Raw genomic sequence first — 92,191 nt, forward strand, 5'->3', positions numbered from 1 at the left:
GGCTCCGGCTCCGGCTCCGGCTCCGGCTCCGGCTCCGGCTCCGGCTCCGGCTCCGGCTCCGGCTCCGGCTCCGGCTCCGGCTCCGGCTCCGGCTCCGGCTCGGCCCCATCCCGGCCGCCGGCTCGGCTCCACCCTGGCCCTGGCCCTGGCCCTGGCCCTGGCCCTGGCCCTGGCCCTGGCCCGGCCCGGTCTCATCCCGACTCCCGGCCCCGGCTCCCAGTCGCCGGCCCAGTCGGCTCCGGCTCCAGCCTGGCTTCATCCGGCCCCGGCCAGCCCGCCCCTCGACTCCCAGCTCCGGCTCGGCTCCCGGTCCACCCCGGTTCGGCCCTGGCTTAATCCCGGCCCCTCGGCCCCGGCTGTGGCTCGGCCCCGCTTCCCGCCTCCGCCCCGGCCCCGCGCCGTTGCCGGCCCAGTCTCATCCCGGCCCCCGCCGACCTAGCCTCACCTCGGCCCTCGGCCCTCGGCCCTCGGCCCTCGGCCCCTCGGCCCTCGGTTCCGGCTCGGCCCCCGGCAGGGGCCGGGTCAGGAGATGCAGAATTCGTTCCCCTCCGGATCAGCCATCGTCACCCAGCTGTGCGGCCCCTGCCGCCCCCGCCACAGGTACTCCGCGCCGCGGGACTTCAGCTTCTCCAGCGTTGCCTCGACGTTCTCCGCGCCCACCCACACGTCCATGTGGACCCGGTTCTTCACCGTCTTCGCCTCGGGAACCTCCTGGAACAGGATCCGCCGCGGTGGTCCCTCCGGTGGTGAGTCCGGGTGGCGGATCCCCGCTCCCGCTCGCCACACCAGCGAACCGCGGTAAGTCCGGGTGTCCTCCTCCTTGGCGTACCCCTTCGCGATCATCTCGCGGATGAAGTCCTCGTCCGTCGGTTCCACGGACCAGCCGAGGGTCTCGGCCCACCACTCGGCGAGCACGTGCGGGTCGGCCGAATCCACCACTACCTGGAAGTCATGCGCCATACCGGCACATTAACGACCGAGTCCGACATTTTCCGGAGCATCGGGTCCTCGGGCACGACCGTGAAGCGCCACTTGTCCACGCCGCCGCCCATGATTTCGGCGTACCGGCGGGCACCGTCGGCGTTGGCGAACCGCACCTGCTGGCCGTTCGTCAGGTGGGTGATCTTGACCGCCACGACTACCTCCCGAGTTTGTGGGCCGGCCCGCGGAGCTTCCCCCTCCGGGACCGGCAGGCACAGTAGAACACATGTTCGACCGGCCGCGCCACTCTCTCCCCCAACTAGGGGAGCACGCGAAGAAACCGCAGGTCAGAGCGTTCGAATCATCGCGACGCGCGGCCAGGCGTCCAGGCCGCGGGCCGCTTCCGCGCGGCGGATCGAGCGCAGCCCGGCACCGATTTCCGCCTCCGGGACGACCCGGAACCGCAGCCTCTCGTAGTACGGCGCGTTCCACGGCACGGTTTCGAACGTCGTCAGCGTCAGCGCCGTCAGCCCCCGCGAACGAGCCCACCCGGCGAGCGTTTCGATCAGCTCGCTGCCCACCCCGCGCCGCGCGTGCGACGGCCGGACCGAGACCTGCTCGATGTGCGCGCACCCGTCGACGACCTCCGCGACCAAGTAGGCCACCGGCCGGTCGTCGCCGTCCACGCTCACCCACGCGCGGCCGGCGGACTGGTACACCGCCAGTTCGGCCACCGTGCCGGGGTCGTCGTCGGCGATCGCCGCCATGCCGACCTCGTGGAAGAGCCCGCCGGCCTCGCGCTCGACGTCGATGAGCGCGGGCAGGTCGTCGGGGCGCGCGAGCCGGATCACCCGGGCAGTTCTACGCGCCCGCGCGGAATTCTCACAGCGAATAAGACGCGATCGCCCGCTGGATCCGGATCGCGTACTCCTGCATGGCGGTGATCGCCGTCTGCCGGGTCTCCTCGCCGATCCGGGCGGCCGGCCCGGCCATGCTCAGCACGGTGGGCCGCCTGCCGATCGTCTGCACCGGCACCGAACAGGCCCAGACGCCTTCGTCCAGCTCGCCGGAGCTGACCGCGTACCGGTTTTCCAGCGCCTGCTTCAGTTCGTCGCGCACGGCTGTGCCGCGTTGCTCGACGATCGACGCCCACCGCCGGTCACGCTCGATCTCCGGCAGCAGCGCGAGCAGCATCTTCCCGGACGCGCCGACCCCGAGCGGCAGCGAATGCCCCGGCTCGAACGTGAACCGCATGGCGCGGTCGCATTCGACGCGGTCCGCGCACACGGCGGAGTCGCCGAACCGCTGGAACAGCATCACCGTCTCGCCGAGCTCCTGGGCCGCGGTTTCCATGGCCGGCCGCGCCAGCCGCACCATGTCGTTCGCCAGCTGCGCGGCCCGCGCCAGCGGCATCACCTGGCTGGTCAGGTGGTAGTGCCCGGCCCGGCCCTCTTCGAGCAGCTGGAGTTCCTTGAGCAGGGCCACGTACCGGTAGGTCGTCGCCACCGGGGTACCGATCGTCGCGGCCAGCTCGGCGACGCTCGCCTCCCACCGGCGCTCCGAAAAGGCCAGCAGCAGCTGGAGAACCTTGCGGGAACTGCTGGCACCGGGGGTGCGTCGGGGGGAAGTGGTGGCGGAACCGTCGACGGTACTGACGGCAGGCGTCATCGTGACCTCTCGGTGAGACAAAAACGACCTTCGCTATCACACGGGGTGAATAAATTAGCACGTAGTGTGAAAGGAAGGCCAGCAATGGCCCCGGAAAAAGGGCCATCGCCGGCGCGCCGGGTCACATGTGAGGAACTCGCCCGGTTTCGTCACCACGGGTGACTCGACGTAGAGCCCGCGGTACTCGTCCTGAATGCCGGAGTTGTGCACTTGCAGCGCCAGCGGGCCGACGCGCCCGGCGGTCTTGTCGGTGAACCGCAGCACTTCGACGCCTTTACAGGTGACGGCGGTGCCGGTGAGCGGGCAGCAGGCCATCCGCGCCACCCCGGTCGCCGCGTCGCCGATCAGCTCGCACTGCGCCCACTTCTTGATGTCGATCGTCGTGTGCGACAGCTGCTTGAACAGTTTCCCGCCGCCGTCGTTGTGCCCGGGCCGGTAGTCCCAGTGCCCGCCGTTCGGCGGCTGGAACTGGATGGCGCTCAGCGCGTCGCGGATCGGGTCGGTGGTCCCCCAGATCAGCACGGTCGGTTTGTGGTTGCCCTTGACCTGCCGGACATTGAATATCCACCGAAACGTGCCGACCTGCTGTTTGTTGTAGTACAACCAGCCGCGCGCGGTGCCATTGCCGTGGATGACCCCGTTTTTCGCCGACCAGAGACCGGTTTTGGACGAAGTCCACGGGCTGAGGTCCGTGCCGTCGAACATCGAGACCAGATTCGGGTCGCCGTAGGGGTTTTCCGCGACGGTGGCGGCGGTCGCGGCCGGGGCCGCGAACGACGTCATCATGATCCCCGCGGCCAGCACACCGAAGAGTTTCCGGAACATTCCTGCCGTCCTCTCGTGAACGCGAATCGAGGGTTCGGACGGCGGATTTTCACGTTAGGAGCCGCGCGGGTGGACCGTCAACCGCGGTCCCGGTCACCGGTGAGGAACGGCGTCAGCAGGCCGGGGAGGGCCCGGTCGGCCAGTGCCAGGGCGTCCGCCTCGCCGACGTCGAGCACCGGGTACTTGCCCTTGCCCGCGGCGACCGGCGCGATCAGCGTGACCAGGCCGGCCCGGCGCTGGAAGTACGAGCGCTCGAGGACGATCCCGGTCAGCCCGTCGCAGCGGACCGCCGCCGTGCCGCGGTCCAGCGAGCCCGACCGCGTCACCAGGTAGCGGCCGGTGAAGGCGTGGCCGAGGCCGCGGTAGCGGTCCCAGCCGACGAGCGCGGCGAACGGCACCAGCACGAGCGCGCCCTGCCACGGCCAGTCCGGCAGCGCGCCGAGCCACGCCAGGCCGTAGAGCGCCGCGGCGAGCAGCAGCACGCCGAGGACCGCCCGCGAAAGCCGCCGGTACAACGCCCGGCGCGGGTGCCGCACCAGCGGCGTCGCGGCCGGGTCCTCGCCCAGCACCTCGGCGACGACCTCGTGCGCCCGCGCCAGCGGCGCCGGCGGCAGCAGCAGGCTCCCGCCCTTGTCCGCGCTCTTGCCTTCCCGCAGGCCGGCGGCGATGGCGACGCAGCGGGCACCGCCGGCCAGCCGCAGCGGCAGCGGCTCCCGGATTTCGGTGCCCCGCAAGCGGTCCTCTTCGATCGACACCGACCGCGTCGTGATCAGCCCGCGCCGGACGTGCAGCGTGCCGGCGGGCTCGCGGGTGAGCCGGAAGTTCCAGAACGACAGCACGTACCCGCCGATCGACAGCAGCGAGACGAGCACCAGCAGCCCGGCCGCGGCGAGCACCAGGCTCAGCCACACCGGGGTGTCGGCGAAGTGCCCGACGACCGTCTGGACCAGCGAAAACTCGACCGGGTCGAAGTGCAGTTCGTGCGCGAAGTGGTAGACGGTGCCGACGGCCGCGCCGACCACGGCCAGCCCGGACAGCGTGAACGGCGCGTACCGCAGCCACCGCTTGTCGACCGCGGCGATCAGCTGCTCCGGCGGCGCGGCGGCCTCCGTCGCCTCGGTCTGGGTGTGGGCTTGGACCTCGGCTTTCCGGTGCAGCAGGAGCGTCCGCAGCCGCTGGGCCTCGGCGATGGTGACGGCGTCGAGGACGAGCTCGTCCTTGTGCCTGCTCCCGTTCGAATGCCGCCCGGTGCCGATCCGCGCGGCGGCCAGCGAGAACAGCCGGTGCTTCGGCTCGGAGGTGACGTCCACCGTGCGGATCCGGTCGCGCGGGATGGCCCGCTGCTTGCGCAGCAGCAGCCCGGTGTGCCACTCGACCTGCGACGCGGTGATCCGGTAGCGCGAGGTCAGCACGTGCGAGACACCGGTGAACACGGTGATCGCGGTGACGGTGAGGCCGACCCACTGCCACGATTCGCCGTGGCCGAACAGCAACGCGCCCAGCAGCACCGGCAGCGACTTCACCACGTCCAGCACGGGCCGGATGAGCAGCATGCGCCGGTCGAGGTGGTGCCACGGCGCGTCCTGCGTGCCCTCCGCCGGCGGGGTTACCGCGGGTTCGGTGCTCTCCGCCGCTTCGGTGGGAGTCACGTCGCGTCCCCGCGGACGGCCTGGGTCGTCTTCGTCAGCTCGTCGGCCAGCACGAGCGCGCGGTCGTGGGCCAGGCCCGAGATGCGCAGCGGGCCCGCCGCGGACGCCGTCGTCACGGTGATCTTCGCCAGCCCGAACAGCTGCTCGAACGGATCGCGCTCGATGTCGACGGTCTGGATCCGCGAGACCGGCGCGATCCGCCACTCCTGCTTCAGCCAGCCGGACTGCGTGTAGACGGCTTCACCGGTGACCTCCCAGCGGTGCACGCGGTAGCGCCACTGGGGCATCACGATCAGGTGCAGCGGGCCGAGGACGCAGGAGACCACCAGCGTCACGGTCAGGAACGACGGCGCGTCGTCGCTGGTCACGACGATGAGCGTCTGCACGCCGATCAGGATGATCCACAGGATCGAGGCGGTCACCGTCCAGTAGCCGATGGCCCGGGGGCTGACCCGGTGCGCCGGCGGCCGCAGCCCGGGCGCTGTGTTCGTGGTGTGTTCGCTCACGGCTCAAGCGTGCCCGATCGGTGCCTTGCGTGCCCACGACACTTGTCACGATGGCGATCCGAACCGGCGTCGATCGCATGGCGTTACGATCAGCGACACCGTCGGCGGAATGGAATCCCTCCCGGGGTGTGTTGTGCTTGATGGATTGGTATAGCGGAGAGCAGGAGGATCCGGTGGGACTCGATCCCGACGACCTGTACGAGGTGGACTCGGACGTCCCCGACCTGACCGGGGCGGTGCTGCTGCACCACTTCGAAGGGTTCATGGACGCCGGCTCGGCGGGCCGTCTGCTGGCCGAGCACCTGCTGGGCGGCGAGCACCGGGTGATCGCCCGCTTCGACGTCGACCGGCTCATCGACTACCGCTCGCGGCGGCCGACGATGACCTTCGCGGTCGACCACTGGGAGGACTACGACGCGCCCGAGCTGGTGGTGCACCTGCTGCACGACACCGACGGCGTCCCGTTCCTGCTGCTGTCCGGCCCGGAGCCGGACCACGACTGGGAGCGGTTCAGCGCGGCGGTCCGGAACCTCGTCGAACGCTGGGGCGTCCGGCTGACCGCCGGCTTCCACGGCATCCCGATGGGCGCGCCGCACACCCGCCCGCTCGGCGTCACCGCGCACGCCACCCGCAAGGACCTGGTCGGCGACAACCAGCCGCTGCCGAACCGGCTGCAGGTGCCGGGCAGCCTCGCCGCGCTGCTGGAGTACCGGCTCGGCGAGTGGGGCCATGACGCCATGGGCTTCGCTGCGCACGTGCCGCACTACCTCGCCCAGTCGACGTACCCGGCGGCGTCGCTGATCGTGCTCGACGCGCTGAGCCGGGCGACCGGGCTGAGCCTGCCCGAGGGCGAGCTGCGCGCGGCCGCGGACCTGGCCGACGCCGAGATCAACCGGCAGGTCGCCGAGTCCGACGAGATCGCCGACGTCGTCCGCGCCCTGGAGCGCCAGTACGACACGTTCATCGAGGCCTCCGACCGGGGCAGCCTGCTCGCCGAGTCGGTCGAGCACATGCCGACGGCCGAGGAGCTCGGCTCGCAGTTCGAGCGGTTCCTCGCCGAGCAGAACGGCGGCGACGGACCCGAGCGCTGATGACCCGCTACGACGAGATCGGCGTCGGCTACGCGCGGGGGCGGCGGACCGACCCGCGCTGGCTCACGCCGGTGCTGTCCGCGCTGGGCCCGGCGGCTTCGGTGCTGGACGTCGGTTCGGGGACGGGCTCGTACGAGCCGCCTTCGCGCCACGTCGTCGCGGTCGAGCCGTCGGCGGAGATGATCCGGCAACGTCGTCCCGGGGCGGCACCGGTGGTGCGGGCGGTCGCGGAGGCGCTGCCGTTCGGGTCGTCGGCGTTCGACGCCACGCTGGCGGTGCTGACGGTGCACCACTGGCCCGACTGGCGGCGGGGCCTCGCCGAGCTGCGCCGGGTCTCGCGCCGTCAGGTGGTCTTGGCCTACGACACGGCGCTGCACAACGACTTCTGGTTCGTGCGGGAGTACGTGCCAGAGGTGGCTTCGCTCGAGCGTTCACGTCCTTCGGCACCGGAGATCGCGGAGTTCCTGGGGGCGGTTTCGGTGCGGCCGTTGCCGGTGCCCTGGGACTTCACGGACGGCGTGTTCCCGGCGTACTGGCGCCGGCCGGAGGCCTACCTGGACCCGGGAGTGCGCCAGTCGTGTTCGGCGCTGGCCCAGACCGACCCGGCGGCGGTTTCCCGGGGGATCGGCCGGCTGCGGGAGGATCTGGAGTCGGGGCGGTGGCACGCTGACCACGCGGAGCTGCTGGACCTGCCGGAGTGGGACGCGGGCTTCCGGCTGATCGTGGCCTAGCGGGTTCACCACTCGCTGCGCGCGAGCTTGCCGATGCCTTCGGCGGTGTCCCGGAACCCGTCTTCGCCCAGGATGGCCAGCAGCCGCGCGTTGAATTCCCCGATCGCCGGGGCGGCGCGGGCCAATGCTTCCTCGCCCGCCGCTGTCAGCCGCAGCACCACCGCCCGGTGTTCGCGCGGGTGCGGCTGCTTGGCGACCAGGCCCGCCTCGACGAGCCGGGTCACCATCGCCGTCACCGCCGATTCGCGCTGGCCGAGCTGCTCGGCGAGCTCTCGCTGGGTCGAACCGCCTGCCCCGATGGCGAAGAGCGCCCCGAGCTGGGCGGTGGTGATGCCGGCCGCGGCGAGGCAGCGGCGGTCGCCGGCCACCCGGAGCCGGTGGGCGGCCCGCTGGAGCAGGAAGAACAAGCGCTGATCGGGTTCGGGCACGCCCCGATCTTGACAGCCGGAGCAGCGCGGCGCCATGCTGACTTCACTAGTGAAGTGAGGGGTCATGCTCGATTTCGCGGCAGCGCGCGACGGTCTGGCGAGCCAGCCGTTCAGCCGGCTGCTCGGCGCCCGGCTGACCGAGTTCGGCGACGGTGCGGCCACGCTCGAACTGGACATCCGCGAAGAACTCCAGCAGCAGAACGGCTACCTCCACGGCGGCGTCCTCGCCTACGCCGCCGACAACGCGCTGACCTTCGCCGCGGGCACCGCCCTCGGCCCCGCGCTGCTCACGGCCGGCTTCACGATCGACTACCTCCAGCCCGCGGTCGGCGCGGTCCTGCGCGCTCGCGCCGTCGTCGTGCAGGCCGGGCGGTCGCGGGCCACCTGCAGGTGCGAGGTGTACACACTGGACGAAGGTCGGGAGCCCGTGCTGTGCGCCGCCGCGCAGGGGAGTGCGCGCCGGAAGCCTTCGGTCTGACCATGCTTTTGTGATCACGGCGTCCCAGAGAACGGCAGGTTCAGGGATCACGGGGGCTGTGCTGCCGCGAGTGCGCAGAACGCGGCGGTTCCCGCTCATCTGGCTGCCGTGGGCCGCCTGACCACGCGATCGGCGGCTCCGAAGTGCACCATCTTGCGACGGCAACAGCCGACCGTTGGTCGCTCTGGGGTCCCGGCCAGGCCGGGGACGCGTTCCCGCACCTCATGCGCACCTGGGGCCGGTGGGGCGGCAAGCAGCTCCCCGCCCTCCCAAGGGGGGCGTGCCCAAGTCCAGTCTATCGGCGCACACCGACGGAATCGCCGAAACTGGCACGAGGTGCCCAACCTGTCCACAGCGAGCCCCGCTTGTGGAAACCGGCTGCGGCGGTTGGCTCGGTCGCTGGTCGGCGGGGCCGGGAGTGGTTGGCTTCGTCGCTGGTCGCTGGTCGCTGGTCGCTGGTCGCTGGTCGCTGGTCGCTGGTCGCTGGTCGCTGGTCGCTGGTCGCTGGTCGCTGGTCGCTGGTCGCCGGTCGGCGGGGGCCGGAGGCGGTTGGCTTGGTCGCTGGTCGGTGGGGCCGGAGGTGGTTGGTCCGGTCGTCGTTCGGTGGAGCCGGAGATGATTGGCTGGTCGCTGGTCGGCGGGGCCGGAGGTGGGTTGGTCCGGGCGCCGTTCGGTGGAGCCGGAGATGATTGGCTGGTCGCTGGTCGGCGGGGCCGGAGGTGGGTTGGTCCGGGCGCCGTTCGGTGGAGCCGGAGGTGATTGGCTGGTCGCTGGTCGGCGGGGCCGGAGGTGGGTTGGTCCGGGCGCCGTTCGGTGGAGCCGGAGATGATTGGCTGGTCGCCGTTCGGCGGGGCCGGAGGTGGGTTGGTCCGGGCGCCGTTCGGTGGAGCCGGAGGTGATTGGCTGGTCGCTGGTCAGCGGAGTCGGGGGTGGTTGGTCCGGTCGGTCGGCGGGCCGGAGGTGGTCGCCGGTCGGCGGAACCGGCGACGGGATGCCCGGCCTCCGACCGCCGGAACCGAAGGCGATTCGCCCGACCTCCGGCCAAGCGGAACCGAAACCCTAGCCGTGGCAGCCTTCTTCGTTCACCGGCCCGAACGACGGCAGGACCAGACCGCACAGATAGCCGTCGATCCACCGGCCGCTCCCGGCGAGGTTGGTGCCCAGCCGGACGAAGGGTGCGAAACCCCGGATCCCCGCGGCCAGCGCGTCCTGGTTGCGCTGCAGCATCGACGTCAGCTGGTCGAGCTGGGTGAGCAGCGGGCCGACGGGAGCCTCGGCGATCAGCCCGGACAGCTCCGTCGCCAGCCTCCGGGAGCCGTCGAGGAGGGTGCTGATCGCCGTCTCGCGGTTGATCACCTCTTCGAGCAGCTGGTTTCCGTCGTCGAGGAGCCGGCGCACCGCCGTGTCGCGGTCGACGAGCGTCTGCGAAACCACGCGCGTGTTGCCCAGCAGCCTCGCGAGCCGGCTGTCGCGTGAGGCGAGCGAATCCGAGAGCCGCGAGAGCCCGGTGAGCGCGGCGCGGACACTCTGCGGCGTGTTCGCCAGCGTCGCCGACAGCGTGTCGAAGCTCTTCGCCAGCCGGGCAGTGTCGATGCGGTCCACTGTGGACGACAGTTCGCCGAACGCCGCGAGGATGTCGTAAGGCACCGTGGTGCGGGAGCGGGGGATGGGCTGCCCCGGGTCGAGCGTGCCCTCGCCGCGCGGGTCGAGGGCGAGGTACTTCTGGCCCAGCACCGTCTTCAGCCGGATCGCCGCGCTCGTCGCGTCGCCCAGCCAAGCTCCCTTGGCCCGGAAGAAAACCAGCACGTGGTCGCCGCGCAACCGGACGGCCGACACGTGCCCGACCTCGACGCCGGCGACGCGGACGTCGTTGCCCTCGATCAGCCCGGCCGCTTCGGTGAACTCGGCCGAGTAGGCCGTCCCGTCGCCGAGCACCGGCAGGGCGCGCACGTTCAACGCCGTGACCACGCCGAGGGCGAGCAGGGTCAGGCCGGCGAGCCCTGTCCGGACCGGGGCGTCGGCGACCCGACGTATTGACATGACGTCAAGAGTGACCCACGTCACCCAGGGCCGCTACCGGTGTCCCCCGATGAGACGAAGATCGGGGCCTCACGCGGTGGTGAGCGCCGGGTATTCACGGTAGTCCAGCGCGTTGGCCGCCCGGTCCGTCATCCAGGTGAAGATGCCGCCGAACAGCCGCGTGCTCAGCATCCGGTAGGCGCGGTTGCGGCTGCGGATCTTCGCGGCCGTGCGCGGCGCGAGGAAGTTGCCGGAACCCTTGCCGTTCTTCTGCCCGACCGCGGCCGGCTTGCGCAGCCGCTGCTCGTACTTCGCGAACGCCGTCACGTGGTCGCCGCCGGCCGCCACGAGCTCCCCGGCCAGCACCTGGGCGCCCATCATCGCGAGCCCGGTGCCGGACCCGCCCGGCCCGGCGCACCAAGCGGCGTCGCCCAGGAGCACGACCCGGCCCTTCGACCAGCGGTCGAGGTGGATCTGGCTGATCGAGTCGACGTACAGGTCGTCGGCCGCGGGCAGCGCTTCGAGCAGCTTCGGCGTCTCCCAGCCGGTGTCCGCGAACAACTGCGCGAGCAGCCCGCTCTGCTCGGCGGCGCTCCGGCGGTGGAACTCGACGCCGTCGGCCGCGAAGACCAGGTTGACGTGCAGCCGGTCCGGCAGCCGGTGGCTGCCCACGCTGACGCCGCGGCCGGGCTCGTTGTACGAGATGCTGGTGTGGTCGAGCCCGAGGTGGTTGGGCGCGGTGAAGCCGGCGATGCCGAAGCCGAGGTCCGTGCGGAAGTCCGCCTCCGGCCCGAAGGCCGCGGCCCGCACGCCGGAGTGCACGCCGTCGGCCCCCACCACCAGGTCGAACGTGCGCGGGGCGCCGTGGCGGAAGGTGACTTCGACGCCGTCCGCGGTCTCGGTGAGGCTCGTGACGCGGTCGCCGAAGACGTATTCGGTGTGGTCCGCGGTGTGCTCGTGCAGGATGCGCGCGAGGTCGCCGCGCAGGATCTCGACCTCGCCGCTCCACGCGGCGCCGGGCAAGGTCAGCGCGGGCCGGCCGTCGAGACCGAGCACGGTCTGGTCGCCCATCGCCGTCTCGTACCGGCGGATCTCGTCGAGGACCCCCATCGCGACCAGCAGTTTCACCTGCTCGCCGCGGAAGTCGACGGCCTGGCCGCCGGGGCGCGGCGCGGGGGCGGACTCGACGACGGTGACGCGGTAGCCGCCGCGGTGCAGCCAGTGGGCGGCGGACGGGCCGGCGATGCCGGCCCCGGAGACGAGCACGGTCTTGGCGGTCATCGGAGGGGTTCCTCTCGGGTCGGTGGGTGCCGACGCCGAGATTGCGGGCGGCCGCTGACGGTCCTCGCACCATCCGCTGACGGCTCGGCCAGTGCGCCGCGGTTGCAGTCGCTAACATGACCCGCGTGGACCGCGCCACCGACGGCCGGATCCAGGAGGACGGCGAGGGAGCCGTCGAGGCACGCATCCTGGATGCCGCTGCTCACCTGATCGCCGAAGAGGGCTTCGGCAGGTTGAAGATCGGCGGCGTCTGCGCCCGCTCCGGCTACGCGCGGTCGGTCGTCTTCCAGCACTTCGGCGACAAGGACGGGCTCGGCCAACGGCTCGTCGAGCACGCCGTCGAGGAGTTCACCAACGTCTACAGCGAGGCTGTCGCGGCCCGCACCGGCTCGGCGAACGCGACGCCGATGGACATGCTGCGCGCGCTGCTGGACATCATCTTCGAGCTGATCCGCACGATGCCGACGCTCAACCACGCGTTCCTGGCCCTGTGGGGCGACGCGGCGGCGGAGTCCTCGGCCCTGCGCGGCGCGCTGACGGAGGCCGACCGCCGGTTCCGGTTCGCCATCGCGCAGACCGTGGCCAGCGGGGTCGCGGACGGGTCCATCACCGGCGTCCGCGACCCCGATTCCTACGCTTCGGCGATGCTGGCCCAGCTGCGCGGGATCTCGATGCAGGCCCTGATCGACCCCGACGGCGTCGACCTGCGCGGGCTTCGCGCCGAGCTCGAGCGCGGCGTCGACCGGCTGTCCGCGAGCTTCCGCGGCACGCTCTAAAGGGCGTACACGATGCTCCGCAGCACGATCACGCCGATGAAGACGAGCGTGAAGGCCAGATCGAGCGACAACCCGCCGAGCCGCACCGGCCGCACGACCCGCCGCACCGGCCCGATCACCGGCTCGGTCGCGGCGTAGGCCAGGCCCCGGGCGCGCCGCGCCCACGGCGGGGTGTTCGCCACCACCGCGACCCAGTCCAGCACCATCCGCGCGATCAGCACGAGCAGGTACAGGCTCAGCGCGAACCCGAGCAGTGTCCCTAGTGCACCCATGGTCCCTCCGTTTCCACTACCCGAACAACGGGCGGGCGGGGCGGGGAGTGCCAGTTCTGTCCGGTTCACAGCATTTCAACAGGTTCGAGTGCGCCGCCCGCGCCCGTCGGCGGCGGCGTGCGCGGCCGGCGGGGACGGGCGAGCTCGGCGACGGGCTCCCAGTGCGCGCGGTGCCGCCGTTGCACGGCTGCGGTGGCTTGGGCACGGCTGGTGAGCGCCGAGCGGCTTCGCGGACGTGACGATGACGGAGACCGCCGAGCGCGCGGAGGTGGGCCGCACCACGTTCTGCGAGGCATCGCTGGCGGCACTTGGCCTGGTGAACGACGCCGTGCGTGGGCCGGTGCGGCCGGCCCACGCACGGATTGCGCTCGAAGCTCAGCCGAAGGTGACCACGAGCCGGCCGTCGGAGGCGAAGGACCACTTCATCGTTCCGGCGTACGCCGAACAGCGGGAGCCGTTCTTGCCGGTCCAGAACTGGTCCGAGCTGTCGACGCTGCCGACCGTCTTGTCGTTCGAACCGCCGCTGGCGAAGCGGCACGAAGTGTCGTTGCGGAACACCGAAGTGCCGGTGTCGAAGGAGAAGTTGCGTTCGGCGTTGTCGATGCCGACATTGTCCGAAATGGACATCTCGCCCGGGTTGCTGTTGTAGGTGAACCCGTGGTGGCCGTTGCGGTAGGCGATGTCGCGCCGGACGATGTGGTTGACCGCGATCTTGTCGCCGCCGAGCTTGTAGCCGTTGCGGTCGCCGTTCTTGTTGACCGTGCCGTTGCTGAGGGTGCCGTTGGCGTAGGCGAGGGAGTCCTCGATGGTCACCGGGCCGATCGGGCCGGTGTCGGTCTTGGTGTAGAGGTCCCAGCCGTCGTCGATGTTGTTGTGGGAGACGTCGTAGCGGAAGACGTTGCCGGGGCCGGCGGTGAGCTTCGCGGCGAACCCGTCGGCGTCCTCGCCGTCGGAGTCGGCGTTGTCGTGCGATTCCGAGCTGACGACGAGGTTGTTCGCCGGCCACTGGTCCTTCGGCGTGCTCGACGCGATCCGGGAGATCTGCAGCCCGGAATCGCGGTTGAAGCGGGTGACGACGCGTTCGAGGACGTTGTTGCTGCCGCCGACGAAGATCCCGTTGTCCCCGGCCCGTTCGACGACGATGCCGGCGACGCGCCAGTAGGAGCCGTTGACGGCGAGCCCGCGGTTGGCCGGGTCTTCCGCCATGGCCGAGAAGTTCAGCACGGGCGTCTCGCCGGGGTAGGCGGAGAGGGTCTTGCGCGCGCTCGAGGTGCCGCTGTTGGCCGGCGCGATGGTGACGGTCTGGGCGTAGGAGTAGGTCCCGCCGCGCAGCGAAATGGTGCCACCGGAACCGATCCGCGTGAGCGCCGAGGGCAAGGTGGTCGGATCCGCCTGCGTACCGGCGGCGGAGTCCTTGCCGTTCGGTGCCACGTAGAGGGTGGTGGCCGCGGCGGCCGATGGCGGTGCCAACGCGGTGATCGTGACGAGCGCGGCGCTCACTGCAAGCGCTTTCTTGCGGGGAATGCTTCCGTGCGAACCCATTGCACGCCTCCTTGCGGGCAAGAATGTGCCGGACACCGGATCCGAGAGCGCTCCCACCGGGAGCGGGATCTCCGGTGAGGCGACGGTAGCACCGGCCGGCGGCAGCCCGAGTGGGCCAAGCGGGTCGTCTGCACTGAAAACGCTTTCAGCGATCACCCGGGCCCGCGCCGAACCCGGCGGAGACGTCGGCCCGGCGGGTGCGCCGCGTCACTTCGACGCCGGCCGCCTTGCATACACGAACGTATCCGATGCATTATTGTATCGAACAGGAGGAGCGATGACCGCAGGAGGAGCTCGCGAGCCACGGGTGACGAAGCGACGCGCCGAAACCCGGGGCCGGCTGCTGGATGCCGCCCTCGAGGTCTTCGCCCGGGACGGGTTCGGCCGCGCGACCGTCGACAAGGTGTGCGCCCACGCCGGCTACACGCGGGGCGCCTTCTACTCGAACTTCGCGTCACTGGACGAGCTGTTCCTGGCCATGTGGGAGCAGCGGTCCACCGCGCAGATCGCCGAGGCCCGGCAGGTGTTCGAGGCCGGCGGCGTGCCGGCGGTGACCGATGTGGACGACGTCGTCGACCAGGTCCTGCGGGTCGTGCCGATGGACGAGGAGTGGTACCGGGTGAGCGCCGAGTTCACCGCGCACGCCCTCCGCACCCCCGGGCTGCGCGAGGTGATCGCCGGCCGGGAGCGGGCGATCGCCGCGTCGTTCCTGCCGTTCCTGCTGGCTCTGCTCGAGCGCATCGGCCGGATCGTGCCCGACCCGGACGCGCTGGGGCAGGCCTTGATCGCCGTGCACGACGGCACCGCCGCCCAGTGCTTCACCGAACCCGGCGATCCCGTGGTGTGGCAGCGCCGAGCCGAGCTGTTCGCCCGCGTCGTCACCGCATACAGCACCGAAAGCAAGGACTGATCATGACCGGAGAACCGGACGTCATCGTGGTGGGAGCCGGCCTCGCCGGCCTCGTCGCGGCCCACGAGCTCGCCAAGGCCGGACGCCGGGTGCTGGTGGTCGAGCAGGAAAACCGCGCCAACCTCGGCGGCCAGGCGTTCTGGTCGCTCGGTGGCCTGTTCCTCGTCGACAGCCCGGAGCAGCGGCGCAACGGCATCAAGGATTCCTACGAGCTGGCGCTGCGCGACTGGCTGGACTCCGCCGGCTTCGACCGCGAAGACGAGGACCACTGGGCCCGGCAGTGGGCGCAGGCCTACGTCCGGTTCGCCGCCACGGAAAAGCGGCCCTACCTGCACGACCTGGGCCTGCGGTTCACGCCCGTGGTCGGCTGGGCCGAGCGCGGGGGCGGCACGGCGGACGGCCACGGCAACTCGGTTCCGCGGTTCCACCTGACCTGGGGCACCGGCCCCGAGGTGGTCCGGGTCTTCGCCGAGCCGGTGCTGGCGGCCGAACGCCGCGGGCTGGTGCGGTTCGCGTTCCGGCACCAGGTCGACGAGCTGATCGTCGAGGACGGCGCCGTGGCCGGGGTGCGGGGCACCGTGCTGGAGCCGTCGGAACTGGACCGCGGCCAGGCGTCGTCCCGGGTGGGGGTGGGCGGCTTCGAACTGCGGGCCAAGGCCGTGCTCGTCACCTCGGGCGGGATCGGGCACAACCACGACCTGATCCGCGCCAACTGGCCGGCCGCCCGCCTCGGCCCGTGCCCGGAGACGATGATCCCCGGCGTGCCCGCCCACGTCGACGGCCGCATGCTCGCGATCAGCGAGCAGGCCGGCGCCGGCCTGGTCAACCGCGACCGGATGTGGCACTACACCGAAGGCTTGCACAACTGGGACCCGATCTGGCCCGATCACGCGATCCGGATCATCCCGGGTCCGTCGTCGATGTGGTTCGACGCCACCGGCAAGCGGCTCCCCGCCCCGAACTTCCCCGGGTTCGACACCAACCAGTCGATGAAGGCCGTTTTGTCGACCGGCTACGACTACTCGTGGTTCGTGCTGAACCAGACGATCATCGACCGCGAATTCGTGCTGTCCGGGTCCGAGCAGAACCCCGACATCACCGGCAAGGACCTTCGCCGCACGCTCGTCGGCCGCGGTGGCAAGGGCGCGCCGGGACCGGTCGACGCCTTCAAGAACCGGGGCGTGGACTTCGTCGTCGCCGACACCCTCGGCGAACTCGTCGCGGGCATGAACAAGATCGCCCGTGGCCCGGACCTGGAGGTGGCGGCGATCGAACGGCAGATCGCCGCCCGCGACGGCCAGGTCGGCAACCGGTTCTCGAAGGACTTCCAGCTGATGGCGATCGCCAACGCCCGCCGGACCCTGGGTGACCGGCTGGTGCGCGTGGCGAAGCCGCACCGGCTCCTCGACCCGGAGCACGGCCCGCTGATCGCGGTCCGCCTCAACATCCTGACGCGCAAGACGCTCGGCGGGATCCAGACGAACCTGGATTCCCAGGCCATGCGCGCCGACGGCTCCCCATTCCCCGGCTTGTACGCCGCCGGCGAGGTCGCCGGCTTCGGCGGCGGTGGGGTGCACGGCTACAACGCGCTGGAAGGCACGTTCCTCGGCGGCTGCATCTTTTCCGGCCGTGCGGCGGGCCGGGCGCTCGCCCGCACGCTGCCGTAGGTCACGTCGAGGAACGGTGTTCTCAGGCGGGCGTGCAGGTCAGCCTCGGTGGGGGTGCTGCCCCGCTCGCCTGGAAACCGAAGGTCGTGCTGCCGCCCGGGCCGATGGGGCCGTTCCACCCGGCGTCGCCGGCCACCACGCTCGCGCCGTTCTGCTTCAGGGTGGTGTTCCACGAGTTGGTGACCTGCTGGTCGCCGGGCCAGGTCCAGCCGACGCGCCAGCCGGTGATCGGCGTGCGGCGGTCGTTGGTGACCGTCACCGTCGCGACGTGGCCGGTGCCCCAGCCGCCGTTGACCTGCAGGCTTGCGGTGCACCCGGCGGCCGGTAGAACCAGCAGCGTGATGGAGTTCGCCGGGTAGGTCGCGTCGACCCGGCCGTTGCCCACCGGGAGGTCGGCGCCGCGCACGATGGCGCCCAGGTTGGCCGGGCCGTAGGTGAACCGTTGTGCCGCACCGGCGTTGTCGAACCCGGCCATCGACAGCGGCGCGGTGAGGTCGCCGCCGGTCTTGTTGACGACCATCACGGTCAGCGCCTGGTCGGCGGACCGCTGGGCCGCGTACACCGCCAGCTGACCCTGGTCGGCGGCGGTCGCCGACACGCTGACGTCACCGAACCGGCTGCCCGCGCCGTCGTAGTTGCGGTACATCCGGAACGCGTACGCGCCCGGGTCGGTCGGCTTGGGTTCGCCCCACATCGTGGCGAGGTCGAGGCCCTCGCGGCCGAAGACGCCCAGGATGTCGGCCTCCGCCAGCGCGCCGTTGATGTCGTCCAGCGCGCCCCAGTTGTACTCGGTGATGGCGGTCTTGGTCCCCGGGTTGTACTGGTCGACCCACGACTTCATCGTGCGGATGAACTGCAGCGGCGGCGCGTTGACCCCACTCGGGCCGATCCAGGACTCTTCGACGTAGGTGGGGTCCCACAGCGACCGGATGGACCGCAGCCGCAGCGCATTGGCTTCGGGCGTCTTGTCGCCGCTGATCTGCGGGTAGAAGTGCTGGTCGAAGTAGTCGAGGTAACGCTTGCCGCCGTGGGCGTCGCTGTAGTCCTTCATGTTCTTCAGGTACCACTGGGACAGGTTGAGCCCGCCGTGCGCGGCCGAATCGGCGCCCGGCCCGCAACCGTCCACTCCGGACGCGACCCACTCGCAGTAGCCCCAGCCGGACGGACCGAGCACCGCCGCGCTGGGGTCGGCGGCCTTGATCGCCGCGGCGGCCGCGGTGCCCTTGCCGCCCAGTTCGTCGTCCGAGACCGGCTGGGGGTGCACGTCCCGGTGCGTGCTGGACCAGAGCACCGGTTCGTTGTCGAGTTCGTAGATCGGCACACCACCTTGGGCCGCGGTGCCGAACCGGTCCACCAGGTGCGACACCATTTCGCCGTCGAACGCCGCGTCCGCCGGGACCGAGGTGTCGGTGGGAACGCCGGTCAGGTTCTGCTGGCCGAGCTGACCGTTGCCGCAGTTGGGGTCCCACTGGTCGAAGCTGTCCTGCTGCGGGAACCGGGTCGCCGGGAACCCGCAGGCGAACGGGTGGGACGACGGTGAATCCTTGGCGACCCACCCGCTCAGGGGCACGGTGACGACCGGCTTGATGCCGCGGCCGAGGTTGGCCCCGACCATGCCTTCGACGGTGTGTTCCTGGTCGGCGACGATGTTTTCGAAGTACCAGTCGCTGCCGGTGTTGTAGGTGTGGTTCTTGAAATTGTAGCGGCTGGAGGCGTTGCCGCCCCAGCGCGCGACCGTCTGGCCGATTTCGGCGTTGAACGCCGGATCGCCGCCGTTGAGGCCGTAGATGCCGGGGCTGATCGGGTGCCGGGCGGCGGACACGTCCACCGACAGGCTGAGCTCGGCGGCGGACGCCGGCGGTGCGGCGATGGCCGGTGCGGTCAGCACCGCGGCCAGCACGCAGCCGCTCGCCGTTCCGGGCCTGAAGTGGTGTCGTCGTCGAGCACCCATGAGGAGACTCCTGCCGCCGGCTTGTGGGAGCGCTCCCATACGCTACCGGCCGCGGCCCGGTCGTCAATCGGCCGATGGGCGGTCTTCCCCGCTCCGGGCGCGCTGACCTGGTGCGGTGAGCGGTGAAAATTTCCGGCGCCGGCGGCGAACAGCGTGTTCCGGGACCACCGGCTCCGGCTGGAACCGGCTCGGTACGGGGCCGTCATGAATCCGGTGAGCAGGGCGTGCGGGGGCCAGCGCCTGCTGGGCCGGCGGCCGGTCGGTGCGGGCGAGGGCGTGGCGGCGCCAGATCGGGAGCACGCCGGACATCATCGCGTCCGGGCTCGTTCGACCAGGCGGCCGCCGAGTGCAGGGCGGAGGGCGCGTTCCCGCTCGGTGAGGGCGGTTTCGACGCCCGGGAAGCGCGCTGGCGCGGCAATCCAGCTGGGGGTGTCTGTTTTGCCGCACCAGCGCTGGTATCCCTAAGGGATGGCATGGTGCTCCGGATGCCGGGCCGGTACTCCCGCGCTCGGCGCGTCCCATTGAAGCCCAGTGCCCGGTCGCGTGCCTAGGTGGCAACGGTCTTGACCGAGGCCGCCGATGGTCAGGCGTTCGCGCCGTCAAGACGAACTTGTGGCTATTTCGCGGTATTCGAAAGATCCCGCGGGCGCGCGGTCAGCGTCCGCGAGATCACGTCCAGGACGCGCGGCGCGTGCTCGTCGAGGTAGAAGTGCCCACCGGGGTAGGTGTGCAGGGTGAAGTCCGCCGTCGTGTGGCCGGCCCAGGCTCGGGCCTCCGCCACGGTCGCCTTCGGGTCCGATTCGCCGACCAGCGCGTGGATCGGGCAGTGCAGCGGGGGTCCCGGCTCGTAGCGGTACGTCTCCGCGGCCCGGTAGTCGCCGCGCAGGGCGGGCAGCGCCGTCGCCAGCAGTTCCTCGTCGTCGAGCAGGTGCGCGTTCGTGCCGCTGAGCGACTTGATCTCGGCGACGAACTCGTCGTCGCCGAGCAGGTGGTACCGCTCGTCCCGGTGGCAAGACGGCGCCCGGCGACCCGAGGCGAACAGGGCCAGCGGGGCGACACCCGCGCTCTCCAGCCGAAGCGCGACCTCGAAGCCCAGCGTCGCGCCCATGCTGTGGCCGAAGATCGCCAGCGGCACATCCGTGTGGGGCAGCAGGTTGGCGGTCACCGCGTCGGCGAGCTCAGCGATGCTCGACATGCTCGGCTCGCGCCGGCGGTCCTGGCGTCCGGGGTACTGCACGGCGAGCACGCCGACCCGCGGCGCGAGCGCGCGGGAGACCGGGAAGAAGTAGCTCGCCGAGCCGCCGGCGTAGGGCAGGCAGACCAGGTTGACCGGCACGTCCGGGATCGGGTGGTAGCGCCGGATCCACGGCTGCGCCTCCGGGTTGTCGGCCACGGACGTCACTCTCCTGCGGTCGGGTACGAGAATGCCCCGGACTTTCCTGTGCTGCCGGGCCCACCGGCAACCCTGGGCCCGGACCGTGGGCGAAACCCCTAGTCTTTCGCGTCGCTTTCCTTCCCGCTCGGCGATTCCGGTGCGTGTTCCGGCGGTTACAGCGAGATCGGCCGGTTTGCTATCGTCGAGCCCAGTGATCACTGGGGAGGGGCGCGACGGTATGCCAGAACGCCTGGGGCGGACCGAGACTCGGTCCGACGCCGACGAAACCGCGGTGGAGCCGGAGACCGGGGACGCCGGCGCCGGTTGGCGGCGGCTGAGCCGCCGGACGCTCGGCGTCCACCTGAAATGGCTCGTGCCGCCGGCCGCCTCGCTGGGCGCGTACGCGTTGTGGACCGGCGGCGAACTCGAGGTCGCGTCGCTGTACAAGCTCGGGATGGTCAGCGTCGCCTTCGTCGCGGTCACGGTGTACGAGGTCGTTCAGCTGCTCACCACCCGCTTCCGGGTGACCGGTGAGGTGTTCGAGCTGCGCAAGGGGCTGGTGCTGCGCCGGCACCGCTCGATCCGGCGCGACCGCGTGCGCCGGGTCGACCTGACCGCCGGGCCCGCGCAGCAGCTGTTCGCGCTCGTCATCGTGCGCATCGGCACCGGCAGCGGGCCGCAGGGCAAGGACCACGAAGTCACGCTGTCGGCACTGTCGAAGCGGGACGCGCTCGCCCTGCAGGCGGAACTGCTCGCGGGCGCCGGTGCGGCGGCGGAGGATGACCCGGCCGAGGACGGCACGATCGCCGCGCTGCGGTGGTCGTGGATCCGCTACGCGCCGCTCACGATGTGGGGCGGGCTCGCGATCGTCGGGCTCGTCGCGCTCGCGACCCGGGTGGCGGACTGGTTCGGTCTGAGCCTCGACGGGGTTTTCCGGTGGCTGGCCCGGTTCTTCCAGGAGGCTTCACCCGTCCAGGTGATCCTTTCCTTCGGGGTCGTCTTCGCCGTCCTCAGCGCGCTGAGCAGCCTGCTGCTGTTCTGCGAGCAGTGGTGGCGCTACCGCTTCGAGGTCGAGGGGCTCTACACCTACCGCGTCCGCCGCGGTCTCCTCACGACCCGGCAGATCGCGATCGACCGGCGGCGCGTCCGCGGTGTCGAAGTGACGCAACCGTTGCCGCTGCGGCTGTTCGGGGCCGGCCGGGTCGAGGTGCTCGCGACGGGACTCGGCGCCTCGGACGACGACTACACGGGCATGCAGGTGGTCACCCCCGCCGTGCCGCGCGGGGAGGCCGACCGGATCGCGGCGGCGATCGCGGAACAGTCGCCGTCGCCGACGGCGACCACGCGGCTGCGGCCGCACCCGCCCGCCGCGCTGCGGCGCCGGTTGCTTCGCGCGGTCCTGGCCGCGCTCGTGCCGGCGGCCGTGCTCGCGGTGCTCGGCTGGACCATCGCCCCGGCCGTGCTGCCCAGCGTGGGGATCGTCGCGGCGGCCGGCGTGGTGCTCGGGGTCCTGCTCGGCGTCGACGCCTACCGGGCCCTCGGCCACGACGTCTCCGGCGACTACCTGGTCACCCGGTACGGGACGCTGCGGCGGCACACCGTGGCCCTGCGCCGGGACGGCGTGATCGGGTGGCGGATCTCGCGCTCCCCGGGCCAGCGCCTGTCCGGGCTGGTCACCGTCAGCGCCGTGACCGCGGCGGGCAAGGGCGGTGCGTACCAAGTGCGTGACGTCCGGCTTCCGGACGGCGTGGCGTTCGCCGGCGAGGCCGTCCCCGGGCTGCTGGCGCCCTTCGTGGTCCCTCGGCAGGCCCCCGAACCCGAACCCGCACACCGATGAGCGCGGACCGGACCGCCGGGCGCGGACCGGAGTACCCGGCGATGCTCCCGGCGACGCTCGAGGCCACCGCGCACCCCGGCGGCGGCCGGGCGCGCCGCTCGCTGCGCGACTGGCTGACCGACGGGCTGTGCGTGCTGTGCGCCTTGCTCATGGGCCTGCTGTCGCTGTGGGTGCGGGACCCGGACGTGGTCCCCTCGATCTCGTTGCCGCTCAGCTTGGCCGTCTCGATCGCCGCCTGCCTCTCGCTGTGGTTCCGGCGGCGGTGGCCGGTGCAGCTGGCGTTCGTGCTCATGGTGCTGTCGGTCTGGTTCGTGCACGCGTCCGGGGCGAGCGCGATCGCGCTGTTCACCGTCGCCGTGCACCGCAAGACGGCCACCGTGATGCCGTTGCTCGTGCTGGGCGTGCTCTCGCCGCTCGTGCAGTTCCGGATCTACCGCCTGGAGCCGGACACGCCGCTCGTGTACTGGATGGCCGTCGGCATCGCGGCGACGCTCAGCGTGCTCGCCGTGTTGTGGGGGATGGGCGTCCGGGCGCGGCGGCAGCTCGTGGTGTCGCTGGCGGAACGCGCGGAGCGGGCCGAGGCGGAACAGGAACTGCGCGTCAGCCAGGGCCGGCTGCGCGAGCGGGAACGCATCGCCCGGGAGATGCACGACGTGCTGGCGCACCGGCTCTCGCTGCTGAGCATGCACGCGGGCGCGCTGGAGTTCCGGCCGGACGCGCCGCCGGAGGAGATCAGCCAGGCGGCCGGAGTCATCCGGTCCAGCGCGTACCAGGCGCTGGTCGACCTCCAGGGCGTCATCCACGTGCTGCGGCAGGCGGAACCGGAAGAGGAAGGCCCGCAGCCGACCATGGCCGACGTGCCGGTGCTGGTCGAGGAGGCGCGCGCGGTCGGCACCGAGGTCGAGTTCGACGACGCGGTCACCGGGCTCGACGGCGTGCCGGCGCTGCTGGGCCGGACCACCTACCGCATCGTGCAGGAGGGCCTGACGAACGCGCGCAAGCACGCGCCGGGCGCCGTCGTGCACCTGGCGATCCACGGGTCGCCGGAGCAGGGGGTGGAGATCTCCATGCGCAACGCGCTGAGCGGGTCCGGCGCCCGCCCGACGGGTTCGGCGCCGCTGCCGGGCTCGGGGGTGGGGCTGACCGGGCTGCGCGAACGGACCAGCCTCGCCGGTGGGCGCTTCGAGCACGGCCGCACCATGGCCGGGGAGTTCCGCATCCGGGCTTGGCTACCCTGGCCGTCATGAGCCAGCCGCAGAACCCGCCGGTCCGGGTGCTGATCGTCGACGACGACCCGCTGGTCCGCAGCGGGTTGCGGACGATGCTCGGCGGCGTCGCCGACCTGGAGATCGTCGGCGAGGCGGCCGACGGCGGCGAGGTGCCCGGCGCCGTCGCCGAGACCGCGCCCGACGTGGTCCTGATGGACATCCGCATGCCCGGGACGAACGGTCTCGTCGCCACCGAGCGGCTCCGCGCGGAGAAACCCGGGATCGAGGTCATCGTGCTGACCACACTGGACAGCGACGACCACGTGCTCCGCGCGTTGCGGGCCGGCGCCGGCGGTTTCCTGCTCAAGCACACCCCGCCGGCGGAGATCGTGGACGCCATCCGGCGGGTCGCGGCCGGCGACCCGATCCTCTCGCCGAGCGTCATCCGGCAGCTCATCAACCACGTCACCGACGAGACCGAGACGGCGGAGTCCGCCCGGCAGCGGATGGCGTCGGCGGCGCTGGACGGGCTGTCCCATCGCGAACGTCAGGTCGCGTACGCCATCGGAGAGGGAAAGACGAACGCCGCGATCGCCAAGGAGCTCTACATGAGCCTGCCGACGGTGAAGGCACACGTCACGCGCCTGCTCGGCAAACTCGGGCTGAACAACCGGGTGCAGATCGCGCTGCTCGCGCACGACGCCGGGCAACACCGACCAAAGTCGTAGCCGGTCCACGCACGACTAGACCTTGGACAGGCCGCGCTAGCCGATCGAGTGCTGTTCGAGCCGGCCTGGCCGATTCAGACTGTGGCCATGACCGAAGGCAATTTGAACCGACTGCTCGCGAAGGATGAGTACTACGGCGCGACAGCCGCCGACTTGCAGGCCATGGGTCTGGCCGACAAGGCCAAGGCAGCGATCAACCAGCGGGCGATCTTCCCCCACCGGGGCACGGCGACGCTGTACGCCGACCGGCTCGTGCTCGGCAGCTGGGACGACAACGGCGACGTCACGCTGTACCCACGCGAGGTCAGTGCGATCACGAACGAGTTCACCGACCTGTACGGCCGATTCCTCGGCGGTGGCCTGAAGAAGGCCGGCGCTCCGGTGATCCTGCGCCGGACCAGCGGCGAGGAGGCGTACCTGCTCCTCAACCACCGCTGGTTCAGCGAACGCACCGACAACCAACGGTGGTACCGGTTGCTCACCGACTGGCTCGCCTCCGCGAACTCGCCCCGGACCGGCCGGTAAGCAGCTGAAGACCGTGCTGGGCACGAGAGGGGACCGCCGATCCGGTGGTCCCCCTTGTGCTGTGCGCCGGTCCCGTCTCGTTTCCGGGCGGCCGCCTGGTTTCCGATCGTCTAGTCATTCTCGTAGGTCTCTTTGACACGCAGCGCGAAGCCCAGTGAGACTCGGTCGGGTCACCGATCGAACGATGCCGCCGTGGCGTGGCGCGGGCATCGTGGATGCCGGCACGGCACGGGCTCGTCGTCGTCGCCGGTCGTGACGCCTACCGCCGATGTCGGAAATGCGTTGCCACGGGACGGTTTCACACCGCTTCCGCGAAGGTTCGGGTGTCGGCGGAGCCACCAGCCCGCCCCGCCACCGCGTCGGGGCGACCGACGAAACGGATTGGCCTGTGGAGATCATCGGAGACGGCTTCCTCTCGCGTCACCTCACCCGCTCGTTCGCCGATCGCTACCCGGACGTCACGGCCATCGCGGCGGGCGTCACCAAGACCACGTCCGCGACACTGGCGGACTTCGACCGGGAAGCCGCGCTGGTCTACGACGTCGTGCGCCACGCACGGCGGTCCGGCCGCACGGTCGTGTTCTTTTCCACCGCCTCGGACTCGATGTACGGGACGCTCGATTGCCCGGGACTGGTGGAAGGCCCGGTGTACCCGGTTTCCGCCTACGGCAGGCACAAGCTCGGGCTGGAGGAGATCCTCGCCCGGTCCGGCGTCGAATACCTGGCGTTCCGGCTGACCCACATCGTCGGCGAGGGACAGCGGGCGCACCAGCTCATCCCGTCGCTCGGGCGGCAGGTTCTCGAGGGTTCGGTGACCGTGCACCGCAACGCGCACCGCGACCTGCTCGACGTGGAACACCTGCTGCTGGCCCTGGACCGGGTGCTCGCGACCGGGGTCCGGCAGGAGGTGATCAACGTCGCCTCCGGGGTGCTGGAGCCGATCGAGCGGATCGTCGACGGCATCGAGGAGCGGTTCGGCGTGGTGGCGGACCGGGTCACGGTGGACGTGCCGGTGGTGAGCATGCCCACGAACACCGCCCGGTTGCGCCGGCTGGTCCCGGAGTGGGCCGGGCTGGGCTTCGGCGCCGGCTACCTGCCGCGGCTGCTGGACAAGTACCTCGACGTGCTGTGCGCGCGAGCGCCTGTCCCGGCGCGCACACCGCAGACGCTGGGCTGATCCGACCAAAAGTAGGCCGACCCCCAGCGGTAAGCAACCGTTGCCACGAAGGCCATTCGGCCGTGGCTGTGGTCGGATCAGCCCAGAACGGCACAGTAGGACTTTGCTTAGTCCTCGATCGCGGGCGGCCGGCCGGCCGGTGCGGCTGCCGGATACTCGCCGCCATGGGTACCACCGTGTCTGACGGTTCTCCCGGCGGCGGCCGGGACGAGGATTTCCTCGCCGTGGTCGGCTTGTCGTGCCGCCTCCCCGGAGCGGCCGGTCCGGCGGCGTTCTGGCGGTTGCTCACCGGCGGTGTCGACGCGGTGGGCACCGTGCCGCCGTGGCGGTGGGGCCCCGGCGCGGCGGACGACGCCGGCGGCGCCCCGCTGCGCGCGGGCGGGTTCATCGACGACGCCGACCGGTTCGATGCCGCGTTCTTCGGTATCTCTTCGCGCGAGGCCGTCGCCATGGACCCGCGGCAGCGGCTCACGCTCGAACTGGGCTGGGAAGCGCTCGAGGACGCTCGCATCGTGCCCGCCACCGTGCGCGGCACGGCCGCGGGCGTGTTCGTCGGCGCCATCGCCGACGACTACGCGACCGTGACCCAGTGCCACGGCACCGACGCCCTCACCCACTACAGCCTCGCCGGGCTGCACCGCGGGCTCATCGCCAACCGGCTCTCCCACGCGCTCGGCGTGACCGGGCCCAGCTTGACTGTCGACACGGCACAGTCGTCGTCGCTGGTGGCGGTGCACCTCGCCGCGGAGAGCCTGCGCCGGGGCGAGTCGGAGCTGGCCGTCGCCGGTGGCGTGCACCTGAACCTGACGCCGGAGAGCGCGTTGACGCTCGAACGATTCGGCGGCCTGTCGCCGGATGGCCGCTGCCACACGTTCGACGCGCGCGCGAACGGTTTCGTCCGCGGCGAGGGCGGCGGTTTCGTGGTGCTGAAGACGTTGCGCCGCGCTCGTCAGGACGGCGACCGGATCTACTGCGTGCTGCGCGGCAGCGCGATGAACCACGACGGCGACGACGCGGACCTCGTGGTCCCGAGCGCGGCGGCGCAGGAACGGGTGATCCGGGCCGCCGTCCGGCGGGCGGCCGTCGAACCCGCGGCCCTGCGGTACGTCGAGCTGCACGGAACCGGGACGCGGACCGGCGATCCGATCGAAGCGGCCGCGCTGGGCGCCGCGCTCGGCGAGTACGGGGACGCACCGCTGCGGGTCGGTTCGGTGAAGACGAACATCGGGCACCTGGAAGGGGCCGCCGGGATCGCCGGGCTGCTCAAGACCGTGCTGTGCGTGCACCACCGGAAGCTGGTGCCCAGCCTGCACTTCGAGACGCCCAACCCGGAAATTGCCTGGGACACCGCGAACATCGAGGTGCAGCGCGGGACCGAGCCGTGGCCGGGTGAGGAACGCGCGCTCGTCGCCGGCGTCAGTTCCTTCGGTGTCGGCGGGGCGAACTGCCATGTCGTGCTGGCGGAATCCGAAGCGACCGAGCCCGCGGCCGCCGGGGACGGCTTCTCCGCGGCCGTGCCGTGGGTGTGGTCGGCACGCACTCCGGGCGCGCTGCGGGAGCAGGCGGTCCGGCTGGGCGCCTACGCGGACTCCGCCGAAGCCCGCGCGGTCGACATCGGCTTCTCGCTCGCGGTCACCCGCTCGGCGTTCGAGCACCGCGCCGCCGTCGTGGGAGCCGGCCGCGCGGAGCTGGCCGCCGCCGTGCGCGGCATCGGTCAGGGCGGTGCGGCCGGGATCCGTGGCGTCGCGGACGTCACCGGCCCGACGGTGTTCGTGTTTCCCGGCCAGGGCGCGCAATGGGCCGGGATGGCGGTGGAACTGCTCGGCGCCGCGCCGGTGTTCGCGGCCCGGATGGCGGAGTGCGCCGACGCGTTCGGCGAGCTCGTCGACTGGTCGCTGTGGGACGCGCTCGCCGACCCCGCGTTGCTCGAGCGGGTCGACGTGGTGCAGCCGGTGTCGTTCGCGGTGATGGTGTCCCTGGCCGCGCTGTGGGAGTCGTGCGGGATCCGCCCGGCCGCGGTCGTCGGGCACTCGCAGGGCGAGATCGCCGCGGCCTGCGTGTCGGGAGCGCTGTCGCTGCGCGCCGCGGCGAGGGTCGTGGTGCTGCGCAGCCGGGTGATCGGCGAGCGGCTCGCCGGCAGCGGCGGAATGGCTTCGATCGGCCTGTCCGAACGCCAGGTGGCGGCACGGATCGCCGGGTACGGGACGCGGATCACGGTGGCGGTGGTCAACGGCCCGTCGTCGGTCGTCGTCGCGGGCGAGCCGGCGGCGCTGGACGAACTGGTCGCGAGCTGCGAGGCCGACGGTGTTCGCGCTAAGCGGGTACCGGTGGACTACGCGTCGCATTCGGTGCACGTCGAGCAGATCGAGGAGCGCCTGTCGGCCGAGCTGGGCGCGCTCGAGCCGCGGGTGCCGAAGGTGCCGTGGCTGTCCACGGTGACCGGCGAGTGGATCGAAACGGCCACTGTGGACGCCCGGTACTGGTACGCGAACCTGCGGCAGCCGGTGCGGTTCGAGGCGGCCATCCGCACGCTCGCCACCGCCGGGTACGCGGCGTTCGTCGAGGTGAGCTCGCACCCGGTGTTGCCGGCGGGTCTGCAGGAGACGCTCGACGACGCCGGCGCGGGCCCGTCGGTGGTCGTCGGCACGCTGCGGCGCGACGACGGCGGTCTCACGCGCTTCCTCACCTCGCTGGCGGAACTGCACGTGCGCGGGGTCGACCCCGACTGGGCCGCGGTCTTCCCCGGCGGCGTGCGGGTCGACCTGCCGACGTACGCCTTCCAGCGCAAGCGGTACTGGCACGGCGACGCCGCCGACGACGACATCCCGGTCACGCCGTCGCTCGACCCGCTCGACGTCGTCCGCACGCACGCCGCCGCGGTGCTGGGGCACGGCGATCCGGCCGCGATCGAACCGGCGGCCACGTTCAAGGAAGCCGGCTTCGACTCCGTGATGTCGGTCGAGCTGCGCAACCGCCTCGGCACGGCCACCGGGCTCTCGCTGCCCTCGGGCCTGCTCTTCGACCGGCCGACGCCGCGTGCGGTGGCCGAGCACCTGGCCGAGCGGCTCGCGGCCGCACCGGCCGAGGCGCGCGTGACCACGACCGGCACGAAGTCCGGCGTGTCGCCGGACGAGCCGATCGCCATCGTCGGGATGGCCTGCCGGTTCCCCGGCGACGTGCGCTCGCCCGAGCAGCTGTGGCGCCTCGTCGCGGACGAGGTGGACGCGATCGGCACGTTCCCCGAGGACCGCGGCTGGGACCTGCGCAAGCTGCGTGCCGCGGGCGAGCGGCGGGGGAGCTCGGCCACCGACCAGGGCGGTTTCCTCTACGACGCGGCCGAGTTCGACGCGGCGTTCTTCGGCATCTCGCCGCGCGAGGCCACGGCCATGGACCCGCAGCAGCGGCTGCTGCTCGAAACCTCCTGGGAGGCGGTCGAGCGCGCGGGCATCGATCCGTCGTCGCTGCGGGGCAGCGACACCGGGGTGTTCGTCGGTGCCATGTCCCAGGAGTACGGCCCGCGGCTGTCCGAAGGCGCCGAAGGGTTCGAGGGCCACCTGCTCACCGGCAACACCGCGAGCGTGGCGTCCGGCAGGCTCGCCTACACCCTCGGGCTGCACGGTCCGGCCCTCACCGTGGACACCGCGTGCTCGTCTTCGCTGGTGGCGCTGCACTCGGCCGTGCGGTCACTGCGAGCCGGGGAGTGCGGGCTCGCGCTCGCCGGCGGGGCCACGGTGCTTTCTTCGCCCGGCATCTTCGTCGAGTTCAGCAGGCAGCAGGGCTTGGCGGAGGACGGCCGGTGCCGGGCGTTCGCCGAAGGCGCCCGCGGCACCGGCTGGGCCGAGGGCGTCGGCGTGCTGCTGCTGGAACGGCTCTCCGACGCGCGGCGGGCCGGGCACCCGGTGCTCGCCGTCGTGCGGGGTACCGCGGTCAACTCGGACGGGGCGTCGAACGGGCTCACCGCGCCGAGCGGTCCGGCGCAGCAGCGCGTCATCCGCGCCGCGCTCGCGGACGCGGGCCTCGAACCCCACGACGTCGACTCCGTCGAGGCGCACGGCACCGGTACGACGCTCGGCGACCCGATCGAAGCGGAGGCGCTTCAGGCGACCTACGGCCGGCACCGGCCCGCCGACCGGCCGCTCTGGCTCGGCTCGCTGAAGTCGAACATCGGGCACGCGCAGGCCGCGGCCGGCGTCGGCGGCGTGATCAAGATGGTGCAGGCCATGCGGAACGCGACGCTGCCGCGCACGCTGCACGCCGACGAGCCGTCGAGCCGGATCGACTGGAGCGCGGGAACGGTCCGGCTGCTCAGCGAGGCGCGCGCGTGGCCCGCGGCCGGCCGGCCCCGGCGCGCGGCGGTGTCCTCGTTCGGCATCAGCGGGACCAACGCGCACGTCGTGCTCGAACAGGCCGAAGAGCCGGCCCGGGAACAAGCCGGGGAGCCGGCTCGGGACACCGGGAGCGAACCGGTGCTGCCGTGGGTCCTCTCCGGACGCGGCGCGGACGCGCTGCGGGCGCAGGCCGGGCGCCTGGTCTCACGCGTGTCCTCAATGGACGATCCACGCGCGGCCGACCTGGCCTACTCGCTGGCGACCACCCGATTCGCCGCCGAACACCGGGTCGTCGCGATCGGTGCCGGGTGCGCGGAACCCCTGGCCGCGCTGCGAGAGTTCGCCGACGGCGTGGTGCCCGCCGGGCTCGTCGAAGGAACGGCGAACGTGACCGGCCGCACGGTGTTCGTGTTCCCCGGCCAGGGTGCGCAGTGGGCCGGGATGGCGCTCGAGCTGCTGGACACCGCGCCGGTCTTCGCCGGGAAGATGGCCGAATGCGCGGCCGCGCTGGGCGAGTTCGCGGACTGGTCGCTGTTCGACGCGCTCCGCGATGAGACGATGCTGGCCCGGGTCGACGTCGTGCAGCCGGTCTCGTTCGCGGTGATGGTCTCGCTGGCGGCTTTGTGGCAGGCCACCGGGATCGAGCCGGACGCGGTCGTCGGCCACTCGCAGGGCGAGATCGCCGCCGCTTGCGTGTCCGGAGCACTGTCGCTGCGCGACGCCGCGGCGGTCGTCGCCCTGCGGAGCAAGGCGATCCGCGACGAGCTGGCCGGACACGGTGGGATGGTCTCGGTTTCGCTGTCCGCGTCCGGCACCGAGCGCTTGATCGAGGACTGGGCGGGCCGGATCGGCATCGCGGTGTTCAACGGTCCCTCGGCCACGGTCGTCGCCGGTGAGCCCGCCGCGCTGGACGAGCTGCTGGCCCGCTGCGCGGCCGAGGAGATCCGGGCGCGCCGGGTTCCGGTGGACTACGCCTCGCACAGCGGCTACGTCGAAACCCTCCGGCAGCGGCTGCACGACGAGCTGGCGTTCATCGAGCCGGTCGCGGCGCGCGTGCCGTTCCTGTCGACGGTGACCGGAGAATGGACGGACACGACCACGCTGGACGCCGGGTACTGGTACGACAACCTGCGCCGTCCCGTGCAGTTCGAGACCGCGACCAGGGCCCTCGCGGCGCAGGGCTTCCGCGTCTTCGTCGAGAGCAGCCCGCACCCGGTGCTCGGCATGGCGGTGCAGGAGACGGTCGACGAGCTCGGCGCGGGTCCCACGGTCGTCGTGGGAACCCTGCGGCGCAACGAGGGCGGGCTCCGCCGGTTCTACACCTCATTGGCCGAGCTGTATGTGCGGGGCGTGACGCCGGACTGGTCCGCGGTGTTCGGCGAACACCGGCCGCGCCGGGTGGACCTGCCGACGTACGCGTTCCAGCGCCGGCGCTACTGGCTGCCGCCGGAGCAGCCGACGACGGCCGGCGCCGACCTGGTGGAGCAGCGGTTCTGGACCGCGGTCGAACGTTCCGACGTCGGGGAACTGGCGAAGACGCTGTCGGTGGCCGAGGACGAGGTGCGCCCGCTGGTGCCCGCGCTGTCGGCGTGGCGCAGCCGCCGCAACGCCGAAACCGTCGCCGATTCCCTGCGCTACCGGATCGAATGGGAACCCGTCCGGCCCGAGGGCGCCGGGCTGTCCGGCGACTGGTTCGTCGTCACGCCCGCCGAGGGTGTGGACGTGCTCGACGACGTCGTGGCCGCGCTCGAAGCGGGCGGAGCGCGCACGACCGTCGTGCGCGTGCCGGACACCGCCGACCGCACGTGGTTCGAGGAGTCCTTGGGCGACTGCGCTTCCGCGGCCGGCGTGGTCTCGCTGCTCGCGATGGACGAGCGGCCGCACGCCCGCTTCGGCGTGCTCACGGCCGGACTGGCGGCGACGGTGGAGCTGACCGCGGCGTGGGGCGGCCTCCCGCCGGCCGCGCCGCTGTGGACACTGACCCGCGCGGCCGTGACCACGGGCCGCGGCGACCGGCCGGCGAGCCCGGAACAGGCGGCGGTGTGGGGCTTCGGCCGGACCGCGGCGCTGGAGTACCCGCGCCACTGGGGTGGTTTGCTGGACCTGCCGCCGGTGCTGGACGGCCGGGCCGCGGCCCGGCTGCGTGCCGCGCTGGCCGGCTTCGACGGCGAGGACCAGCTGGCCCTGCGTTCGTCCGGGTTGTTCGCGCGACGGCTGGTGCCCGCACCCGTCGGAGACGCCGCGCCGGCGAAGCCGTGGCAGCCCGGCGGGACCGTTCTGGTGACGGGCGGCACGGGCGGGCTCGGCGGGCACCTCGCCCGCTGGCTCGCCGGCGCGGGCGCCGGGCACATCGTGCTCACCGGGCGGCGCGGCGCCGACGCGCCCGGCGCGGCCGAACTGCGCGACGAGCTCACCGCCGAGGGAGCGCGGATCACCATCGCGGCCTGCGACGTGACCGATGCCGGCGCGCTCGGCGCGTTGCTGGCCGGACTCGCCGCCGAAGGGGAACCCGTGCGCACGGTCGTGCACGCGGCGGGGATCGCGCCGTTGACGCCGATCGGCGAGCTCACCGTCGCCGAGGTCGCCGAAGTCGCCGAGGCCAAGGTGGCGGGCGTGCGCACCCTCGACGCGCTGCTCGGCCACACCGAGCTCGACACCGTCGTGCTGTTCTCGTCGATCTCCGCGACGTGGGGCGTCGGCGAGCACGCCGCGTACGCCTCGGCCAACGCGTTCCTCGACGCGTTCGCCGAGCGGCGCCGCGCGCAGGGCCTGCCGGTGCTCTCGGTCGCGTGGGGACCGTGGGCGGGCGGCGGCATGATCGCCGAGCACCAGCAGGACGTGCTGCGCCGCCGCGGGGTGCCGGTCCTCGATCCGGAACCCGCGCTCGCCGGCTTGCGGCAGGCGCTGGACCAGCGGGACACCGTGATCGCGATCGCGGAGCTCGACCGGGCGCGCTTCGTGTCGACGTTCACCTCGGTGCGGCCGAGCCCGCTGCTGGCCCGGCTGGGCGGTCCGGACGACGACGTGACGGCGCGGTCCGAGCCGGCCGGTGCCGACGAGCCCTCACTGGCGCGCCGGCTGGCGCAGCTGCGCGAAGACGAGGCGGAGCGGGCGGTCACCGAGCTGGTGCGGGCCCACACCGCCCGGGCCCTCGGCCACGAGGACCCGTCGGCGCTGGAGCTCGACCGGGCGTTCAAGGACCTCGGGTTCGACTCGCTGACGTCGGTCGAGCTGCGGAACCGGCTCGGCGCGGCGACCGGGCTCTCGTTGCCCGCCACGCTGGTCTTCGACCACCCCACGCCCGCCTCGCTGGCGGTCCACCTGCTCGCGCGGGCGCGCGGCGCCGAGGCCGGTGCCGGGCCGCGCGTGACCACCACGGCGGCGCCGGTGGCGGGTGACGAGATCGCGATCGTCGCGGCGAGCTGCCGGCTGCCCGGCGGGATCGGCTCGCCCGAACAGCTTTGGGAGCTGCTGGCCCGCGGCGGGGACGTGATGTCCGGCCTGCCGGCCGACCGCGGCTGGGATCCGGGCGTCTACGACCCGGATCCGGACCGGCCCGGCACCAGCTACACCCGGACCGGCGGCTTCCTGCACGACAGCGGCGACTTCGACGCGGAGTTCTTCGGCATGTCCCCGCGGGAGGCACTGGCCACCGATCCCCAGCAACGGCTGCTGCTCGAGCTCACCTGGGAAGCCCTGGAACGCGCCGGGCTGCCGCCCGAGTCGTTGCGCGGCAGCCGGACCGGCGTCTACGTCGGGGTGACCGACCAGTACTACGGCGATCCGAACCGGAACGACGCCGAGCGCGACGAGGGCTACCTGGTCACCGGCGACGTGGCGAGCGTCGCCTCCGGCCGGATCGCCTACGTCTTCGGGCTCGAAGGCCCCGCGGTCACCCTCGACACGGCGTGCTCGTCGTCGCTGGCGGCCCTGCACCTGGCGGCGAACGCGCTGCGCTCCGGCGAATGCTCGCTCGCGGTCGCCGCCGGCGCGATGGTGATGGCCACCCCGTCGCAGTTCATCGCCTTCAGCAAGCAGCGCGGGCTCGCCGAGGACGGTCGCTGCAAGCCGTTTTCCGCGCGGGCAGACGGGTTTGCCCTCGCCGAGGGAGCGGCGGTCGTCCTGGTCGAGCGGCTCTCCGACGCACGGCGCCTCGGCCACCCGGTGCTCGCGGTCGTGCGCGGCTCGGCGATGAACTCCGACGGCGCCAGCAACGGGCTCACCGCCCCGAACGGGCGGGCGCAGCAGCGGGTGATCAGGGACGCGCTGGCCGCGGCCGGGCTCGAACCGTCCGAAGTGGACGCCGTCGAGGCGCACGGAACCGGCACCACGCTCGGCGACCCGATCGAAGCGAACGCGCTGCTGGCGACCTACGGCGAGGGGGATCGCGACGAGCCGCTGTGGCTCGGGTCGGTCAAGGCCAACGTCGGCCACACGCAAACCGTGTCCGGCCTCGTCGGCGTGCTCAAGATGATCGAGGCGATGCGCCGCGGCGTGCTGCCGCGCAGCCCGTACGCCGAGGAGCCGACACCGCACGTGGACTGGTCGGCCGGCACGGTCGCGCTGCTCGCGGAGGAACGCCCGTGGCCCGACCGCGGCCGGGCCCGCCGGTCCGGCGTTTCGGCGTTCGGGATCAGTGGCACCAACGTGCACGTGATCCTCGAGCAGCCGCCCGCCGAGGCGGACCGGCACGCGGCGAGCGAGCCGGTGCCCGGATCGCCCGGGACCGTGCCGCTGGTGTTGTCGGGCCGCACCGATGCCGCGTTGCGGGCCCAGGCGGCGAGCCTGCTGGCCGCCGCCGGCGAGGATCCGCACCCACTCGACGACCTCGCGTTTTCCCTCGCCACCACGCGATCGGCGTTCGAACACCGCGCCGTGGTGCTGGCCGCCGACCACGACACCGCGGCGCGGGGCCTCGCGGCGCTGGCCGGGGGAACGACGGCGCCGGGCGTGGTCACGGGCTTCGCCACCACCGGCCGGACCGCGTGGCTGTTCTCCGGGCAGGGCGCGCAGCACGCCGGGATGGGCAAGCGGCTCTACGAGACCTACGAAGTGTTCGCCGACGCGGTCGACGCGGCTTGCGCGCGGTTCGACGCCGCCCTGCACGGTGCCGGCGGCGGCCTCGCGGAACGTCCGCTGCGGGACGTCATGTTCGCCGGGGAAGGGACCGCCGACGCCGCCCTGCTCGACAGCACCGCCTACACGCAGCCCGCGTTGTTCACGGTCGAGGTCGCGCTGTACCGGCTGCTCGAATCGTGGGGGCTCACCCCCGACTTCGTCGTCGGCCACTCGATCGGCGAGCTCGCCGCCGCGCACGTGGCCGGGGTGTTCTCGCTCGACGACGCGTGCACGCTGGTCGCCGCCCGCGGCCGGCTGATGCAGTCGCTGCCCGAGGGCGGTGCCATGGTGGCGATCGAGGCCACCGCGGCCGAAGTCGAGCCGCTGCTGCCCGGATCGGTGTCCCTCGCCGCCGTCAACGGCCCGACGTCGGTCGTGGTGTCCGGCGACGAGGACGCCGTGTCGGCACTGGCCGGCCGGTTCGCCGCCGACGGCCGGCGGACCAAACGGCTGCGGACGAGCCACGCCTTCCACTCGCCGCGGATGGACGCCATGCTCGCCGAGTTCGGCCGGGTGGCCGCCGGGCTCGGCTACGGCGAGCCCCGGCTGCCGATCATTTCCACGGTCACCGGCGAGCTCGCCGACCCGGCACTGCTGCGCACGCCCGGGTACTGGACCGGGCAGGTCCGGGCGACGGTCCGGTTCGCCGACGCCGTCGGGCAGCTGGCCGGCCTCGGCGTGACGCGGTTCGTCGAAGCCGGGCCGGCCGGGGTGCTGACCGCGCTCGCCGCCGAGACGGTCGATCGCGAGTCGGCCGTGCTCGTGGCGGCGTCGCGCGCGGACCGGGACGAGGTGGCCGCACTGCACGACGCGGTGGCCGCGCTGCACGTTGCGGGCTGCTCACCCGACTGGCGACGCTGGTTCGCGGCGCGTCCGGTGCGCCGGGTTCCGCTGCCGACCTACGCCTTCCAGCGCCGGCCGTACTGGCTCCGCCCGTCTCGGCGTCGCCAGGAGGCCACGGTCGGCTCCTGGACGTACGGCGTCGAGTGGCGGCCCGTGCCCGAAACCGGTTCCCGCGCCGTCGAAGGAACCTGGCTGGCCGTGCTGCCGTCGGGCGGGAACGCCCTGGCCCATCGCCTGCTGTCCGGCCTCCGCGCCGAAGGGGTCGCGGTGGTCCCGCTGCGGGCGGACCAGCTCGGTGAGGTCGCCGCCATCGTGGCGGAGCAGCGCTTCTCGGGTGTGCTCTCGCTGCTGGCGCTGGACGGGCGCGACGATCCGCGCTGTGCCCCGCTGAGCCGCGGCTTCGCCGACACGGTGACGTTGCTCGGCGCGCTCGACGAGGCGCCTCCCGTGTGGTGCGTGACCTCTTCCGCGGTCGCGACGACCGACGGGGAGCCGATCGGTGACGCCGCCCAGGGTGCGGTCTGGGGCCTCGGCGCGGTGCTGGGCCTGGAGCGGCCGAAGCAGTGGGGCGGCCTGATCGACGTTCCGTCCGATGTGGACGATCTGACGATCAAGCGGGTGCTCGCCGTCCTGGCCGGCGGCCACGGCGAGGACCAGGTCGCCGTCCGCGCGCCGGGGACCAGTGCCCGCCGGCTGGTCCGCACGCCCCTCGGCCCCGGGGGCCCGGCCGGCTGGCGGCCGCGCGGGGCGGTGCTGGTCACCGGCGGCACCGGAGCGTTGGGCGCCAGGGTCGCGCGGTGGCTCGCCGAGGAGGGCGCGGAGCACCTCGTGCTCGTCAGCCGCCGCGGCGAAGAGGCTCAAGGAGCGGCTGAACTGGCCGCGGAGCTCGCCGGGTACGGCGCGGGCGTCACGATCCTCGGCTGCGACGTCGGCGACGAGGAGGCGTTCTCGGCGCTGCTGGCGTCGCTTCCGGACCGGCTGCCCGAGGGAACCCGCGTGACCGCGGTCGTGCACACGGCGGGCGTCGCGCAGGAACCCCGGCCGCTGGAGCAGCTGTCGCTCACCGAGTTCGCCGAGATCGCCCGCGCGAAGCTCGGCGGCGCGCGGGTGCTCGACGAGTTCTTCGCCGGCGAGCCGCTGGACGCGTTCGTGCTGTTCTCCTCGGTCGCCGCGGTGTGGGGCAACCACGGCTCCGCCGCGTACGCCGGCGCGAACGGGTTCCTCGACGCCCTCGCCCAGCAGCGAAGGGCGCGCGGCCTCGCCGCGACCTCGATCGCCTGGGGCGCCTGGGGTGGCGGCGGCATGGTCGACGGGGAGACCGCGGAACTGCACCGGCGCCGGGGCGTGCCGGTGATGGCGCCGGACACCGCCGTCGGCTTGCTCGGCAGCGCCGTTCGCGGCGACCGCGCGCAAGTGGTCTGCGCCGACGTCGACTGGGCCACGTTCGTCCCCGCCTACACCATGGCGAGGTCGCGGCCGCTGCTGAACGAGCTGCCCGAGGCCGTCGTGGCCCCCGCGGAACCGGCCGCCGCGCCGGCGGAAGCGGGCGGCCCACCCGCGTTCGTGACGAAGCTGCTCGACGCGCTCGCGGAGGACCGGCTGCCCGCCGCGCTGGACCTGGTGCGGGCCGCCACCGCGCGGGTGCTCGGGCACGACGACATCCGGGCGGGCAAGCCGTTCAAGGAACTCGGCGTCGACTCGCTCACCGGTGTCGAGCTGCGCGACGAGCTGAGCGCGGCGATCGGGGTGAGCCTGCCCGCGACGATCGTGTTCGACCAGCCGACACCCCGTGCGCTGGCCGAGCACCTCTGCGAGCGCGTGCTCACGGAATACGCGTCGTCGGCTCCGCTGTACGCCCAGCTGGAACAGCTGGAACGGGCGCTGGATCGCACTCCGCCGCCCGAGGAGATCCGGGCGCGCCTGCGCGAACTGGTCCAGCGGTGGGGCGCGGATTCGCCCTCCGGCGTGCCCACCGATATCGACGAAGCCACCGACGACGAGATCTTCGAACTCATCGAACAGGAATTGGGGGCCGACTAGCCGGGGAACGGGGTGACGGAAAGTGCGCGCGGTCGCGTTCCGGGGTGCGGAACGCCACGGCGCAATTCGCGCGCGCCATAAAATCCGAGGCCGCGAAGAATCCTGCCCCGGACACGGCCGAGGGCCGCGGACGAGACGTCACGCGGCCCTCGGAAAATTCTGCCGTGGTTAACCCGGTGTGGGTGTTCAGACCCCTTTCTTTTGCTTGCGCTCGGCGCCGATGATCACCACGATCGCGATGATCAGCAGCAGGCCGCCGATGCCGAAGAGGGTGAACTGGGTGGTCTCACCGTCCTTGAACAGCACCTTGGCCTCGAGGAACGCGGCGAGGCCGAGCGCCAGCAGCGCGTAGCCGCGGGCGAGGCCCTTGTTCGCGGCTGAGGACTTGGGCGACTTCTTCGTGACCGAAACCGCGCCGACGGAGCCCGCGAGCGCCCACAGGAAAATCAGGGCCAGCACGATGCCGCCGCCCACTCCCGCGATTAGTTGCCAACTCTCCAGGTTTGCCATGGAACCTTCCCCGAATGTCCTGACCGGTGTTACCTAGGGGGGTGACATTACCAGAGTGAGTGCGCTTGTGGTCGATCAGTCACGGGTGTGCCGGAATGCGGCGCCGGACGCGCCGGAATACCACTGGGGTCGCTCGCCCGGAGCGCCCGGAGCGCCCGGAGATCTCGCCCATGATGGCGCCGGCCCGCCCGCGCCGGCCTCGTGGCCAAGGACACCTAGGGGCATCCTTAGAACACGTTGAGCGCCGGAACAGCGGGCTTTACGTTGAGGACATGCCTGAATGTCGTACCTGCGGCGGCGCCCTCACCGAAGTCTACGACTTCGGTCGCCAGCCTTTGTCCGATGCCTTCCTCGAGCCCGACAAGCTCGAGGGAGAGTTCTTCTACCGGCTCGCCGTCGGCATGTGCGGTGCCTGCACGATGGTCCAGCTGATGGAGGAAGTCCCCCGGGACAGGATGTTCCACGAGGACTACCCGTACTACTCCTCCGGTTCCGAGGTGATGCGCAAGCACTTCGAGCACACCGCGCAGGGCTTCCTCGACACCGAACTGAGCGGGCCGGACCCGTTCATCGTCGAGGTCGGCAGCAACGACGGCGTGATGCTCAAGGCGATCGCCGACGCCGGCGTGAAGCACCTCGGCGTCGATCCCTCCGGCGCGGTCACCGAGCGCGCGCGCAGCAAGGGAATCCGCACGCGCACCGCCTTCTTCGAGGAGTCCGAGGCGCTCGACATCGTCGCGGCCGAGGGCAACGCCGACGTCATCTTCGCGGCGAACACGATCTGCCACATCCCTTACCTCGACTCCATCTTCCGCGGCGTGGCCGCGCTGCTGAAGCCGAGCGGCATCTTCGTGTTCGAGGACCCCTACCTCGGCGACATCGTCGAGCGCGCGTCGTTCGACCAGATCTACGACGAGCACTTCTACCTGTTCACCGCGCGCGCGGTGCGCAACATGGCCCGCCGGTTCGGCCTGGAGCTCGTCGACGTCGAACACTTCGGCGTCCACGGCGGCGAAGTCCGGTACACGATCGCCAAGCAGGGCGCCCGCGAGCCGAAGGCCGCCGTCGAGGCGCTGCTGGCCGAGGAGGACGCGCGGGGGCTCGCGCGGCTGTCGACCCTCGAGGAGTTCGGCAACCGCGTCACGGCCATCAAGGACGACCTCGTCACCCTGCTGACCAAGCTGCGCGACGAGGGCAAGCGGGTGGTCGCCTACGGCGCCACCGCCAAGAGCGCGACCGTGGCGAACCTGTGCGGGCTCGGCCCGGACCTCGTCTCGTTCGTCTGCGACAGCACGCCGCAGAAGCAGAACCGGCTCACCCCGGGCAGTCACATCCCGGTCCGCGGCCCGGAGGCGTTCCGCGACCCCTACCCCGACTACGCGCTGCTGTTCGCGTGGAACCACGCCGACGAGATCCTCGCCAAGGAGAAGGAGTTCCGCCAGAACGGCGGCAAGTGGATCCTCTACGTGCCGGACGTCCACACCGTCTGACGAACCCGTCCCCGTCCCCGCCCGCGCCGGCGGGGTGACCGGAGAACCCCGGTCACCCCGACGGCGCACTTCTGTTTCAGCGTTCCAATGTTTCAGTGGGTTCAGCGGTTCCGGTTCAGCGGACGGCGGCGATGACCTTGCCGAAGTTCTCCATGGAGTTCTCCATGACGGTGGTGTAGGAGATGCCGTAGCGATCGCGGTTCTCGTGCAGCTTTGCCGCGACGTCCGCGGGCGTGCCCACCAGGACGGTCGGTGCGCCGAGGAGCTCGTCCTCGGGGAGATCGGGCCCGAACCGCCGGAGCTGCTCGACCGCCGAGCCGCGGTCGGTGGTCAGCAGGGTCGCCTTGGAGAGCAGGTTGAGCTCGATTTCGCCGGCGCGATCGCCGGCGCACTTGAAAACGTAGGCGACGCGCTCGTCCATCTGGTCGGCCGTGGCGATGGTCATCCGCCCGTAGGCGGGGTTGAACTTCGCCCCGGTCAGGCTCACCGTCTCCGCGTGGCGCGCGGCCAGGCGCAGCACCCGGTCGCCGTGGCCGCCGACGAGCAGGGGCGGCCGTGGCCGCTGCACCGGCTTGGGGTGTGCGGGATCGCCGATCGCCCGGTCGATCTCCGCCACGGCCGACTCGAGCCGGTCGACGCGGGCGCCAGGCGAGCCGAACGGCACGCCGGCGGAGGTGAACTCCCACTCGACGTAGCCGGTCCCGAGACCGATCTCGAGGCGGCCGCCGGTGAACTGGTCGAGCGTCGCGAGGTCCCTCGCCAGCAGCGTGTGGTTGTGGAACGCGGTGTTGAGCACGTAGGTGCCGACGCGCGGCCGCGTCGTGTTCTCCGCGGTCAGCACCACCGACGGGAACGGCGACGTGAGGTTGAGGTGGTCGGGTGCGGAGATGACGTCGTAGCCCAGGTCCTCCGCGCGCCGGCTCTTCGCGACCCATGCCTCGCGCGAGCAGCCCTCGGAGATCAGTACGACACCGAAGCGAAACGGTCGGTTCATCGTGGCGCTGTCCTCGATTCCGTGTCTTCCCCTCGAGCCGCGGACTGCGGCGGAGTTCACGCCTGACGTCGCCGGAAACCCCGCAGGGCCAGGACGATCGAGCCGGCGACGCCGGCGATCGAGACGAACAGGGCCCACAGCGGCCCGCTCTCCAGCGGCAGCCCGAGGGCGAGCGAGCGCGAAGTGTCGACGGCGAAGGTGATCGGGTTGACCCGCGCCGCCGCGCCCATCCACTCGGTCATGCTGTCGATCGGGACGTAGGCCGACGAGGCGAACATCAGCGGCAGCATGATGGTCGCCCCGGCGACCTGGGTCAGCTCGGCGTCCCGGATCCAGGTCGCCAGCGCCATGAACACCCAGCTCAGCGCCCAGCCGATCAGGACGGCCACGAGCCAGCAGCCGAGCGTGCCGAGCACGCCGCCGGCCGGCCGGAAGCCGAACACCAGCACCGCGACGACGAGCATGACGCCCAGCTGGACGGCGTTGCGCACGGCGTCGGCGAGACTGCGGGCGATCACCACCGACGCCGAGGTGATGGGCAGCGACCGGAGCCGGGCCATCACCCCGTTCTTGACTTCCTCGACCATGCCCGCGCCGGAGTTGACCGCGGTGGTGAACGCCCCGATGACGACGATCGCCGGCATCAGGAAGTCCAGGTAGCTGATCCCGCCGGTCAGCTGGCCGGTGCCGGCGACGACCTTCGTGAACACCTGGGTGAAGAGGAAGAGGATCACCATCGGCTGCAGCAGGCCGAGCAGCGCCGACAGCGGGTGCTGCGCCTGCTGCCGCAGCAGCCGGCCGGTCAGCAGGGCCACCTGCGTCGGAAAGCTCGCGCCGTGCCAGGTGCTGACATCGACTCCCGATGGCGCGAGTTCACCGGCCGTGCGCTGCCCCGGCGTCATCGTCGTCACGTTCTTACCCCCGGGGGTCAGGCCGCGCTCGGCGCGGGGTGGGTGAAGGCCAGGTACACGTCGTCGAGGCGCGGCTCGACCAGCGCGAGCCGGCGTGGTGTCACGTCCGCGTCGTCGAGTGCGCGCACGACGCGCGCCAGATCGGCGGGGCTTTCGGCGGGCACCGAGAGCTCGGCCTCTTCGGTCTCGGCGGCGTCGCTGCCGGGCCGCCCGCCGGGCAGCTGCGGGGGCAGCCCGACGTCCAGCAAGGCCGTGGTCGCCGCCGGGATGTCCGCCTTGGAGGCCAGCGTGATCGTGACCGTCCGCTTGCCGACCCGGGCCTTCAGCTCGGCGGGAGTGCCCGAAACGACGACCTTTCCCTGCGACAGCAGGGTGATCGAGTCGGCCAGCTGTTCGGCCTCGTCGAGCAGCTGGGTGGTCAGCAGCACCGTGGTGCCCTCGCGCACGAGGCGCTTGACGAGCTGCCACATCGTGATGCGTGCCGAGGGGTCGAGCCCGGTCGTCGGTTCGTCGAGAAAGATGAGCTCCGGTTTGCCGACGAGGCTGGCCGCGAGGTCGAGCCGGCGTCGCATGCCGCCCGAGTACGTCTTCGCGAGCCGCTGCCCCGCCTCGACCAGGCCCATCACGTCGAGCAGTTCGCCGGCCCGCGTCCGCGCGTCCCGTTTGGAGGCGCCGAGCAGCCGGGCGATGAGCACCAGGTTGTGGAATCCGCTCAGGTTCTCGTCGACGGAGGCGAACTGGCCGGTCAGGCCGATGCGCCGGCGCACTTGCGCGCCCTCGCGGACGACGTCGAAGCCGGCGACGGTGGCGGTGCCGCCGGTCGGCAGCAAGAGCGTGCTCAGCATGTTGACCAGCGTCGTCTTGCCCGCACCGTTGTGGCCGAGCAGGCCGCAGACGCTGCCCTTCGGCACGGTCAGGCTCACCTCGTCGAGGGCGTGCACGTCGCCGAAGCGCTTGCTGAGCCGGTCGACCTCGATCGCGGACTCGGTCATGAGGTGCGGCCTCCTCCCGGGTGCGGTACCCGGTTCTCGTCGTCGTGGGTCACGCGGTCGCTCCGGCCAGGCAACCTTCCAGTACTTCGGCCGCCTTGCCGGCCCCGCCCGCGTTGCGCAGGTGCGTGCGCATGTCGCGCAGCGCGGCACGGTGCACACCGTCGACGGCCACGGCGTCGACCGCCTCGACCAGTTCGTCGGCGTCCAGCGGGCCGGGGGCGGTCCGGCCGAGGCCGAGCGCGGCGACCTGGCCCGCGATCACGCGCTGGTCGACTTGCTGCGGCACGCACACCATCGGCACGCCGGTGCTGAGCGCCTCCATGACACTGCCCATGCCCGCGTGCGTGACGAAGACGGCGGCGTGGCGGAGGACTTCGAGGTGCGGAACCCATTGGCGGGCCTCGACGTTCGCCGGCAGCGGGCCGAGGTCGGCCGGGGCGATCGAGGAGCCGAGCGTCATGACGACGTGCCACCGGGTGCCGGCGAACGCGTGCGCACACCGGGTGAAGAACTCGACGCGGCCGGGGCTGTAGGAGGTGCCGAGCGAAACCAGCACGACCGGGCGGCCGTCCGCCGGCGGCGACCAGCCGGTGTCCGGCTCGTCGTGCCCGAGGCACGGCCCGACGAACGCGAACCGGTCGTCGAACTCGTCGCCGAAGATCTGGAACTCCCGCGGCACGAACACGATGTTGGGGCCGTGTTCGGCCCCGAAGCCGTCGATGTCGACGTCGCCGAGGCCGAACCGGTCGAGCAGCTCCTGCTGCCGCGTGAAGAACTCGACGAGAACCGGGTCGTCCGGCTGCAGGGCGGGGCCGCCGGCCGCGTGCTTGTCCTGCTCCTGGCGCATGGAGAACCGTTCGCTGGAGGCGATCGTCGGCACGGTCTGCACGACCGGGCGGTCCCAGGCCTTGGCGAGGATGCGCGCGGTCTCGGAGGCCGCGTGGTCGTGCACGAACAGGTCGGGGACGTCGTCGGCGAAGCGGTCGAACGCGGCCGGCAGTGACGACAGCGCCTCGGTGACGAAGCTGGTCACCATCTCGGTCATCGCGGCCTTGGTCCCGGCGCCGGAAAGCCCCTTCTCCCAGGGGAACGTCGAGTCGTACGGCAGGACGGCCGCCCCGGTGGCGGCCACCTTGGCGGCGAACCGCCCGGCGACCGCGTAGGTGACCCGGTGCCCGCGCTCGACCAGTTCCTCCACAACGGGCAGTGTCGGCGCGATGTGGGCGTACGCCGGGAAGCTGAAGAACGCGATGTGACCGGTCATCGGTGGTCCGACCCTCGTTTCGGGAGAACGGGCGTGACTGATCGCCGGGCACAGGCCGACGATCAGTGTCATGGTCGGGCATGCACCCGCGCCCGGCGGCCGGCCGCGTGCCAGTCCTAGTCGATTCCCCATTGTTCGCGCGGTCATCGGTGTACACCCCGGGTCCCCTCCTAGGGTCGGGCGTCGTGAAAGCACGCCAGCTGTCCATCTCCGGCGCCGTCGAGTTCACCCCCGTCGTGTACACCGATGACCGCGGAACGTTCGTGTCGCCGTTCGAGGAGCCCGGGTTCAGCGAGGCGACCGGACGGCCCTTCGAGCTGTCGAGGACGATCCACAGCACCTCGCGGCGCGGTGTCGTGCGCGGGATCCACTTCACCGCGATGCCCCCGGCCGGCTACAAGCACGTGTACTGCGCGCGCGGCCGCGCCCTCGACATCGCGGTCGACCTGCGGGTCGGCTCGCCCACGTTCGGCGACTGGGACGCCGTCGAACTCGACGGCGAGTCGTTTCGCTCGCTCTACCTCGCGGAGGGCCTCGGCCACGCGTTCATCGCGCTGGAGGACGACACCGTGATGTCCTACCTGTGCTCGACGCGGTACGTGCCGAGCGAGGAGCTCTCGATCAGCCCGCTCGACCCGCGGATCGGCCTGCCCATCCCGGCGGGCATGGAGCCGCTCATGTCCGAACGCGACACCGCGGCGGTGACCCTCGACGAGGCCGCTGCCCGCGAGATGCTGCCGGACTACGAGCGGTGCCGAGCGCTGTTCCCCCTGCCCTGAAAGGAATTCCGGGCCACTCCGGCTGGGAGAATCACTAAAGTGGCTCGCCCGGCGAGGGGGCCGGACTCCCGGCCTGCCTACGTTGACCGCATCGAATCCGGTGCGACGAGGAGCTCAGATGACCGACGCCACCACGGTGCTCGCACCTCCGCCTGTCGACGACGAGCCGGCGATCGCCGAACGGATCGCGAAGTCCGTGTCGTGCGCCGACGGGAAGGTGCTGGGCCTCGACGAGTTCCACCGGTGGTTCGCCGCCTGCGCGGAACGCAACTACACCGTCGTCGAACGGATCCCGCTGGACGAGCTGGCCGGGTGGGCCACCCACCCGGTGACCGGCAACATCGTGCACGAGAGCGGCAAGTTCTTCACCGTCGAGGGACTCGACGTCCGCCTGCCCGACGCCGCGGTGCCGGCCTGGACCCAGCCCATCATCAACCAGCCCGAGATCGGCATCCTCGGCATCCTGGTCAAGGAGTTCGACGGCGTCCTGCATTGCCTGATGCAGGCCAAGGTGGAACCGGGCAACCGCAACGGCGTGCAGCTGTCGCCGACGGTCCAAGCGACCCGCAGCAACTACACCCGGGTCCACCAGGGCAAACCGGTGCCCTACCTCGAGTACTTCCGCGACCGCTCGGGAGACCGCCGGGTCGTGGCCGACGTCCGGCAGTCCGAGCAGGGCTCGTGGTTCCACCAGAAGCGCAACCGCAACATGATCATCGAGGTGTCTTCCGACGTCGAGGTGCTGGACGGCTTCTGCTGGCTGAGCCTCGGCCAGGTGCACGCGCTGCTGCACGAGGAAGACGTGGTGAACATGGACGCCAGGACCGTGCTGTCCTGCCTGCCCTTCGCCGGCCCCCCGGACAGCTCCGGGATGCGCGACCTGCTCGCGTGGATCACCGAGGCCCGCACCCGCACCGACGTCTACGCCGACCGTATCCCGCTCAACGAGGTGAGCGGCTGGCACCGCGACGGGACGGCGATCCGCCACGAGTCGGGGAGGTTCTTCAACGTGATCGGCGTCGACGTGCGCGCGGGCGGCCGCGAGGTGCGCCGGTGGTGCCAGCCGATGATCGAGCCGATCGGGATCGGCGTGGTCGGCATGCTGGTGAAGCGGATCGACGGGGTGCTCCACTGCCTGGTGAACGCCCGGGTCGAGCCGGGGTACGTCGACGTGGTCGAGCTCGCGCCGACCGTGCAGTGCACACCGGAGAACTACTCGGTACTGCCCGCCGCGGCCCAGCCCCCGTTCCTCGGCGAGCTCCTCGCCGCCGGGCCGGCGCAGATCCGGTACGACAACCTGCTTTCCGAGGAGGGCGGCCGGTTCCACCACGCGCTGAACCGCTACGTCGCGGTCGAGACCGGGATCGACGTCCCGCCGGCGAAGTTCCCCGACTACCGCTGGCTGTCGCTGCCCCAGCTCACGGACCTGCTGCGGCACAGCCACTACGTCAACATCCAGGCCCGCAGCATCGTCGCCTGCCTGCACAGCCTCGACGGGACGGCGGCCGAGCGGAGCATCCGCTAGGACGGTTGCCACTTCGGCTCCCGGCCGTCGACCGGCTGCGCGCCGGTCACGCACGCCGACCTGCACGAAGCCAACCGGCTGCGTGAGGTCCTCCGCGAACTTGCTCTGGGTGCGGTCGGCGGAATTCCGCGCTGATCGCGGAGGCCGCCTTCGCACGGTTGGCGCACCAGGCCGCGGACTGGCTCACCGGCCCCTTGCGGCACGACCTGCGGATCTGCCCCGAGCAGGACTGCCGCGGCGTGTTCGCCGACCCGGCGGCCGGCGGCGCTGGTGCCCATCCCCCGCCCGCGCCGGCCGGACCGGGTCCGCGCGCTCAGGAGACGGCGGCGCGCGGAATCATGACGGCCGGGCGATCACGCCGGCCTGCCGCACCCCGAGGAGCGGTTGCCGCACAGCGAAGACGAGAGAGGGCCGGACGCGAACGTCCGGCCCTCTCTCGTTCCCGTCGCGACGACCCGCGGTCAGACGAGGCTGCGGTTCGAGCGGTGGGTGATGGTCAAGCGCTCCAGGTGCGGCACGATCTCGGCCGCCGACGGGGTACTCATGATCTCGGCGCGCAGCGCGCCGGCGTCGGCGGCGAAGGATGGTTCCGACAGCAGCCGGAGGACGCCGTCGCGGACCTGCTGTGCGTCGGCCGTTGCTCCGTCCGCGTACAACGCCGCCCCGGCCGACTCGAGGTTGCGGGCCACCGGCATCAGGTCGCCGTACCGGATCGGGAGCAGGAACTGCGGTACGCCGTAGTAGGCCGCTGTGATCCAGGAGCCGTAGCCGGCGTGGTTGACCGTGACCGAGCAGCTGGGCAGCAGGGTGTGCAGCGGGACGAACCCGGTGACCCGCGTGTTCGGCGGCACCTCCGACGCGGGCAGCTCGTCCGGGCCGAACGTGGCCACCACCTCGACGTCGAGATCGGCCAGCGAGTCGAGCACCGTCCGGACCGGCAGGTAGCCCGAGTCCACGCCGAAGGATACGCCGGGCGTCAGGCAGACCCGGGGCTTCTCCGGCGGCCGCAGCACCCAGTCCGGGGCGATCGACGGCCCGTTGTAGGGCGTGTAGCGCACCGGAACGCGGGGCACCGGGAGCGGCAGCTGGATGCTGGCCGGGAGCAGGTCGATGCTCCACTGCCCGTTGAGGATCTCGTCGTCGAACTCGTGGCCGTAGCGGTCGAGGTACCCACCGAGCCACTCGCCGAGCGGGTCGGTGCCGGCGCGCGCGGGGTCCTGCGCACGCAGGTCGAGGAACGCCGCCCGGGTGGTGGAGTACACGTCGGCGGCCCACAGCAGCCGCGCGTGCGCGGCGCCGCAGACCCGCGCCGCCACCGCGCCGGCGAAGGTGAGCAGGTCCCAGACGACCAGGTCCGGCCGCCAGGACAGGCAGAACTCCACGAGTTCGTGCACCATCGAGTTGCTGTAGACGTCGAGGCCCATCCGTTCCTCGGTGGACTTGAGCAGCACCTCGTCCCAGCTCAGCGCCTCGCTGGAGATTTCGGTCCAGGCCGCGTAGTCCTTCTCCAGCATCCCGTTCTGCTGCGCCTCCAGCACGATGTCGTGCATCGGGTGGTCGACGCCGACGGAGACCGCGGTGAGCCCGGTGCCCGCGATGACCGGCGCCATCGCGGGATTGCTCGCCATCCGGACCTCGTGCCCGGCCGCGGCCATGGCCCAGCCGAGCGGAGCCATGGCGTAGACGTGCGACTTTTCGGACAGGGTCACAAAGAGCACCCGCATCGGGGGTCCTTCCCTCAGAGGGTGGCGAGCACCTCGCGCAGCGCGCTGATGACCTTGTCCTGGATGTCTTCGGAGAGCGTGGCGTACATCGGCAGCGAGAAGATCTGGTCGGCGAGCTCCTCGGTCACCGGCAGCGATCCCTTCTCGTAGCCGAGGTGGGCGAAGCCGGTCATCGTGTGCGCGGGCCAGCGGTAGCTCACGCTCAGGTTGACGTCGTAGGTGCGCATGCGCTCGATGATCTCTTCGCGCCGCGGGTGCCGGGCGACGTAGAGGTAGTAGACGTGGTCGTTGCCCGGCGTGATCCGCGGCAGCACGAGATCGGTGTCGGCGAGGCCCTCGGCGTAGCGCTGCGCGACCTGGCGCCGGGCGGCGAGGTAGCCGTCGAACCGCTTCAGCTTGCGGCGCAGGATCTCCGCGTGCACCTCGTCGAGCCTGCTGTTGTGGCCGGGGGTTTCGACGACGTAGTACTGCTTCTCCATGCCGTAGTACCGCAGCCGGCGCAGGTTCGCGGCGATCTCGGGGTCCGCCGTGACGATCGCCCCGCCGTCGCCGTAGGCGCCGAGCACCTTGGTGGGGTAGAAGGAGAACGCCGCGGCGTCTCCGGTCGTGCCCGCGAGCGTGCCGTGCTGCTTCGCGCCGTGCGACTGGGCGCAGTCCTCGAGGAGCTTGAGGTTGTGCTTCGCCGCGAGCGCCCGCAACGGCGCGAGGTCGACGCACTGGCCGTAGAGGTGAACGGGCAGCAGGCACTTGGTGCGTTCGGTGATCGCGGCCTCGACGAGGTCGGTGTTCATCAGGTAGTCGCCGGGGTTGATGTCGACGAACACCGGGGTCGCGCCGACCTGGTCGATGGCGATGATCGTGGGTGCCGCGGTGTTCGAGACGGTGATGACCTCGTCGCCGCGGCCGACGCCGAGCGCGCGGAGGGCGAGCACGATGGCGTTCGTGCCGTTGTCACAGCTGACACAGTGGTCGATGCCGTGGTAGGCGGCGTACTCGGCTTCGAAGTTCTGGACGCTCTTGCCCATGACGAGCTGGCCGGACCGGAAGACCGAGTCCACGGCGTCGAGGATGTCGTCCCGCTCGTTCTCGTACTCCTGCTTGTAGTCCCAGGTGAGAATGGGCATCCGGGGGTACCTCCTGCGAAAGTGGCTGAGTGGGGGACGACTCGGCGCGACGGTGCGCGAGCGGGGGCAGCGGGCCAAGGCAATCGGCTGCGCGCGCGGGCGACAAGCCCGCGCTGGCGAGTACTAAGGGAATTCCTGGTCCGGGCGATCGCGGGCGCCGCGGTCCTGGCCGGGGAGCGCGCTGAGAAAACTGCTAGGAATCCGCTTCCCCGCTAGGGGTGCGCGCCTGCTCGGTATACCCATGGACCCGGCCAATCCCAGAATTCACGAGGTGGACCGACCATGGTGCAATCCACGACCGTCCGACGGCGGTTCCGGGGCCTGTTCCTCGCACTGGCCCTGGTCGCCGGGCTGGTGGTGCCGGCGGCGCAGCCGGCCGTGGCGGCCGAGGGGATCCCGTCGCTGGCCAGGATCATCCCGGCCCCGGCGAGCGTGCGGCCGGCGAACGGGGTGACGTTCGAGCTGCGTCCGTGGTCGGTGCTCTCCTACGACCCGCGGCTGCCGCGGGCGCGGCAGGTCGCCGACGACTTCGCCGCCCAGCTGCGGCCGGCCACCGGCTTCGCGTTGCCGGTGGTGCCGGGACTGGCGCTGCCCGGAATCTCCCTGCAACTCGGTGCGGGCGGCCAGGCCGGCGAGGAGGGCTACCAGCTCGACATCGCGGCGGATTCGGTCCGGATCAAGGCGAACCGGGCCGCCGGGCTGTACTACGGCGTGCAGACGGTCCGCCAGCTGCTGCCCGCGAAGGTCGAGCGGACCTCGGTCCAGCCGGGCCCGTGGACGCTGCCGGGCGGGTCGGTCACGGACTACCCGCGCTACGGCTACCGCAGTGCGGTGCTGGACGTCGCCCGGCACTTCTGGACGGTGCCCGAGGTGAAGAAGTACATCGACGACATCGCCCGCTACAAGATCAACTACCTGCACCTGCACCTGACCGACGACCAGGGCTGGCGGCTCGCCATCACCGGCTGGCCGCGGCTGACCTCGGTGGGCGGGTCCACCGGCGTCGGCGGCGAGCGCGGCGGCTTCTTCACCCAGGACGACTACCGGGCGCTCGTCGACTACGCCGGGGCGCACTTCATGACCGTGATCCCCGAGATCGAAGGGCCCGCGCACGCGAACGCCGCGCGCTCGTCGTACGCGAAGCTGAACTGCGACGGCGTCGCGCCGCCGCTCTTCACCGACATCTACGGCAGTCCCAACAGCACCCTGTGCCTCGGCAAGGAGATCACCTACGAGTTCCTCGACGACGTGATCCGCCAGGTCGCCGCGCTGACCCCGGGCCCGTACCTGAACGTGGGCGGCGACGAGGCGACCGACGTCCCGAAGGACCAGTACCGCACCTACCTGCAGCGGGTGCAGGCGATCGTGGCGAAGTACGGCAAGAAGCTCCTCGGCTGGCAGGAAGTGGCCGGCTCGACCGATCCGGCGCGGACCACCGCGCAGATCTGGTTCCCCGAGGAGGTCGACCAGCAGGCCGTCGCCGACGCGAGCAAGCACGGGGCGAAGCTCGTCATGTCCCCGGTGGAGCACGCCTACCTCGACATGAAGTACGACGAGAACAACCCCGCGTACCCGGTCGGGCAGTTCTGGGCCGGCTACATCGAGGTGCGCGACGCCTACGACTGGGAGCCGGAGACGGTCGTCCCCGGGATCGACGAGAAGTCCGTCATCGGTGTCTCGGCCCCGCTGTTCACGGAGCTGGTCTTCGAACGGCCGGACATCGACATCCTCGCCTTCCCCCGGCTGCCCGCGATCGCGGAGATCGGCTGGTCTCCCGCGGCCACCCACGACTGGACCTCCTTCCGCGACCGGCTCGCCGCACAAGGGCCGCACTGGGACCTGACCGGCGTCGGCTACTACCGCTCGCCGCAGATCGCCTGGCCCCCGCGGGAAACCCGGTAGAGAGCGGAGTCATCATGCCCGAGAACAAGCACCTGGCTTTCTTCAACTATCCGGCCCACGGGCACCTCAACCCGTCGCTGCCGGTGGTGGCCGAGCTCGTCCGCCGCGGGCACCGCGTCACCTACGCCGTTCCCCGGCAGTACGCCGGCGCGGTGGCCGACGCGGGCGCGACCGTGCTCGAGTACGCGTCGACGACGCCCGAAAACTGGGAAGACGTCGCGATTCCCGAGAAGCCGACCGCCGACGACGCGGCCAACGCCATGCTCGCGCAGGTGCTGGAAGGCTTCGCGCCGCTGGAAGCGGCGGCGGAGCGGCTCGCGGCCGACGTTCCCGACCTGATCGTGTTCGACCAGTACGCGCACCACACGGGCCGGCTGCTGGCGCGGAAGTGGGCGCTGCCGAGCGTGCAGACCTGCACCACGTTCGCCGCCAACGCCGAATACTCGCCGTACGCGCGGCTGGCGGAGCTGAGCGACATCCAGCTCGACTTCACCCACCCTTCGTTCGCCGAGCTCGGCAAGGTCATGCGGTCCACTTTGGACGAACACGGTTTCGCGGACTTGCCGGTCGAGGAGTTCGGCGCGGGCGGCGAGGACCTCTCCGTCGTGTTCCTGCCGAAGTCGTTCCAGCTCGGCGCCGAAACCTTCGGCGACGGCTTCGCGTTCACCGGTCCGTCGCTCGGCAACGGCCTGCGTGCCGGGGACGGCCGGTGGACCCCGCCCGCCGGCGACCGGCCGCTGCTGCTGATCACGATGGGCAGCCACGGCTACGAGAACCGGGCGGAGTTCTACCGCCAGTGCGTCCGCGCTTTCGGCGACGTGGACTGGACCGTCGTGATGGCGGTCGGTACCCAGGTCAAGCCCGGCGAACTCGAGCCGCTGCCCGCGAACTTCGAGGTCGTGCCCTGGGTGCCGCAGCTGGAAGTGCTGCGGCGGGCCGACGCGCTGCTCGCGCACGCCGGGATGGGCACCACTATGGAGGCGCTGTACTTCGGGGTGCCGCCGGTGGTCGTGCCCCGGCTCGGAGAGCAGCAGCTGATCGGCGAGCGCCTGGTCGGTCTCGGGCTCGGGCGCATGGTGATGCCCGCGGACGCCGACGCGGAAACCCTGCGCGCGGCGGTGCTCGGGCTCGCCGGCGACGACGCGGCGAAGGACCGGGTCGCGAAGATGCGGGACGAGATCCGCGCCGCGGGCGGGACGTCGGCCGCGGCCGACGCCATCGAAGCGGTGGCGAAGTCCCGATGAACCGCCGGCACTTCGCGTTCCTGCCCTATCCGGCGTACGGGCACACGACTCCGGTGCTGCCCGTGCTCGCCGAACTGACCGCGCGGGGTCACCGCGTGACCTGTTTCACCACGCCGACCTTCGCGGATCGCGTGGCGGCCACGGGTGCCCGCCCTGTCGCCTATTCCGCGGAATTGGGGACGGGACCGCCTTCGGAGTACCACACCGCGGACGAAGCCGCGTGGCTGCCCACGAACCTGCTGTCGATGACCATGGCCGTCGCGCCGGGCATCGACGCCGCCTTCGCCGCCGATCCGCCCGACCTGCTCGCCTACGACACGACGTTGTGGGCGCCGGGGCGGTTCACCGCGTGGCGGACCGGGCTGCCGTCCGTGCAAATGATCCCGACCTTCGCCTCGAACGACAGCTTTTCGCTCAACGAAGACGGCGCGAGCATTCTCGGCGAGGGCGGCAGCGATGTCGGCCCGCTCGACCCCGCGCACCCGGGGCTCGTCGAGTTCGACCGGCTGATCACCGGGTACGCGGCGGAGTACGGCGTCGACGACGCCTCGCTGGTCCGGCTGTACGAGGGCCGCAATGAGGTCAACCTGGTCTTCGTCCCGAAGCGGTTCCAGCCGGCCGCCGAAACCTTCGGCGCCGATTACACCTTCGTCGGTCCGCCCGCCGGCGCTGCCGCGGACCACGACTGGAGCCCGCCGGACGGCAAGCGGGTGGTGCTCGTGACGCTGGGGACGACGGTGAACGACCGGCCCGAGTTCTTCCGCGACTGTCTGCGTGCCTTCGCCGGCCTGCCGTGGCACTTCGTGCTGACCCTCGGCGGCAGGCTCCGGATCGAGGACATCGGCACGCCGCCGCCGAACGTCGAGGTCCACCAGTGGATCCCGCACGCCGCGGTGCTGCCGCACGCGGACCTCGTGGTGTGCCAGGCGGGCATGGGCAGCGTGCTGGAGTCCCTGTACTTCGGAGTGCCGCTGGTCGTCGTCCCGCACCACACCGAACAGCACCTCAACACGCGCCGGCTGCTCGAACTCGGGCTCGCCACGCGGCTGGATCGCGAGTCGGTGACGCCGGAGCGGCTGCGCGCGGCGGTGCTCGGCACCGCCTCGGACGCGGGAATTCGCGCGCGCGTCGCCGAAATGCGCGAACACGTGCGCGGCGCGGGCGGCGCGCGGAAGGCGGCCGACGTGCTGGAGCACCGGCTCACCTCGACGGCGCCGGAGCCGGCACCGGCGGGTGGCCTCCACCCGGCCGCACGGTGACGGCCGGGACGACGACAAGGGGAGACGAAGATGTCCGACAGCGCGGCCGCGAACCCGCGGCTGCCCGTCGAGCGGCGTTGCCCGTTCGACCCGGCCGAGAACTACGCGGCGCTGACGAAGGCGGGCCCGATCGCGCGGCTCGCCATGCCCGTGAGCGTGGACGGCCGCGACGGCTGGGTGGCGACCGGGCTCGACGAAGTGCGGCGCATCCTCGCCGACGACCGGTTCAGCCACCGCAAGGACCTCATCTCGCTGTCCATCCCGTCGCCGATCCCGACCGGCGACGACCGCGAGCAGGTCGTCTACCGCGCGCCGGCACCGGAACCGGGCGCGTTCATCGCGATGGACCCGCCGGAGCACATGCGGTACCGCCGGCTGCTCGCCGGCTACTTCACGGTGCGGCGGGTCCGTGAGCTGGCCCCGATGATCGAGCAGGTCGCGCAGGACTGCCTCGACGCGCTCGCCGACGCGGGCCCGGGGGCGGACCTGGTGGAGTTGTTCGCCGAACCGTTCCCGATCCGGGTGATGTGCGAGCTGATGGGCATCCCGCCGGGTCCCCGGGCGCCGCTGGCCAAGCACCTCGCCGTCGTCTCCCGGATGTCCTACACGGTCGAGGAGCTGACCGAGGCGGTCGTCGAACTCGGCCGGCTGCTCACGGAGATCGTGCGGCAGAAGCGGGAGAACCCGACCGCGGACCTGCTCGGCGAGCTGGCCGCGACCGGGGAGCTCACCGACGGCGAGCTGATCAACATCGCCTGGGCACTGCTCGGCGGCGGCTTCGACACCAGCGGGAACATGCTGGGACTCGGGGTCTTCGCCCTGCTGGAGCACCCGGAGCAGCTCGCCCGCCTGCGTGCGGAGCCGGAGCTGCTGGACAACGCGGTGGAGGAGTTGCTGCGCTACCTGACGGTCTCGCACCTCGGGGCGAGCCGGGCGGCGCTGACGGACGTGGCGATCGGCGGCGAAACGATCGAGCAGGGCCAGACCGTGGTCGTGGCGCTGCCGGTGGCGAACCGCGACCCGGCGCGGTTCCCCGATCCGGGCGTCCTCGACCTCGGCCGCAACACCCAGGGGCACGTGGCGTTCGGGCACGGGGTGCACCAGTGCCTCGGCCAGCACCTGGCCCGGCTGACCCTCCGCATCGGCTACCGCGCACTGTTCGAGCGGTTCGGCTCGCTGCGGCTGGCTGTTCCCGCCGACGAGGTGCCGACGAAGGAGGACATGCTGCACTACGGCGTCTACCGGCTCCCGGTGACCTGGGACGAGACTGCCGGTTGACCACCTTCTGCGCCCGGCGGGCCCGTCAGTCCACTGTGGATTGACGGGCCCGGCTGCGGAAGGGCCGGAGTTAGTGGTCCACCTAGAACTTCCTCGCCGCCCTCGTGCGGCCGGTGGGTGACCCGGCACTGTGAAGACATCGGTCGGCTCGCCGGCACCGCCCGGCCGACTTCTCGAGGAGCTGACATCGCAATGGACACCGAACAGAAGCTTCGCGACTACCTCAAGCGCGTCACGGCCGACCTGCGCGAGACCCGGCAGCGGCTGCGCGCGGCCGAGGCCAAGGACAGCGAGCCGATCGCGATCGTGTCGATGAGCTGCCGGCTGCCCGGTGGGGTGCGCGATCCGGAGGCCGCGTGGCGGCTGCTCGTCGACGAGCGGGACGTGATCAGCGAGTTCCCCGCCGATCGCGGCTGGGACGCCGACGCGCTCTACGACCCGGACCCGGACCGCGCGGGGCACACCTACACCCGCTCGGGCGGCTTCCTCGAGGACGCCGGCACGTTCGACGCCGGGTTCTTCGGCATCTCGCCGCGCGAGGCGACGGCCATGGACCCGCAGCAGCGCCTGCTGCTCGAACTCGCCTGGGAGGCGTTCGAGCGCGGCGGGATCGACCCGTCCTCGTTGCGCGGCAGCCGGTCCGGGGTCTTCGTCGGCGCCAGCAACCAGGGCTACGGTTCCGGCCCGATCGCCGCCACCGAGGACATCGAAGGGCACGTGCTCACCGGCAGCTGCACCGCCGTGCTGTCGGGCCGGCTCGCCTACAGCTTCGGGCTCGAAGGCCCCGCGGTCACCGTCGACACGATGTGCTCCTCGGCGCTCGTCGCGCTGCACCTCGCGGTGCGGGCCCTGCGCGCGGGCGAGTGCTCGATGGCCGTCTCCGCCGGTGCGACGGTGATGGCGACGCCACGGTCCTTTGTGGAATTCAGCCGCCAGCGCGGGCTCTCCGCCGACGGCCGTTGCCGGGCCTTCGCGGCCGGGGCCGACGGTACCGGCTGGAGCGAGGCCGTCGGCGTGCTCGTCCTCGAGCGGCTGTCCGACGCCAGGAAGAACGGCCACCCGGTGCTCGCCGTCGTGCGCGGCAGCGCGGTGAACTCCGACGGGGCGTCGAACGGGCTCACCGCCCCGAACGGACCGTCGCAGCAGCGCGTCATCCAGGACGCGCTCGCCGACGCGAGGCTGGACCCCGCGGACGTGGACGCCGTCGAGGCGCACGGCACCGGGACCACGCTGGGCGACCCGATCGAAGCGCAGGCGTTGCTGGCCACCTACGGCGCGCGGCGATCGGCCGAGCGGCCGCTGTGGCTGGGCACGATCAAGTCCAACATCGGCCACACCCAGGCCGCCGCCGGTGTGGTCGGGGTGATCAAGATGGTGCTGGCGATGCGGTACGGCAGCCTGCCGCGCACGCTGCACGTCGACGCGCCGAGCCCGCACGTCGACTGGTCGCCGGGTACGGTCCGGCTGCTGACCGAGCGGACGCCGTGGCCGGAGGGCGACGGCCCGCGGCGTTCGGCGGTGTCGGCGTTCGGCGCGAGCGGCACCAACGCGCACGTGATCCTCGAACAGGCGCCGGAGCCGGAAGCGACCGAGGACGCCGCACCGGCCGCGTGTCCGGGCCCGGTGACCTGGCTGCTCTCGGGACACGACGACGACGCGCTCCGGGCGCAGGCCGCGCGGCTGCTGTCCGCGGTCGGCGACGAGGACGCGCCGAGCCCGCTCGACATCGGGTTCTCGCTGGCGAGCACGCGAGCCGCGTTGCCGAGGAGGGCCGCTGTCGTCGGCTCGGACGTCGAGGAGCTGACCGCGGGACTGCGGGCGCTCGCCGACGGCGAGTCGGCCGCCAACCTGCGCGTCGGCACCGCGCGGGCCGAGGGCCGTGCGGTCCTGGTCTTTCCCGGCCAGGGTGCGCAATGGGCCGGGATGGCGGCCGAGCTGCTCGACACCGAGCCGCGGTTCGCCGCGCGGATCGCGGACTGCGAGCGCGCACTGGCTCCGTTCGTCGGCTGGTCGCTGACCGCCGTGCTGCGGGGCGAGGACGGCGCGCCGGGCCTCGACCGGGTCGACGTGGTGCAGCCCGCGCTGTTCGCGATGATGGTGTCGCTCGCGGAACTGTGGCGGGCCAACGGAATTCGCCCGTCCGCGGTCGTCGGGCACTCGCAGGGCGAGATCGCGGCGGCCTGCGTTTCCGGCGCGCTGTCCCTGGAGGACGCCGCCCGCGTGGTGGCGCTGCGCAGCATCGCCATCGCCGCGGAGCTGGCGGGCCGGGGCGGGATGGCCTCCGTCGCGGCGCCCGTCGAGCGGGTCCGCGAGCTGCTCGAGCCGTTCGCCGACCGGCTTTCCGTGGCGGCCGTCAACGGGCCGAGCGCGGTCGCCGTGGCCGGCGAACCCGGCGCGCTCGACGAGCTGTTCGCCGCCTGCGGGGCGAACGGCGTGCGCGCCAAGCGCATCCCCGTGGACTACGCGTCGCATTCGGCGCACGTCGAGTCGCTGCGCGAGCGCCTGCTGGCCGACCTGGCTCCGATCGAGCCGCGTGCCGGCCGGATCCCGTTCTTCTCCACTGTGACCGCCGGCTGGCTGGACACGCGCGAGCTGACCGCCGAGTACTGGTACACCAACCTGCGCGGCACCGTGCGGTTCGACGAGGCGGTGCGCGCCCTGCTCGACGAGGGGCGCGACGCGTTCGTCGAAGTGAGCGCGCACCCAGTGCTCACGACGGGCATCCAGGAGACCATCGAGGACCGCGGGGCCGACGCGTTCGCCGTCGGATCGCTGCGTCGCGGCGACGGCGGTCTCGGCCGGTTCCTGCTGTCGGTGGCCGAGACCCAGGTCGGCATCCTCGAACCGGACCGGATCGCGCCGTTCGCGGATTCGGGTGCGCGCAAGGTGGATCTGCCGACGTACGTCTTCGGTGGCACGCGCTACTGGCTGGAGACCGCCGCGGCGACCGGCGACGTCTCGGGGGCCGGTCTCGGCTCGCCGGATCACCCGCTGCTGGGCGCGGTGATGACGCTCGCCGAGTCCGAGCAGGTCGTGCTGACGGGCCGGTTGTCCGCGCGCACGCACCCGTGGCTGGCCGACCACGAGGTCGGCGGCCGCGTGCTGCTGCCCGGCACGGCGTTCCTCGAGCTGGCGGTGCGCGCCGGTGACCAGGTCGGCTGCGGCGTGGTCCGGGAGCTCACCCTGGAAGCGGCCCTGCCGCTGCCGGAGAACGGCGCGGTGGTGCTCCAGCTCGCCATCGGCTCGCCCGACGGCGACGGTGCGCGCTCGCTGGTCATCCATTCGCGCCCCGAGGACACCGGCGACGACCGGCCGTGGACGCGGCACGCGACCGGGGTGCTCGAACCGGACGCGTCCGTGCCGGCTCCCGAAGCCGGGCCGTGGCCGCCCGAGGGCGCCGTCGCGCTCGACCTCGGCGACCCGTACGAGACGCTCGGCGAGCGCGGGTACGGCTACGGCCCGGTGTTCCGGGGCCTGCGCACGGTGTGGCGGCTCGGCGACGAGGTGTTCGCCGAGGTCGAGCTGCCCGAGCAGGCTCGCCGGGACGCGGCCGGGTTCGGCCTGCACCCGGCGCTGCTCGACGCGGCGCTGCACGCCATCGGCTTCACGGGAGCCCTCGACGGATCCGGTACCGACGGCTCGCCGCTGCTGCCGTTTTCCTGGACCGGAGTCCGGCTGCACGCGAGCGGCGCCACCGCGCTGCGGGTCCGGCTGACGCCGGCCGGCCACGGCGGGGTGTCGATCGCGCTGGCCGACCCGCTCGGCGAGCCGGTGGCGACCGTCGATGCGCTCGCGCTGCGGCCGTTCGCCGCGCCGGACACCGCCACCGATCGCGGCCACGACTCGCTGTACTTCGTCGACTGGGTCGCGGTCGGCGAGCCGGGGCAGGAGACGCCCCGGTGCGCGGTGCTCGGCGACCCCGCGGCTGTCGTTCCGGCGAGCCTGGCGGCCGAGACGTACCCCGAGCTGGACGCACTGCCCGGCGAGGTGCCGGAGCTGGTGTTCCTGCCGCACTCGGGAGCACGCACCGGAGATCTGGCCGAGGCCACGCGGACGGCGACGAAGCGGGTGCTCGAGATTGTCCAGCGCTGGCTGGCCGACGAGCGGTTCGCCGGAGCGCGGCTGGTGGTCGTCACCCGCGGCGCGATCGGCACGCCCGGCGGGCCGGTGACCGACCTCGCCGCGTCGGCGGCCTGGGGCCTGCTCCGGTCCGCCGCCTCCGAACACCCCGGCCGGGTCGTGCTGCTCGACCTCGGCGTCGCCGAGTCGACGTCCGGCGAGCTGCCCGAGGGGCTGTTCGGCGCGCTGCGCTCGGGCGAGCCGCAGCTGGTCGTCGTGGACGGCCGGGTGTCCGCGGCCAGGCTGGCGAAGCTGCCGGCGCACCACCCGGCCCTGGTCCCGCCGGCGCACGGCGCGTGGCTGCTCGGCACCGCGAAGAAGGGCGCGCTCGACGGCCTCGCGCTGCTGCCCGCGGCCGCGGCGGACGAGCCGCTCGGCCACGACGAGGTCCGCGTCGAGGTCCGGGCCGCGGGGCTGAACTTCCGGGACGTCCTCATCGCGCTCGGGATGTACCCCGGTGACGACGCCATGATGGGCAGCGAGGCGGCCGGCGTCGTGACCGAAATCGGCGCCGGGGTCACCGGGCTCGTCCCGGGCGACCGCGTGACCGGCATCTTCCGCGGGAACTCCCTCGCGACCGTCGCGGTCACCGACCACCGGCTGCTCGTCCCGATGCCGGACGGCTGGACGTTCGAGCGGGCGGCGGGCGTGCCCGTGGTGTTCCTGACCGCGTACTACGGCCTCGTCGACCTCGGCCGGATCGCCGCGGGGCAGCGCGTTCTCGTGCACGCCGCGGCCGGCGGCGTCGGCATGGCCGCCGTCCAGCTCGCGCGCCACTTCGGCGCGGACGTCTTCGGCACGGCGAGCGAGGGGAAGTGGCCCGCGCTGCGCGAGCTGGGCCTCGACGACTCGCGCATCGCGTCGTCGCGGGACCTGAGCTTCGCCGAGCGGTTCGCCGGGGACGGCATGGATCTCGTGCTGAACTCCCTCGCCGGCGAGTTCGTCGACGCCTCGCTGGGCCTCCTGCGCGACGGCGGCCGGTTCGTGGAGATGGGCAAGACCGACGTCCGCGCCGCCGACGAGGTCGCCACCGCCGGGGTCTGGTACCGGGCGTTCGACGCGGTGGAGGCCGCGCCGGAACGGGTCCAGGAGATCTTGACCGAGGTGCTGCGGCTGTTCGCGGAGGGTGCGCTGCACCCGCTGCCGTCGCGCGCGTGGGACGTGCGCCGCGCGCCCGAGGCCTACCGGTTCGTCAGCCAGGCACGCCACGTCGGCAAGGTCGTGCTGACGGTCCCGCGGGCTCGCCCGGCGGACGGCACAGTGCTGCTCACCGGCGGCACGGGCACGCTCGGCGCCGAGATCGCCCGTCACCTGGCCGCCACCGGCACGCGCCGGCTGCTGCTGCTCGGGCGGCGCGGCGCGGACGCACCGGGTGCGGCCGAGCTGCGGGCCGAGCTCACCGACCTCGGTGCCGAGGCCGACATCGTCGCCTGCGACGCGGCGAACCGCGAGGAGCTGGCGAGCGCGCTCGCGCGGATTCCGGCGGCGCACCCGCTGACCGCCGTGGTGCACCTCGCCGGCGTGCTCGACGACGGCGTCGTCGAGTCGCTCACGCCGGACCGGCTCGACGCGGTGCTGCGGCCCAAGGTGGACGCCGCGTGGCACCTGCACGAGCTGACCAAGGACCTCGACCTCGCGGAGTTCGTACTGTTCTCGGCGGGCGCCGGGATCTTCGGCGACGCGGGGCAGGGCAACTACGCGGCCGCCAACAGCTTCCTCGACGCGCTCGCGCAGCACCGCCGGGCGAGCGGCCTGCCCGCCGTCGCGCTGGCGTGGGGCTTCTGGGCGCAGCGCAGCGGGATGACCGCGCACCTCACCGACGCCGACGTGGCGCGGCTCCGCCGCATCGGGGTGGCCCCACTGTCCACACCGGAGGGTCTGGCGCTGTTCGACCGCGCGCGGCTGCTCGACGAGGCGGTGCAGGTGCCGATCCGCCTGGACCCGGCGGCGCTGCGGGAGCAGGCACGCGCCGGCTCGTTGCCGTGGCTGTTGCGCGGGCTGGTCCGGACGCCGTCGAGGCGGGCCGCGGCCGGGGGCCCGGGCGGTGAGCCGGCGTTGCGCCGCAGCCTCGCCCGGCTCGGCGAGGCGGACCGGATCCGGACCCTCGTGGAGCTCGTCCGGGCCGAGGCGTCCGCGGTGCTCGGGCACGCGGGCGCGCTGATCGAGGCCGAGCGTCCGTTCCGCGACCTCGGCTTTGACTCGCTGACCGCGGTCGAGCTGCGCAACCGGCTGAACGCGGCCACCGGGCTCAAGCTGACCGCCACGCTCGTCTTCGACTACCCCACCCCGGCGGTGCTCGCCGGCCACCTGCTCGCGGAACTGCTCGGCGAGGAGCCCGTCCGCGGGGAAGCCGCGCCGGCCGCCCGGGTCGCCGACGAGCCCATCGCGATCGTGGGCATGGCCTGCCACCTGCCCGGCGGCATCCGGAGCCCGGAGGAGTTCTGGCAGCTGCTGTCTTCCGGCGGCGACGTGATCTCCGGCTTCCCGGCCGACCGCGGCTGGGACCTCGACCGGCTCTTCTCCGCCGACGACACCGCGGCGGGCACGACCTACGCGCGGGACGGCGGGTTCCTCCGCGACGCGGCCGAGTTCGACCCGGCGTTCTTCGGCATCTCGCCGCGCGAAGCCGCGGTGATGGACCCGCAGCAGCGGCTGCTGCTCGAGGGCGCGTGGGAGACGCTGGAGCGGTCGCGGATCGACCCGGCGTCGCTGCGCGGCTCGGCCACCGGCGTGTTCATCGGCGCGTCCCACCAGGGGTTCGGCGCCACTTCCGACGGCGTGGCCGCCGAGGCGCAGGGCCACCTCGTCACGGGTTCGTCGACGAGCGTGGTGTCCGGCCGGATCGCCTACGCGCTGGGGCTCGAAGGGCCCGCGATGACCGTCGACACGGCTTGTTCGTCGTCGCTCGTGGCGCTGCACCTGGCGATCCGCGCGTTGCGCGGCGGCGAGTGCACGCTCGCGCTCGCCGGGGGAGCGGCGGTGATGGCCGATCCGATCGGCTTCGTCGGCTTCAGCCGCCAGCGCGGGCTCGCCACCGACGGCCGGTGCAAGGCCTTCTCGGCGCAGGCCGACGGCATGGGGCTGGCCGAGGGCGCCGGGATGGTGCTCGTCGAGCGGTTGTCGGACGCCCGCCGCAACGGGCATCCGGTGCTGGCCGTGCTGCGGGGCTCGGCGGTGAACCAGGACGGCGCGTCGAACGGCCTGACGGCGCCGAACGGTCCGTCGCAGCAGCGGGTGATCCGGGCGGCGCTGGCCGACGCGGGCGTCGAACCGTCCGATGTGGACGCCGTCGAGGCGCACGGGACCGGGACGCCGCTGGGCGACCCGATCGAGGCGCAGGCGCTGCTCGCGACCTACGGGCAGGACCGGGACCGGCCGCTGTGGCTCGGTTCGGGCAAGTCCAACCTCGGGCACGGCCAGGCCGCCGCCGGGATCACCGGCGTCATCAAGATGGTGCTCTCACTTCGCAACGAGCTGCTACCGCGCACACTGCACGCCGATGAGCCTTCGCCGCACGTGGACTGGTCCGCCGGCGACGTGCGGCTGCTGACCGAACCACGGTCGTGGCCGGCCGGGCAGCGGCCCCGGCGGGCTGCGGTGTCGTCGTTCGGGATGAGCGGCACGAACGCGCACGTGGTGCTCGAACAGGCACCGGACGTCGCCGAAGCCCCGGCGCGTCCCGGTTCGCCGGTGGTGCCGTGGGTGCTGTCGGCGCGGTCCGCGGCCGCGCTCCGGGAGCAGGCGGCCCGGCTGGCGTCGCACGTGGATTCTTCGCGGGAGCGGCCCGTCGACGTCGGCTACTCGCTCGTCTCGTCGCGGTCGTCGTTCGAACACCGCGCGGTCGTGGTGGGTTCGGCCGCCGCGGACCTGGCGGCCGGGCTGACCGGCGCGGGCGCGGTCCGCGGCGTCGCCGACGTCAGCGGCCGGGTGGCGTTCGTGTTCCCCGGCCAGGGCGCCCAGTGGACAGGCATGGCGGCGGAGCTGCTCGGCTCGTCGCCGGTGTTCGCGGCGCGGATGGCGGAGTGCGCCGCCGCGTTCGGCGAGCTGGTCGGCTGGTCGCTCGAGGACGCGCTGACCGACGCCGCGCTGCTGGAGCGGGTCGACGTCGTGCAGCCGGTGTCGTTCGCGGTGATGGTGTCGCTGGCCGCGCTCTGGGAATCGCGCGGCATCCACCCGGACGCCGTGGTCGGGCACTCCCAAGGGGAGATCGCCGCCGCCTGCGTGTCCGGGGCGCTGTCGCTGGCGGACGCCGCGCGCGTCGTGGTGCTGCGGAGCAAGGCCATCGCGGAGTGCCTCTCGGGGCACGGTGGCATGGCCTCCGTCGCGTTGCCCGCCGAGGAGGCCGAGCGGCGGATCGCCGCACTCGGCGGGCGGGTCGCCGTCGCCGCCGTCAACGGCGTCTCGTCCGTGGTGCTGTCCGGCGACCCCGGCGCGCTGGCCAGCGTCGTCGCGGACTGCGCGGCGGACGGTGTCCGCGCCAAGGTCATCGCCGTCGACTACGCGTCGCACTCGCCGCACGTGGCGGCCATCGAGGACCGGCTGGCCGCGGATCTCGCCTCGATCGAGCCGCGTGCGCCGCGGGTGCCGTTCCTCTCGACCGTGACCGGCGAGTGGGCCGACGGGACCACGGTGGACGGCCACTACTGGTACACCAACCTGCGCGAGCCCGTCCGGTTCGAGGCCGCGATCCGCGCCCTCGCGGCCGAGGGCTGCACCGCGTTCGTCGAGGTGAGCTCGCACCCCGTGCTGTCGATGGGCGTCCAGGAGACGCTCGACGAGATCGCCGGGGAGCCGACGGTGGTCGTCGGCACGCTGCGGCGGGGTGAGGGCGGTGAAGCGCGGTTCCTCACCTCGCTGGCGGAGCTGCACGTGCGCGGCGTCTCGCCGGACTGGGACGCGGTCTTCGCCGGTCACGAACCGCGGCTCGTCGACTTGCCGACGTACGCGTTCCAGCGGCAGCGGTACTGGCTCACGCCCGAGCGCGGTTCCGCCCCGGCGGTGGACACGGCCTTCTGGGACGCCGTCGACCGCGAGGACCTCGAAGGGCTGGCCGGTCAGCTGGCGCTGCCGGAGGACGAACTCGGCACGGTACTGCCCGCGTTGTCGTCGTGGCGGCGCCGCAGCCGGGACAAGACCACTGTGGATGATTGGCGCTACCGCATCACGTGGAAGCCCGTTCCCGCGAAGGAACCCGTGCTCTCCGGCGAGTGGCTGCTGGTCGTCGGCGAAGGGGTGGCCGAGGAGACGGTCACGAGGATCGAGGCGGCGCTCGCCGCCGCGGGCGCCGAATCGGCGGTCCTCCGAACCGGCGTCGCCGATCGGGAGAGCCTGGCCCGCGAGCTGTCCGGCAAACAGCCGGCGGCCGTCCTCGGTCTCCTCGAAGCGGAGGCCACACTCGCGCTGTTCCAGGCCCTGTCCGATGTGGAGATCGAAGCGCCACTGTGGCTGGTGACGAGCGGCGCGGTGTCGACCGGACGGTCGGACCCGCCGCGCGTGCCCGCGCAGGCCCAGATCTGGGGCCTGGGCCGGGTGTTCGGGCTCGAAGAGCCGAACCGGTGGGGTGGGCTCGTCGATCTGCCCGAGGAGTTCGACGAGCGAGCGGCCCGCCGGCTGGTCTCCGTCCTGGCCGGAACCGGCGGCGAGGACCAGGTCGCGGTGCGGGACAACGGGGTTCTGGCCAGGAGGCTCGTGCGCGCGCCGTTGCCGGCCATCGCTGCCGGGCGGGACTGGACGCCGCGAGGCACGGTTCTCGTCACCGGCGGGACCGGGGCGATCGGCGGGCACGTCGCCCGGTGGCTGGCCGAGCGGGGAGCCGGGCACCTCGTGCTGACCTCGCGCGCGGGCGAGGCCGCCCCCGGTGCGGCCGAGCTGGCCGCCGAACTGCGCGAGCTCGGCGCCGAGGTGACGATCGCGGCGTGCGACGTCGCGGACCGGGACCGGCTCGCCGGGTTGCTGCGCGAGCTGGCGGATCGAGGCGAGCCGGTGCGTGCGGTCATGCACGCCGCCGGCGTCGACGGCGTCGCCGCCCTCGCCGACACCACGCCCGCCGAATTCGCCCGCGTCGCCGCGGCCAAGGTCCGCGGGGCCACCAACCTGCACGAACTGCTGGCCGGAACGGAGCTCGACGCGTTCGTCCTGTTCTCCTCCAACGCCGGGGTGTGGGGTGGCGGCGGGCAGGGCGCGTACGCCGCCGCAAACGCTTTCCTCGACGCGCTGGCCGAACGCCGCCGGGCCGACGGGCTGACGGCGACCTCGGTCGCGTGGGGCGCGTGGGCGGGCGACGGCCTCGCCGCGACCGACGTCGCGGAGCGGCACCTGAGCCGCCGCGGCGTGCGGGGGATGGCGCCCGAGCTCGCGATCCTCGCGCTGTCGCAGGCCATCGCGCACGACGAGACGTTCCTGGCCGTCGCCGACGTCGACTGGGGGCGGTTCGCGCCGAGCTTCGCGGCCGCCCGCCGGAGGCCGCTGCTCGACGAGCTTCCCGAGGCCGTCCGCGCCCTGCGGGACGCCGAGCCCGCCGAGGATCCGGCCGGGTCGTCGTTCGCGTCGCGGCTGGCCGGGCTGCCGGAAGCGGACCGGGCGCGCGAACTGCTCGAGCTCGTCCGGTCGCAGGCGGCCGCGGTGCTCGGCTTCGAGACCGCCGAAGCAGTCGACGCCGAGCGTGCCTTCCGCGAACTCGGCTTCGACTCGCTCACCGCCGTCGAGCTCCGCAACCGCCTCGCCGGCGAGACCGGGCTGCGGCTGCCGGCCACGCTGGCGTTCGACTTTCCGTCCGCGACCCGGCTCGCGCGGCACCTCGCCGGGCTCGTCGCGGGCGAGCCCGGCCACCGTGCTGTGCCGCCGGTGGTCGCGGCCGCCTCGGACGAGCCGATGGCGATCGTCGGCATGAGCTGCCGCTACCCCGGAGACGTCCGGTCTCCCGAGGACCTGTGGGACCTGGTGTTCCGCGGCGAGGACGCGCTGGGCGAGTTCCCGGCCGACCGGGGCTGGGACCTCACCGGCCTCGACGATCCCCAGGCTAAGGACTACGCGCGGATCGGTGCGTTCGTCCGCGACGCCGCCGAGTTCGACCCGGCGTTCTTCGGGATCTCGCCGCGCGAGGCGACCGCCATGGACCCGCAGCACCGGCTGCTGCTGGAGACGTCGTGGGAGGCGTTCGAGCGGGCCGGGATCGATCCGCTGTCGGTGAAGAACAGCTCGACCGGCGTCTTCGTCGGGTGCGGCAGCCAGCACTACGGCGCCGGGCTGCGCGAGGTCCCCGAGGAGCTGCGCGGGCACCTGCTCACCGGCGGGTCGAGCGCGGTCGCGTCCGGCCGGATCGCCTACACGTTCGGGCTGGAGGGGCCCGCCGTCACGGTGGACACGGCGTGCTCCTCGTCGCTGGTCGCGCTGCACCTGGCCGCGCAGGCGCTCAGGCAGGGCGAGTGCGCGATGGCGCTGGCGGGCGGGGTGAGCGTGATGGTCACCCCCGGCGCCTACGCCGAGTTCGGCCGGCAGGGCGGGCTCGCCGCGGACGGCCGGATCAAGGCGTTCGCCGACGGCGCCGACGGGACCGGCTGGGGTGAGGGCGCCGGCATGCTGCTGCTGACCCGGCTGTCCGAAGCCCGGCGCCGGGGCTACCCGGTGCTCGCCGTCGTGCGCGGTTCGGCGGTGAACTCCGACGGCGCCTCCAACGGGCTCAGCGCCCCGAACGGCCCTTCGCAGCAGCGGGTGATCCGCCAGGCCCTGGCCAACGCCGGCCTGGAACCGTCCGAAGTGGACGCCGTCGAAGGGCACGGCACCGGCACCGCGCTCGGCGACCCCATCGAGGCGCAGGCGCTGCTGGCGACCTACGGCGACGGCCGGGACCGGCCGCTGTGGCTCGGTTCCGTCAAGTCGAACATCGGCCACACGCAATCCGCCGCCGGTGCGGCCGGCGTGATCAAGATGGTGCAGGCCCTCCGGAACGAGGTGCTGCCGCGCACCCTGAACGTCGACGCACCGTCGGCGCAGGTGGACTGGAGCGCCGGCGACATCGAGCTGCTGACCGAGCCGGTGCCGTGGCACCGCAACGGACGGCCCCGCCGGGCCGGGATTTCCGCGTTCGGGGTCAGCGGGACGAACGCCCACGTGATCGTCGAGGAGGCGCCGGCCCCCGGGGCGGCCGAGCCGATCGAGCCGGAGCCGGCCGGTGGCGTGGTCCCGCTGGTGGTGTCGGGCCGTGGTGGTGCGGCCCTGCGCGCGCAGGCGGGACGTCTTCAGTCGTTTGTGGACGGTCGTCCGGACTTGGGTGTGGCGGAGCTGGGTGCGGCGCTGGTGTCGTCGCGGGCGGTGTTCGAAGACCGGGCGGTGGTGCTGGCGGCGGATCGGGCCGAGGCGTTGGCGGGTCTGGCCGCGCTGGCGGACGGCGGCTCGGTTCCGGGTGTGGTGTCGGGTGCCGTGTCGGGTGGTCGTTCGGCGTTTCTCTTCTCGGGCCAGGGTGCGCAGCGTTTGGGTGCGGGTCGGGAGTTGTATGAGTCGTTCCCGGTGTTCACCGATTCGGTGAATGCGGTGTGCGCGCACGTGGACGGTTTGCGTGAGGTGATGTTCGGTGATGACGCCGAGCTGTTGAACCAGACCGTGTATACGCAGGCGGCGTTGTTCGCTGTCGAGGTGGGTTTGTTCCGGCTGGTCGAATCGTGGGGTGTCCGACCGGATTTCTTGGTGGGGCATTCGATTGGTGAGCTGGCGGCGGCGCATGTTGCGGGTGTGTTCTCTTTGGAGGACGCGTGTGCGTTGGTCGCGGCGCGTGGCCGGTTGATGCAGGCGCTGCCCGCCGGTGGCGTGATGGTCGCTCTACAGGCCACGGAAACCGAAGTGCTGCCGTTGCTGGTCGAGGGTGTGTCGGTGGCGGCGGTGAACGGCCCGTCGTCGGTGGTGCTCTCGGGTGATGAGGAAGCTGTCGACGCGGTCGTCCAGCATTTCGAGGGGCGTAAAACTCGCCGGTTGTCGGTGAGTCACGCGTTCCACTCGGCTCGGATGGAGCCGATGCTGGCGGAGTTCCGCCGGGTCGCCGAGGGTTTGACGTTCCACGCCCCCGAGATTCCGGTCGTCTCCAATGTGACCGGGACCCTGGCCGAAGAGCTGACTTCGCCGGAGTATTGGGTCCGGCACGTGCGCGGCACTGTGCGGTTCCACGATGGCGTGACTTATCTGGCCGAGCGCGGGGTGACCCGGTTCTTGGAGCTGGGTCCGGACGGTGTGCTGACGGCGATGGCGGCGGAATCCGTCGAGGGCACGCTGGTTTCCGCGCTGCGGAAGGACCGTGCCGAGGAAGAGAGCCTGCTGACGGCGGTGGCGTCGCTGTACGTCGTCGGACAGGACGTCGACTGGCCGGTATTCTTCCCCGGCAGCGCCCGAGTCGACCTCCCGACCTACGCCTTCCAACGGCAGCGCTACTGGATCGACGTGCCGGCGGGCTCGCTCGACGCGAGCGGGCTCGGCCTGACCGCGACCCGGCACCCGTTGATCGGCGCGGCCACGCCGCTCGCCGAGTCCGGCGGGGTCCTGTTCACCGGCCGCCTCTCGGTGGCGACGCACCCGTGGCTCGCCGACCACGTCATGCTCGGCAACGCGCTGCTGCCCGGCACGGCGTTCCTCGAACTGGCCGTGCGCGCGGGTGACGAGGTCGGCTGCGCGCAGGTGGAGGAGCTGACGCTCGCCGCGCCGCTCGTGCTCCCCGGCGACGGGAGCGTCCGGCTCCAGGTCGTCGTCGGCGAGCCGGACGACGACGGCGCACGCAAGCTCACCGTCCACTCGCGACAGGACGACGACGCGCCGTGGACGTTGCACGCCGGCGGGGTGCTCGTCCCGCACGCCGTCACCCCGGACACGCGGCACACCAGCTGGCCGCCGCGGGACGCCGAACCGATCGACCTCGACGGCTTCTACGACCGCGGCGAAGACGCCGGCGCCCAGTACGGGCCCAGCTTCCAGTGCCTGACCGCCGCCTGGCGGCTCGGCGACGAGGTGTACGCCGAGGTCGCGCTGCCCGAGCGGGCCGCGGGCGAGGCCGCCTCCTTCGGCCTGCACCCGGCGCTGCTCGACGGTGCCCTGCAGGCACTGGTCTTCCTGCCGCTCGCCGACGGCGGAACCGGGCGGCTGCCGTTCTCGTGGTCGGCGGTTTCGCTGCACGCGAGCGGAGCGTCGAGCCTGCGGGTCCGCCTGGCGAAGGCCGGCCCCGAGTCGCTCTCGCTCGCCGTGTCCGATCCGGGTGGCCGCCCGGTGGCCTCGATCGGCTCGCTCGTGCTGCGCACGGTGCAGGCGAGCGAGCTCCGGCACCGGCCGCTCGACTCGCTGTACCGGCTCGCGTGGCAGACGCGGGCCCCGGAGAGCGAGCCAGGAGACCAGAACTGCGTCGTCCTCGGCGACGACCAGCTCAAGCTGGCGGGCCGGCTGGGTGCCGAGGTGGAGGCGACGTCGTACCGCACGCTGGCCGACCTCGGCGCGGCCATCGACGAGGGCGCGCGTCCCGATCTCGTGTTCGTGCCGTGCGTGCTGAACGGGCACACCACCGGACGCGTTCCCGCGGACGTCCGGACCGCCGTCGGCGGGGTGCTCGACCTCGTGCGCGACTGGCTCGCCGACGACCGGTTCGCCGGCGCGAAGCTCGCCTTCGTCACCAGGGGCGCGGTCGCCGCGGTGCCGGGCGAGGACATCCGGGACCTGGCGTTCGCCCCCGCGTGGGGCCTGCTCCGCACGGCGCAGGCCGAACACCCCGGCCGGTTCGCGCTCATCGACGTCGACGACGAGGAGACCCCCGGCGCCGCGGTGCTCGCCGCGGTCGCCTCCGGCGAGCCCCAGCTGGCGGTGCGCGCGGGCGAGCTGTCCGTGCCCCGCCTCGAGCGGGCGGACACCGGGCTCCTCGAACTCCCGGCGGGCGACGTGCCGTGGCGGCTGGACAGCACCGGCAAGGGCACCTTGGACAACCTCCGCCCGTTGCCCGCCCCCGAGGCCGCCGCACCGCTTCGCGCCGGCGAGGTGCGCCTCTCGCTGCGCGCGGCCGGCGTGAACTTCCGCGACGTCCTCAACGCGCTCGGCATGTACCCGGGCGAGGCGGGCCCGATGGGGCTCGAGGGCGCCGGCGTGATCGCGGAGGTCGGGCCGGGCGTCACCGGGTTCGTGCCCGGTGACCGCGTCCTCGGCATGTTCCACGGCGCGTACGGCCCGCTGGTGGTCGCCGACCACCGCATGGTGGTGCGGATGCCGGCCGGCTGGTCGTTCACCGACGCGGCGTCGTTGCCGATCGCGTTCATCACCGCCTTCTACGCGCTCGTCGACCTCGCCGGGGTGCGGCGGGGCGAGTCGGTGCTCGTGCACTCCGCGGCGGGCGGCGTCGGCATGGCCGCGGCGCAGCTCGCGCGGCACCTCGGCGCCCGGGTCTTCGGCACCGCCAGCCCCGCGAAGTGGGAGGCGCTGCGCGAGCTCGGCATCCCCGACGACCGCATCGCTTCGTCGCGCACGCTGGAGTTCGCCGAGACCTTCCGGAAGGCGGACGAAGCCGGTGTCGACGTCGTGCTGAACTCGCTCGCGGGCGAATTCGTCGACGCGTCGTTCGACCTGCTGGCCGAGGGCGGCCGCTTCGTCGAGATGGGCAAGACCGACGTCCGGGCCGAGGGCCGGCCCGGCCTTCGCTACCACCCGTTCGACCTCGGCGACGCGGGCCCCGACCGGATCGGCGAGATCCTCGCCGAGGCCGTCGAGCTGGTCGAACGCGGCGTGCTGCGGCCGCTTCCGGTGACGTCGTGGGACATCCGCCGCGCGCCGGAGGCGTTCCGCCACATGAGCCAGGCCAAGCACGTCGGCAAGGTGGTGCTCACCCTGCCCGCGCCGCTCGATCCGGCGGGCACGGTGCTCATCACCGGCGGTACCGGCGGCCTCGGCGCCCACGTGGCCCGGCACCTGGTCACCGAATACGGCGCCCGCAGGCTGCTGCTGCTCAGCAGGCGCGGCCTCGACGCGCCCGGCGCGGCGGAACTGGCCGCCGAGCTGGCCGGGCTCGGCGCCGACGTCACGGTCGCCGCGTGCGACGTGGCCGACCGCGCCGAACTGGCCGCCGTGCTGGACCGCGTCCCCGCCGAACACCCGCTGACCGGCGTCGTGCACACCGCGGGCGTGGTCGACGACGGCGTGCTCACCGCGCTCGGTGACGACCGCCTCGAACGCGTGCTGCGGCCCAAGGTCGACGCCGCGGTGCACCTGCACGAGCTGACCTCCTACGACGACCTCGCGCTGTTCGCGCTCTTCTCGTCGGCCGCCGGGATCCTCGGCAACGCCGGGCAGGGCAACTACGCCGCGGCCAACGCGTTCCTCGACGCGCTCGCGGCGCACCGCAGGGCGGCCGGCCGCACCGTCACCTCGCTCGCCTGGGGCCCGTGGGCCGGCGGGGGGATGGCCGGTGAGCTCGGGGCAGCCGGCGTGCGGCGCATGGCGGCGTCCGGTGTGCGGCCGTTCGACGTCGCCGACGGCCTGCGTGCGTTCGACGCCGCGCGGCAGCTCGATCTCGCCGTGGTCGTGCCGATCCGGCTCGACCCGGCCCGGCTGCGCGCCGACACGGCCCCGGCACCGTTGCGTGGTCTCGTCCGCCCGGCTCGCGGCCAGGCGCGGCCCACCGCGTCGAGTGCCGCGAGCGGGGGCCCCGCGTTCGCCGAGCGGCTCGAGACGTTGGCGGAGAAGGACCGGGGCCCGGCCGTGCTCGACGTCGTGCTGGCCGAGGCCGCCGCGGTGCTCGGCTACGCCGCGCACGAGGCCGTGCCGGCCGAACGCGGGTTCATGGAGATCGGCTTCGACTCGCTGACCGCCGTCGAGCTGCGCAACCGGCTCAGCGGCGCCACCGGGCTGAAACTGCCGGCGACGACGCTGTTCGACTACCCCGCACCGGTCTCGCTCGCGGCGCACCTGCTCGGCGAGCTCGCCCCGCACCTCGACCCGGCCGGCCACGGGGAGCCGGCCGTGCACGCCGAGCTCGACCGGCTCGCGGAGCAGCTGTCCGCGACCGCCGGCTCGGTCGAAGTCGAGGAGCACGACCGGATCGGCGCCCGGCTGCGGGCCCTGCTGTCGACGTGGAACGGAGCGCGGCGCCCGGGTGAAGGCCCTTCCGCGGCCGAGGCCCTCAGCGGCGCCTCGACCGACGAGATCTTCGATTTCATCGACAGGGAGTTCGGCTGAATGTCGTCAGACGGATCTGAACGGAAGCTGGTCGAGTACCTCAAGCGGGTCACGACCGACCTGCACGAGACGAGGGCCCGGCTGCAGGAGCTGGAGGCGAGCGGCACCGAGCCGATCGCCATCGTCGGGATGGGCTGCCGGTTCCCCGGCGGCGCGAACTCGCCGGAAGACCTGTGGCGGCTCGTCGACGACGGGATCGACGCCGTGTCGCCGTTCCCCGGCGACCGCGGCTGGGACACCGCGCGTGTCTACGACCCCGACTCCCGCCGGCCCGGGACCTCCTACGTGGACCAGGGCGGCTTCGTCGACGACGTCGCCGGGTTCGACCCGGCGTTCTTCGGCATCTCGCCCCGCGAGGCGGCGGCGACGGATCCGCAGCAGCGGCTGCTGCTGGAGACCGCGTGGGAGGCGCTCGAGCGCGCTCGCATCGTGCCCGCGTCCCTGCGCGGCAGCCGGACCGGCGTCTTCACCGGCGTCATGTACGCCGGCTACGCCACCGACCTGCCGGGCCTTTCCGAGGAGGTGCTGGGGCACCTCGGCAACGGCAACCTGCCCAGCATCGCCTCGGGCCGGGTGGCGTACGCGCTCGGTCTCGAAGGCCCCGCCGTCTCGGTCGACACCGCGTGCTCGTCGTCGCTCGTCGCGCTGCACCTCGCCGCGCAGGCGCTGCGCAAGGGCGAGTGCTCGCTCGCGCTCGCGGGCGGCGTCACGATCATGTCCTCGCCCGGCGGGTTCGTCGAGTTCAGCCGCCAGCGCGGGCTCGCGAAGGACGGCCGCTGCAAGGCCTTCTCCGACGCCGCCGACGGCACCGGCTGGGGCGAAGGCGCCGGGATGCTGCTGCTCGAACGGCTCTCGGACGCGCAGCGGCGCGGCCACCCCGTGCTGGCCGTGGTGCGCGGCTCCGCCGTCAACTCCGACGGGGCGAGCAGCGGTCTCACGGCGCCGAACGGGCCGTCGCAGCAGCGGGTGATCAGGCAGGCGCTCGCCGACGCGGGCCTCGCGGCGTCCGATGTGGACGTGGTCGAGGCGCACGGCACGGGCACCGCGCTCGGCGACCCGATCGAGGCGCAGGCGCTGCTCGCCACCTACGGGCAGGGCCGGGACCGGCCGTTGTGGCTCGGTTCGATCAAGTCGAACATCGGCCACACCCAGGCCGCGGCCGGGGTCGCCGGGATCATCAAGGTGGTGCAGGCGCTGCGCAACGAGACGTTGCCGCGCACCCTGCACGTCGAGCGGCCCACCACGCACGTGGACTGGTCTTCGGGCGCCGTGCGGCTGCTCGCCGCACCGCAGCCGTGGCCGGCGGGTGAACGCGTCCGGCGCGCGGCGGTGTCGTCGTTCGGGGTGAGCGGCACGAACGCGCACGTGCTCGTCGAGCAGGCCCCCGAGCCGGCGGCCGTGGGCCCGGTACCGGACACCGAACCCGTGGTGGCCTGGCCGCTGTCCGGCCGGTCGGCGGCCGCGCTGCGGGCGCAGGCCACCACCCTGCTGTCGCAGGTGGACAAGACCGGCGACCGGCCGATCGACATCGGGTTCTCGCTGGCGACGTCGCGGTCGGCGTTCGAGCACCGCGCGGTCGTCGTCGGGTCGACGCGGGCCGAGCTGTGCTCCGGGGTCGCGGCGGTGGCCTCGGACGGTCCCGGCGTCACCAGGGGCGTGGCGGACGTGACCGGCCGGACGGTGTTCGTGTTCCCCGGCCAGGGCACGCAGTGGGCCGGGATGGCCACGGAGCTGCTGAACAGCTCCGAAGTGTTCGCGGCGCGGATGCGGGAGTGTGCTGAGGCGCTCGACGAGTTCGTCGACTGGTCGCTGCTCGACGTGCTCGCCGACGCCGAGATGCTGGAACGCGTCGACGTCGTGCAGCCCGCGTCGTTCGCCATGATGGTTTCGCTGGCCGCGCTCTGGCGGGCGCACGGGATCGAACCGGACGCCGTCGTCGGGCACTCGCAGGGCGAGATCGCCGCGGCCTGTGTGTCCGGGGCGCTCTCGCTCGCCGACGCCGCGCGGATCGTCGCGCTGCGCAGCCAGGCGATCCGCGAGGTGCTCTCCGGCGACGGCGGGATGGTGTCGATCGCGCTGCCGGAAGCCGCCGTCCGCGAACGCATCGCCCGCTGGGAGCCGCGGATCTCGACGGCCGCCGTCAACGGCGTGTCCTCGACGGTCGTCGCCGGCGAGCCCGCCGCGCTGGCCGAGCTGGTGGCCGCCTGCGAAGCCGACGGCGTGCGGGCCAAGCGGATCGCGGTCGACTACGCGTCGCATTCGGCGCAGGTGGAACGGATCGAGGAGCGGCTGCTGGCCGCGCTCGCCCCGGTCCGCCCGCGGGCCGGTGAGGTGCCGCTGTTCTCCACCGTGAGCGGCCAGTGGCTCGACACCGCGACGATGGACGCCCGGTACTGGTACACCAACCTGCGGCAGCCGGTGCGGTTCGAGACGGCGATCCGCGCCCTGGCGGCCGAGGGGCACACCGCGTTCGTCGAAGTCAGCTCGCACCCGGTGCTCACCGTCGGGGTGCAGGAGACGCTGGAACGGGTCACCACCGGCCCGACGGTCGCCGTCGGGACCCTGCGCCGCGGCGACGGCGGCCGCGCCCGGTTCCTGACGTCGCTGGCCGAGCTGTACGTCCGTGGCGTGGCGCCGGAGTGGGACGTCGTGTTCGGCGGGCACGGCGCCCGGCCGGTCGATCTGCCGACCTACGCCTTCCAGCGGGAGCGGTACTGGCTCGAACCCGGTGAGGACACGGCCGCGGCCGACACCGTCGACGCCGGGTTCTGGGCGACCGTCGAGAGCGACGACGTCGAGCGGCTGGCCCGCGAGCTCGGTGTCGGCGAGGCGGAGCTCGGCCCGGTGCTGCCAGCGCTGTCGGCGTGGCGAAGGCGCCGGCTCGAACGGTCCACGGTGGACGGCTGGCGGTACGGGATTTCGTGGAAGCTCTTGTCGCGGAACGCGGCCCGGCTGTCCGGCCGCTGGCTCGTGGTGACGGGTGGCACCGAGCGGCAGGCCCGCCTCGTCGAGGGGTTGTCGGCGGCCGGTGCCTCCGTGGTGCCGCTCGACGTCGGGGACGTCTCCCCCGAGCGGCTGCGCGCGGCGGCCGGTGACGAAGGGGTGAGCGGCGTGCTGTCGCTGCTCGCGCTCGACGAGACACCGGACGCGGAGTTCACCGAACCGGTCACGGCGGCCGTCGCCCTGGTGCGGGCGCTCGGTGCCGCCGGGCTCGACGCGCCGCTCTGGCTCGCCACCTCGGGCGCGGTGTCCGCCGGGCGCGGTGACCTGGTGACGGCACTGCGGCAGGCGCAGCTCTGGGGCCTGGGCCGGACGGCCGCGCTGGAGCTGCCCGACCGCTGGGGCGGCCTGGTCGACCTGCCCGCGGAACTCGATGAGCGCACGGCCGGGCGGCTGTGCGCGGTCCTGGCCGGAACGGCCGGCGAGGACCAGGTCGCGATCCGGGAGTCCGGCGTCTACGGACGGCGGCTGACGAGAGCCACCGCGCCGGTGGCCGAATGGCAGCCCCGCGGCACCGTCGTGATCACGGGCGGCACCGGCGCGCTGGGGGCCCGGGTCGCCCGCTGGGCCGCGCACGCGGGTGCGGAGCGGGTCGTGCTGGCGTCGCGTCGCGGCCTGGCGGCCGACGGCGCGGCCGAGCTGGCCGCCGAGCTCGAAGAAGCCGGTGTCGTCGCGTCGGTGGTCGCGTGCGACGTCACCGACCGGGAGGCGTGCGGCGAGCTGCTGGCCGCGGCGGGCGCCGAGGTGCCGGTGACGGCCGTCGTGCACGCCGCCGCGGTGCTCGACGACGGCGTGCTGGAGTCCGTGACGCCGGAACAGATCGCCCGCGTGGTGCGGGCGAAGGCACTGGCCGCCCGGAACCTGGACGAGGCGTCGCGGGAGCTCCCGCTGGACGCGTTCGTGGTGTTCTCCTCGTTCGCGGCGACGATGGGCGCGGCCGGCCAGGGCGCCTACGCGGCCGCGAACGCCTACCTGGACGCGCTGGCCGAGCACCGGCGCGGGCTCGGCCTGCCCGCGACGTCGATCGCGTGGGGACCGTGGGCGGAGACCGGGCTGGCCACGGCCGGCGAGGTGGCCGGCCGGGCGCGCCGCGGTGGTCTGCCGCCCATGGCGCCGGATCTCGCGCTGAGCGCGCTGCCCGGCTCGATCGGCGATGCCTTCGTGGCTGTCGCCGACGTCGACTGGGACCGCTACGCGTCGAGCTTCACGGCCGCCCGGCCCAGCGCGTTGCTCGGCGACCTGCCGGAGGCCCGCCGGGTGCTCGCCGCGGCCGGTCCCGCGACCGGCGCGACGCTCGCCGGAGTCACTGAAGCCGAACGACCGCGTGCCGTGCTCGAACTCGTGCGCGCGCACGCAGCCGCCGCGCTCGGTTACGCGCGTCCCGAGGACATCGAGCCGACGCGAGCGTTCCGGGAACTGGGGTTCGACTCGCTCACCGCGGTGGAGTTCCGCAACGTGCTCGGCGCGGCGACCGGGCTGTCGCTGCCCTCGACCATCGTGTTCGACTACCCGACGGCCGAAGCGCTGGCCGGGATGCTGCTGGCCGAGCTGTTCGGCACCGGTGCCCAGGTACCGGCACCGGAACCGGGCCGGGCGAGCAGCGACGAGCCGGTGGCGATCGTGGGCATGAGCTGCCGGTTCCCCGGCGGCGCCGACTCGCCGGCCGCGCTGTGGCGACTGCTGTCCGAGGGGGCCGACGCGCTGACGTCGTTCCCGGACGACCGCGGCTGGGACCTCGACGACCTCTACGACCCGGAGCCGGGCAAGCCCGGCAAGGTCTACACGCGGCGCGGTGCCTTCCTCGACGGCGCCGCGGAGTTCGACGCGGGCTTCTTCGGGGTGTCGCCGCGTGAAGCGGTGGCGATGGACCCGCAGCAGCGGCTGCTGCTCGAAACGTCGTGGGAGGCGATCGAGGGGGCGGGGATCGACCCCACTTCGCTGCGGGGCGGCCAGATCGGCGTGTTCGTCGGCACCAACGGGCAGGACTACTCCGTGCTCGTGATGGATCCGACCGCGGACACCGAGGGCCACGCGAGCACCGGAACGGCCGGCAGCGTGTTCTCCGGCCGGATCGCCTACGCGCTCGGCCTCGAAGGCCCGACTCTGACCGTGGACACCGCGTGCTCGTCCTCGCTGGTGGCGCTGCACCTCGCGGTGCAGGCGGTGCGGCAGGGCGAATGCACGATGGCGCTGACCGGCGGGGCGACCGTGATGTCGACCCCGACCGCGTTCCAGGCGTTCAGCAGGCAGCGCGGGCTGGCGGAAGACGGCCGGGTGAAGGCGTTCTCGGACGACGCGGACGGCACCGGCTGGGGCGAAGGCGCCGGCATGCTGCTGGTGGAGCGCCTGTCGGACGCACGGCGGAACGGGCATCCGGTGCTGGCGGTGGTGCGTGGCTCCGCGGTGAACCAGGATGGTGCGTCGAACGGCCTGACGGCGCCGAACGGTCCTTCGCAGCAGCGCGTGATCCGGGCGGCGCTGGCGTCGGCCGGGGTGGCCGCGTCCGAAGTGGACGTGGTGGAGGCGCACGGGACGGGCACCGCGCTGGGTGACCCGATCGAGGCGCAGGCGTTGCTGGCGACCTACGGGCGCGACCGGGACCGGCCGCTGTGGCTGGGGTCGGTGAAGTCGAACATCGGGCACACGCAGGCCGCCGCCGGGGTCGCCGGCGTCATGAAGATGGTGCTCGCGTTGCGGAACGAGCTGCTGCCCCGGACGCTGCACGTGACCGAACCGTCGTCGCACGTGGACTGGACCGCCGGCGACATCGAGCTGCTGACCGAGCCGGTCCCGTGGCCGGCGGCCGGACGGCCGCGCCGGGCCGGGATCTCGTCGTTCGGGATGAGCGGCACGAACGTCCACGTCATCGTGGAACAGGCACCCGAGGCCGAAGCCCGGGAACCGGTCGACGTGACCGGCGTGACGCCGTGGCTGGTGTCGGCGCGGGATGCGGCGGGCCTGCGGGCGCAGGCCGGCCGGCTGGCGTCCTTTGTGGAGTCAGGTCCTGAGGTGGGGGTGGCCGAGGTCGGGTGGTCGCTGGCCTCGACGCGCGCGCGGCTGGAGCACCGGGCGGTCGTGCTGGCCAGCGACCGGGCCGGGGCGCTGGCCGCGTTCGCGGGTGGCGAGCCGGTTCCGGGTGTGGTGTCCGGCGTGGTCGATTCGGGTCGTTCGGCGTTCTTCTTCTCCGGTCAGGGTGCGCAGCGGCTGGGTGCCGGCCGGGAGCTTTACGACTCGTTCCCGGTGTTCGCCGAGGTCGTGGATGCGGTGTGCGCGCAGGTGGAATCGTTGCGTGAGGTGATGTTCGGCGACGATGCCGAGCTGCTCAATCAGACGAGGTATGCGCAGGCGGCGTTGTTCGCTGTCGAGGTCGGGTTGTTCCGGCTGGTCGAATCGTGGGGGGTGATCCCGGATTTCCTGGTCGGGCATTCGATCGGGGAGCTGGCGGCGGCCCATTGTGCGGGGGTGTTCTCCCTGGAGGACGCGTGTGCCCTGGTGTCGGCCCGCGGCCGGTTGATGCAGGCGCTGCCCGCCGGTGGGGTGATGGTGGCGGTGCAGGCCACCGAGGCCGAGGTGTTGCCTCTGTTGGTCGAGGGTGTGTCGGTGGCGGCGGTGAACGGCCCGTCGTCGGTGGTGCTGTCCGGTGATGAGGATGCGGTCGACGCGGTCGTCGAGCACTTCGAGGGCCGCAAGACTCGTCGGCTGTCGGTGAGTCATGCGTTCCATTCGGCGCGGATGGAGCCGATGCTGGCGGAGTTCCGCCGGGTCGCGGAGTCGCTGACCTATCAAGCGCCTTCGATTCCGGTCGTGTCCAATGTGACCGGAACGCTGGCCGAAGAGCTGACCTCGCCGGAGTATTGGGTCCGGCACGTGCGCGCAACCGTGCGGTTCCACGATGGCGTGACTTATCTGGCCGAGCGCGGGGTGACCCGGTTCTTGGAGCTGGGTCCGGACGGTGTGCTGACCGCGATGGCGGCGGAATCCGTCGAGGGCACGCTGGTATCAGCCTTGCGGAAGGATCGTGCCGAAGAAGAGACTCTCCTGACGGCGGTGGCGTCGCTGTACGTCGCCGGGCAGGACGTCGACTGGTCGGTGTTCTTCCCCGGTGCGGGCCGGGTCGACCTGCCCACCTACGCCTTCCAGCGCGAGCGCTACTGGGCACGAACCACCGCGAAGGGCGACCTCCGCGCACACGGCCTGGTCACGACCGACCACCCGCTGCTGGGCGCCGCGACCTGGCTCGCCGACACCGGCGGCGTGGTCTTCAGCGGACGGCTGTCCCTCACCGAACAGCCGTGGCTGGCCGAACACGTCGTGCTCGGCTCCGTGCTGTTCCCCGGCACGGCGTTCCTCGAACTCGCCGTGCGCGCGGGCGACGAGGTCGGCTGCGCAACCGTCGAAGAGCTGACCCTGGCGGCACCGCTCGTGCTGCCGGACCGCGGCGACGTCCGGCTGCAGGTGAGCGTCGGCGGAGCCGGTGACGACGGCGGCCGGCCGATCACCGTCCACTCGCGACCGGACGACGAGGCGCCGTGGACGCTGCACGCCGGCGGCCGGCTCGGCACGGCCGCGCGCCCGCCGGAGCGCGGGCTCGCCGCATGGCCGCCCGCCGGCGCCGAGCCGGTCGACCTCACCGGGTTCTACGACGCCTACGCCGAACGAGGATTCGACTACGGGCCGGTCTTCCAGGGTGTCACCGCGGCCTGGCGGCTCGGCGACGACGTCTTCGCCGACCTCGCGCTCCCCGCCGACCAGCAGGCCGAGGCCACCCGCTTCGGCGTCCACCCCGCGTTGCTCGACGCCGCCGTGCAGTCGGCGGCCCTGCGGGAGAAGCCCGGCGAACGGTCCGCGGCCGGGCTGCCGTTCTCGTGGACCGACGTGACCTTGCACGCGGCGTGCGCCTCGCCGGTGCGGATCAGGCTCGGCGGCGGCGACCCCGGCGGCATCTCGCTCGCGGTGACCGACACCGCGGGCCGGCCCGTGCTGACCGCGGGATCGCTGGTGCTGCGCGAGGTATCGGCCGCGCAGCTGCGCGAGGCACGGCCGGTCCACCACGACGCGCTCTTCCGGCTCGGCTGGACCCCGGTCGAACTGCCGGGCACGGGCGCGGAACCGGCGGTGCTCGCCGTGGCCGGGGCGTGGCCGCCGGTGCCGTCCGACGCGACCGTCTACTCCGGACTCGAAGACCTGAGTTCCGCCGACCCGGCCCCCGCCGTCGTCGTGGTCCCCGTGCCGAGCCTGCCCGCCGGTGACCTCGCCGCGAACGTCCGCGCGGCGACGACGTGGGCGCTGGAACTGATCCAGCACTGGCTCGCCGAGGACGCCTGCGCGGGCACCAAGCTGGTGTTCGCCACCACGGGCGCGGTCCAGGCCGGCTCCGGCGAACCGCTCGGCGACCTGGCGACCGCGCCGATCTGGGGGCTCGTCCGTTCCGCGCAGGCGGAACACCCCGGCCGGTTCCAGCTCGTCGACCTCGACGGAACGGACGCGTCCGCGGCCGCCCTGGCGCGCGCGGTGTCCTCGGACGAACCCCAGCTCGCGATCCGCGGCGGCGAGGTCCGTGCCGCGCGCCTCGGCCGCGTCGAGCCGCCGAGGGAACCGCCGGCCGGCTGGGACGAGCACACGACCGTGCTCGTGACCGGGGCGACCGGCACGATCGGCCGGTCCGTGGCCCGCCACCTCGTCACCGGACGCGGAGTGCGGCACCTGCTGCTGGTCAGCCGGCGCGGCACCGGCGCACCGGGCGCCGAGCAGCTGGTCGCCGAGCTAACCGGGCTCGGCGCCGAGGTCCGGCTCGCCGCGTGCGACGTCGCCGATCGGGCGGCGCTGGCGACGTTGCTGGCCGAGGTGCCATCGGAGCACCCGCTCGGTGCCGTCGTCCACGCCGCGGGCACCCTAGACGACGGTGTGGTGACTTCCCTGACGCCGCAACGCTTCGACACGGTGTTGCGGTCGAAGGTTGACGCGGCGCTGAACCTCCACGAGCTGGCCGGCGCCGACGAGCGGGTCGCGTTCGTGCTGTTCTCCTCGATCGCGGGTACCTCGGGCAGCGCCGGCCAGGCGAACTACGCCGCGGGCAACGCTTTCCTCGACGCGCTCGCCGCCCACCGCCGGACGCTCGGGCTGCCCGCGGTGTCGCTGGCGTGGGGCCTGTGGGACGAGCGCAGCGAGATGACCGGGAAGCTCGCGGGCACCGACCGGTCGAGGATGGCGCGCGGCGGGCTCGTCCCGATGTCCACGGAGGACGGCTTGGCGCTGTTCGACCTCGCCGTGCGCACCGAGTACCCGACCCTCGTGCCGGCGAGGCTCGACCTCGCCGGGCAGCGCGGCGAGGCGGTGCCGCCGCTGCTGCGCGGCCTGGTGCGCGGCGCCGCGCGACCGGCGCGCACCGAACCGGTGCCGGTCCGCCACGAGCTCGCCGGGCTGCCCGGAGCCGAGCGGGAACAGCGGCTGCTCGACCTGGTCTGCGCGGAAGCGGCCGCGGTGCTGGGCCACGCGGACGCCAAGGCGATCGAGGCCGGCCGCGGGTTCCTCGCGCTGGGCTTCGACTCGCTCACGGCCGTCGAACTGCGCAACCGGCTGGGCGCGCTGACGGGACTGCGGCTGCCCGCGACGCTGCTGTTCGACTACCCGTCGCCGAAGCCGCTCGCCAAGCACCTCGGCGACGAGCTCGGCGGCGAGCGGGACACCGCGGCGGTTCCGTCACTGGCCGAAGAACTGGGCCGGGTCGAGTCGCTGCTGCCGGCGGTCGCCGCCGACGAGACCGCGCGCGCGGCCGTGGCGCGGCGGCTGCAGGACCTGCTGTCCAAGCTGGGCGAGGCCGCCGGCGAGGACACCGACGCGCAGGTCACCGAAAAGATCGACACTGCCTCGGACGACGAGATCTTCGAGTTCATCGACAACGAGCTCGGGATCTCTTGAGCATGGGACGGGCGAGCTGTGCCGGCTCCCGCAAGGAAGGGTGAATCCGACCAGTGAGCGAGCAGAAGCTTCGTGACTACCTGAAAAAGGTGACCTCGGACCTGGCGCGCACCCGCGCGCGGCTGCGGGAGCACGAGGAGCGTGCGCACGAGCCCATCGCCATCGTGGGGATGAGCTGCCGCTACCCGGGCGGGGTCGGCTCGCCGGAGGACCTGTGGCGGCTCGTCGCCGACGGCGCCGACGCGATCGGCGGTTTCCCCGAAGACCGCGGCTGGGACCTCGGCGCCCTCTTCCACCCGGACCCGGACCACCCCGGCACGTCCTACTCGCGCGAGGGCGGCTTTCTCCGCGATGTCGCGGACTTCGACGCCGAGTTCTTCGGGATGAGCCCGCGGGAGGCCCTGGCGACCGACCCGCAGCAACGGCTGCTGCTGGAGACGGCCTGGGAGGCGATCGAGCGGGCCGGGATCGACCCGCGCTCGCTCGCGGGCAGCCGGACCGGGGTGTTCGCCGGCGTCATGTACCACGACTACGGCGCCCGGCTGCGGACCACGCCGGAAGGGCTCGAAGGCTACCTCGGGAACGGCAGTGCCGCGAGCATCGCCTCGGGCCGGGTCGCCTACACGCTGGGGCTCGAGGGGCCGGCCGTCACGGTCGACACCGCGTGCTCGTCGTCGCTGGTGGCGCTGCACTGGGCCGTGCAGGCGCTGCGCAAGGGCGAGTGCGAGCTGTCGCTGGTCGGCGGGGTCACGATGATGCCGACGCCGGGCACGTTCATCGAGTTCAGCAGGCAGCGGGGATTGGCCGCCGACGGCCGCTGCAAGTCCTTTTCGGACGACGCGGACGGCACCGGCTGGGGCGAAGGCGTCGGGATGTTGCTGGTGGAGCGGCTTTCGGACGCCCGCGCCCACGGCCACCCGGTGCTGGCCGTCGTGCGGGGCACCGCGCTCAACCAGGACGGCGCGAGCAGCGGCCTGACCGCGCCGAACGGTCCGTCGCAGCAGCGGGTGATCCGGGCGGCCCTGGCCGATGCGGGCGTTGGTCCGTCCGATGTGGACGTGGTCGAGGCGCATGGGACGGGTACGACGCTGGGTGATCCGATCGAGGCGCAGGCGTTGCTCGCCGCGTACGGCCAGGATCGGGAACAGCCGTTGTGGCTCGGGTCGATCAAGTCGAACATCGGGCACACCCAGGCCGCTGCCGGGGTGGCCGGGATCATCAAGATGGTGCAGGCGTTGCGGCATCAGGTGTTGCCGCGGACGTTGCACGCCGGCGAGCCGTCGTCGCATGTGGACTGGAGTGCGGGCGAGGTCGAGCTGCTGACCGAGCCGGTTCCGTGGCCGGAGAACGAACGGCCGCGCCGGGCCGGGGTGTCGTCGTTCGGGGTCAGCGGGACGAACGCCCACGTGATCGTGGAAGAAGCTCCGGCTGGTGCGGAGCCACCCGCCGGGGACGCTGTCGGCGCGGTGGTGCCGTGGGTGTTGTCGGCGCGGTCGGCGGAGTCGTTGGAGGAGCAGGCGGCGCGGTTGGTGTCGCGGGTTTCGGGCTCTTCGGTGCGGCCGGTGGATGTCGGGTTTTCGCTGGCGACGGGCCGGTCGATGTTCGAGCACCGGGCTGCGGTGGTGGGTTCGGAGCTGGGCGATCTGGTTTCGGGACTGGGGAATCCGGTTCGTGGTGTGGCCGATGTGACCGGCCGGACGGTGTTCGTGTTCCCTGGTCAGGGTGCGCAGTGGGTCGGGATGGCCTCGGAGCTGCTGGGCAGCTCCGAGGTGTTCGCGGCGCGGATGGCGGAGTGTGCCGAGGCGCTCGCCGAGTTCGTCGACTGGTCGCTTCTGGACGTGCTGGCTGACGCGGAGATGCTGGAACGCGTCGATGTGGTGCAGCCCGCGTCGTTCGCCATGATGGTTTCGCTGGCCGCGCTTTGGCGGGCGCACGGGATCGAGCCGGATGCCGTCGTGGGCCATTCGCAGGGTGAGATCGCTGCGGCGTGTGTGTCAGGGGCGCTCTCGCTTGCCGACGCCGCCCGGGTCGTCGCGCTGCGCAGCCGGGCGATCGGCGAAGTGTTGTCGGGCAAGGGCGGCATGGTTTCGGTCGCGCTGTCCGAGGCGGTGGTTCGGGAGCGGATTGCGTCTTGGGGTTCGCGGATTTCGGTTGCGGTGGTGAACGGGCCGTCGTCGGTGGTGGTGTCGGGCGAACCCGGCGCGCTGGACGAGCTGATGGCCTCGTGTGAGGCCGACGGCGTGCGGGTGAAGCGGATTGCGGTGGATTATGCGTCGCATTCGGGGCAGGTCGAGGAGCTGAAGGGCCGGTTGGCGGCCGATCTGGCGCCGATCCGGCCGCAGTCCGGGAGTGTGCCGTTCTTCTCGACGGTGACCGGAGATTGGCTCGACACGGCTGGGTTGGACGCCGGGTACTGGTTCGCGAACCTGCGGGAGACGGTGCGGTTCGAACCGGCGGTCCGCGCGCTCGGCGAGGCCGGATATGCGGCGTTCGTCGAGGTGAGTTCGCATCCGGTGCTGACGATGGCCGTGCAGGAGACCCTGGAAGAGGCCGGGACCGGCGCGTCGGTGGCCGTGGGCACGTTGCGGCGTGGCGAGGGCGGCCTGGAGCGGTTCCTGACGTCGGTGGCCGAGCTGCATGTGCGGGGGATCAGCCCGGATTGGGACGCGGTGTTCGCCACGCACGACCCGCGACCGGTGGACCTGCCGACCTACGCCTTCCACCGCCGCCGCTACTGGCTCGACGCCACCGACGGCGCGGGCGACGTGACCGGTCTCGGTCTCGCGGCGGGCGGCCACCCGCTGCTCGCCGCGGCGACGACGCTCGCCGACTCCGACGGCGTGCTGTTCACGGGCCGGCTTTCGCTCCAGTCGCACCGGTGGCTGGCGGACCACGCCGTGCTCGGGACGACCCTGCTGCCGGGCACGGCGCTGGTCGAGCTGGCCCTGCGCGCGGGCGACGAGGTCGGCTGCGATCGCGTCGCGGAGCTGACCCTCACCGCCCCGCTGACCGTGCCGGACCACGGAGCCGTCCGCCTGCAGGTCATGGTCGGCGCTCCCGAGGAGAACCGGCGTTCGATCACCGTCCACTCCTGCCGGGAGGACACCGGCGAGTGGCTGCTGCACGCCACCGGAACCCTGGCCGCCGGAACCGGGACACCGGTGCCGGAGCCCGCCGAGTGGCCGCCCGCGGGCGCCGAGCCGGTGGCGGTCGACGACTTCTACGACCGGACCGCCCAGGCCGGCTTCGCCTACGGGCCGACGTTCCAAGGCCTGCGCGCCGCTTGGCGGCTCGGGGACGACGTCTGCGCCGAGGTCGACCTGCCCGAGGACCTCACCGGCGCGTTCGCCCTCCACCCGGCCCTGTTCGACGCGGCCCTGCACGCCGCCGCGCTGCTGCGCGACGAGACCACGGCGGCATTGCCGTTCACCTGGTCCGACGTCGTGATCCACGCCACCGGCGCCGGCCGGCTGCGCGTGCGGCTGACCAAGACCGGCACCGACACGATCACGCTGTCCGCCACCGACGAGAGCGGATCGCCGGTGCTCACGGTCGGGACGCTCGTGCTGCGCGAGGTCGCCGAGGAGCAGCTCCACGACGGCGGCGTGCCGAGGGACGCGCTCTACGGGATCGACTGGCAGCCGGTGACCTCGCCGGCCGACCCGGTCGAGCGCGTCGCGGTGCTCGGCGCCGAGGCCGCCGGCGTGTGGCCGTCCGCCGAGGTGTACGCGGGCCTGCCGGACCTGGTAGCGGCGATCGACGCGGGTGCCGCGGTACCGGAGCTGGTGGTGCTTCCCTGCGTCGGCGGCGAATCCGGCGACCTGCCCGAGGCCGCGCACGCCGCTACTCTCGCCGCGCTCGGCACCGCCCGCGCGTGGCTCGCCGAAGACCGGTTCGCCGGCAGCAAGCTCGCGTTCGTGACCAGCCACGCCACCGGTCCCGGGACGACCGACCTCGCGCACGCCGCGCTGTGCGGCCTCGTGCGGTCCGCGCAGGAGGAGAACCCCGGCCGGTTCCTGCTGATCGACGTCGACGAGCCGGCTGGCCTGTCCTCGGCCGTCCGGTTCGGTGAACCGCAGGTCGTGCTGCGCGGCACGACGGTCACCGTGCCGAGGCTGGGACGGCGGGCCGCGGCGGCGGCCGAGCCCGGCTTCGGTGCCGGCACCGTGCTCGTGACCGGCGGCACCGGCGTGCTCGGCACCGTGTTCGCCCGGCACCTCGTGCGCTCGTGCGGGGTGCGGCACCTGCTGCTCACCAGCCGCCGGGGGCCGGATGCGCCCGGGGCCGCGGACCTGGTGGCCGAGCTGCGCGACCTCGGCGCCACCGTCGAGCTCGTCGCCTGCGACCTCACGGACCGCGGCGCGCTCGCGGACCTGCTCGCCGGGGTTCCGGCGGACCGGCCGCTCTCGGCCGTCGTGCACGCCGCGGGGGTGCTCGACGACGCGCTGCTGACCGCACTGACACCCGAGCAGGTCCACGCGGTGCTGCGGCCCAAGGTCGACGCCGCCTGGCACCTCCACACCCTCACCCAGGATTTGGCGCTGAGCGCGTTCGTGGTGTTCTCGTCGGCGGCCGGGATCCTCGGCGCGGCGGGGCAGGCCCACTACGCGGCGGCCAACGCCTTCCTCGACGCGCTGGCCGAGGACCGGCGCGCGGCCGGCCTGCCCGGGAAATCGCTCGCGTGGGGCTTGTGGGACGAAGCGAGCGACATGACCGGCGCGATGACCACGGCCGACCGGGCCCGGCTGGCGAGGGGCGGCGTGCTTCCGCTCGCCACGGCCGAGGGCACCGCGCTGTTCGACGCCGCGCTCGCCTCCGGCGATCCGGTGCTCGTGCCGGTGAAGCTCGACCTCGCCGCGGTGCGCCGGCTCGACCCGGTGCCCGCCCGGCTGGCCGGGCTCGTGCCGGCGCGCCGCCGCCGGGTGCGGCCCACGGCCGAGCGGACCGGTTCGCTCGCCGCCCGGATCGCCGCACTGTCCACTCAGGACCGGACGGCCGTGCTGGTCGACATCGTGCGGGAGCAGGTCTCCGCCGTGCTCGGCTACGACGGCACGCAGGCGGTGGACACGGAGAAGGCGTTCAAGGAGCTCGGCTTCGACTCGCTGACCTCGCTGGAGCTCCGCAACCGGCTCGGCGCCGCGACGGGGCTGGCCCTGCCGGCGACCCTGGTCTTCGACTACCCGAACACCGCGGTGCTCGCCGGGTTCCTCACCCGGGAACTCACCGGCGCCGACGCGCCCGCCGCGCCTCGGCGGGCGGCGGTCACCGGCGACGACCCGATCGCGATCATCGGGATGAGCTGCCGTTTCCCCGGCGGGGTGCACACCCCGGAGGAGCTGTGGCGGCTCGTCGCCGACGAGCGGGACGCCGTCGCCGAGTTCCCGGGCAACCGCGGGTGGGACGTCGAATCGCTGTACGACCCGGACCCCGACTCCTCCGGCAAGACCTACACGCGGGCGGGCTGCTTCCTCGACGAGCCGGGCGGCTTCGACCCGGCGTTCTTCGGCGTCTCGCCGCGGGAAGCGACCGCGATGGACCCGCAGCAGCGGCTGCTGCTGGAAACCTCGTGGGAGGCCATCGAACGGGCCGGGATCGACCCGCGCTCTCTCAAGGGCAGCCGGACCGGCGTGTTCGCCGGGCTCATGTACTACGACTACTTCACCCAGCTCGACTCGATGCCCGAGGGGCTCGACGCGCACCTCGGCATGGGCAACGCGGGCAGCGTCGCTTCGGGCCGGGTCGCCTACACGCTCGGGCTCGAAGGGCCCGCGATGACCGTCGACACGGCTTGTTCGTCGTCGTTGGTGGCGCTGCACCTCGCGGCACAAGCGCTGCGCCGGGACGAGTGCACGCTGGCGCTGGTCGGGGGCGCGACGATCATGTCGACCCCCTCGCTGTTCGTCGAGTTCAGCAGGCAGCGGGGACTGGCCGCCGACGGCCGGTGCAAGTCCTTTTCGGACGACGCGGACGGCACCGGCTGGGGCGAAGGCGTCGGGGTGTTGCTGGTGGAGCGGTTGTCGGATGCGCGGCGGAACGGGCATCCGGTGCTGGCGGTGGTACGCGGGTCGGCGGTGAACCAGGACGGTGCGTCGAACGGGTTGACGGCGCCGAACGGTCCGTCGCAGCAGCGGGTGATCCGGGCCGCGTTGGCTGATGCGGGTGTCGGACCGTCCGATGTGGACGTCGTCGAGGCGCATGGAACGGGGACGACGCTGGGTGATCCGATCGAGGCGCAGGCGCTGCTCGCCACGTACGGCCAGGATCGGGAACAGCCGCTGTGGCTGGGGTCGGTGAAGTCGAACATCGGGCACACTCAGGCCGCTGCCGGGGTGGCCGGGATCATCAAGATGGTGCAGGCGTTGCGGCACGAGGTCCTGCCGCGGACGTTGCACGTCGGTGCGCCTTCGTCGCATGTGGACTGGAGCGCCGGTGACGTCGAGCTGCTGACGGGTTCGCGAGAGTGGTCGCGAGGCGGCCGCGTGCGGCGGGCGGGGGTGTCGTCGTTCGGCGTGAGCGGGACGAACGCGCACGTGATCTTGGAAGAAGCTCCGGACGGTGTGGAGCCGGTGTCGGAGCAGGGTCCGGCGGTGGTGGTGCCGTGGGTGTGGTCGGCGCGGTCGGCGGAGTCGTTGGAGGAGCAGGCGGCGCGGCTGGCGTCGCAGGTGTCGGAATCGTCGGTGCGGCCGGTCGATGTGGGGTTTTCGCTGGCGACGGGCCGGTCGATGTTCGAGCATCGAGCCGCGGTGGTGGGTTCGGAGCTGTCGGATTTGGTTTCCGGGATGGGAAATCCGGTTCGCGGTGTGGCCGATGTGGACGGCCGGACGGTCTTCGTGTTCCCGGGCCAGGGTGCGCAGTGGGGCGGAATGGCGCTGGAGCTGGTGGAGTCTTCGCCGGTGTTCGCGGCGCGGATGGCGGAGTGTGCGGAGGCGCTCGCCGAATTTGTCGATTGGTCGCTTCTCGATGTGCTCGCTGATGCGGAGATGTTGGCGCGGGTCGATGTGGTGCAGCCGGTGTCGTTCGCGGTGATGGTGTCGCTGGCGGCGTTGTGGCGGTCTTACGGGATCGAGCCGGACGCCGTGGTGGGGCATTCGCAGGGTGAGATCGCGGCGGCGTGCGTGTCGGGCGGCTTATCGTTGGCGGACGCGGCGCGCGTGGTGGCGTTGCGGAGCGGGGCGATCGGCGAGGTGCTGTCCGGTAAGGGCGGCATGGTGTCGGTCGCGCTGCCCGAGCCGGCGGCGCGAGAGCGGATTGCCCCCTGGGACCCGCGGATCTCGGTGGCGGCGGTGAACGGTCCGTCGTCGGTGGTGGTGTCGGGCGAGCCCGCGGCGCTGGACGAGCTGGTGGCCGCCTGCGAGACCGGCGGCGTGCGGGTGAAGCGGATCGCGGTGGACTACGCGTCGCATTCGGCGCAGGTCGAGGCCGTGGAGCAGCGGCTGGCCGCCGATCTCGCGCCGATCCGGCCGCGGCCGGGGAACGTGCCGTTCTTCTCGACGGTGACCGGCGACTGGCTCGACACGACGGAGCTGACCGCCGGGTACTGGTACGCGAACCTGCGGCAGACCGTGCGGTTCGAACCGGCGGTCCGCGCGCTCGGCGAGGCCGGGCACGCGGCGTTCGTCGAGGTGAGCGCCCATCCGGTGCTGACGATGGCCGTGCAGGAGACCCTGGAAGAAGCCGGGAGCGGCCCGTCGGTGGCCGTTGGCTCGCTGCGGCGCGAGCAGGGCGGCCTGGACCGGTTCCTGACCTCGGTGGCCGAGTTGCACGTGCGGGGTATCAGCCCGGATTGGGACGCGGTGTTCGCCGCGCACGACCCGCGGCCGGTGGAGCTGCCGACCTACGCCTTCGACCGCCGCCGCTACTGGCTCGACGTCCCGGAACGGGCTGCGCCGGTCGTGGACCCGGTCGACGCCGAATTCTGGGCCGCCGTGGAGCGCGCGGACCTGCCCTCGCTGGCCGGTGAGCTGGCCGTCCCCGAGGACGAGCTGGGCGCGGTGCTGCCCGCGCTGACGTCGTGGCGGCGCCGGCGGCGGGAGAGCTCGATCGTCGACTCGTGGCGTTACGAACTCGGCTGGCGGCCGGCGGCCGCCGCTGGAGGCACGGTCCTCACCGGGCACTGGCTCGTCGTCACCAGCGGCCAGGTACCGGACCGGATCCTCGAGGGAACGCGGGAGGCCCTGCGCGGCAAGGGAATCGAGCCGACGGTCCTGCCGGTCACCGAGGTCGACCGCGAGTCCCTCGCGAAGCTGCTCGGCGACCTGGACGGGCCGCCGGACGGCATCGTCTCGCTGCTCGCGCACGACGAGCGCGCCCATCCCGCGTTTTCATCGGTGTCGCTCGGGCTGTGCGGCACGGCGGCGCTGATCCAGGCGTTGGGCGACGCGGGCATCGACGCCCCGCTGTGGCTGACGACGTCGGGCGCGGTGGCGACCGGCCACGACGACCGCGTCGGCCACCCGGAGCAGGCCCAGGTGTGGGGGCTGGCGCGCGTCGCGCGGATCGAGCACCCCGAACGCTGGGGCGGCATCGCCGACCTGCCCGAGGCGTTCGACGAGCCGGCGCGCGAGGCGTTCGCCGAGGCCCTCGGCGGTACCGAGCGGGCCGTCGCCGTGCGCAGCGCGGGCACGTTCGTCCCGCGGCTGACGCGCGCGGCGAGCAAGACCACCGGCCCGGATGCCGGCTGGGCGGCCGGCGGCCGGGTGCTGATCACCGGCGGCACGGGCGCCCTCGGTGCCCGGGTCGCCCGGTGGGCCGCCGAGAACGGTGCCGAGCACCTGGTCCTCGTGAGCCGGCGCGGGCCCGGCGCCCCGGAGGCCGAGGCGCTCCGGGCCGAACTGACCGGCCTCGGCGCCGAGGTCACCATCGCGGCGTGCGACGTGGCCGACCGCGAGCAGCTCGCCGAACTCGTGCGCGACACCACCGCCGCCGGCCCGCTCACCGCGGTCGTCCACACGGCGGGTGTGCTCGACGACGGCGTGCTCGACTCGCTCACCCCGGACCGGTTCGAGCACGTGCTGCGGCCGAAGGTCGCCGCGGCCCGGAACCTGCACGAGCTGACCGCGGACCTCGGCCTGGCCGCGTTCGTCCTGTTCTCTTCGGCCGCCGGCACGCTCGGCAACGCCGGGCAGGCGAACTACGCGGCGGCGAACGCCTACCTCGACGCGCTGGCCGCGCACCGCCGCGGCTTGGGACTGGCGGCCTGTTCCGTCGCCTGGGGACAGTGGGGCGGCGGCGGTCTCGCGGAGCAGAGCACGCGGCAGGAAGCGTTGCGCCGCGGCGGTTCCTCGCCGATGGATCCGGCGACGGCGCTCGCCGCGCTGCACCGGGTGCTGGCCGACGGCGCGGAGTTCGCGCTGGTCGCCGACGTGGACTGGGCCCGGGCCGCCGCGGATGCGGCCGACTCGCTGGTCGCCGACCTGCCCGAGGTCAAGCGGGCCCGGCAGGCCGCGCCGCCCGCGCGGCGGGACGAGCCGGGCCGCCTCGCCGGCCTGGCGCCCGAACAGCGGGCACCGGCGCTGCTCGACCTCGTGCGTTCGGCGGCCGCCGCCGTGCTCGGCTACCGCACGGCGGCGGAGGTACCCGTCGATCGCGCGCTGCGCGACCTCGGCTTCGACTCCGTCACCGCGATGGAGCTGCGCAACCGGCTCGCCGCGGCGACCGGGCTCCGGCTGCCCAGCACCCTCGTGTTCGACCACCCGTCCGCCGGAGCGCTCGCCGGATACCTCGGCGCCGAGCTGTTCGGCGGCCCAGAGACCGCCGAAGACGGCGAGGAAGCGCGGCTGCGCGCCGCGCTCGCGTCGATCCCGCTGGCCCGGCTGCGTTCGGCCGGACTGGCCGACCTGCTGCTCGGCCTCGCCGAGGGCGGCGACCCCACCGACCAGAAGAACCAGAACGGCGAGGACGGGGACGCGGCCGTGCCGGTGGACTCGATCGACGACATGGACGCCGACCGGCTCATCGCGCTGGCCCTGGACGGCGGCGCCGCCGACCCAGCCTCGTGAGCCCCCACCCGCGACCGACCACCGACGTGGGGGGGGTGGGGTATTTGTGGTACGAACACACCACCAAGAGTATAAAGTGCA

43 protein-coding genes are annotated in these 92,191 nt (G+C 72.9%); 22 read left to right on the forward strand and 21 right to left on the reverse strand.

Translation table 11 applies throughout. From position 1 onward, the window contains the following. Positions 1-522: 522 nt before the first annotated feature. The 7 genes from AB0M30_RS29655 to AB0M30_RS29685 form a co-directional block, all read right to left on the reverse strand. Complete coding sequence (locus AB0M30_RS29655) at positions 523-939, reverse strand: VOC family protein (protein ID WP_364590253.1); 417 nt, start codon at positions 937-939, stop codon at positions 523-525. Continuing rightward, entirely contained in the window at positions 939-1,136 is a 198-nt protein-coding gene (locus tag AB0M30_RS29660; RefSeq protein ID WP_004561810.1) for a hypothetical protein, read from the reverse strand. The genes AB0M30_RS29655 and AB0M30_RS29660 overlap by 1 nt, the downstream gene beginning before the upstream one ends. A gap of 132 nt (positions 1,137-1,268) precedes the next feature. Then, entirely contained in the window at positions 1,269-1,772 is a 504-nt protein-coding gene (locus AB0M30_RS29665; protein ID WP_364590128.1) for a GNAT family N-acetyltransferase, read from the reverse strand. Positions 1,773-1,803: 31 nt separating this feature from the next. After that, entirely contained in the window at positions 1,804-2,589 is a 786-nt protein-coding gene (locus AB0M30_RS29670) for an IclR family transcriptional regulator (RefSeq protein ID WP_364590131.1), read from the reverse strand. 54 nt (positions 2,590-2,643) lie between these two features. Further along, the gene (locus AB0M30_RS29675; protein WP_364590134.1) at positions 2,644-3,393 is read right to left on the reverse strand and encodes a family 16 glycoside hydrolase; all 750 of its coding nucleotides are present in this window, start codon (positions 3,391-3,393) and stop codon (positions 2,644-2,646) included. 98 nt (positions 3,394-3,491) lie between these two features. Beyond that, the gene (locus AB0M30_RS29680; protein ID WP_364590137.1) at positions 3,492-5,063 is read right to left on the reverse strand and encodes a PH domain-containing protein; all 1,572 of its coding nucleotides are present in this window, start codon (positions 5,061-5,063) and stop codon (positions 3,492-3,494) included. Beyond that, a complete protein-coding gene (locus AB0M30_RS29685; protein WP_364590140.1) occupies positions 5,060-5,569 on the reverse strand; it encodes a PH domain-containing protein in 510 nt (169 codons plus the stop codon). Before AB0M30_RS29685 ends, AB0M30_RS29680 begins: the two co-directional genes overlap by 4 nt. Before the next feature lie 173 nt (positions 5,570-5,742). On the opposite strand from AB0M30_RS29685, the gene AB0M30_RS29690 reads away from it, so the two are divergent. Then, entirely contained in the window at positions 5,743-6,660 is a 918-nt protein-coding gene (locus AB0M30_RS29690; RefSeq protein ID WP_364590143.1) for a PAC2 family protein, read from the forward strand. Next, a complete protein-coding gene (locus AB0M30_RS29695; protein WP_364590146.1) occupies positions 6,660-7,391 on the forward strand; it encodes a class I SAM-dependent methyltransferase in 732 nt (243 codons plus the stop codon). The genes AB0M30_RS29690 and AB0M30_RS29695 overlap by 1 nt, the downstream gene beginning before the upstream one ends. Positions 7,392-7,396: 5 nt before the next feature. Here AB0M30_RS29695 and AB0M30_RS29700 read toward each other — a convergent pair whose 3' ends face one another. Continuing rightward, entirely contained in the window at positions 7,397-7,819 is a 423-nt protein-coding gene (locus AB0M30_RS29700; protein ID WP_364590149.1) for a MarR family winged helix-turn-helix transcriptional regulator, read from the reverse strand. A 64-nt stretch (positions 7,820-7,883) separates the two neighbouring features. Here AB0M30_RS29700 and AB0M30_RS29705 point away from each other — a divergent pair, with 64 nt between their 5' ends. Continuing rightward, complete coding sequence (locus AB0M30_RS29705; protein WP_364590152.1) at positions 7,884-8,297, forward strand: PaaI family thioesterase; 414 nt, start codon at positions 7,884-7,886, stop codon at positions 8,295-8,297. A gap of 1,059 nt (positions 8,298-9,356) precedes the next feature. On the opposite strand, the gene AB0M30_RS29710 is transcribed toward AB0M30_RS29705, so the two are convergent. Continuing rightward, positions 9,357-10,337, reverse strand: coding sequence for an MCE family protein (locus tag AB0M30_RS29710; RefSeq protein ID WP_364590155.1), 981 nt, complete (start codon positions 10,335-10,337; stop codon positions 9,357-9,359). Positions 10,338-10,406: 69 nt separating this feature from the next. Continuing rightward, positions 10,407-11,597, reverse strand: coding sequence for an FAD-dependent monooxygenase (locus AB0M30_RS29715; protein ID WP_364590158.1), 1,191 nt, complete (start codon positions 11,595-11,597; stop codon positions 10,407-10,409). Positions 11,598-11,713: 116 nt separating this feature from the next. On the opposite strand from AB0M30_RS29715, the gene AB0M30_RS29720 reads away from it, so the two are divergent. Next, positions 11,714-12,373 carry a TetR/AcrR family transcriptional regulator gene (locus AB0M30_RS29720; RefSeq protein WP_364590161.1) on the forward strand — a complete coding sequence of 220 codons (660 nt, stop codon included), beginning with the start codon at positions 11,714-11,716 and terminating at the stop codon, positions 12,371-12,373. Here the strand turns inward: AB0M30_RS29720 and AB0M30_RS29725 are convergent. Both AB0M30_RS29725 and AB0M30_RS29730 read right to left on the reverse strand, forming a co-directional pair. Next, positions 12,370-12,645 carry a YggT family protein gene (locus tag AB0M30_RS29725; RefSeq protein WP_103334836.1) on the reverse strand — a complete coding sequence of 92 codons (276 nt, stop codon included), beginning with the start codon at positions 12,643-12,645 and terminating at the stop codon, positions 12,370-12,372. The two genes, AB0M30_RS29720 and AB0M30_RS29725, sit on opposite strands and share 4 nt — an antisense overlap. Before the next feature lie 375 nt (positions 12,646-13,020). After that, positions 13,021-14,187, reverse strand: coding sequence for a right-handed parallel beta-helix repeat-containing protein (locus tag AB0M30_RS29730; protein ID WP_364590164.1), 1,167 nt, complete (start codon positions 14,185-14,187; stop codon positions 13,021-13,023). 277 nt (positions 14,188-14,464) lie between these two features. Between AB0M30_RS29730 and AB0M30_RS29735 the strand changes: the two genes are divergently transcribed. Further along, entirely contained in the window at positions 14,465-15,097 is a 633-nt protein-coding gene (locus tag AB0M30_RS29735; protein ID WP_364590167.1) for a TetR/AcrR family transcriptional regulator, read from the forward strand. Between the two features lie 2 nt (positions 15,098-15,099). Next, entirely contained in the window at positions 15,100-16,764 is a 1,665-nt protein-coding gene (locus AB0M30_RS29740; protein WP_364590170.1) for an FAD-binding dehydrogenase, read from the forward strand. A gap of 22 nt (positions 16,765-16,786) precedes the next feature. Here the strand turns inward: AB0M30_RS29740 and AB0M30_RS29745 are convergent, their stop codons facing one another. After that, positions 16,787-18,715 carry a glycoside hydrolase family 44 protein gene (locus tag AB0M30_RS29745; protein WP_364590173.1) on the reverse strand — a complete coding sequence of 643 codons (1,929 nt, stop codon included), beginning with the start codon at positions 18,713-18,715 and terminating at the stop codon, positions 16,787-16,789. A 616-nt stretch (positions 18,716-19,331) separates the two neighbouring features. Then, positions 19,332-20,108: an alpha/beta fold hydrolase gene (locus AB0M30_RS29750; RefSeq protein ID WP_364590176.1), complete on the reverse strand. Its 777-nt coding sequence runs from the start codon at positions 20,106-20,108 to the stop codon at positions 19,332-19,334. A 220-nt stretch (positions 20,109-20,328) separates the two neighbouring features. On the opposite strand from AB0M30_RS29750, the gene AB0M30_RS29755 reads away from it, so the two are divergent. The 6 genes from AB0M30_RS29755 to AB0M30_RS29780 all read left to right on the forward strand — a co-directional run bounded on the left by AB0M30_RS29755 (position 20,329) and on the right by AB0M30_RS29780 (position 37,894). Next, positions 20,329-21,927 carry a PH domain-containing protein gene (locus tag AB0M30_RS29755; protein WP_364590179.1) on the forward strand — a complete coding sequence of 533 codons (1,599 nt, stop codon included), beginning with the start codon at positions 20,329-20,331 and terminating at the stop codon, positions 21,925-21,927. Then, positions 21,924-23,174, forward strand: coding sequence for a histidine kinase (locus tag AB0M30_RS29760; RefSeq protein WP_364590182.1), 1,251 nt, complete (start codon positions 21,924-21,926; stop codon positions 23,172-23,174). The genes AB0M30_RS29755 and AB0M30_RS29760 overlap by 4 nt, the downstream gene beginning before the upstream one ends. Beyond that, entirely contained in the window at positions 23,171-23,863 is a 693-nt protein-coding gene (locus tag AB0M30_RS29765; RefSeq protein WP_360173705.1) for a response regulator transcription factor, read from the forward strand. Before AB0M30_RS29760 ends, AB0M30_RS29765 begins: the two co-directional genes overlap by 4 nt. An 87-nt stretch (positions 23,864-23,950) precedes the next feature. Next, positions 23,951-24,388: a hypothetical protein gene (locus AB0M30_RS29770; protein ID WP_364590186.1), complete on the forward strand. Its 438-nt coding sequence runs from the start codon at positions 23,951-23,953 to the stop codon at positions 24,386-24,388. 388 nt (positions 24,389-24,776) lie between these two features. After that, positions 24,777-25,565: an NAD-dependent epimerase/dehydratase family protein gene (locus AB0M30_RS29775; RefSeq protein ID WP_364590189.1), complete on the forward strand. Its 789-nt coding sequence runs from the start codon at positions 24,777-24,779 to the stop codon at positions 25,563-25,565. A 164-nt stretch (positions 25,566-25,729) separates the two neighbouring features. Beyond that, complete coding sequence (locus tag AB0M30_RS29780) at positions 25,730-37,894, forward strand: type I polyketide synthase (RefSeq protein WP_364590192.1); 12,165 nt, start codon at positions 25,730-25,732, stop codon at positions 37,892-37,894. A gap of 186 nt (positions 37,895-38,080) precedes the next feature. Here AB0M30_RS29780 and AB0M30_RS29785 read toward each other — a convergent pair whose 3' ends face one another. Continuing rightward, positions 38,081-38,404: a hypothetical protein gene (locus AB0M30_RS29785; protein ID WP_146073509.1), complete on the reverse strand. Its 324-nt coding sequence runs from the start codon at positions 38,402-38,404 to the stop codon at positions 38,081-38,083. A 272-nt stretch (positions 38,405-38,676) separates the two neighbouring features. Between AB0M30_RS29785 and AB0M30_RS29790 the strand changes: the two genes are divergently transcribed. Then, a complete protein-coding gene (locus AB0M30_RS29790) occupies positions 38,677-39,894 on the forward strand; it encodes a class I SAM-dependent methyltransferase (RefSeq protein WP_364590196.1) in 1,218 nt (405 codons plus the stop codon). Between the two features lie 115 nt (positions 39,895-40,009). Here the strand turns inward: AB0M30_RS29790 and AB0M30_RS29795 are convergent, their stop codons facing one another. From AB0M30_RS29795 to AB0M30_RS29810, 4 genes are read right to left on the reverse strand one after another with little or no spacing between them, the layout of a single operon-like run. Next, positions 40,010-40,888: a TIGR03621 family F420-dependent LLM class oxidoreductase gene (locus tag AB0M30_RS29795; RefSeq protein ID WP_364590199.1), complete on the reverse strand. Its 879-nt coding sequence runs from the start codon at positions 40,886-40,888 to the stop codon at positions 40,010-40,012. A gap of 56 nt (positions 40,889-40,944) precedes the next feature. Then, entirely contained in the window at positions 40,945-41,790 is an 846-nt protein-coding gene (locus tag AB0M30_RS29800; protein WP_360174021.1) for an ABC transporter permease, read from the reverse strand. A 26-nt stretch (positions 41,791-41,816) separates the two neighbouring features. Then, positions 41,817-42,791: an ATP-binding cassette domain-containing protein gene (locus AB0M30_RS29805; RefSeq protein ID WP_364590202.1), complete on the reverse strand. Its 975-nt coding sequence runs from the start codon at positions 42,789-42,791 to the stop codon at positions 41,817-41,819. Positions 42,792-42,840: 49 nt separating this feature from the next. Next, positions 42,841-44,055 carry a macrolide family glycosyltransferase gene (locus tag AB0M30_RS29810; protein WP_364590205.1) on the reverse strand — a complete coding sequence of 405 codons (1,215 nt, stop codon included), beginning with the start codon at positions 44,053-44,055 and terminating at the stop codon, positions 42,841-42,843. A 185-nt stretch (positions 44,056-44,240) separates the two neighbouring features. Between AB0M30_RS29810 and rfbC the strand changes: the two genes are divergently transcribed. Both rfbC and AB0M30_RS29820 read left to right on the forward strand, forming a co-directional pair. Then, positions 44,241-44,834 carry a dTDP-4-dehydrorhamnose 3,5-epimerase gene (gene rfbC, locus AB0M30_RS29815; protein WP_360173730.1) on the forward strand — a complete coding sequence of 198 codons (594 nt, stop codon included), beginning with the start codon at positions 44,241-44,243 and terminating at the stop codon, positions 44,832-44,834. Between the two features lie 118 nt (positions 44,835-44,952). Beyond that, positions 44,953-46,359 (forward strand): NDP-hexose 2,3-dehydratase family protein, encoded by a 1,407-nt coding sequence (locus tag AB0M30_RS29820; protein WP_364590208.1) that lies wholly within the window; start codon positions 44,953-44,955, stop codon positions 46,357-46,359. A gap of 461 nt (positions 46,360-46,820) precedes the next feature. Here AB0M30_RS29820 and AB0M30_RS29825 read toward each other — a convergent pair whose 3' ends face one another. Continuing rightward, a complete protein-coding gene (locus AB0M30_RS29825) occupies positions 46,821-48,083 on the reverse strand; it encodes an activator-dependent family glycosyltransferase (RefSeq protein WP_364590211.1) in 1,263 nt (420 codons plus the stop codon). Positions 48,084-48,097: 14 nt separating this feature from the next. Beyond that, positions 48,098-49,207 (reverse strand): DegT/DnrJ/EryC1/StrS family aminotransferase, encoded by a 1,110-nt coding sequence (locus tag AB0M30_RS29830; RefSeq protein ID WP_364590214.1) that lies wholly within the window; start codon positions 49,205-49,207, stop codon positions 48,098-48,100. 282 nt (positions 49,208-49,489) lie between these two features. Between AB0M30_RS29830 and AB0M30_RS29835 the strand changes: the two genes are divergently transcribed. The 7 genes from AB0M30_RS29835 to AB0M30_RS29865 all read left to right on the forward strand — a co-directional run bounded on the left by AB0M30_RS29835 (position 49,490) and on the right by AB0M30_RS29865 (position 92,110). After that, positions 49,490-51,109 (forward strand): beta-N-acetylhexosaminidase, encoded by a 1,620-nt coding sequence (locus AB0M30_RS29835; protein WP_364590217.1) that lies wholly within the window; start codon positions 49,490-49,492, stop codon positions 51,107-51,109. Positions 51,110-51,123: 14 nt separating this feature from the next. Further along, positions 51,124-52,353, forward strand: a complete 1,230-nt coding sequence (locus AB0M30_RS29840) for a macrolide family glycosyltransferase (protein WP_364590220.1) — start codon at positions 51,124-51,126, stop codon at positions 52,351-52,353. Then, complete coding sequence (locus AB0M30_RS29845) at positions 52,350-53,612, forward strand: macrolide family glycosyltransferase (protein WP_364590223.1); 1,263 nt, start codon at positions 52,350-52,352, stop codon at positions 53,610-53,612. The genes AB0M30_RS29840 and AB0M30_RS29845 overlap by 4 nt, the downstream gene beginning before the upstream one ends. A 30-nt stretch (positions 53,613-53,642) precedes the next feature. Then, positions 53,643-54,890, forward strand: a complete 1,248-nt coding sequence (locus tag AB0M30_RS29850; protein WP_364590226.1) for a cytochrome P450 — start codon at positions 53,643-53,645, stop codon at positions 54,888-54,890. A 192-nt stretch (positions 54,891-55,082) separates the two neighbouring features. Then, positions 55,083-72,194, forward strand: a complete 17,112-nt coding sequence (locus tag AB0M30_RS29855; protein WP_364590229.1) for a type I polyketide synthase — start codon at positions 55,083-55,085, stop codon at positions 72,192-72,194. Further along, a complete protein-coding gene (locus AB0M30_RS29860; RefSeq protein ID WP_364590232.1) occupies positions 72,195-82,112 on the forward strand; it encodes a type I polyketide synthase in 9,918 nt (3,305 codons plus the stop codon). 53 nt (positions 82,113-82,165) lie between these two features. After that, positions 82,166-92,110, forward strand: a complete 9,945-nt coding sequence (locus tag AB0M30_RS29865; RefSeq protein WP_364590235.1) for a type I polyketide synthase — start codon at positions 82,166-82,168, stop codon at positions 92,108-92,110. Positions 92,111-92,191: the final 81 nt, after the last annotated feature.

It is taken from the genome of Amycolatopsis sp. NPDC051716 (assembly GCF_040681595.1).
In the GTDB taxonomy this organism is placed as follows: Bacteria; Actinomycetota; Actinomycetes; order Mycobacteriales; family Pseudonocardiaceae; genus Amycolatopsis.

What these genes read in the sequence shown, in the direction of transcription:
- AB0M30_RS29720 (WP_364590161.1), top strand. Translation starts at nt 11,714, where the DNA reads ATGACCCGCGTGGACCGCGCCACCGACGGCCGGATCCAGGAGGACGGC.
- AB0M30_RS29730 (WP_364590164.1), bottom strand. Translation starts at nt 14,187, where the DNA reads ATGGGTTCGCACGGAAGCATTCCCCGCAAGAAAGCGCTTGCAGTGAGC.
- AB0M30_RS29695 (WP_364590146.1), top strand. Translation starts at nt 6,660, where the DNA reads ATGACCCGCTACGACGAGATCGGCGTCGGCTACGCGCGGGGGCGGCGG.
- AB0M30_RS29715 (WP_364590158.1), bottom strand. Translation starts at nt 11,597, where the DNA reads ATGACCGCCAAGACCGTGCTCGTCTCCGGGGCCGGCATCGCCGGCCCG.
- AB0M30_RS29725 (WP_103334836.1), bottom strand. Translation starts at nt 12,645, where the DNA reads ATGGGTGCACTAGGGACACTGCTCGGGTTCGCGCTGAGCCTGTACCTG.
- AB0M30_RS29755 (WP_364590179.1), top strand. Translation starts at nt 20,329, where the DNA reads ATGCCAGAACGCCTGGGGCGGACCGAGACTCGGTCCGACGCCGACGAA.
- AB0M30_RS29790 (WP_364590196.1), top strand. Translation starts at nt 38,677, where the DNA reads ATGCCTGAATGTCGTACCTGCGGCGGCGCCCTCACCGAAGTCTACGAC.
- AB0M30_RS29770 (WP_364590186.1), top strand. Translation starts at nt 23,951, where the DNA reads ATGACCGAAGGCAATTTGAACCGACTGCTCGCGAAGGATGAGTACTAC.
- AB0M30_RS29805 (WP_364590202.1), bottom strand. Translation starts at nt 42,791, where the DNA reads ATGACCGAGTCCGCGATCGAGGTCGACCGGCTCAGCAAGCGCTTCGGC.
- AB0M30_RS29835 (WP_364590217.1), top strand. Translation starts at nt 49,490, where the DNA reads ATGGTGCAATCCACGACCGTCCGACGGCGGTTCCGGGGCCTGTTCCTC.
- AB0M30_RS29785 (WP_146073509.1), bottom strand. Translation starts at nt 38,404, where the DNA reads ATGGCAAACCTGGAGAGTTGGCAACTAATCGCGGGAGTGGGCGGCGGC.
- AB0M30_RS29825 (WP_364590211.1), bottom strand. Translation starts at nt 48,083, where the DNA reads ATGCGGGTGCTCTTTGTGACCCTGTCCGAAAAGTCGCACGTCTACGCC.
- AB0M30_RS29795 (WP_364590199.1), bottom strand. Translation starts at nt 40,888, where the DNA reads ATGAACCGACCGTTTCGCTTCGGTGTCGTACTGATCTCCGAGGGCTGC.
- AB0M30_RS29820 (WP_364590208.1), top strand. Translation starts at nt 44,953, where the DNA reads ATGACCGACGCCACCACGGTGCTCGCACCTCCGCCTGTCGACGACGAG.
- AB0M30_RS29740 (WP_364590170.1), top strand. Translation starts at nt 15,100, where the DNA reads ATGACCGGAGAACCGGACGTCATCGTGGTGGGAGCCGGCCTCGCCGGC.
- AB0M30_RS29760 (WP_364590182.1), top strand. Translation starts at nt 21,924, where the DNA reads ATGAGCGCGGACCGGACCGCCGGGCGCGGACCGGAGTACCCGGCGATG.
- AB0M30_RS29670 (WP_364590131.1), bottom strand. Translation starts at nt 2,589, where the DNA reads ATGACGCCTGCCGTCAGTACCGTCGACGGTTCCGCCACCACTTCCCCC.
- AB0M30_RS29840 (WP_364590220.1), top strand. Translation starts at nt 51,124, where the DNA reads ATGCCCGAGAACAAGCACCTGGCTTTCTTCAACTATCCGGCCCACGGG.
- AB0M30_RS29765 (WP_360173705.1), top strand. Translation starts at nt 23,171, where the DNA reads ATGAGCCAGCCGCAGAACCCGCCGGTCCGGGTGCTGATCGTCGACGAC.
- AB0M30_RS29780 (WP_364590192.1), top strand. Translation starts at nt 25,730, where the DNA reads ATGGGTACCACCGTGTCTGACGGTTCTCCCGGCGGCGGCCGGGACGAG.
- AB0M30_RS29705 (WP_364590152.1), top strand. Translation starts at nt 7,884, where the DNA reads ATGCTCGATTTCGCGGCAGCGCGCGACGGTCTGGCGAGCCAGCCGTTC.
- AB0M30_RS29710 (WP_364590155.1), bottom strand. Translation starts at nt 10,337, where the DNA reads ATGTCAATACGTCGGGTCGCCGACGCCCCGGTCCGGACAGGGCTCGCC.
- AB0M30_RS29860 (WP_364590232.1), top strand. Translation starts at nt 72,195, where the DNA reads ATGTCGTCAGACGGATCTGAACGGAAGCTGGTCGAGTACCTCAAGCGG.
- AB0M30_RS29800 (WP_360174021.1), bottom strand. Translation starts at nt 41,790, where the DNA reads ATGACGCCGGGGCAGCGCACGGCCGGTGAACTCGCGCCATCGGGAGTC.
- AB0M30_RS29735 (WP_364590167.1), top strand. Translation starts at nt 14,465, where the DNA reads ATGACCGCAGGAGGAGCTCGCGAGCCACGGGTGACGAAGCGACGCGCC.
- AB0M30_RS29855 (WP_364590229.1), top strand. Translation starts at nt 55,083, where the DNA reads ATGGACACCGAACAGAAGCTTCGCGACTACCTCAAGCGCGTCACGGCC.
- AB0M30_RS29745 (WP_364590173.1), bottom strand. Translation starts at nt 18,715, where the DNA reads ATGGGTGCTCGACGACGACACCACTTCAGGCCCGGAACGGCGAGCGGC.
- AB0M30_RS29810 (WP_364590205.1), bottom strand. Translation starts at nt 44,055, where the DNA reads ATGACCGGTCACATCGCGTTCTTCAGCTTCCCGGCGTACGCCCACATC.
- AB0M30_RS29845 (WP_364590223.1), top strand. Translation starts at nt 52,350, where the DNA reads ATGAACCGCCGGCACTTCGCGTTCCTGCCCTATCCGGCGTACGGGCAC.
- AB0M30_RS29850 (WP_364590226.1), top strand. Translation starts at nt 53,643, where the DNA reads ATGTCCGACAGCGCGGCCGCGAACCCGCGGCTGCCCGTCGAGCGGCGT.
- AB0M30_RS29830 (WP_364590214.1), bottom strand. Translation starts at nt 49,207, where the DNA reads ATGCCCATTCTCACCTGGGACTACAAGCAGGAGTACGAGAACGAGCGG.